Source organism: Variovorax sp. OV084 (genome assembly GCF_900111625.1).
Classification (GTDB): domain Bacteria; phylum Pseudomonadota; class Gammaproteobacteria; order Burkholderiales; family Burkholderiaceae_C; genus Variovorax.
Window position 1 is genome coordinate 55,882 of sequence record NZ_FOII01000008.1, and the last position, 112,523, is coordinate 168,404.

General features: G+C 67.1%; 101 protein-coding genes and 1 riboswitch (2 of these 102 only partly in view). Of the genes, 58 read left to right on the forward strand and 43 right to left on the reverse strand.

The annotated features are described in order from the left end of the window. From BMW87_RS20565 to yfcF, 9 genes are all read left to right on the forward strand, one after another. On the forward strand, positions 1-738 hold the 3' portion of the coding sequence (locus tag BMW87_RS20565; protein ID WP_093078340.1) for an AMP-binding protein. The gene continues 933 nt to the left of window position 1, outside the view; the window shows 738 of its 1,671 coding nt (coding positions 934-1,671); the start codon falls outside the window, past its left edge; it ends in the stop codon at positions 736-738. Next, entirely contained in the window at positions 735-2,357 is a 1,623-nt protein-coding gene (locus tag BMW87_RS20570; RefSeq protein WP_093056750.1) for a carboxyl transferase domain-containing protein, read from the forward strand. Before BMW87_RS20565 ends, BMW87_RS20570 begins: the two co-directional genes overlap by 4 nt. Before the next feature lie 114 nt (positions 2,358-2,471). After that, positions 2,472-3,575 (forward strand): hypothetical protein, encoded by a 1,104-nt coding sequence (locus tag BMW87_RS20575; RefSeq protein WP_093078341.1) that lies wholly within the window; start codon positions 2,472-2,474, stop codon positions 3,573-3,575. Continuing rightward, a complete protein-coding gene (locus BMW87_RS20580) occupies positions 3,572-4,723 on the forward strand; it encodes a dienelactone hydrolase family protein (protein ID WP_093078342.1) in 1,152 nt (383 codons plus the stop codon). The genes BMW87_RS20575 and BMW87_RS20580 overlap by 4 nt, the downstream gene beginning before the upstream one ends. Then, entirely contained in the window at positions 4,720-5,520 is an 801-nt protein-coding gene (locus BMW87_RS20585) for an enoyl-CoA hydratase/isomerase family protein (RefSeq protein ID WP_093078343.1), read from the forward strand. The genes BMW87_RS20580 and BMW87_RS20585 overlap by 4 nt, the downstream gene beginning before the upstream one ends. Before the next feature lie 25 nt (positions 5,521-5,545). Further along, on the forward strand, positions 5,546-6,220 hold the full coding sequence (locus tag BMW87_RS20590; protein WP_093078344.1) for a DUF4126 domain-containing protein: 675 nt from the start codon (positions 5,546-5,548) through the stop codon (positions 6,218-6,220). After that, positions 6,213-8,216, forward strand: coding sequence for an acetyl-CoA carboxylase biotin carboxylase subunit (locus BMW87_RS20595; RefSeq protein WP_093078346.1), 2,004 nt, complete (start codon positions 6,213-6,215; stop codon positions 8,214-8,216). Before BMW87_RS20590 ends, BMW87_RS20595 begins: the two co-directional genes overlap by 8 nt. 69 nt (positions 8,217-8,285) lie before the next feature. Beyond that, on the forward strand, positions 8,286-9,269 hold the full coding sequence (locus BMW87_RS20600) for a DUF4349 domain-containing protein (RefSeq protein ID WP_093078348.1): 984 nt from the start codon (positions 8,286-8,288) through the stop codon (positions 9,267-9,269). A 57-nt stretch (positions 9,270-9,326) separates the two neighbouring features. Further along, a complete protein-coding gene (yfcF, locus tag BMW87_RS20605; protein WP_093078349.1) occupies positions 9,327-9,959 on the forward strand; it encodes a glutathione transferase in 633 nt (210 codons plus the stop codon). A 15-nt stretch (positions 9,960-9,974) separates the two neighbouring features. Here the strand turns inward: yfcF and BMW87_RS20610 are convergent, their stop codons facing one another. Continuing rightward, positions 9,975-10,289, reverse strand: a complete 315-nt coding sequence (locus BMW87_RS20610) for an EthD family reductase (protein ID WP_093056743.1) — start codon at positions 10,287-10,289, stop codon at positions 9,975-9,977. 94 nt (positions 10,290-10,383) lie between these two features. Here BMW87_RS20610 and BMW87_RS20615 point away from each other — a divergent pair, with 94 nt between their 5' ends. From BMW87_RS20615 to BMW87_RS35130, 14 genes are all read left to right on the forward strand, one after another. Next, the gene (locus tag BMW87_RS20615; RefSeq protein ID WP_093078350.1) at positions 10,384-11,304 is read left to right on the forward strand and encodes a 2-hydroxyacid dehydrogenase; all 921 of its coding nucleotides are present in this window, start codon (positions 10,384-10,386) and stop codon (positions 11,302-11,304) included. A gap of 89 nt (positions 11,305-11,393) precedes the next feature. Further along, complete coding sequence (locus BMW87_RS20620; protein WP_093078352.1) at positions 11,394-12,143, forward strand: IclR family transcriptional regulator; 750 nt, start codon at positions 11,394-11,396, stop codon at positions 12,141-12,143. Beyond that, positions 12,140-12,535 carry a cupin domain-containing protein gene (locus tag BMW87_RS20625; protein ID WP_093078353.1) on the forward strand — a complete coding sequence of 132 codons (396 nt, stop codon included), beginning with the start codon at positions 12,140-12,142 and terminating at the stop codon, positions 12,533-12,535. Before BMW87_RS20620 ends, BMW87_RS20625 begins: the two co-directional genes overlap by 4 nt. 28 nt (positions 12,536-12,563) lie before the next feature. Further along, positions 12,564-13,580 carry a Bug family tripartite tricarboxylate transporter substrate binding protein gene (locus BMW87_RS20630; RefSeq protein ID WP_093078355.1) on the forward strand — a complete coding sequence of 339 codons (1,017 nt, stop codon included), beginning with the start codon at positions 12,564-12,566 and terminating at the stop codon, positions 13,578-13,580. After that, positions 13,577-14,806: a CaiB/BaiF CoA transferase family protein gene (locus BMW87_RS20635; protein ID WP_093078356.1), complete on the forward strand. Its 1,230-nt coding sequence runs from the start codon at positions 13,577-13,579 to the stop codon at positions 14,804-14,806. The genes BMW87_RS20630 and BMW87_RS20635 overlap by 4 nt, the downstream gene beginning before the upstream one ends. Further along, on the forward strand, positions 14,803-15,972 hold the full coding sequence (locus BMW87_RS20640) for an acyl-CoA dehydrogenase family protein (protein WP_093078358.1): 1,170 nt from the start codon (positions 14,803-14,805) through the stop codon (positions 15,970-15,972). The genes BMW87_RS20635 and BMW87_RS20640 overlap by 4 nt, the downstream gene beginning before the upstream one ends. Before the next feature lie 16 nt (positions 15,973-15,988). Next, positions 15,989-16,282, forward strand: coding sequence for an acylphosphatase (locus tag BMW87_RS20645; protein ID WP_093078359.1), 294 nt, complete (start codon positions 15,989-15,991; stop codon positions 16,280-16,282). Positions 16,283-16,420: 138 nt separating this feature from the next. Beyond that, positions 16,421-17,341: a hydroxymethylglutaryl-CoA lyase gene (locus BMW87_RS20650; RefSeq protein ID WP_093078361.1), complete on the forward strand. Its 921-nt coding sequence runs from the start codon at positions 16,421-16,423 to the stop codon at positions 17,339-17,341. A gap of 3 nt (positions 17,342-17,344) precedes the next feature. Next, entirely contained in the window at positions 17,345-17,983 is a 639-nt protein-coding gene (rhtB, locus tag BMW87_RS20655) for a homoserine/homoserine lactone efflux protein (RefSeq protein WP_093056734.1), read from the forward strand. A 65-nt stretch (positions 17,984-18,048) separates the two neighbouring features. Then, positions 18,049-18,537 carry a YbaK/EbsC family protein gene (locus tag BMW87_RS20660; protein ID WP_093056785.1) on the forward strand — a complete coding sequence of 163 codons (489 nt, stop codon included), beginning with the start codon at positions 18,049-18,051 and terminating at the stop codon, positions 18,535-18,537. Continuing rightward, on the forward strand, positions 18,534-18,800 hold the full coding sequence (locus BMW87_RS20665) for a DUF1289 domain-containing protein (RefSeq protein WP_093078362.1): 267 nt from the start codon (positions 18,534-18,536) through the stop codon (positions 18,798-18,800). Before BMW87_RS20660 ends, BMW87_RS20665 begins: the two co-directional genes overlap by 4 nt. Beyond that, the gene (locus BMW87_RS20670; RefSeq protein ID WP_093078364.1) at positions 18,797-19,453 is read left to right on the forward strand and encodes a 2-hydroxychromene-2-carboxylate isomerase; all 657 of its coding nucleotides are present in this window, start codon (positions 18,797-18,799) and stop codon (positions 19,451-19,453) included. The genes BMW87_RS20665 and BMW87_RS20670 overlap by 4 nt, the downstream gene beginning before the upstream one ends. Positions 19,454-19,625: 172 nt before the next feature. Beyond that, a complete protein-coding gene (locus BMW87_RS20675) occupies positions 19,626-21,320 on the forward strand; it encodes an MFS transporter (protein ID WP_093056731.1) in 1,695 nt (564 codons plus the stop codon). A gap of 119 nt (positions 21,321-21,439) precedes the next feature. Then, positions 21,440-21,589, forward strand: a complete 150-nt coding sequence (locus BMW87_RS35130; protein WP_019656389.1) for a hypothetical protein — start codon at positions 21,440-21,442, stop codon at positions 21,587-21,589. A 9-nt stretch (positions 21,590-21,598) separates the two neighbouring features. On the opposite strand, the gene BMW87_RS20680 is transcribed toward BMW87_RS35130, so the two are convergent. Continuing rightward, a complete protein-coding gene (locus BMW87_RS20680) occupies positions 21,599-22,711 on the reverse strand; it encodes an ABC transporter substrate-binding protein (RefSeq protein WP_093056730.1) in 1,113 nt (370 codons plus the stop codon). A gap of 185 nt (positions 22,712-22,896) precedes the next feature. Next, on the reverse strand, positions 22,897-24,009 hold the full coding sequence (locus BMW87_RS20685; protein WP_093078365.1) for an ABC transporter substrate-binding protein: 1,113 nt from the start codon (positions 24,007-24,009) through the stop codon (positions 22,897-22,899). Positions 24,010-24,195: 186 nt separating this feature from the next. Between BMW87_RS20685 and uvrA the strand changes: the two genes are divergently transcribed. Further along, positions 24,196-29,946, forward strand: a complete 5,751-nt coding sequence (gene uvrA, locus BMW87_RS20690; protein WP_093078367.1) for an excinuclease ABC subunit UvrA — start codon at positions 24,196-24,198, stop codon at positions 29,944-29,946. Between the two features lie 43 nt (positions 29,947-29,989). On the opposite strand, the gene BMW87_RS20695 is transcribed toward uvrA, so the two are convergent. The 7 genes from BMW87_RS20695 to gabT all read right to left on the reverse strand — a co-directional run bounded on the left by BMW87_RS20695 (position 29,990) and on the right by gabT (position 38,149). After that, entirely contained in the window at positions 29,990-31,468 is a 1,479-nt protein-coding gene (locus BMW87_RS20695) for an NAD-dependent succinate-semialdehyde dehydrogenase (RefSeq protein ID WP_093078368.1), read from the reverse strand. A 49-nt stretch (positions 31,469-31,517) separates the two neighbouring features. Beyond that, entirely contained in the window at positions 31,518-32,477 is a 960-nt protein-coding gene (speB, locus tag BMW87_RS20700; protein ID WP_093078370.1) for an agmatinase, read from the reverse strand. Between the two features lie 15 nt (positions 32,478-32,492). After that, positions 32,493-33,311, reverse strand: coding sequence for an ABC transporter permease (locus BMW87_RS20705; protein WP_093056725.1), 819 nt, complete (start codon positions 33,309-33,311; stop codon positions 32,493-32,495). 34 nt (positions 33,312-33,345) lie between these two features. Next, positions 33,346-34,602, reverse strand: a complete 1,257-nt coding sequence (locus tag BMW87_RS20710) for an ABC transporter permease (protein ID WP_093056724.1) — start codon at positions 34,600-34,602, stop codon at positions 33,346-33,348. Positions 34,603-34,632: 30 nt separating this feature from the next. Then, positions 34,633-35,661 carry an ABC transporter substrate-binding protein gene (locus BMW87_RS20715; RefSeq protein WP_093056723.1) on the reverse strand — a complete coding sequence of 343 codons (1,029 nt, stop codon included), beginning with the start codon at positions 35,659-35,661 and terminating at the stop codon, positions 34,633-34,635. Positions 35,662-35,722: 61 nt separating this feature from the next. Beyond that, positions 35,723-36,826, reverse strand: coding sequence for an ABC transporter ATP-binding protein (locus tag BMW87_RS20720; RefSeq protein WP_093078372.1), 1,104 nt, complete (start codon positions 36,824-36,826; stop codon positions 35,723-35,725). Between the two features lie 30 nt (positions 36,827-36,856). After that, complete coding sequence (gene gabT / locus BMW87_RS20725) at positions 36,857-38,149, reverse strand: 4-aminobutyrate--2-oxoglutarate transaminase (RefSeq protein WP_093078373.1); 1,293 nt, start codon at positions 38,147-38,149, stop codon at positions 36,857-36,859. 170 nt (positions 38,150-38,319) lie between these two features. On the opposite strand from gabT, the gene BMW87_RS20730 reads away from it, so the two are divergent. From BMW87_RS20730 to BMW87_RS20745, 4 genes are all read left to right on the forward strand, one after another. Next, positions 38,320-39,729, forward strand: a complete 1,410-nt coding sequence (locus tag BMW87_RS20730; protein ID WP_093056784.1) for an aminotransferase-like domain-containing protein — start codon at positions 38,320-38,322, stop codon at positions 39,727-39,729. Positions 39,730-39,878: 149 nt separating this feature from the next. Then, on the forward strand, positions 39,879-40,928 hold the full coding sequence (locus BMW87_RS20735; protein ID WP_093078375.1) for an ornithine cyclodeaminase: 1,050 nt from the start codon (positions 39,879-39,881) through the stop codon (positions 40,926-40,928). Between the two features lie 36 nt (positions 40,929-40,964). Further along, positions 40,965-42,005, forward strand: coding sequence for a histone deacetylase family protein (locus BMW87_RS20740; protein ID WP_177192818.1), 1,041 nt, complete (start codon positions 40,965-40,967; stop codon positions 42,003-42,005). Between the two features lie 142 nt (positions 42,006-42,147). Next, positions 42,148-43,131, forward strand: coding sequence for a tripartite tricarboxylate transporter substrate binding protein (locus tag BMW87_RS20745; RefSeq protein WP_093078378.1), 984 nt, complete (start codon positions 42,148-42,150; stop codon positions 43,129-43,131). Here the strand turns inward: BMW87_RS20745 and BMW87_RS20750 are convergent. Then, complete coding sequence (locus BMW87_RS20750) at positions 43,118-43,687, reverse strand: TetR/AcrR family transcriptional regulator (RefSeq protein WP_093078380.1); 570 nt, start codon at positions 43,685-43,687, stop codon at positions 43,118-43,120. The two genes, BMW87_RS20745 and BMW87_RS20750, sit on opposite strands and share 14 nt — an antisense overlap. 88 nt (positions 43,688-43,775) lie before the next feature. Between BMW87_RS20750 and BMW87_RS20755 the strand changes: the two genes are divergently transcribed. Both BMW87_RS20755 and BMW87_RS20760 read left to right on the forward strand, forming a co-directional pair. Continuing rightward, positions 43,776-45,023, forward strand: coding sequence for an MFS transporter (locus BMW87_RS20755; RefSeq protein WP_093078382.1), 1,248 nt, complete (start codon positions 43,776-43,778; stop codon positions 45,021-45,023). Positions 45,024-45,212: 189 nt separating this feature from the next. Continuing rightward, on the forward strand, positions 45,213-46,424 hold the full coding sequence (locus BMW87_RS20760) for a porin (protein WP_093056716.1): 1,212 nt from the start codon (positions 45,213-45,215) through the stop codon (positions 46,422-46,424). A gap of 53 nt (positions 46,425-46,477) precedes the next feature. Here BMW87_RS20760 and BMW87_RS20765 read toward each other — a convergent pair whose 3' ends face one another. Beyond that, positions 46,478-47,335 (reverse strand): HAD-IIB family hydrolase, encoded by an 858-nt coding sequence (locus BMW87_RS20765; protein WP_093078383.1) that lies wholly within the window; start codon positions 47,333-47,335, stop codon positions 46,478-46,480. A 97-nt stretch (positions 47,336-47,432) separates the two neighbouring features. Here BMW87_RS20765 and BMW87_RS20770 point away from each other — a divergent pair, with 97 nt between their 5' ends. The 3 genes from BMW87_RS20770 to BMW87_RS20780 are packed head-to-tail and all read left to right on the forward strand — an operon-like array spanning position 47,433 to position 50,085. Next, positions 47,433-48,428, forward strand: coding sequence for an ABC transporter ATP-binding protein (locus BMW87_RS20770; protein ID WP_093078385.1), 996 nt, complete (start codon positions 47,433-47,435; stop codon positions 48,426-48,428). Further along, entirely contained in the window at positions 48,425-49,276 is an 852-nt protein-coding gene (locus BMW87_RS20775) for an ABC transporter permease (protein ID WP_093078386.1), read from the forward strand. The genes BMW87_RS20770 and BMW87_RS20775 overlap by 4 nt, the downstream gene beginning before the upstream one ends. Positions 49,277-49,281: 5 nt before the next feature. Further along, positions 49,282-50,085, forward strand: coding sequence for an ABC transporter permease (locus tag BMW87_RS20780; RefSeq protein WP_093078388.1), 804 nt, complete (start codon positions 49,282-49,284; stop codon positions 50,083-50,085). Positions 50,086-50,092: 7 nt separating this feature from the next. On the opposite strand, the gene BMW87_RS20785 is transcribed toward BMW87_RS20780, so the two are convergent. The 11 genes from BMW87_RS20785 to BMW87_RS20835 form a co-directional block, all read right to left on the reverse strand. Then, positions 50,093-51,727, reverse strand: a complete 1,635-nt coding sequence (locus BMW87_RS20785; protein WP_093078497.1) for a peptide chain release factor 3 — start codon at positions 51,725-51,727, stop codon at positions 50,093-50,095. A 55-nt stretch (positions 51,728-51,782) separates the two neighbouring features. Then, positions 51,783-53,993, reverse strand: a complete 2,211-nt coding sequence (locus BMW87_RS20790) for a hypothetical protein (protein WP_143062601.1) — start codon at positions 53,991-53,993, stop codon at positions 51,783-51,785. 41 nt (positions 53,994-54,034) lie between these two features. Next, a complete protein-coding gene (locus tag BMW87_RS20795; RefSeq protein ID WP_143062602.1) occupies positions 54,035-56,245 on the reverse strand; it encodes a hypothetical protein in 2,211 nt (736 codons plus the stop codon). Further along, entirely contained in the window at positions 56,242-58,503 is a 2,262-nt protein-coding gene (locus BMW87_RS20800) for a hypothetical protein (RefSeq protein WP_143062603.1), read from the reverse strand. The genes BMW87_RS20795 and BMW87_RS20800 overlap by 4 nt, the downstream gene beginning before the upstream one ends. A gap of 177 nt (positions 58,504-58,680) precedes the next feature. Beyond that, a complete protein-coding gene (locus tag BMW87_RS20805) occupies positions 58,681-59,289 on the reverse strand; it encodes a GNAT family N-acetyltransferase (RefSeq protein WP_093078394.1) in 609 nt (202 codons plus the stop codon). Then, positions 59,286-60,359, reverse strand: a complete 1,074-nt coding sequence (locus BMW87_RS20810; RefSeq protein WP_093078396.1) for an alpha/beta fold hydrolase — start codon at positions 60,357-60,359, stop codon at positions 59,286-59,288. The genes BMW87_RS20805 and BMW87_RS20810 overlap by 4 nt, the downstream gene beginning before the upstream one ends. Next, entirely contained in the window at positions 60,356-60,781 is a 426-nt protein-coding gene (locus tag BMW87_RS20815; RefSeq protein ID WP_093078397.1) for a hypothetical protein, read from the reverse strand. Before BMW87_RS20815 ends, BMW87_RS20810 begins: the two co-directional genes overlap by 4 nt. Positions 60,782-60,812: 31 nt before the next feature. Further along, on the reverse strand, positions 60,813-61,742 hold the full coding sequence (locus BMW87_RS20820; RefSeq protein WP_093078399.1) for an alpha/beta fold hydrolase: 930 nt from the start codon (positions 61,740-61,742) through the stop codon (positions 60,813-60,815). 14 nt (positions 61,743-61,756) lie between these two features. Next, positions 61,757-62,248, reverse strand: a complete 492-nt coding sequence (gene phaP / locus BMW87_RS20825) for a TIGR01841 family phasin (protein ID WP_093078400.1) — start codon at positions 62,246-62,248, stop codon at positions 61,757-61,759. Positions 62,249-62,400: 152 nt separating this feature from the next. Continuing rightward, positions 62,401-63,051: a hypothetical protein gene (locus tag BMW87_RS20830; protein WP_093078402.1), complete on the reverse strand. Its 651-nt coding sequence runs from the start codon at positions 63,049-63,051 to the stop codon at positions 62,401-62,403. Positions 63,052-63,198: 147 nt separating this feature from the next. Continuing rightward, the gene (locus BMW87_RS20835; protein ID WP_093078403.1) at positions 63,199-65,232 is read right to left on the reverse strand and encodes a hypothetical protein; all 2,034 of its coding nucleotides are present in this window, start codon (positions 65,230-65,232) and stop codon (positions 63,199-63,201) included. 194 nt (positions 65,233-65,426) lie between these two features. Beyond that, positions 65,427-65,497: riboswitch (S-adenosyl-L-homocysteine riboswitch) on the forward strand. A 66-nt stretch (positions 65,498-65,563) separates the two neighbouring features. On the opposite strand from BMW87_RS20835, the gene ahcY reads away from it, so the two are divergent. The 4 genes from ahcY (at position 65,564) to BMW87_RS20855 (ending at position 69,311) form a co-directional block, all read left to right on the forward strand. Next, positions 65,564-67,003 (forward strand): adenosylhomocysteinase, encoded by a 1,440-nt coding sequence (gene ahcY, locus BMW87_RS20840; protein WP_093078405.1) that lies wholly within the window; start codon positions 65,564-65,566, stop codon positions 67,001-67,003. A gap of 10 nt (positions 67,004-67,013) precedes the next feature. Continuing rightward, positions 67,014-67,796 carry a TlyA family RNA methyltransferase gene (locus BMW87_RS20845; protein WP_093078406.1) on the forward strand — a complete coding sequence of 261 codons (783 nt, stop codon included), beginning with the start codon at positions 67,014-67,016 and terminating at the stop codon, positions 67,794-67,796. Between the two features lie 10 nt (positions 67,797-67,806). Next, entirely contained in the window at positions 67,807-68,631 is an 825-nt protein-coding gene (metF, locus tag BMW87_RS20850; RefSeq protein ID WP_093056701.1) for a methylenetetrahydrofolate reductase [NAD(P)H], read from the forward strand. Between the two features lie 62 nt (positions 68,632-68,693). Next, positions 68,694-69,311, forward strand: coding sequence for a septal ring lytic transglycosylase RlpA family protein (locus tag BMW87_RS20855; protein ID WP_093078408.1), 618 nt, complete (start codon positions 68,694-68,696; stop codon positions 69,309-69,311). Between the two features lie 19 nt (positions 69,312-69,330). Here the strand turns inward: BMW87_RS20855 and BMW87_RS20860 are convergent, their stop codons facing one another. After that, on the reverse strand, positions 69,331-70,281 hold the full coding sequence (locus BMW87_RS20860; protein WP_093078409.1) for a 23S rRNA (adenine(2030)-N(6))-methyltransferase RlmJ: 951 nt from the start codon (positions 70,279-70,281) through the stop codon (positions 69,331-69,333). 197 nt (positions 70,282-70,478) lie between these two features. On the opposite strand from BMW87_RS20860, the gene rplM reads away from it, so the two are divergent. The 4 genes from rplM (at position 70,479) to mdtD (ending at position 73,373) form a co-directional block, all read left to right on the forward strand. Then, the gene (gene rplM / locus BMW87_RS20865) at positions 70,479-70,910 is read left to right on the forward strand and encodes a 50S ribosomal protein L13 (protein WP_028259766.1); all 432 of its coding nucleotides are present in this window, start codon (positions 70,479-70,481) and stop codon (positions 70,908-70,910) included. Between the two features lie 12 nt (positions 70,911-70,922). Then, positions 70,923-71,315: a 30S ribosomal protein S9 gene (rpsI, locus tag BMW87_RS20870; RefSeq protein ID WP_093056698.1), complete on the forward strand. Its 393-nt coding sequence runs from the start codon at positions 70,923-70,925 to the stop codon at positions 71,313-71,315. A 186-nt stretch (positions 71,316-71,501) separates the two neighbouring features. Next, on the forward strand, positions 71,502-71,867 hold the full coding sequence (gene erpA / locus BMW87_RS20875; protein ID WP_007827949.1) for an iron-sulfur cluster insertion protein ErpA: 366 nt from the start codon (positions 71,502-71,504) through the stop codon (positions 71,865-71,867). Between the two features lie 81 nt (positions 71,868-71,948). Further along, on the forward strand, positions 71,949-73,373 hold the full coding sequence (gene mdtD, locus BMW87_RS20880) for a multidrug transporter subunit MdtD (protein ID WP_093078411.1): 1,425 nt from the start codon (positions 71,949-71,951) through the stop codon (positions 73,371-73,373). A 7-nt stretch (positions 73,374-73,380) separates the two neighbouring features. Here the strand turns inward: mdtD and BMW87_RS20885 are convergent, their stop codons facing one another. Both BMW87_RS20885 and BMW87_RS20890 read right to left on the reverse strand, forming a co-directional pair. After that, positions 73,381-74,505 (reverse strand): anhydro-N-acetylmuramic acid kinase, encoded by a 1,125-nt coding sequence (locus BMW87_RS20885; protein WP_093078412.1) that lies wholly within the window; start codon positions 74,503-74,505, stop codon positions 73,381-73,383. A 39-nt stretch (positions 74,506-74,544) separates the two neighbouring features. Then, complete coding sequence (locus BMW87_RS20890; RefSeq protein WP_093056695.1) at positions 74,545-75,891, reverse strand: M23 family metallopeptidase; 1,347 nt, start codon at positions 75,889-75,891, stop codon at positions 74,545-74,547. A gap of 184 nt (positions 75,892-76,075) precedes the next feature. On the opposite strand from BMW87_RS20890, the gene tyrS reads away from it, so the two are divergent. Continuing rightward, positions 76,076-77,284: a tyrosine--tRNA ligase gene (tyrS, locus tag BMW87_RS20895; protein ID WP_093056694.1), complete on the forward strand. Its 1,209-nt coding sequence runs from the start codon at positions 76,076-76,078 to the stop codon at positions 77,282-77,284. A 7-nt stretch (positions 77,285-77,291) separates the two neighbouring features. On the opposite strand, the gene BMW87_RS20900 is transcribed toward tyrS, so the two are convergent. Continuing rightward, positions 77,292-77,921 (reverse strand): OmpA family protein, encoded by a 630-nt coding sequence (locus BMW87_RS20900; RefSeq protein WP_256216853.1) that lies wholly within the window; start codon positions 77,919-77,921, stop codon positions 77,292-77,294. Then, complete coding sequence (locus BMW87_RS20905; protein WP_093078414.1) at positions 77,918-78,463, reverse strand: FecR family protein; 546 nt, start codon at positions 78,461-78,463, stop codon at positions 77,918-77,920. The genes BMW87_RS20900 and BMW87_RS20905 overlap by 4 nt, the downstream gene beginning before the upstream one ends. 150 nt (positions 78,464-78,613) lie before the next feature. On the opposite strand from BMW87_RS20905, the gene BMW87_RS20910 reads away from it, so the two are divergent. Further along, positions 78,614-79,531, forward strand: coding sequence for a cation diffusion facilitator family transporter (locus BMW87_RS20910; RefSeq protein ID WP_093078415.1), 918 nt, complete (start codon positions 78,614-78,616; stop codon positions 79,529-79,531). Continuing rightward, positions 79,528-79,971: a D-aminoacyl-tRNA deacylase gene (gene dtd / locus BMW87_RS20915; RefSeq protein ID WP_093078417.1), complete on the forward strand. Its 444-nt coding sequence runs from the start codon at positions 79,528-79,530 to the stop codon at positions 79,969-79,971. Before BMW87_RS20910 ends, dtd begins: the two co-directional genes overlap by 4 nt. A 13-nt stretch (positions 79,972-79,984) precedes the next feature. On the opposite strand, the gene ybeY is transcribed toward dtd, so the two are convergent. Together ybeY and BMW87_RS20925 are read right to left on the reverse strand one after the other, a co-directional pair. Further along, positions 79,985-80,452: an rRNA maturation RNase YbeY gene (ybeY, locus tag BMW87_RS20920; RefSeq protein ID WP_093056690.1), complete on the reverse strand. Its 468-nt coding sequence runs from the start codon at positions 80,450-80,452 to the stop codon at positions 79,985-79,987. 1 nt (position 80,453) lies between these two features. Continuing rightward, positions 80,454-81,410, reverse strand: coding sequence for a PhoH family protein (locus BMW87_RS20925; RefSeq protein WP_177142377.1), 957 nt, complete (start codon positions 81,408-81,410; stop codon positions 80,454-80,456). Positions 81,411-81,430: 20 nt separating this feature from the next. Here BMW87_RS20925 and ruvA point away from each other — a divergent pair, with 20 nt between their 5' ends. Next, on the forward strand, positions 81,431-82,003 hold the full coding sequence (gene ruvA, locus BMW87_RS20930) for a Holliday junction branch migration protein RuvA (RefSeq protein WP_093056689.1): 573 nt from the start codon (positions 81,431-81,433) through the stop codon (positions 82,001-82,003). 26 nt (positions 82,004-82,029) lie between these two features. After that, positions 82,030-82,650, forward strand: coding sequence for a hypothetical protein (locus BMW87_RS20935; RefSeq protein WP_093078418.1), 621 nt, complete (start codon positions 82,030-82,032; stop codon positions 82,648-82,650). A 12-nt stretch (positions 82,651-82,662) separates the two neighbouring features. Here the strand turns inward: BMW87_RS20935 and BMW87_RS20940 are convergent, their stop codons facing one another. The 7 genes from BMW87_RS20940 to BMW87_RS20970 are packed head-to-tail and all read right to left on the reverse strand — an operon-like array spanning position 82,663 to position 89,131. Further along, a complete protein-coding gene (locus BMW87_RS20940) occupies positions 82,663-83,259 on the reverse strand; it encodes a YdeI/OmpD-associated family protein (RefSeq protein ID WP_093078420.1) in 597 nt (198 codons plus the stop codon). Then, the gene (locus BMW87_RS20945; protein WP_093056687.1) at positions 83,256-84,212 is read right to left on the reverse strand and encodes a phosphatidate cytidylyltransferase; all 957 of its coding nucleotides are present in this window, start codon (positions 84,210-84,212) and stop codon (positions 83,256-83,258) included. Before BMW87_RS20945 ends, BMW87_RS20940 begins: the two co-directional genes overlap by 4 nt. Then, positions 84,209-84,934, reverse strand: coding sequence for a lysophospholipid acyltransferase family protein (locus BMW87_RS20950; RefSeq protein ID WP_371127381.1), 726 nt, complete (start codon positions 84,932-84,934; stop codon positions 84,209-84,211). Before BMW87_RS20950 ends, BMW87_RS20945 begins: the two co-directional genes overlap by 4 nt. Further along, entirely contained in the window at positions 84,931-85,380 is a 450-nt protein-coding gene (locus tag BMW87_RS20955) for a hypothetical protein (protein ID WP_093056686.1), read from the reverse strand. The genes BMW87_RS20950 and BMW87_RS20955 overlap by 4 nt, the downstream gene beginning before the upstream one ends. Further along, positions 85,370-86,719: a phosphatase PAP2/dual specificity phosphatase family protein gene (locus BMW87_RS20960; protein ID WP_093078421.1), complete on the reverse strand. Its 1,350-nt coding sequence runs from the start codon at positions 86,717-86,719 to the stop codon at positions 85,370-85,372. The genes BMW87_RS20955 and BMW87_RS20960 overlap by 11 nt, the downstream gene beginning before the upstream one ends. Next, a complete protein-coding gene (locus tag BMW87_RS20965) occupies positions 86,716-88,482 on the reverse strand; it encodes a bifunctional alpha/beta hydrolase/class I SAM-dependent methyltransferase (protein ID WP_093078423.1) in 1,767 nt (588 codons plus the stop codon). The genes BMW87_RS20960 and BMW87_RS20965 overlap by 4 nt, the downstream gene beginning before the upstream one ends. A 31-nt stretch (positions 88,483-88,513) precedes the next feature. Further along, positions 88,514-89,131 carry a CDP-alcohol phosphatidyltransferase family protein gene (locus BMW87_RS20970; RefSeq protein WP_093056683.1) on the reverse strand — a complete coding sequence of 206 codons (618 nt, stop codon included), beginning with the start codon at positions 89,129-89,131 and terminating at the stop codon, positions 88,514-88,516. An 87-nt stretch (positions 89,132-89,218) separates the two neighbouring features. Here BMW87_RS20970 and ruvB point away from each other — a divergent pair, with 87 nt between their 5' ends. Both ruvB and dmeF read left to right on the forward strand, forming a co-directional pair. Beyond that, entirely contained in the window at positions 89,219-90,283 is a 1,065-nt protein-coding gene (gene ruvB, locus BMW87_RS20975) for a Holliday junction branch migration DNA helicase RuvB (protein WP_093056682.1), read from the forward strand. A gap of 6 nt (positions 90,284-90,289) precedes the next feature. Next, positions 90,290-91,231: a CDF family Co(II)/Ni(II) efflux transporter DmeF gene (dmeF, locus tag BMW87_RS20980; RefSeq protein ID WP_093078424.1), complete on the forward strand. Its 942-nt coding sequence runs from the start codon at positions 90,290-90,292 to the stop codon at positions 91,229-91,231. Here dmeF and BMW87_RS20985 read toward each other — a convergent pair. Further along, positions 91,228-92,982, reverse strand: coding sequence for a lysoplasmalogenase family protein (locus tag BMW87_RS20985; protein ID WP_093078426.1), 1,755 nt, complete (start codon positions 92,980-92,982; stop codon positions 91,228-91,230). The genes dmeF and BMW87_RS20985 overlap by 4 nt on opposite strands. 94 nt (positions 92,983-93,076) lie before the next feature. On the opposite strand from BMW87_RS20985, the gene BMW87_RS20990 reads away from it, so the two are divergent. Beyond that, on the forward strand, positions 93,077-93,946 hold the full coding sequence (locus BMW87_RS20990) for a UDP-2,3-diacylglucosamine diphosphatase (protein WP_093056679.1): 870 nt from the start codon (positions 93,077-93,079) through the stop codon (positions 93,944-93,946). Between the two features lie 19 nt (positions 93,947-93,965). Here BMW87_RS20990 and BMW87_RS20995 read toward each other — a convergent pair whose 3' ends face one another. After that, positions 93,966-94,202 carry a hypothetical protein gene (locus BMW87_RS20995; RefSeq protein ID WP_093056678.1) on the reverse strand — a complete coding sequence of 79 codons (237 nt, stop codon included), beginning with the start codon at positions 94,200-94,202 and terminating at the stop codon, positions 93,966-93,968. 246 nt (positions 94,203-94,448) lie between these two features. On the opposite strand from BMW87_RS20995, the gene BMW87_RS21000 reads away from it, so the two are divergent. The 5 genes from BMW87_RS21000 to BMW87_RS21020 all read left to right on the forward strand — a co-directional run bounded on the left by BMW87_RS21000 (position 94,449) and on the right by BMW87_RS21020 (position 100,759). Continuing rightward, the gene (locus tag BMW87_RS21000; RefSeq protein WP_093078427.1) at positions 94,449-95,645 is read left to right on the forward strand and encodes an acyl-CoA dehydrogenase family protein; all 1,197 of its coding nucleotides are present in this window, start codon (positions 94,449-94,451) and stop codon (positions 95,643-95,645) included. Between the two features lie 9 nt (positions 95,646-95,654). Then, positions 95,655-96,788: an acyl-CoA dehydrogenase family protein gene (locus BMW87_RS21005; protein WP_093078429.1), complete on the forward strand. Its 1,134-nt coding sequence runs from the start codon at positions 95,655-95,657 to the stop codon at positions 96,786-96,788. 85 nt (positions 96,789-96,873) lie between these two features. Further along, on the forward strand, positions 96,874-97,986 hold the full coding sequence (locus BMW87_RS21010) for a CaiB/BaiF CoA transferase family protein (protein WP_093078430.1): 1,113 nt from the start codon (positions 96,874-96,876) through the stop codon (positions 97,984-97,986). 11 nt (positions 97,987-97,997) lie between these two features. Beyond that, the gene (locus BMW87_RS21015) at positions 97,998-99,557 is read left to right on the forward strand and encodes a long-chain-fatty-acid--CoA ligase (protein WP_093078432.1); all 1,560 of its coding nucleotides are present in this window, start codon (positions 97,998-98,000) and stop codon (positions 99,555-99,557) included. Between the two features lie 41 nt (positions 99,558-99,598). Then, positions 99,599-100,759 carry an acyl-CoA dehydrogenase family protein gene (locus tag BMW87_RS21020; protein ID WP_093078433.1) on the forward strand — a complete coding sequence of 387 codons (1,161 nt, stop codon included), beginning with the start codon at positions 99,599-99,601 and terminating at the stop codon, positions 100,757-100,759. Between the two features lie 12 nt (positions 100,760-100,771). On the opposite strand, the gene BMW87_RS21025 is transcribed toward BMW87_RS21020, so the two are convergent. The 4 genes from BMW87_RS21025 to BMW87_RS21040 form a co-directional block, all read right to left on the reverse strand. After that, the gene (locus tag BMW87_RS21025) at positions 100,772-101,152 is read right to left on the reverse strand and encodes a hypothetical protein (RefSeq protein WP_093056673.1); all 381 of its coding nucleotides are present in this window, start codon (positions 101,150-101,152) and stop codon (positions 100,772-100,774) included. A gap of 73 nt (positions 101,153-101,225) precedes the next feature. Further along, positions 101,226-102,035, reverse strand: coding sequence for an AP2 domain-containing protein (locus BMW87_RS21030; RefSeq protein WP_256216855.1), 810 nt, complete (start codon positions 102,033-102,035; stop codon positions 101,226-101,228). A gap of 196 nt (positions 102,036-102,231) precedes the next feature. Next, positions 102,232-103,062 carry an AP2 domain-containing protein gene (locus tag BMW87_RS21035; RefSeq protein ID WP_093056671.1) on the reverse strand — a complete coding sequence of 277 codons (831 nt, stop codon included), beginning with the start codon at positions 103,060-103,062 and terminating at the stop codon, positions 102,232-102,234. 180 nt (positions 103,063-103,242) lie between these two features. Beyond that, complete coding sequence (locus BMW87_RS21040; RefSeq protein ID WP_093078436.1) at positions 103,243-105,921, reverse strand: winged helix-turn-helix domain-containing protein; 2,679 nt, start codon at positions 105,919-105,921, stop codon at positions 103,243-103,245. Between the two features lie 105 nt (positions 105,922-106,026). Here BMW87_RS21040 and BMW87_RS21045 point away from each other — a divergent pair, with 105 nt between their 5' ends. The 4 genes from BMW87_RS21045 to BMW87_RS21060 all read left to right on the forward strand — a co-directional run. Then, positions 106,027-106,809, forward strand: a complete 783-nt coding sequence (locus BMW87_RS21045) for an SDR family NAD(P)-dependent oxidoreductase (RefSeq protein WP_093056669.1) — start codon at positions 106,027-106,029, stop codon at positions 106,807-106,809. 145 nt (positions 106,810-106,954) lie between these two features. After that, positions 106,955-110,794 carry a patatin-like phospholipase family protein gene (locus BMW87_RS34760; protein ID WP_143062604.1) on the forward strand — a complete coding sequence of 1,280 codons (3,840 nt, stop codon included), beginning with the start codon at positions 106,955-106,957 and terminating at the stop codon, positions 110,792-110,794. A gap of 102 nt (positions 110,795-110,896) precedes the next feature. Further along, positions 110,897-112,075 carry an acetyl-CoA C-acetyltransferase gene (locus BMW87_RS21055; RefSeq protein ID WP_093078438.1) on the forward strand — a complete coding sequence of 393 codons (1,179 nt, stop codon included), beginning with the start codon at positions 110,897-110,899 and terminating at the stop codon, positions 112,073-112,075. A gap of 59 nt (positions 112,076-112,134) precedes the next feature. After that, positions 112,135-112,523, forward strand: partial view of a GGDEF domain-containing protein gene (locus tag BMW87_RS21060; RefSeq protein ID WP_093078439.1) — the beginning only. Its footprint extends 781 nt past the window's final position; only the first 389 of its 1,170 coding nucleotides appear in the window; the start codon lies at positions 112,135-112,137; its stop codon lies beyond the right edge, outside the window.

Consider the following 112,523-nt stretch of genomic DNA (forward strand, 5'->3'; position numbering starts at 1 on the left):
CTGCGCACCGGCATCATGGCCGGCTCGCCTTGCCCCATCGAGGTGATGAAGCGCGTGGTCAGCGAGATGCACCTGAGCGAGATCACCATCGCCTACGGCATGACCGAGACCAGCCCCGTGAGCTGCCAGAGCAGCACCGACACGCCGCTGGACCGCCGCGTATCGACCGTGGGCACGGTGCAGCCGCACCTCGAAGTGAAGATCGTCGACCCCGAGACCGGTGCCGTCATGCCGCCCGGCCAATCGGGCGAGCTGTGCACGCGCGGCTACTCCGTCATGCACGGCTACTGGGACGACGAGGCGAAGACCCGCGAGGCCATCGACACCGAGCACTGGATGCACACCGGCGACCTCGCGACCATGGACGGCGAGGGCTACGTCAACATCGTCGGCCGCATCAAGGACATGGTGATCCGCGGCGGCGAGAACATCTACCCGCGCGAGATCGAAGAGTTTCTGTACCGCCACCCGAAGGTGCAGGACGTGCAGGTCGTCGGCCTGCCTGACAAGAAATACGGCGAAGAGCTGTGCGCCTGGATCATCGTCAAGCCCGGCCAGAGCGCCACCGAAGAAGAAGTGCGCGAGTTCTGCAAGGGCCAGATCGCGCACTACAAGGTGCCCAAGTACATCCGCTTCGTCAGCGAGTTCCCGATGACGGTGACCGGCAAGATCCAGAAATTCAAGATCCGCGATGCCATGACCGAGCAACTCGGCCTTAGCCAAGAAAAAACAGCATGAGCCAACTCGAAACCAAACTCAACGCCCGCTCGGCGGACTTCCAGGCCAATGCAGCAGCCATGCGCGCGCTGGTCGATGACCTGCGCACGCAGTTCGCGAAGGTAGAGCAGGGCGGCGGCGAGGCCGCGCGTGCCAAGCACACCGCACGCGGCAAGCTGCTGCCGCGCGATCGCGTGGCCGAGCTGCTCGATCCGGGCACGCCCTTTCTTGAAATCGCGCCGCTGGCCGCGCATGCGATGTACCTCGACGCCAAGGGGGCCGAGTCGGCGCCGGGCGCCGGCATCATCGCGGGCATCGGCCGCGTGAATGGCGTCGACTGCATGATCGTGTGCAACGACGCGACGGTGAAAGGCGGCACCTACTACCCGATGACGGTGAAAAAGCACCTGCGCGCGCAGGAGATCGCCGAGCAGAATCGCCTGCCCTGCATCTACCTCGTCGACTCGGGCGGCGCCAACCTGCCGAACCAGGACGAGGTGTTCCCCGACCGCGAGCACTTCGGCCGCATCTTCTACAACCAGGCCAACATGAGCGCCCAGGGCATTCCGCAGATCGCGGTGGTCATGGGCTCGTGCACGGCCGGCGGCGCGTACGTGCCGGCGATGAGCGACGAATCGATCATCGTGAAGAACCAGGGCACCATCTTCCTGGGCGGCCCGCCGCTCGTGAAGGCGGCCACGGGCGAGGTCGTGACGGCTGAAGACCTGGGCGGTGGCGACGTGCACACGCGCCTGTCGGGCGTGGTCGACCACCTCGCGCAGAACGACCTGCATGCGCTGGCGCTCGCGCGCTCGGCGGTGGCCAACCTCAATGCGAAGGCGGCCGAGGCCCCGGCCAAGGCCGAGGTGCGCGCGCCCGCTTTCCCGCGCGAGGAGCTCTACGGCGTGATCCCCACCGACACGCGCAAGCCCTTCGACGTGCGCGAGATCATCGCGCGCGTTGTCGACGGCAGCGAGTTCCACGAGTTCAAGGCGCGCTTCGGCGCCACGCTGGTCTGCGGTTTTGCCGAGATCGAGGGCATGCCCGTGGGCATCGTCGCCAACAACGGCATCCTGTTCAGCGAGTCGGCGCAGAAGGGCGCGCACTTCATCGAGCTGTGCTGCCAGCGCAAGATTCCGCTGGTGTTCCTGCAGAACATCACCGGCTTCATGGTGGGCCGCAAGTACGAGAACGAGGGTATCGCGCGCCACGGCGCCAAGATGGTGACGGCAGTGGCTACCGCCAACGTGCCCAAGTTCACCATCATCATCGGCGGCAGCTTCGGCGCCGGCAACTACGGCATGTGCGGCCGCGCGTACAGCCCGCGCTTCCTCTGGATGTGGCCCAACGCACGCATCAGCGTGATGGGCGGCGAGCAGGCCGCAAGCGTGCTGGCCACGGTGAAGCGCGACGGCATCGAACTGAAGGGTGGCAGCTGGAGCAAGGAAGAGGAAGAAGCCTTCAAGGCGCCGATCCGCCAGCAGTACGAAGACCAGGGGCACCCTTACTACGCCACGGCGCGCATCTGGGATGACGGGATCATCGATCCGGCGGATACGCGGCGCGTGCTGGCGCTGGGGCTTGCGGCGGCGCGCAATGCGCCTATTCCAGAGCCGAAGTTCGGTATCTTCCGCATGTAAGCCGGCATCCGCCGGCTTCGAACAGGAAGTAATCCCATGATCTCGAAATCCCTTGGTGCAAGTCAGCTGGGAGTCGGCTTTTTCATGCTTGCCGCTTGCCTTGCGACATTGGCCATGCCCGCGCTCGCCCGAGATACGCGGCTGGTGCTGCCGATCTATCCGGTGATGCAGCAGCCCGCCACGCGCGAGGCCATCGGCAACGACGTGCAACTTCGCTTCGCGGCCACGCCGCAGCCCCTGGTGTCGCAATCGCAGATGCTCAAGGCCGAAAGCTATGCCCGGCCTTACTCCGCCACGCAGCGCTACGTCGACGGCCGGCCGGTAATCCGCAGCGACGAAGAGACTTGCCGCGAGGCGATGCGCAATACGCTGGTGGCGCTGGCCCAGGCGGCGCGGGCACGCGGCGTGCACACGGTGACGCAGGTCGAAAGTTTTTATGAAGGCGCCGTGCTGCCGACGCCCGGTGCCTATGAATGCCATGCGGGCACCGGCAGCGCTGAAGTGCATCTGCGAGGCGTGGCGGGGGGCGATGGCGGCACGGTGGCGACAGCAGGTGTTGCGGTCGACGACGTCGATGCCGTTCCGGGGTTGAACGCGGAAGGCCGTGCGGCGTATCAGAAATTCCTGCAGGCCAAGCCGCCGCGGGTCCTCGTCCTCCGGCGGACTGGCGACGGTTCCTGGGTCCACTGGGCCGATGGCCTGGTGCCGCGTGACATCAACCGGCCCTCGGATCCGAGGCAGCGGGCGCTGGAATACTGCACAGAGCGCCACCAGGGCGAGTGCATCGTCTATGCCGTCGACTACGCCGTGGTCTACCAGAAGCAGGCCCCGGGCGTGCCCGTGGAGCAGGCCGCGGCCGCGGTGGCGGCCCCATCGGGCCTTGCCGTCAATCGCTACAAGCTGCCGGCCGACAGCCATTTCGCGGACGTCAACGACGCATCGATCGTGCCCGTACGGGATGCGAGCCGCGACAGGTACCTCCGGTTTCTCACCATGCCGATGCCGCGCGCCTTCGCGATTGCATCGGACGGCACGGCGGCCCTCGCCTCCGGCAGCGCCGCGATGGCGGACGTCCTGAACACCTGCGAGCGCGAGGGCAAGACTTGCTGGCTCTACGCCGTGGACGACCGCGTGGTGTGGCAGCGCGATCTGCGCCAGCGCATCGGCCGCGTCAATCAGCTCTCCAGGCTTCCGCAGGAGGCGAGCAGCACGCAATGACCCGCCTCCAGGCACTCGGTTTCCATGCTGCGGCGATCCTGCTCGGATTCGCAGTGGCTGCCATGGCTTGCGCGCCGGTTTTTGCAGCGGCCGCCTTGCCGGAGTCGGTGGTGATGGTGCCGAAGAAGTCGGGCCTGTTCACGACCGAACTCGAAACCACGATCTACCAGCCCGATGGCGCGGGGCCGTTCCCGATCGCGGTGATCAACCACGGCAAGGCCGGCGGCGATCCGCGCTTCCAGGGCCGCTACCGGCCGCTGGGCGCGGTCCGCTTCTTCCTGGCGCGCGGCTATGCGGTGGTGGTGCCGATGCGGCAGGGATTTTCCAGATCCACCGGCAGCTACATCGGCGGCGGATGCAACGTGGAGAGCAACGGCCGCGAGCAGGCCGGCGACGTGGCGGCGGTGCTCGACTACGTGACGGCGCAGCCTTGGGCCGACAAGTCGCGCATCGTGGTCGCAGGCCAGTCGCACGGCGGCTGGACTACCTTGGCCTTCGGTACGCTGAGCTATCCAGGCGTGAAGGGGCTGGTCGACTTCGCCGGCGGCCTCAGGCAGGAGCAGTGCGTGGGCTGGCAGCAGGGCCTGATCGGCGCGGCCGGCAGCTACGGCAAGGAGACGAGCGTGCCCTCGCTCTGGTTCTACGGCGACAACGACAGCTACTTTCCGCCCTTCGCATGGAAGGGCATGCACGAGAGCTACACCGCCGCGGGCGGCAAGGCACGGCTGATCGCCTTCGGCGTCTTCGGCGGCGACTCGCATTCGATGTTCGGCGCCGCCGATGGCGCGCGCATCTGGCAGCCGGAGGTTGCGAAGTTCCTGCGCGAGATCGGCCTGCCGGACGAGCCGCGCGCGGAGTTCGCACGCTACGAGGCCGAGCCGCCGATGCCCCCCAGCGGCTACGCGGCAATCGATGCCGTGGAGCGCGTGCCGGACCAGAGCGAGGCCTCGCTCAACGCCTACCGCGTCTTCCTGGGCAAGGCATCTCCCCGTGCCTTCGCCGCCAGCGCGCAAGGCGGCTGGGGCTCCGCATGGGGTGGCGAAGACCCGCGAGGCCGCGCGATGGAAAGCTGCGCCCGCAAGGCCACCGCCGGCGGATGCCAGCTCTACGCAGTCGACGGCAACGTCGTCTGGAAAGCGACACCATGAACGAATACACCAAACTCCAGCTGAGCCTCGACGGCGCCATCGCCCGCATCTGGCTTGACCAGCCCGATGCGCGCAACGCCTTCGACGACATCGTCATCGCCGAACTCACGCGCGCCTTCACCGAGGCTGGCGCCGCGCCTCAGGTCAAGGCCGTCGTGCTGGGCGCGAACGGCCCGGCCTTCTGCGCGGGCGCGAACCTCAACTGGATGCGCCGCATGGCCGACTACACGCGCGACGAGAACATCGCCGACGCGGGCAAGCTGGCCGAGATGCTGCGCACCATCGCCGAGTGCCCCAAGCCCACCATCGCACGCGTGCAGGGTGACGTGTACGCGGGCGGCATGGGACTGGTGGCGGCCTGCGACATGGCGGTGAGCGTCGACACCGCCTGGTACTGCCTGAGCGAAGTGAAGATCGGCCTCGTGCCCGCGACCATCAGCCCCTACGTGCTGCGCGCGATGGGCACGCGCGCCTCGCAGCGCTACTTCCTCACGGCCGAACGCTTCACCGCGGCCGAAGCGCATCGCATCGGCTTCGTGCATGAAGTGGTGGCCGCCGACGCGCTCGAAGCCAAGGTCGACGAGCTGCTGAAGGCGCTGACCGGCGCCAGCCCGGCGGCGGTGCGCGCCTGCAAGAAGCTGATCGCCGACGTGGCGGGCCGCGAGATCGACGATGCGCTGATTGCGCAGACCGTCGAAGGCATCGCCGACATCCGTGCCAGCGACGAAGGCCGCGAAGGCGTGCAGGCCTTTCTGCAGAAGCGCAAGCCCTCGTGGCTCGAAGCGAACAAGTCCTGAAGCCCCATCCTCCGGAGGTCGCGCCATGAACACCAGCCTCGACATGCCCCAGCTGATCGCACTGGCCGCCGCCATCGGCTGGGCCAGCGGCGTGCGGCTCTACCTGGTCGTGCTGCTGACCGGAGTGGTGGGCTATTTCGGCTGGGTGCCGCTGCCGAGCGGGCTGCAACTGCTGGCGCATCCGGTCGTGATCGCGGCCAGCGGCTTCATGGTGTTCATCGAATTCTTCGCGGACAAGATTCCCGGCCTCGATTCGCTGTGGGACGTGGTGCACACGGCCATCCGCATCCCGGCCGGCGCGGCGCTCGCGGCCAGCGTGTTCGGCGCCGACCATGGCGCGATGGCCGTCGTCGCGGCGCTGGTGGGCGGCAGCTTCGCGGCCACGGCGCATGCGGCCAAGGCCACGACGCGCGCGGCCATCAACACATCGCCCGAGCCGTTTTCTAACGTGGGCGCTTCGCTGGTCGAAGACACGATGGTGCCGGCGGGCCTGTGGCTCGCGGTGGCGCATCCCTTCGTCTTTCTCGTGCTGCTCGTGCTGGTGCTTGTGCTGAGCGTGTGGCTCATCCGCAAGAGCTGGCGTTTCCTCAAGGCGCTGTTCGCCCGCGTGGCCCGCATCTTCAGCGGCCGACCCGATCCGGGCGTGGTGCCCGCGTTCCAACTGAAAAAGAATCCTCCGGGAGACACTCCGAATGTTTAAGAAGATCCTGATCGCCAATCGCGGCGAAATCGCTTGCCGGGTTGCCGCGACGGCGCGCCGCATGGCCATTCGCACGGTCGCCGTGTACTCCGATGCCGACGCGCATGCCAACCACGTTCGCGCCTGCGACGAGTCTGTGCACCTCGGCGGCAGCGCCCCGAAGGACAGCTACCTGCGCTGGGAAAAGATCCTCGAAGCCGCCAAGGCCACGGGCGCCGAAGCCGTGCATCCGGGCTACGGTTTCCTCAGCGAGAACGAAGAGTTCGCGCAGGCCTGCGCCGACGCGGGCCTGGTCTTCATCGGCCCGCCGCCCTCGGCCATCAAGGCGATGGGCCTGAAGGCCGAGTCGAAGCAGCTGATGGAAAAGGCCGGCGTGCCGCTGGTGCCGGGCTACCACGGCCACGACCAGAACCCGCAGCTGCTGCAGCGCGAGGCCGATCGCATCGGCTACCCGGTGCTCATCAAGGCCAGCGCGGGTGGCGGCGGCAAGGGCATGCGCGCGGTCGACAAGGCCGAAGACTTCGCCGCTGCGTTGGCCTCGTGCCAGCGCGAGGCCATCAACAGCTTCGGCGACGATGCGGTGCTGATCGAAAAGTACGTGCAGCGCCCGCGCCACATCGAGATCCAGGTGTTCGGCGACACGCACGGCAACTACGTCTACCTGTTCGAGCGCGACTGCTCGGTGCAGCGGCGCCACCAGAAGGTGCTCGAAGAAGCGCCCGCGCCCGGCATGACCGAGGCGATGCGCAAGCAGATGGGCGATGCCGCCGTGGCTGCGGCGCGCGCCGTGAACTACGTGGGCGCTGGCACGGTGGAGTTCATCGTCGAGCAGCGCGAGGGCGGCGAGATGAACTTCTTCTTCATGGAGATGAATACGCGCCTGCAGGTTGAACACCCGGTGACCGAAGCAATCACCGGCCTCGACCTCGTCGAATGGCAACTGCGCGTGGCATCGGGCGAGACGCTGCCCGCGAAGCAGCAAGAGCTGCAGATCCACGGCCATGCCATCGAGGCGCGCATCTGCGCCGAGAACCCCGACAACAACTTCCTGCCCGCCACCGGCACTTTGCGCGTGTACCGCAAGCCGCAGGCGACGGCCTTCCAGCGCAGTCGCGTGCGCATCGACGATGGCGTGCGCGAGGGCGGCGAGATATCGCCCTTCTACGACTCGATGATCGCCAAGCTCATCGTGCACGGCACCACACGCGAAGAGGCGCTGGCCCGGCTCGACGCCGCGCTGGCGCAGGTGCAGATCGTGGGCGTGTCGACCAACGTGCAGTTCCTGCGCGGCATTCTGGCGACGGAGTCGTTCTCGAAAGCCAACCTCGACACCGCGCTGATCGAGCGCGAGCGCGCCGTGCTGTTCGACCGCGAAGCGCTGGGCCTGCCACTGGCGACCGCTGCCGCGATCACGCGCACGCTGGTCACCGAACGGCCGATTGGCGTGCCCGACCCCTTCGAACGCCGCGACGGCTGGCGTTCGCACGGCGAATACCTGCGCCGCTTCGACTTCGAATTTCGCGGCGCCGAACAGATCGCCCTGCTGACTTACAAGCGCGACGGCAGCCTGTGGCTCGAAGCCGGCGGCGCCGAAGGCCCGCTGGTGGTCGGGCAGTTCCCGTTGGGTGAGTTCGAGGTCGAGTTCGCGGGCAACCGCCAGACGCTGGACGTGCACCTCGACGGCGCCACGGCCCACGTGTTCGCTTCGAAGGGCGCCACGAAGATCACCGCCATCGATCGCCTCGCCCACGCTGGCGACACGCAGGCCGAAGGCGGCCGGCTCACTGCGCCTATGCCGGGCAAGGTCGTGTCCTTCGCGGTCAAGGCCGGCGACAAGGTCAGCCGTGGCCAGCCGCTGGCGGTGATGGAGGCCATGAAGATGGAGCACACCATCGCAGCGCCGGCCGACGGCACGGTGGAAGAGCTGATGTTCGCGCCGGGCGAGCAGGTGGCCGAAGGCGACGAACTGTTGCGAATGGGTGCTGCGGCCGCCTGAAAAAACTTAACCCCGTTCCGGGCGCCTGCCCGTATCAGCTGCGGTAGTCATCATTCAAGGGAACTCTCCATGACCTATCGCACGCCTTCCGGTTCGCCCCGTTTCCTCTCTGCCCGCCACCGCGCGGGCATCGTCCTGTTGGCCCTGGCGGCCGCGCTGTCGCTCGCCGGTTGCGACCGCAGGAACAACGAGACTGCCGCGCTTGCCGAGCCGGCCTCGCCGCCGCCCGCGCCCATGCAGGCTGCAGCTGGCTATGCCGGTGGCATGGCCATGAGGAAGGAGGCGCGGATGCGTTCCGCGGAACCGGCCTCCGCACCGTCGGCCACCGACCAGTCGCAGGACAACACGCCGCTGCAGCGCTTCCTGGCCGTGCGGCAGGACTTGAACGTCGAAGTGCCGGCCGAGCAACTGGCCGACGCCTGGGGCAAGGTGCGCGACCTGTGCGGTTCGCTGAAGTGCGAGCTGCTGTCTTCTTCCCTGTTGCGCGAGACGCCGCAACAGCCCGGCAGCGCCATGCTCGAGATGCGCGTGGAACCCGCCGATGTCGACAAGCTGCTCGGCGGCCTGGCCGGCGTGGCGAACGTGGTCTCGCACACCACCACCAGCGAGGACAAGACCGCCGAGGTGATCGACGTCGAGGCCCGCATCAGGAACCGCACGGAGTTCCGCGACAGCCTGCGCACGATGCTGCGCGACACCGTCACCAAGCGCACCATGGCCGACCTGCTGGCCATCCAGCGCACGCTGTCGGACACGCAGGCCGAGCTCGACGCCATCGCCACGCAGCGCAAGGTGCTGGCGCAGCAGACCAGCAAGCAGCACATCCAGATCCAGTTCACGCCCAGGCGCGCGCTGGTGAGTGGCAGCGATGGGTACAGCCCGATGGGGCATGCGCTGCGTAACGCGGGCTCGGTGCTGGCGGAAAGCGTGGGCTCGCTGATCACCTTCGTCGCGGCGGTGCTGCCGTGGCTGGTGCTGGTGGTGCTGCCGATGGGATGGCTGGTGCGCGTGCTGTGGCGTCGTCGCCGCGCCACAGCCAGGGAAGCCAAGTAAGTAAGATCGCGGGAGGGTCGGTTTGAGGCCCTTTTTCTTACGCAGGAGCCTTTCTCGATGCCGGATCCGCTACGTCTCTACGTGGATGCCCAGTTCACCAGCCCCTATGCCATGTCGGTGTTCGTGGCGCTGCATGAAAAGCAGCTGGACTTCGACTTGTCCCCCGTCGACCTTGGGGCGCTGGAGCACCGGGCGGCCGGCTTCTCGCAGCTCTCGCTGACGCAGCGCGTGCCGACGCTGGTGCACGGCAACTTCTCCCTGTCGGAGTCGTCCGCGATCACCGAGTACATCGACGAGACCTTCGCGCAGGGAACGGCGCTGTACCCGGCCGAGCCGCGTGCCCGAGCCCGCGCTCGCCAGCTGCAGGCCTGGCTTCGCAGCGACCTGATGCCGATCCGCCAGGAGCGCTCGACCGAGGTGATCTTCTACGGCCCGGCGAGCGCACCGCTGTCGGCGGTGGCGCATCAGTCGGCGAAGACGCTCTTCCAGGTGGCGCAGGCGCTGCTTGCTGATGACGCGGAGAACCTGTTCGGCGAGTGGTCCATCGCCGACGTCGACCTGGCGCTGATGCTGAATCGCCTGGTCATGAACGGAGACGCCGTGCCGCAGCGGCTGGCGTCGTACGCGGACCGGCAGTGGCAGCGGCCGTCCGTCCAGAGCTGGGTGGCGCTGGAGCGGCCGCTGCGCTGAGGGCGAGGCGGCCCGTCAGCCCACCACCACTTCGCTGATCTGTATCACCGGCGCGATGTCGGTGTAGTTCTTCACGTCGCCCCTGATCTCCTTCGCGTGCGGACCGAACGCATTCTGGAAGGCCTCGACCGATTCGGCGAACACATGGCACATGGCGACGTAGGTGGGCGCGGAGTCCGGTGCGCCGCCGGTAAGGCCCTTGTCGATGGTGTACGAGAGGCATGCGTCGCCCATGCGGGCCTTGATCAGGGGCATGTGCTTTTCGCGGTAATAGTCGTGATCGAACCGTGCGCCGGGGGCGTGGGGATACATCACGCTGAATTTGATCATGTAGGGGTCTCCTGAGGTGAGCGTTCGAGGATAGGAGATGGCCAGTGCCCGCACAAGCCGAGGGCGACGCGGGCGCGACCTAAGATGCGTGCCCATGCGAATCACCGTCTACCTCACCGACAACCGCCCAGACCCCTGGATCGAAGGCCTGAAGGCCGAACTCCCCGACGCCGTCATCGAAGCATGGAAGCCCGGCGCGCCGCAGGCCGACCATGCCGTGGTCTGGGCGCCGCCGCAGGAGTTTTTCGATGAGCAGCCCAAGCTGCGCGGCATCTTCAACATCGGCGCGGGCGTCGACGCGCTGCTCAAGCTCAAGGTGCCGGCGCACACGCGCATCGTGCGGCTCGACGACGCGGGCATGTCGGTGCAGATGGCCGAGTACGTCTGCCACACGCTCATTCGCCATTTCCGCGAGTTCGACGCCTACGAGGCCGATGCACGCGAAGGCAAGTGGAGCTACCGCAAGCCGAAGCTGCGGCGCGACTTCCCGGTCGGCATCATGGGCCTGGGCGTGCTCGGCGAGCGCGTGGCCAAGGCCGTGGCGCAGTTCGAGTTTCCGGTGCTGGGCTGGAGCCGTTCGCCAAAAGAGATCGACGGCGTGCGCGTGTTCAGCGGCGAGGCGCAGTTCGACGAGTTCCTGTCGTCCACGCGCGTGCTGGTCAACCTGCTGCCGCTGACCGAGGCGACGCGCGGCATCCTCAATCGCAACACGCTGGGCAAGCTGCGGCCCGAGGGCTATCTCATCAGCATCGCGCGTGGCGGCCATCTGGTCGAAGACGACCTCATTCCGATGCTCGACGCGGGCCAGCTCGCGGGCGCGACGCTCGATGTGTTCCAGGTCGAGCCGCTGCCGGCGGAGCATGCCTTCTGGCGGCATCCCAAGATCACCGTGACACCGCACGGCTCGGCGCGCACGCTGCGCGAGGAGTCCATCACCCAGATCGCCGGGAAGATCCGCGCGATGGAGCAGGGCCTGCCGGTCGCCGGCGTGGTCGATCCCGCGCGCGGCTACTGACGGCGCAAGCTGCGTCAGGCCCGCCGGAATAGGGCGCGGGCAGGGGAAACCCCGAAGCGCAAGTTTTTCACAAGTATGAAAATCTTTTCATGACTGTGAAAACCGCGTTTCGGGTGATCGAGATCGTCGAGCTCTTCGCCCGCGAGAAGCAGCCGCTGGCGCTGTCCGAGATGGCGCGCCTGCTCGACATGCCGGTGTCGAGCTGCCTGGGCCTGATCCGTACGCTCGAAGAGCAGGGCTACATGTACGAAACCGGCCGCCGCCAGGGCTACTACCCGACGGGCCGGCTGCTTGCGATGGCGCAGGTCATCGCCGCCCACGACCCGGTGCTCGACCGGGTGAAGGCCACGCTCGAGGAACTGCGCGACGCCGCGCGCGAGACGGTGGTCTTCGCCAAGTTCCGCGATGCGGGCCTGGTGGTCTACCTGGAAGTGCTGAGCGCGCCGCAGAGCATCCGCTACACGGCCGAGTCGGGCGAAACGCGCCCGGCCTACGCCAACTCGCTGGGCCGCGCGCTGCTGTCCACGCTCGACGCCGAAGCGCGCCGCAAGCTGCTGGGCGGCATGACGCTCGCGCCGCTGACCGATGCCACGCTCACTACCGCCGACGCCATCGAGGCCGAGCTGCAGCGCTCCGCCGCGCGCGGCTGGTACGGCAACCTCGGCGAAAGCATTCCCGACCTGATCGGCCTGGCCTGGCCGCTGCGCATCGGCGGCGAGGCCTATGCCATCTCGGTTGCAGGCCCGCGCTACCGCATGGAGGCGCGCATCGAGGAGATCGCCGCAATGCTGCGCTCGGCCTGCCTCGCCATCGAACCCAAGACAGAAAGCCCCCGATGACTGCAACGACCGCTGCCCCACGCTACTTCATCCGCGAGGACGAGATCGCCGGCTACCACCCCGCCAACCACACCGGCACGCTGAACAAGCGCCTGATCGGCCCCGAGACCGTGGGCGCCAGGCAGCTCGAAGTGCTGGTCGGCCACATCCAGAAGGGCAAGGGCGCGCTGCCGCATGCGCACCCGGGCATCGAGCAGGTCTGCTACATGCTCGAAGGCCGCGCGGTCGCCGAGGTGGGCGGCCAGCGGCAGGAGCTTCACCCCGGTGACAGCTGCTTTTTTCCGGCCGACGCGATGCACACCTTCACGGTGGTGAGCGACGAGCCGGTGCGCGTGCTGGTGATCTACAGCCCGCCGTACGAGGAATCGCCGGAGCGCGTGATCCGGCCCTGAACCGACACAACAACCGGAGACAAACCACATGCAGACGACGAAGAACGCGACAGGTCAAACGGTCGCGGTGGCGAACCGCCGCCGCTTCATTTCCATCGGCGCGGCCGCGGGGCTTGCCGGCACCGTGCCATGGGCCTTCGCGCAGGACGGCTACCCGAAGCAGCCGATCAGGCTCGTCGTGCCCTTCGCGGCCGGCAGCGGCACCGATGCGGTGGCGCGCATCACCGGGCAGATGCTCGGCGAGGCGCTCAAGGCCTCGGTCATCGTCGACAACAAGGCCGGCGCCAACGGCGTCATCGCGGCCGAGTTCGTCGCCAAGGCGCCGCCCGACGGCTACACGCTGTTCATGACGACCAACACCACGCACTCGGCCAACCCGAGCCTGATGAAGTCGCTGCCCTACGACCCGGTGAAAGACTTCGCGCCCGTCAGCCGCATGGGCAACCTGCCGTTCATGCTGGTGGTCAACAACGACCTGCCCGTCAAAAGCGTGGCCGAGCTGCTGGCCTGGGGCCGCGCGCACCCCGGCAAGCTGACCTATGCGAGCGGCAACAGCACCGGCATCGTGAGCGGCGCCACGCTGTCGCGCATGAGCGGCGTGCCGATGCTGCACGTGCCCTACAAGAGCACGCCGCCTGCAATTGCCGACCTGATCGGCGGGCAGGTGTCGATGATGGTGGTCGACCTCGCCGCGGGCCTTGCCACGGTGAAGGCCGGCAAGATGCGCGCGATTGCCGTCACCACGCAGGAGCGCACCAAGCTCTTTCCCGAGCTGCCGCCGCTGGCCGACACGCCGGAGCTGAAAGGCTTCGACATCACTTCGTGGAACGGCGTGTTCGCGCCGTCCGGCACGCCGCGCGATATCGTGCTGAAGCTCAACAAGGCGCTGTCCGAGATGGCGAACGGCGCGGCCTTCCGCGAGCGCGTGGCGAAGCTGGGCTTCGATGCCTTCGGCAGCACGCCGGAAGAGCTGGGCGCGTTCACCGTGTCGGAGCTTGCGAAGTGGAAGAAGCTGATCCAGGCCGCGGGGATCCAGCCCGAATGAGTGCGACCGGACCTCTGGAGGGCATCCGCATCCTCGACCTCACGGCCGTGGTGATGGGGCCGTATGCAACGCAGACGCTCGGCGACCTCGGCGCCGACATCATCAAGGTCGAGCCGCCCGGCGGCGACAACCTGCGCGCCGTCGGCCCGATGCGCCACCCGGGCATGGGCGCGATGGCGATGCACCTCAACCGCAACAAGCGCTCCATCGTGCTCGACCTCAAGCAGCCCGAGGGGCGCGAGGCCTGCCTGAAGCTGGCGGCGGGGTGCGATGCGCTGATCTACAACACGCGGCCGCAGGCGATGGCGCGGCTCGGGCTGGGCTATGAAGCCGTGGCCGCGGTCAACCCGAAGATCGTCTACCTCGGCGCCTTCGGCTATGGCGAGCAGGGGCCCTATGCCGGCAAGCCCGCCTACGACGACCTCATCCAAGGTGCAGCAGGCGTTGCCTCGCTGTTCGCGCAGCAAAGCGGCGGCGCGCCGCGCTACGCACCCGTCACGCTGGCCGACCGCGCCGTCGGCCTGCAAGCCGCCATCGCATTGCTCGCCGCCGTGCTGCATGCCCAGCGCACCGGCAAGGGCCAGGCCGTCGAGGTGCCCATGTTCGAAGCCCTGTCGCAGTTCGTCATGGGCGACCATCTCGGCGGCCACAGCTTCGAGCCGCCGCTCGGCCCCACCGGCTATGCGCGCCTGCTCGCACCGCATCGCAAGCCCTACGCCACGGCCGACGGCTACCTCAGCGTGCTCATCTACAACGACAAGCACTGGCAGGCCTTCTTCGATGTGATCGGCCGGCCCGAGCTGCGCAGCTCGCCGATGTTCGGCACCCATACGGCGCGCGCCGCGAACATCGGCGCGGTCTATGCCTTCGTGGCCGAGGTGATGGCCACGCGCACCAGCGACGAATGGTTTGCCGCGCTCGATGTCGCGGACATTCCCGTCGCGCGGCTGCACAGCACCGACAGCCTGCTCGACGACCCGCACCTGCGCGCCGTCGGTTTCTACCCCGAACTCGACCATCCGACCGAGGGCCGCATCCGCACCCTCGCGCCGGTCGGTCGCTACAGCGCAACGCCCACCGCCATCCGCCGCCCCACGCCGCGCATCGGCGAGCAGAGCGTGGAGTTGCTGCGCGAAGCGGGCTACGGCGACGAGGCCATCGAACGCATGCTCGAAAGCGGCGTCACGCTGCAACCGGACCCATTGAAGAAAGACGGCGAAGAATGAATTTCTCCCTGAATGAAGACCAGCGCTCGCTGGTCGCGGCCATCGAACGCCTTTGCGAAGACTTTCCCGCCGACTACTGGCGCGACCACGACGACCGTGCCGTGTTCCCGCACGAGTTCCACCGCGCCGTGGCCGAGAGCGGCTGGCTCGGCATCGCCATGCCCGAGGCGCAGGGCGGCGCGGGGCTCGGCATCACCGAGGCGGCGCTGATGATGCGCGCCATCAGTGCATCAGGCGCAGGCATGTCGGGCGCGTCGTCGGTGCACATGAACATCTTCGGGCTCAACCCGGTGGTGGTGTTCGGCAGCGAGGAACAGCGCCAGCGCTTCCTGCCGCCGCTGATCGCCGGCAAGGAGAAAGCCTGCTTCGCCGTGACCGAGCCCGACGCGGGGCTCGACACCACCAGCCTCAAGACGCAGGCGGTGCGACAGCCGAACGGCAGCTACGTGCTGCATGGCCGCAAGATCTGGATATCGACCGCGCAGGTGGCCGACCGCATGCTGATCCTCACGCGCACCACGCCGCTCGACCAGGTGAAGAAGCCCACGCAGGGCCTCACGTTGTTCTACACACCGCTGGACCGCAGCAAGGTCGAGGTGCGCGAGATCCACAAACTGGGCCGTGCGGCAGTCGACTCGAACATGCTCTTCATCGACGGGCTCGCAGTGCCGGAAGAAGACCGCATCGGCGAGGAAGGGCGCGGCTTCGAATACATCCTGCACGGCCTCAACCCCGAGCGCATATTGATCGCGGCGGAAGCCATCGGCATCGGCCGCGCGGCGCTGCGCATCGCTTCGCAGTACGCACAGGAGCGTGTCGTGTTCGGCCGGCCCATCGGCCAGAACCAGGGCGTGGCGCATCCGCTGGCGCGGGCCTGGGCCAACCTGGAGGCCGCAGATCTGATGATGCTCAAGGCCGCCACGCTGTACGACGCGGGTGAGCCCTGCGGCATCGAGGCCAACGCCGCCAAGTACCTCGCGGCAGAAGCGGCGCACGATGCCTGCCAGAACGCCGTGCTCACGCTGGGCGGCATGGGCTATGCGAAGGAATATCACGTTGAGCGTCTGCTGCGCGAGAGCTACATTCCGCGTATCGCACCCGTTAGCCCGCAGATGATCCTGAACTTCATCGCCGAAAAAGCGCTGGGGCTGCCCAAGTCGTACTGATCCGCACCACCACGCCATGAACAACGACGCCGTCGTCACCCGCCACCTCGCCATCCGCGGCCGCGTGCAGGGCGTGGGTTACCGCTGGTCGATGGTGCAGGCGGCGAAGCGGCTCGGCGTGCGCGGCTGGGTGCGCAACCGGCGCGACGGCAGCGTGGAGGCGCTCGCGGCTGGCGAGGCTGCGGCGGTGGAGGCGTTGATCCGCTGGGCGCACCAGGGGTCGGACGGTGCGCGCGTGGATGCAGTCGACGTGAGCGATGCGGCTACGCACGGCGTGCCCGAGGGCTTCGAGCAGCGCGAAACCGCCTAGTACCCGCCGGCTGGCGCCATTTGCAACCCCGCAGGCGGGCATTGCTACCTTCCGCGGCTTGTGTACCAAGCAGGGCAATTGCATGTGTCGGACAATCGAAGGCGGTTTCTCATCCTCCCGCGACACAAGAGACATCCCATGAAACTCCCCACCAAAGTCAAGATCGTCGACGTCGGCCCGCGCGACGGCCTGCAGAACGAAAAGCAGCCGGTCTCGGCCGAAGTGAAGATCGGCCTCGTGCACCGCCTGCAGGATGCGGGGCTCAAGGAGATCGAGGTCACCAGCTTCGTGAGCCCCAAGTGGGTGCCGCAGATGGCAGACAACGCCGAGGTGATGCACGGCATCAGGCGCAAGCCCGGCGTGCGCTATTCGGTGCTGACGCCCAACATGAAAGGCTTCGAGGCCGCCATCGCTGCGCCGCGCGAAGAGTGGCCCGACGAGATCGTCGTGTTCGGCGCCGCGAGCGAAGCCTTCAGCCAGAAGAACATCAACTGCTCCATTGCCGAGAGCATCGAGCGCTTTGCGCCCGTGGTGGCCGCGGCGCGCGAGAAGGGCATCCATGTGCGCGGTGCCATGTCGTGCACGGTCGGTTGCCCCTATGAAGGCGAGATTGCGCCGGCCAAGGTCGGCTACCTCGCGCAGCTGATGAAGGGCATCGGCGTGCAGCGCGTGGACGTGGCCGACACCATCGGCGTGGGCACGCCGCGCAAGGTGCAGGCGGCGATGGAGGCCACGCTGGCGCACTTCGATGTCGACGCCATTTCCGGCCACTTTCACGACACCTACGGGCAGGCGCTGGTCAACACGCTGGCGGCGCTCGAGATGGGCGTGTGGAACTTCCAATCGTCCTCGGCCGGCCTGGGCGGCTGCCCGTACGCCAAGGGCGCGACCGGCAACGTGGCGACCGAAGACGTGGTCTACATGCTGCACGGCATGGGCATCGAGACCGGCATCGACCTCGACAGGCTGATCGACGCGGGCGTGTACATCAGCGAGGCGCTGGGCCGCGAGCCGAACTCGCGTGCCTCGAAGGCCATTCGCACCAAGCGGGCGGGTTGAAGCATGGACTTGCAAGTCTGGCTCGCATTCCTGGTGGCGAGCTGCGTCATCGCCGTGTCGCCCGGTTCGGGCGCGGTGCTCAGCATGAGCCATGGGCTCAGCTACGGCGTGCGGCGCACCACGGCGACCATCGTCGGGCTCCAGCTGGGGCTCGCCGTGATCCTGCTGGTGGCCGGGCTCGGCGTGGGCGCGGTGCTCACCGCCTCGGCCACCGCGTTCACGGTCATCAAAGTGGTCGGCGCTTGCTACCTTCTGTGGCTGGGCTGGCGCCAGTGGCGCGCGCCCGTTGCGAAGATCGACGGCAACGCGCAGGAGGCGGCCTCCGAGCCCGACCTCACGGCGCCGCAGCGCGTGCTGCGCGGCTTCCTGACCAACGTGACCAACCCCAAGGGCATCGTCTTCATGGCGGCCGTGCTGCCGCAGTTCATCCAGCCGACGCGGCCGCTGTGGCTGCAGCTGCTGGTGCTGCTGGCCACGACGGTGATGGTCGACGTGACTGTGATGCACGGTTACGCCTGGCTGGCCGCGCGGCTGCAGGGCGTGCTTCGCAGCGTGCGCGCCCGGCGTGCGCAGAACCGCGTCTTCGGCGGCGTGCTGATGGCGATGGGCGCATTCCTGTTTGCATTCAAGCGCAGCGCGTAGAGGCTGCGGACCCGTTTCCTCATTCCCCCGGCACCACGGTGCCTGATAGATTCGAATCCATGTCCATGTGCGGCTCTGAACTCCACTCCCTCCCCGAAGGCGTCCAGCGCGTCTCCCGCGTGCTGCAGGACGCCGGCCACCCCCATTCGCCACGCATGCTCGACGACGCCTGCCGCACCGCGCAGCAGGCGGCCGACGCGCTCGGCATCTCCGTGGGGCAGATCGCCAAGAGCATCATCTTCCGCCGCAAGAGCGACGAAGTGGCGGTGCTGGTCATCACCTCGGGCGACAAGCGCGTGGACGAGAAGAAGGTCGATGCGCTGGTCGGCAAGACCGGCCGCGCCGATGCCGACTTCGTGAAGGCGCGCACCGGCTTCACCATCGGCGGCGTCTCGCCCGTGGGCCATGTGACCAAGCCCGTGGTGCTGATCGACCGCGAGCTGTTCCGCTTCGAGGAAATCTGGGCGGCCGCGGGCCATCCGCATGCGGTGTTCCAGCTGCGCCCGCATGACCTCGAAAAGCTCACCGGCGCGCCGGTGGCGGACGTGGTGTGAATTTCGACGAGGCCGAAACGCTCGCCGAACGCGCCATGGCCGTGCAGGCCATGGCGCAAGACGTGCCCTCGCCGTGCTCCTCGGTGTGCCGCATGGACCGCCTGAGCGGCTTCTGCGAAGGCTGCCTGCGCACCATTCCCGAGATCGCGGGCTGGAGCAAGATGGAAGACGAAACGCGGCGCCATGTGTGGCGAGCGATAGAGTTGCGGGCCAAGGCCGGCATCTGGCGGGCTCCAGCCGACACAGGAGACAGGCACGCATGAAGCACATCGACTTCTATCTCGACTTCATCTCGCCCTACGCGCATCTCGCGTTCGAACACCTGCCCGAGGCGCTCGAAGGCCTGAACTACAGCGTGGCGTACAAGCCGGTGCTGCTGGGTGCGCTGCTCAAGCAGCACGGGCAACTCGGCCCGGCAGAGATTCCGTCGAAGCGCAGCTGGACGTATCGCCACGTGCTCTGGCTGGGCCATGCGAACGGCATCGAGATCGAGATGCCGGCCTCGCATCCTTACAACCCGCTGGCTCACCTGCGGCTCGCGCTGTCGACCAGTGACGACGGCAGCATCAGCCGCCTTGTGGCAGAGACCGTCTTCCGCCACGTGTGGCGCGGCGGTGAAGAGCCTGGCGACGCCACGCGCCTTGCTGCGCTCACTGCACAGCTGAAGCCGAAGCGCGAAGCGAACAGCGACGAGAGCAAGGCCCTGCTCAAGCGCAACACCGACGAGGCCCTGCAGCTCGGCGTGTTCGGCACGCCGGCCTATGTGGTCGATGGCCGCCTGTTCTGGGGCTTCGACGGCCTCCAGATGCTGCGTGCCTATCTGATGGGCGACGCATGGTTCGACGGCCCGCAATGGACCTTGGCCGACCAGCGCCCATCCCTGCTGCGCAGCAGCAAGAACCAGGCACCTAGGTAAAACCCGGTAAGGGCCAAATTTCTTACAGGCTGAAACGCGCTGCGCGGGTTTCACCCTAATCCGTAAGCGTCGGTTCAGTTTCGCGCAAGGCTCGGGTCAGTCGCGCCTCCAAGAATGCCTCACGGTCCCGAATGCCGGGAACCGCAACGAACGCATACACAGGAGATGACCAATGGCAGCCACACTAGATTCGAGGGGAGTGCCGCATCCGGCCCCCCGGCCCATGTCAGCGGAGGAGAAGAAAGTCATCTTCGCCTCCTCGCTCGGCACCGTGTTCGAGTGGTACGACTTCTACCTCTACGGTTCGCTGGCCGCGATCATCGCGAAGCAGTTCTTCAGTGGCCTGGATGCGGGCGCGGCCTTCATCTTCGCGCTGCTGGCGTTCGCCGCCGGCTTCCTGGTGCGTCCGTTCGGCGCCATCGTGTTCGGCCGCCTGGGCGACATGATCGGGCGCAAGTACACCTTCCTGGTGACGATCCTGATCATGGGCCTGTCGACCTTCATCGTCGGCCTGCTGCCCAGCTACGCGACCATCGGCGTCGCGGCGCCGGTGATCCTGATCGCACTGCGCATGCTGCAGGGCCTGGCGCTCGGCGGTGAATACGGCGGTGCCGCCACCTACGTGGCCGAGCACTCGCCGCACGGCAAGCGCGGCGCCTACACCTCGTGGATCCAGACCACGGCAACGCTCGGCCTGTTCCTGAGCCTGCTGGTGATCCTGGGCGTGCGCGAATGGCTCGGCGAAGCGGTGTTCAACGACTGGGGCTGGCGCATTCCGTTCCTGGTGTCGATCCTGCTGTTGGGCATCTCGGTGTGGATCCGCCTGTCGCTGAGCGAATCGCCGGCCTTCCAGAAGATGAAGGCCGAGGGCAAGACCTCGAAGGCGCCGCTGTCCGAGTCGTTCGGCGAGTGGAAGAACCTGAAGATCGTCATCCTGGCGCTGGTCGGCCTCACCGCAGGCCAGGCGGTGGTCTGGTATTCGGGCCAGTTCTACGCGCTCTTCTTCCTGACTGCGCAGCTGAAGGTCGATGCGACCACGGCCAACCTGATGATCGCCGCCGCGCTGCTGCTCGGTACGCCGTTCTTCGTGGTGTTCGGCACGCTGTCGGACAAGATCGGCCGCAAGCCGATCATCATGGCCGGCTGCCTGCTGGCCGTGGTCACCTACTTCCCGGTCTTCAAGATGCTGACCGAAGCCGCCAACCCCGACCTGGCCCGCGCACAGGCCACGGCCGCCGTCACGGTGACGGCCGACCCGGCGACCTGCTCGTTCCAGGGCAATCCGGTGGCTCGCGAGATCGACTTCCGCAGCTCGTGCGACATCGCCAAGCGCTACCTCGTGCAGAACTCGGTGAGCTATGAGAACGTGGCCGGCGCGCCGGGTTCGAAGGCCATCGTGAAGATCGGCGACAAGTCGGTCGAGGCGCCGGTCGGCAACGTCGCGAACTCCAAGTTCGACGAGAACTCCGCCAAGGAAATCGCTGCCTTCAAGAAGGGCGTGGCCGAAGACCTGAAGGTTGCGGGCTACCCGGCCAAGGCCGACCCAGCCAAGATCAACAAGGTGATGACGGTGCTGCTGCTGTTCTGGCTGGTGCTGCTGGTGACCATGGTCTACGGCCCGATCGCGGCGATGCTGGTCGAGCTGTTCCCCACGCGCATCCGCTACACCTCGATGAGCCTGCCGTACCACATCGGCAACGGCTGGTTCGGTGGCCTGCTGCCGACCACGGCCTTCGCCATCGTGGCCTCCACCGGCAACATGTACAACGGGCTTTGGTATCCGATCATCATTGCCGGCATCACGCTGGTGGTGGGCACGATCTTCATCCGCGAAACCAAGAACGTGGACATCTACGCGAACGACTGAGCGTCGCTCGCACAGGAGGGCGCCATGCCCTCCGTTCAACAAAGAGGCTTCATGCCAACCGCATGAGGCCTTTTTCTTGAACCCCTCGAATCAATCAACCTCGTCAGGAGACAACACCCATGTGGAAACTCGTCGTCGGCTTCGTCATCTTTGCCGCCATTGCTCTGTACGTGATCTCCAAGGCCGGCGACAAGGTCGACATGTCGGGCGAGAAGCACGGTGGCGATACCACCACGCACGAGCCTGCGCCCGCCGCTGCGCCCAAGTAAGGCGCCGCCTTATCTCTTGAATTTGCCGTCGCTGACGATCGACAGGTCTACGAAGTCGATGCCCGTGTGGTCCGTCGGCGAGTAGCTCACGTCGAGCCCGCCGCCCACGTCGTACTGGAAGTTGTTGAGCGTGGCGATGAGCTTTGCGCGCGTGGGCTTCGGGCCCGTGCGGCGCAGCGCCTCCACCATCACCTTGGTGGCGACGAAGCCTTCGAGCAGCGCGGGCGACAGGTCGTTCTGGCCCTTGGCCTTGGCCAGCGCCAGCGCTTCCTTGATGAGCGGGTGGCCGAAGGAGCGCTCGTAGGGCAGCACCTGCGTGATGATCACGCCGGCACTCGCCGAGCCCAGTTCCTTGATGAAGCCCGAGGCCGCGTTGTTCGACAGCGTGATGATCTGCGCCGCCGAGCCCGCGGCGCGCAGCGCCTTGATGCCGTCGGTCACGGCAGTGCCCGAGCCGATCCACAGCACCGCCTGCGCGTTGGCCTTGGTCAGCTGCGGAACGATCGCCGCGAAGTCGGGCTTGTTGCGGTCGGCCAGCGCGACCACGGCCGGCTTCAGGTTAGCCTTCTCGAAGCCCTTGTTCGCGCCTTCCATCGCGTCCTTGCCGAAGGAGTCGTCGGCTTGCACCACGGCGATGCGTTGGATGCCGGTGGTCTGCAGGTGCTGCACGGCCTTCTCGGCCTCGCGCTGATAGGTCGAGCGCACGTTGAAGATGTTCTTCTGCAGCGGCTTGTGCAGCGCCATCGCACCCGTCGAAGGGCCGACCAACGCCACGCCGTACTTGTCGAGCAGCGGAATCACCGCGAGCGTGTTGGGCGTGCCGCGGTTGAGCAGCAGCGCGACGACCTTCTTGTCTTCGATGAGCACGCGCGTGTTTTCCAGCGAGCGCTTGGCGTCGAGGCCGTCGTCCATGCGGATCACCTCGATCTGCTCGCCGTTGATGCCGCCCTGGGCGTTGACCTGGTCGATGACCAGTTGCGAGCCCATGATGGTTTCCTTGACGCTGGCCGCCACCGGCCCCGAAAGATCGGCCGACTGGCCAATCAGGATCTGGGCCGATGCGCCCGGGGCCGCCATGGCCAGGAGCAGCGCCACGGCGCAGGACGTGAACGTCTTTTTCATCGAGCAAAGCCTTTCCACGAAGCGGAGTGCTTCTGTCAGCAGGTGTGTAATGTGTTGCTGAACGTCACTTGCCGCCAGTTCGCGGAAACCCTGTCAAACCAAGGTTTGCAGAATGCCCAGAGCCAACGGCCCGCCGGTTTTGCCGGCGGGCCGTTGGTTCGAAAGGCGTAGTCGAGGGGCGGGGCTCAGCGCTTGAAGCGCCCGTCGCTGATGATCGAAAGGTCCGCGAAGTCGATGCCGCTGTGGTCCTGCGGCGAATAGCTCACTTCAAGCCCGCCGCCCAGGTCGTAGCCCTTGAGGCCTTCGAGCGCAGCGACCATCTTCGCGCGCGTGGGCTTGGGGCCCGCGCGGCGCAGCGCCTCCACCAGCACCTTGGCCGAGGCGAAGCCTTCGAGCATGGCCGGCGACAGCTCCGCCTGGCCCTTGGCCTGTGCGAGTGCCTGGGCTTCCTTCACCATCGGCTGGCCGAGCGAGCGCTCGTTCGGGAACACCTGCGTCACGATCACGCCCTTGCTCGCGTCTCCCAGCTGCTTGATGAAGCCCGAGGAGGCGTTGTTCGACAGCGTGACCACCTGCGCCGCCGAGCCGCCCGCGCGCAGCGCCTTGATGCCGTCGACCACGGCAACGCCCGAGCCGATCCACACCACGGCCTGCGCATTGGCGTCCTTGATGGCCGGCACGATGACCTTGTAGTCGGGCTTGTCGCGGTCGGCCGGAATGGTCACGACCGGCTTGGCCTTGCCCTTGGCGAAGCCGGTCATCGCGCCTTCGAGTGCGTCCGTGCCGAACGAGTCGGTCACGTGCACCACCGCGATCCGCGTGAGGCCGATGGTCAGCAGGTGCTGCACCGCCTTCTCGGCCTCGCGCTGGTAGGTGGCGCGCACGTTGAACACGTGCTTCTGCAGCGGCTTGTGCAGCACCATCGCGCCGGTGGAGGGGCCGATGAGCGCCACGTCGTACTTGTCGAGCCACGGGATGATGGCCTGCGAATGCGGCGTGCCGCGGCTCATGAACAGCGCCAGCACTTTCTTGTCTTCGATCAGCACGCGAGCGTTTTCGCTGGCGCGCTTCACGTCGAAGCCGTCGTCCATGCGCAGTATTTCGATCTTCTCGCCGTGGATGCCGCCCTGGGCGTTGACCGAATCGATCAGCAGCTGCGCGCCGCCGATGGTCTCGTTCACGCTCGCGGCCACCGAGCCGGTCACGCCGGTGGTCTGGCCGATCAGGATCTGGGCCGACGCACCCACGGCGCTGAGGGCCAGCAGGGCGGCGGCGCAAAGCATGCGCGTCTTTGTCATGGAAGTCTTTCGAGGGAATGCAGGAACTGGCGCGGAAACATGTGAAAACAAATGTCGTATTTGTTTCTGAAAGTGTCTGAAACTCCATCCGGACAAACCCCTGCGCGGCCACCGACCTTGTGACGCAATGCGCAAACCCGTCATGTAGCACTCCCTAGAATGTTTGCCCCACCCCCCAAGGCACTCATGACACAGGGCTCCATCCGGATTCGCGGCGCGCGCCAGCACAACCTCCAGAACCTCGACCTCGACATCCGCACCGGCGAGATGACGGTGGTCACCGGGCCCAGCGGCTCGGGCAAGTCCAGCCTCGTTTTCGACACCCTCTACGCCGAAGGCCAGCGGCGCTACGTGGAGACCTTCTCCGCCTACGCCCGCCAGTTCCTGGACCGCATGGACAAGCCGGCCGTCGACAAGGTGGAGGGCGTGCCGCCCGCCATCGCCATCGACCAGACCAACCCGGTGCGCTCCTCGCGCTCCACGGTCGGCACGATGACCGAGCTGAACGACCACCTGAAGCTGCTCTTCGCGCGCGCGGCCAACCTGTTCGACCGCGAAACCGCGCTGCCGGTGCGCCACGATTCGCCCGACAGCATCTACGCGCAGATCGTCGAGCGCGCGGCCGCGGCGGGCGATCCGCGCCTCGTGGTCACCTTTCCGGTCGAGTTGCCCGCGAGCACCACGGCCGAGGAAGTCACGCAGTGGCTGTCGGCCAGCGGCTTCACGCGCGTGCAGGCGGAGCGCGAGGTGGCCACGCCCACCGGGCCGCGCAAGGTGCTCGACGTGGTGGCCGACCGCTTCCGCGCCTCGAGCGCTGAGCGCTCGCGCGTGGTCGAGGCCATCGAGGTGGCGCTCAAGCGCGGCAGCGGGCGCGTCACCGTGCACGCCACGGGCGCCGAAGAAAACGCACCGACCGATGTGTGGAAGTTCTCCACCGGCCTGCACTGCCCCGAGAGCGACATCCGCTACGCCGACCCGATCCCGTCGATGTTCTCGTTCAACTCGGCCGTGGGCGCCTGCGAAACCTGCCGCGGCTTCGGCCGCGTGATCGGCGTCGACCTGGGCCTGGTGATTCCGAACGACAAGCTCACGCTGCGCGCCGGCGCCATCAAGACCATCCAGACGCCCGCCTGGAAGGAAGCGCAGGACGACCTCATGCGCCACGCCGAAACCGCCGGCATCCCGCGCGACACCCCCTGGAACAAGCTCACCGACGAGCAGAAGTACTGGGTGATCGAAGGCACGCCCAACTACAAGGAAGGCAACTGGAACAAGCAGTGGTACGGCGTGCGGCGCTTCTTCGGCTACCTGGAGAGCAAGGCCTACAAGATGCACATCCGCGTGCTCTTGTCCAAATACCGCAGCTACACGCCGTGCCCCACCTGCAGCGGCGCGCGCCTGAAGCTCGACAGCCTGCTGTGGCGCATCGGCAGCAAGGAAGACGCCGACGCGGTGCTGCCGCCCGAAAAACGCTTCATGCCCACGGGCGCCAAGTGGACGCGCGCGCAGCTCGAAGCCCTGCCGGGCCTGTGCCTGCACGACCTGATGCTGCTGCCCATCGAGCGGCTGCGCAGGCTCTTCGACCGCGTCGAGCACCACGGCAACGGCCACACGGTGAGCGAAGGCGAAACGCAGGCGCTGAAGCTGCTGTTCGAAGAAATCACCACGCGCCTGCGCTACCTGCACGACGTCGGCATCGGCTATCTCACGCTCGACCGCCAGAGCCGCACGCTGAGCGGCGGCGAAGTGCAGCGCATCAACCTCACGACGGCGCTTGGCACCTCGCTGGTCAATACGCTCTTCGTGCTCGACGAGCCCAGCATCGGCCTGCACCCGCGCGACATGAATCGCATCACCGAGGCCATGCTGCGCCTGCGCGATGCCGGCAACACGCTGGTGGTGGTCGAGCACGACCCGGCCGTGATGCTCGCCGCCGACCGCGTGATCGACATGGGCCCGGGCCCCGGCGCGCGCGGCGGGCAGATCGTGTTCGACGGCACCACCGACCAGCTGCGCGACGCCGATACGCTCACCGGCCAGTACCTGGGCGGGCGCAAGAAGATCGGCATGGGCTTCAAGCGGCTCGTGAGCGAGAACACGCACCGGCTCATTCTCGAAGGCGTGCGCGAGCACAACCTGAAGAACATCGCGGTCGAGTTTCCGCTGGCGCGCCTGGTGTGCGTCACCGGCGTCAGCGGCTCGGGCAAGTCCACGCTGATACAGGACGTGCTGGCGCCCGCGCTGATGCGCCACTTCGGCAAGGCCACGGAAACGCCCGGCGCGCACGACCGCATGCTCGGCGCCGACCACCTGGGCGACGTTGTGTTCGTCGACCAGTCGCCCATCGGCAAGACCGCGCGTTCCAACCCCGCGAGCTATGTGGGCGCGTGGGATGCCATCCGCGAGATCTTCGCCACTGCGGCGCTGTCGCGCCAGCGCGGCTACACCGCGAGCAAGTTCAGCTTCAACTCCGGCGACGGGCGCTGCCCGACCTGCGGCGGCTCGGGCTTCGAGCACGTCGAGATGCAGTTCCTGTCCGACGTGTACCTGCGCTGCCCCGATTGCGACGGCAAGCGCTACCGCCCCGAAATCCTCGAAGTGCGCGTGGAGCGCAAGGGCAAGAGCTACAACGTGGCCGACGTGCTCGACCTCACCGTGGCCGAAGCGGCCACGGTGTTCGAGGCCGACCGCGACGTGCTGCGCGTGCTGCAGCCGATTTCCGACGTGGGCCTGGACTACGTCAAGCTCGGCCAGCCCGTGCCCACGCTGAGCGGCGGCGAGGCGCAGCGCCTGAAGCTCGCGGGTTTCCTGGCCGAGGCTGCCAAGAGCGCGACCTCGAGCAAGCAGTCGGTGGCGCGCAAGGGCACGCTCTTCCTGTTCGACGAGCCGACCACCGGCCTGCACTTCGACGACATCGCGCGGCTGATGCGTGCGCTGCGCAAGCTGCTCGACGCCGGCCATTCGCTGATCGTCATCGAGCACAACCTCGACGTGATCCGCGCGAGCGACTGGCTCATCGACCTCGGCCCCGAAGGCGGCGAGGGCGGTGGCCAGGTGGTGGCAGAAGGCACGCCGGAGCAGCTGCGCGAGAACCGCGCCTCGCTCACCGGCGCCGCGCTGGCCGACTACGAGCTGGCCATCGGCCCCGACGCCTACAAGGTGGCCGAGCGCGCCGCGCGCCGCTACATCGCCAATGCGAAGACGGCGCCGGGCAGCAACGCGATCGAGATCGTCAACGCGCGCGAGCACAACCTGAAGAACCTCAGCGTCGACATTCCGCGCGGCAAGTTCAGCGTGGTGACCGGCGTGAGCGGCTCGGGCAAGTCGACGCTGGCCTTCGACATTCTTTTCAACGAAGGGCAGCGCCGGTACCTCGAATCGCTCAACGCCTATGCGCGCAGCATCGTGCAGCCGGCAGGCCGGCCCGAGGTGGACGCGGTGTACGGCATTCCGCCGACCGTGGCCATCGAGCAGCGCCTGTCGCGTGGCGGCCGCAAGAGCACGGTGGGCACCACCACCGAGGTGTGGCACTTCCTGCGGCTGCTGTACGTGAAGCTGGGCATCCAGCACTGCATTCACGACGGCGCTGCCGTGCAGCCGCAGACGCCCGACAGCATCGCCGCGCAGCTGATGCGCAACTTCAAGGGCCAGCACATCGGCCTGCTCGCGCCGCTGGTGAGCAACCGCAAGGGCGTGTACACCGAGCTGGCCGACTGGGCGCGCCCGCGCGGCTTCACGCACCTGCGCGTGGACGGCGACTTCCTGCCGACCACCGGCTTCCCGCGCATCGACCGCTTCAAGGAGCACAGCATCGAGCTGCCCGTGGCCAGCCTCGACGTGCTGCCATCGAAGGAGACCGAGCTGCGCGAGGCGCTGACCAAGGCGCTCGAACACGGCAAGGGCGTTGTGCACGTGCTGAGCCAGCTTGACGGCCTGCGCGCCGCGATGATGGCGGGCGTGTCCGCCGCCGGCATCGGCCGCGTGAACGTGTTCTCCACGCTGCGCGCCTGCCCGGTGTGCAGCACCAGCTACGCCGAGCTCGACCCGCGCCTGTTCAGCTACAACAGCAAGCACGGCTGGTGCCCCGATTGCGTGGGCACGGGCGTCAAGCTCAGCAAGGACCAGCGCAAGGTGTTCGACGACTCCGTGCTGGCCGACGACAACAAGGGCCGCGAGCAGACCTTTGCAGAACCCGAGGTCGAGGACCTGGCCGACGTGGTCTGCCCGACCTGCGAGGGCACGCGCCTGAACGCCACGGCCCGCGCCGTGGGGTTCGGCACCGCGGCCGACGGCTCGGGCGGCATCGGCATCACCGAGCTGGCGCGCATGAGCGTGACCGAGGTGCGCCAGTGGTTCGAGGGGCTGACGCTCACGGGCCGCGAGGCGGAGATCGCGCGCGACCTCGTGCCCGAGATCAAGAGCCGGCTCGAATTCCTCGAAGAAGTGGGCCTGGGCTACCTCACGCTCGACCGTGGCGCGCCCACGCTTTCAGGCGGCGAGGCGCAGCGCATCCGCCTGGCGGCGCAGCTCGGCAGCAACCTGCAGGGCGTGTGCTACGTGCTCGACGAGCCGACCATCGGCCTGCACGCGCGCGACAACCAGATCCTGCTCGACGCGTTGCACAAGCTCGGCGACAAGGGCAACACGCTGGTGGTGGTGGAGCACGACGAAGACACCATCCGCCGCGCCGACCACATCATCGACATCGGCCCGAGCGCGGGCAAGCGTGGCGGCCGGCTGGTGGCCGAGGGCTCGGTGGCCGACATCCAGAACGCCGGCGATTCGCAGACCGGCCGCTACCTGCGCGATGCCATCAAGCACCCGCTGCAGGCGCGCCGCCTCGTGCCTTCGCCCAACCCCAAGGCCACGGACAACGGCGAATGGCTCACCGTGCACGGCGCCGACCTGCACAACCTGCAGGACGTGACCGCCACGCTGCCGCTGCATCGCCTGGTGGTGGTCACGGGCGTCAGCGGCTCGGGCAAGTCGACGCTCGCGCGCGACGTGTTGCTGGCCAACGTGCATGGCATCGTGGTGCAGCGCATGACCAAGGCGGGCCGCGATGCCGACGCCGCCGGCAAGCGCCCGGCGTGGGCCGGCTGCAGCAAGGTCGAGGGCTACGAGACCATCGACCGCGTGCTCGAAGTCGACCAGACGCCCATCGGCAAGACGCCGCGCAGCTGCCCGGCCACCTACATCGGCTTCTGGGACACCATCCGCAAGCTCTTCGCCGACACGCTCGAAGCCAAGGCGCGCGGCTACGGCCCGGCGCGCTTCAGCTTCAACACCGGCGAAGGTCGCTGCCCCGGTTGCGACGGCGCGGGCGTGCGCACCATCGAGATGAGCTTCCTGCCCGACGTGAAGGTGCCCTGCGAGGTGTGCCACGGCGCGCGCTTCAACCCCGAGACGCTGGCCGTGAGCTGGCGCGGCAAGAGCATCGGCGACGTGCTGAAGATGGAAGTCGACGAGGCCGTCGAGTTCTTCGCGAGCATGCCCAACATCGCCCACCCGCTGCAGCTGCTGAAGGATGTGGGGCTCGGCTACCTCACGCTGGGGCAACCCTCGCCCACGCTCTCGGGCGGCGAGGCGCAGCGCATCAAGCTGGTGACCGAGCTGAGCAAGGTGCGCGACGACATCACCCGCCGCGGCCAGAAGGCGCCGCACACGCTGTACGTGCTCGACGAGCCGACCGTGGGCCTGCACATGGCCGACGTCGAGAAGCTGATCCACGTGCTGCACCGGCTGGTGAACGGCGGCCACAGCGTGGTGGTGATCGAGCACGACCTCGACCTGATCGCCGAGGCCGACTGGATCCTCGACCTCGGGCCCGAGGGCGGCAACGCCGGTGGGCGCATCGTCGCGGCGGCGCCGCCGGAAGAAGTGGTGCGGCTCGGCACGCACACCGGCGTGGCCTTGGCGCCAGTGCTGGCGCGATAGACAGGGCAGGGCGGGGCTTGCCCCCGCCTTCTTCCTCCTCCTCTTATTTCTGGATATCGCCCAGGCAGAGGTACTTGATCTCCACGTAGTCGTCCATGCCGTGGTGCGAGCCTTCGCGCCCCAGGCCCGACTGCTTCACGCCGCCGAAGGGCACGTGCTCGGTGGCGATCACGCCGGCGTTGATGCCGACCATGCCGTATTCCAGCGCTTCCGCCACGCGAAAGATCCGGCCCACGTCGCGTGTGTAGAAGTAGCTCGCGAGGCCGAACTCGGTGTTGTTTGCCGCGTCGATGCCGTCCTGCTCGGTCTTGAAGCGGAACACGGGCGCGAAGGGGCCGAAGGTTTCTTCGCGTGCGCACAGCATGTCGGGCGTGGCCTCGGCAATCACGGTCGGCTCGAAGAACTGGCCCTGCATCCTGTGGCCGCCCGCCAGCACCTTGCCACCCTTGGCAATGGCGTCGGCCACATGGCGCTGCACCTTGTCGATGGCCGCATCCTCGATCAGCGGGCCCTGCGTCACGCCGTCCTCGAAGCCGTTGCCGACCTTGAGCGCCCTGACCTTGGCCGCGAACTTCTCGACGAAGGCGTCGTAGATGCCTTCCTGCACATACAGCCGGTTCGCGCACACGCAGGTCTGGCCGGCGTTGCGGTACTTGCTCGCGATGGCGCCTTCGACCGCCGAATCCACATCCGCGTCGTCGAACACCAGGAAAGGTGCGTTGCCGCCCAGTTCCAGCGACAGCTTCTTGACCGTCGGCGCGCACTGGCTCATCAGGATGCGGCCCACTTCGGTGGAGCCAGTGAAGCTCAGGTGGCGCACGACGTCGCTCTCGCACAGCTCCTTGCCGATCGCGATGCTGTTCTGGCTGTCGGCCGTGAGCACGTTGAGCACGCCCGCCGGAATGCCGGCCCGCACGGCCAGCTCCGCAGCGGCCAGCGCGGTCAGCGGCGTGAGTTCGGCCGGCTTGATGACCACCGTGCAGCCCGCGGCCAGTGCCGGCGCCACCTTGCGGGTGATCATGGCCAGCGGAAAATTCCACGGCGTGATCGCCGCGCACACGCCGATGGGCTGCTTCATCACCAACAGGCGGCGGTTGTTGTCGAACTGCGGCAGCACCTCGCCGTTCACGCGCTTGGCTTCCTCGGCAAACCACTCGATGAAGCTCGCGCCGTAGGCGACCTCGCCCTTGGCTTCGGCAAAAGGCTTGCCCTGCTCGGCGGTCATCAGGCGGCCCAGGTCTTCGGTGTTGGCGATCAGCAGGTCGAACCACTTGCGCAGCACGATGCTGCGCTCCTTGCCGGTCTTGCCGCGCCAGGCGGCGAGCGCCTTGTTGGCGGCGGCGATGGCGTGCGCGGCGTCTGTGCGCGTGAGGTTGGCCACGTCGACCAGCTTCCGGCCGGTGGCCGGGTCGTTCACGTCGAAGCGGCTCGCGCCCGCAATCCACTCGCCTGCGATCAGCGCATCGGTCTTGAGCAAGGTCGGGTCGTTCAGCAGTGCCAGGGGAGATGTCTTCGTGTCCATGGTGTCGTGTTGTCTCTAAAGAAATGAGTAGCCGGTGCAAGCACCCGGTTCAGCGGAAAGGTACGCCGGGAAGCACGCAGAGCATTTCGTAAAGCAGATTGGCCCCGAGCAGCGCAGTGTTTCCGCTCGTGTCGTACGGCGGGCTGACCTCTACCAGGTCGGCGCCCACCACGTTCAGCCCGCGGCAGCCGCGCACGATCTCCAGCGCCTGCGGCACGGTGAGCCCACCGATCTCCGGCGTGCCGGTGCCACCGGCGAACGAGGGATCGATGCCGTCGATGTCGAAGCTGATGTAGACCGGATGCGTCGGCCCGATGCGCTCGCGCACCTGCGCCATCAGCGGCGCCAGCGACTGGTACCAGACCTCGTGCGCCTGCACCACTGTGAAGCCCTGTTCGCGCGGCCAGTCGAAATCGTCCGCCGCATAGCCGGTGCCGCGCAGGCCGATCTGCCAGACCTTGTCGCAGGCCAGCAGGCCCTCTTCGACGGCGCGCCGGAACGGTGTGCCGTGCGCGATGCGCTCGCCGAACATGTCGTCGTTCACGTCCGCATGCGCATCCACATGCACCAGCGCCACCGGGCCATGTTTGCGCGCCAATGCGCGCAGGATCGGCAACGCGATGGTGTGGTCGCCGCCCAGCGTCAGCGGCGCGCAGCCGGCGGCCAGCACCGTGTCGTAGAAGTCCGAGATGATGTCGATCGATTTTTCGAGCGAATAGGTGTTGATCGGCACGTCGCCCAGGTCGGCCACGTTCAGCTTGTCGAAAGGCGCCGCGCCGGTGGCCATGTTGTAGGGCCGCAGCAATGCCGACTCCGCACGGATCTGGCGCGGCCCGAAGCGCGCGCCCGGCCGGTTGGAAGTGCCGATGTCCAGCGGCACGCCGATGAATGCCGCGTCCAGCCCTGCCGGAGACGTTGCAGCGGGCAGCCGCATCATCGTGCCGGGGCCGGCGAAGCGCGGCATGGTGTTGCCGCCCAGCGGCTGGTTCGGTGTTGTGGTGGTGGGCATCGTGCGTGTGCGGGTTCAACGCCGCCGGCCGCGCAGCCATTCGAGCGCGAGCAGCAGCGTGGTGGTGAAGATGATCAGCAGCGTCGCCACGGCGGCGATGGTGGGCGAGATGTTCTCGCGGATGCCGGTGAACATCTGGCGCGGCAGCGTGACCTGGTCCGGCCCCGCGAGGAACAGCGTGACCACGACCTCGTCGAATGAAGTGGCAAAGGCGAACAGCGCGCCCGAGATCACGCCCGGCGCAATCACCGGCAGCGTGACGCGCATGAAGGTCCTGAACGGTGTCTCGCCCAGGCTCAGCGATGCGCGCACCAGGTTCTGGTTGAAGCCGGCCAGCGTGGCGAGCACCGTGGTCAGCACGAAGGGCGCGCCCAGCGCCGCATGCACCACGATCAGCCCGAAGTAGGTGTCGGCCAGGCCGATGGGCGCGAAGTAGAGATACGTGGCGACGCCCACCACCACGATCGGCACCACCATCGGCGAGATCAGCACGCTCATGAGCAGGCCCTTGAAGGCGAAGCTCGTGCGCGACAACCCCACCGCCGCCAGCGTGCCCAGCACGGTGGCCAGCACCGTGGCGGCCGGCGCGACGATGAAACTGTTGCGCGCCGCGCGTGCCCACTCGGGCGATTCGAAGAGGTTGCGATACCACCGCAGCGACCAGCCGGGAATCGGGTAGGCCAGGAACGAACTGTCGGAGAACGACAGCGGAATCACCACCAGGATCGGCGCCAGCAGGAAGGCCAGCACCGCGACACAGCCGCCGCGCACCAGCCACCAGCCGAGCTTGTCGGCGAAGGTGGCATAGGCCGGGAATTGGGGAAGCTTCAACATGCTTGTCTGTCTTTCATGCGGCTTTTCGTGCTACTCAACCGAGGCTCAGCTCAGCCTTGCCGATGCGGCGGTACACGGCATACAGAATCAGCGTGGCGACCAGCAGCACGGAGCCCAGTGCGCACGCCATGCCCCAGTTGATTTCGACATTGGTGTAGCGCGCGATGTAGTAGCTCAGCATCTGGTCGTCCGCGCCGCCGAGCAGCGCCGGCGTCACGTAGTAGCCGATCGCCAGGATGAAGACCAGCAGCGCGCCGGCGCCGATGCCCGGGTAGGTCTGCGGCACGTACACGCGGAAGAAGGCCGCCAGCGGCGAGCTGCCCAGCGAGACGGCCGCGCGCAGGTAGGTGGGCGGCACGCTCTTCATGACGCTGTACAGCGGCAGGATCATGAAGGGCAGCAGGATGTGCACCATCGCGATGATCACGCCGGTGCGGTTGAACAGCAGCGCCAGCGGATGGTCGATCAGGCCGATGCCCATGAGGCCCCGGTTGACCAGCCCCTCGGACTGCAGCAGCACGATCCAGGCCGCCACGCGCACCAGGATGGAAGTCCAGAACGGCACCAGCACCAGGATCATCAGCACGTTGGCCTTGCGCGCGGGCAGCGTCGACAGCCACCACGCCAGCGGATAGGCCAGCAGCAGGCAGAAGAAGGTGACGACGGCGCTGATCTGGAAGGTGCGCAGCAGGATGCCGGCAAAGGCGCGCTGGTCGGCGGGCATGCGCTCGACCTCGCCGGCCACGTCGCGCCGCAGGTCGACCGAGGCGAGCAGGTAGTCGGGCGTCCAGCGCGAGCCGTTCTTGGCAATCGCCTGCCAGTACGGCGCCTCGCCCCAGCGCGGGTCGAGCTCCAGCATGCGCGCCTTGACCTCTTCCGGCGTGCCGGCAATCGGCAGCGCACGGAAGGTGCCCATCACCAGCGAGCGGGCGCCGGCGATCTCGGTGTTGAGGCGGCGCGCCAGGGCGCCCGCGTCGGAGCTGTCGGGCAGCTGGGCGAGATCGGCCGCGATGGCTGCAAAGGCCGCTGGCGCGGGCGCCTCCTTGCGGTTCCAGCCGTCGAGAGCGCGCACGGTGCGCGGCAGCGCGTTGGCCACCTCGGGGTTTTCTACCGCACGCTGCAGCAGCGCCACGATGGGCACCAGCAGCGTCAGCAGCAGAAACACCAGCAGCGGCACCGTGAGCGCAAACGCGCGCCACTTTCGGCGGGCTTCGGCGCGCGCCAGCGCACGCCGCAGTTCGCCGGGCGGCGCTTCTGCTGGAACCAGGGGGACAGACGTTGCCGCGTGCATGGACTCTTTCGCGCTCGCTCGTTTGCCCGTTTACTGCGTGGCCCAGGATGCGAAGCGCTTCTCGAGCGCCTCGCCCTGGTCGGCCCAGAAGCCGACGTTGAACTGCAGCGCATCCTTGGCGTTGGTCGACGAGGTCGGCAGGTCGGCCAGCACCTTGCTGCTCAGCGAAGTCAGCGCCTTGGTGTTGGTGGGGCCGTAGGCGATGTTCTGGGCATAGACCGCCTGGTTGGCCGGTTGCATCGCGAACTGGATGTACTTCAGCGAGGCTTCCTTGTTCGGTGCGCCCTTCGGGATCACCAGGTAGTCGAGGTCGTAGATGCCGCCCGGCCAGTAGATCTTGAGGTCGCGCCCTTCGCGGTTGGCCGCGTCGATGCGGCCGTTGTAGACGGTGGTCAGCACCACGTCGCCGGCCACCAGGAACTGCGGCGGCTGCGCGCCGGCCTCCCACCACTGGATGTTCGGCTTGAGTTCGGTGAGCTTCTTGAATGCGCGGTCGGCGCCTTCCTTGGTGCCGAGCACCTTGTAGACATCGGCCGGCTTCACGCCGTCGGCCATGAGCGCGAACTCGAGGTTGTAGCGCGCGCCCTTGCGCATGCCGCGCTTGCCGGGGATCTTCTTCACGTCCCAGAAATCGGCCCAGCTGCTGGGCGCGGTCTTGAGCTTCTCGCCGTTGTAGGCCATCACGGTCGACCACACGAAGAGGCCCACGCCGCAGTCGGTGACGGCGGCCGGCAGGAAGTCGGCCTTGCTGCCGATCTTGGAATAGTCGAGCTTCTCGAACAGGCCCTCGTCGCAGCCGCGTGCCGCGTCGGGCGACTCGACCTCGACCACGTCCCAGGTGACCTTCTTCGTCTCGACCATGGCCTTGATCTTGGCCTGCTCGCCGTTGTATTCGACCGGAATGATCTTGGTGCCGGTCTTCTCGAAGGGCTCGTAGTAGGCCTTCTTCTGCGCATTGGCGTTGGCGCCGCCGAAGTTGACCACGGTGAGCTGCTGCTGGGCAAAGGCCGGCAGTGCGAAGCTGGCGGCGACGGTGCAGGCGAGGAGAGTCTTTTTCATGGTGGAAGTCTTCCTGGGTGATGAAAGCAAAGAAAGGAAACGAGGGAACAACAAGCCGGATTCAGGAGGCATAGATGCGCGCATGCGCCGTCGGAAATTCGAGCACCACCGCTTCGCCGGCCTGCGGCGCGGCGGCACCTTCGAGGCCGTTCAGCGGCAGCTTCACGGTGGCTTCGGCCTGGTCGCCGCCGACGCTGCACAGCAGCCGCAGGTGGTCGCCGAAGTAGATGACGCGCGCCACCTGGGCGGCGAGCATGTTGGCGCGCGGCGCGGGCGGACTGCGGTGCAGCACCACCCGCTCGGGGCGGATGCAGGCCTCGACGGTCGCGCCCGCGGCAGCGCCGCTGACGTTGAGCCCGTGCAGCACGCGGCCGTCGGGCAGCTTCATTTCTGCATGCTCGCCACTGCGGCCCTGTTGGCCCAGCTGGCCCTTGAGCACCGTGTTGTCGCCGACAAAGCCGGCCACGAAGCGGTTGGAAGGCGTCTCGTACAGCCGGTCGACCGTGTCCAGCTGCTGGATCACGCCTTCGTTGAACACCGCCACGCGGTCGCTCATGGTGAGCGCCTCGCCCTGGTCGTGCGTCACGTAGACGAAGGTCACGCCCAGCTGGCGGTGCAGGTCCTTGAGCTCGATCTGCATGTGCTCGCGCAGCTGCTTGTCGAGCGCGCCGAGCGGCTCGTCCATCAGCACCAGCTGGGGCTCGAACACCAGCGCGCGCGCCAGCGCCACGCGCTGCTGCTGGCCGCCCGAGAGCTGGCCGGGCAGGCGGTCGGTCATGCCGCGCAGCTGCACCATGTCGAGCGCGCGCTGCACGCGGCGCTGCTGCTCGTCCTTGGGCACCTTGCGCACGGTGAGCGGATAGGCCACGTTCTGGCCCACGCTCAGGTGCGGAAACAGCGCGTAGTTCTGGAAGACCATGCCGAAGTTCCGCTTGTGCGGCGGCGTGCCGGTGATCTGCTTGCCGTCGAGCAGGATCTCGCCCGAGGTCGGCGATTCGAAGCCCGCCAGCATCATCAGCGTGGTGGTCTTGCCCGACCCCGAAGGCCCGAGCAGGCTCAGGAACTCGCCACGGTGAATGTCCAGATCGAGCTGGCGCACCACCAGGTGTTCGCCGTCGTAGGTTTTCTGGACGCGCTGGAAGCGCACCAAGGGTTCTGCTGTCATGGAGGAGGAATTAAGGAAAGGATCTGTCGATCAGCGCAGTGCGGCGAAGCTGTCCGCGAGAAGCGCCAGGCCTTCGTCCACAAGCAAGTCGGATGCCGTGAGCGGCACCAGTACGCGAATTACATTGCCGTAGGTGCCGCATGACAGCAGGATTAACCCGCGCCGCGCCGCCTCCGCGACCACCTTGCGGGTCAGCGCGGCATCGGGGTGCGACGTGTCGCCCTGCTCGAACAGCTCGACGGCCACCATGGCGCCGAGCCCGCGCACGTCGCCGATGGCAGGCACATCGGCCGCGATGCGGCGCAGGCCGGCCGTGAGCCGCTCGCCCAGCGCCCGGCTGCGCGCCAGCAGTTGCTCGTCGTCGAACACTTTCAGCACCGCGAGCGCCGCGGCGCAGCCGATGGGGCTGCCGGCATAGGTGCCGCCCAGGCCGCCGGGCGCGGGGGCGTCCATTACCTCGGCGCGGCCCACCACGCCGGAGATGGGGAAGCCGCCCGCCATCGACTTGGCGGTGGTGATCAGGTCGGGCGCCACGGGCCACTGCTCGCTGGCGAACCAGGTGCCGGTGCGGCCCGCGCCGGTCTGCACCTCGTCGGCAATGATCAGGATGCCGTGGCGGTCCGCCAGCGCGCGCAGGCCTTCGACGAAGTCGTTGGGCGCCACGTAGAAGCCGCCCTCGCCCTGCACCGGCTCCAGGATGAAGGCCGCCACGCGCTCGGGCTCGATGTCGTTCTTGAACAGCAGCTCGACCGAATGCAGTGCATCGTCCACGCTCACGCCGTGCAGCGCATTCGGGTACAGCGCATGGAACACCTCGCCCGGGAACGGGCCGAAGCCGATCTTGTACGGGGCCACCTTGCCGGTGAGGCCGAGCGTCATCATCGTGCGGCCGTGGTAGCCGCCGGTGAAGGCAATGACGCCGGGGCGCCGGGTGTGGGCGCGGGCGATCTTGACGGCGTTCTCCACCGCCTCGGCGCCGGTGCTCAGGAAGATCGACTTCTTCGCGAACGCGCCCGGTGCCAGTGCATTCAGGCGCTCGGCCAGCTCCACATAGGGCTCGTAGGCCACCACCTGGAAGCAGGTGTGCGAATAAAGATCTACCTGCGCCTTGACGGCGGCGCTGATCTCCGGATGGCAGTGGCCGGTGTTGAGCACCGCGATGCCGCCGGCGAAGTCGATGTAGCGGCGGCCCTCGACGTCCCACAGTTCGGCGTTGGCGGCCCGGCTGACGAAGATTTCATGGGCCTGGCCGACGCCGCGGGCGACGGCCGCATTGCGGCGGGCCATGAGGGCGGCGTTGCTGAGGTGGGGTTCGCGTTGCATGGTACGACCTGTGCTTTGGTGCTGTGAAGAAGGAATCCCGGCACTCTAGGTCGCGCGATTCGATCCAGCCATGTACACCGGAAGTGATCGCCCGGAAGACTGTACTGGTCTTGTATCCTGTACATACTTTCCTCAATATGGTGCAGGCCGGACTGCCGGAGACACCCCCGATGCTCATTCTTCGCCCCGAACAGCCGACGCCGCTGGTAAGCCAGATCGTGGAAGGGCTGCGCGGACTGATAGGCGCCCAGAAGCTCAAGGCCGACAGCAAGCTGCCGTCGATCCGCGCCTTTGCCGCGGCCCACGGCGTCAGTGTCTTCACGGTGGTCGAGGCCTACGACCGGCTGGTGGCGCAGGGCCTGCTGGTCTCGCGCGCCAACGCGGGCTTCTTCGTCAAGCGGCGCAGCGAAGACAGCGCCGCCGGTGCGGCCAGCGTGCCCCGCCCGGACCCCCGCTTCGACGCCCGCTGGTATCTGCAGCAGATCTTCGAGAACCGCAACCTCCCGCTCAAGCCCGGCTGCGGCTGGCTGCCGCACGACTGGCTGTTCGAGGACGGCATGCGCCGCAGCCTGCGCCACCTGGCCTCCGAAGGCACCGACATCGGCGGCTACGGCCTGCCCTTCGGCCACATGGCGCTGCGCATGGCAACGGCCGAGGCGCTGTCGGAGCAGCAGATCGTGGTCGAGGCTGCGCAGGTCCTGCTGACCCAGGGTTCCAGCCAGGCGCTGGACCTGGTCGCGCGCCGCCTGCTGAAGCCGGGCGATTCGGTGCTGGTGGACGACCCGGGTTATCCGAACCTGATGTTCATGCTGCGCTTCCTGGGCGTGGAGATCATCGGCGTGCCGCGCACCCCGACGGGCTACGACATGCCCGCGCTCGAGGCGCTGCTCGCGGTGCACCGGCCCAAGGCCTTCTTCACCCAGCCCCGGCTGCAGAGCCCGACCTGCTCGATGGCTTCGCTGCCGCAACTGGTGCAACTGCTCCAGCTGGCCCAGACGCACGATTTCACGCTGGTAGAGAACGACATCTACGCCGAGATGGACGCATCGATGCGCCCCTCGCTCGCCAGCCTGGGGCAACTGCGCCGCGTGGTCTACGTGGGCAGCTACTCGAAGACCATCTCGCCGAACATCCGCGTCGGCTATGTGGTCGCCCAGCCGGAGCTGCTCGAAGAGCTGGCGCAGCTCAAGATGGTTTCGGGCCTCACCTCGTCCGACATCACCGAGCGCCTGGCCTTCGGCACCGTGACCGACGGCCGCTGGCGCAAGCATCTCAAAGCCCTGCGCGACAGGCTCGCGCAGGCGCAAGGCAGTGTCGCGAGGCGGCTGGACGGGCTTGGCTTCGAGCTGTTCCATGAAGCCGCGGCCGGCATGTACCTGTGGGCCCGGCACCCGGACATTGCCGACAGCGCCGAGCTCTCGCGGCGCGCCGCGGCGGAAGGCATCATGCTCGGCCCGGGCCAGCTGTTCCTGGTCAACCCGCATCCCACCGGCTGGCTCCGATTCAACGTGGCCTTCAGCGAAGACGAGCGGCTGTGGCGCTTTCTTGAGCGCAACATCGAAGAGCACAGGCACGACTGACGGTTGGCAGGACCGGGGCTCGCAAAGGCCAGCAAGCAGGCGCACAATGGCTCGAACCCTTGGCGCAGGCGCATCCTGAATCAGCCATGGTGGAGTGAACATGTGAGGGGATGAAGCGCCGTGCCGGGGGCTACGCAAGGAGCCGCGCCATGACCCGCTTCATCGATGTTCACAGCCTGGTCCGCCTGGTGGACGAGACAGGCATTCCCCAGTTCCTCACCGCGCTGGCCGACGCGCTGCGCGACGACTTCCTGCGGTGGCGCGAGTTCGACAAGAAGGCGCGCGTGGCCAGCCATTCGCACCTGGGCGTGATCGAGTTGATGCCCGTGGCCGACGACGGCGCCTATGCCTTCAAGTACGTCAACGGACATCCGCACAACACGCAGGTCGGGCTGCCGACAGTCATGGCTTTCGGCGTGCTGGCGGAAGTCGATACGGGCTATCCGGTGCTGCTGTCGGAGCTCACGCTCACCACCGCGTTGCGCACGGCCGCCACCTCGGCGATGGCGGCGCAGGCCTTGGCGCGACCCGATTCGCGCAGCCTCGCGCTGATCGGCAACGGCTCGCAGAGCGAGTTCCAGGCACTGGCTTTTCATGCGCTATTGGGCATCGAAGAAGTGCGCGTGTTCGACACCGACCCGCACGCCACCGACAAGCTGGTGCGCCACCTGTCGGCCTGCACGTCGCTGGACATCGTGCGCGCGCACTCCGTGGCCGAGGCGGTGCGCGGCGCCGACATCGTCACCACCGTCACCGCCTGCCAGGGGCGTGCGACCGTGCTCACGCCCGACATGATCGAGCCCGGCATGCACATCAACGCCGTGGGTGGCGATTCGCCCGGCAAGACCGAGCTGCACCCCGACGTGCTGCGCAAGGCGCGCGTGTTCGTCGAGTACGAGCCGCAGACCCGCGTCGAGGGCGAGATCCAGCAGATGCCCGCCGACTTTCCGGTGCACGAGCTGTGGCGCGTGCTGCTCGGCGAAGTGTCCGGCCGCGAGACCCCCGCACAGGTCACGCTGTTCGATTCGGTGGGCTTCGCGCTGGAGGACTACACGGCGCTGCGCTACATCCAGCGCCTTGCCACGGAGCGCGGCATCGGCCAGCAGATTGCGCTGGTGCCCGAGCTCGATGACCCGAAGGACTTGTTCGGCCTCACGGCCTCGGGCCGGCGACGGGCAGTGCTGCGGCGTGCGGCATGATGGGCGGCTTCATCACCGCCGATCCTGCTTTTTTCCATGCTCACCATCTACAACGACCAGCACGTTCTTCATCAGGGCAAAGTCGAGATGTTCCGCGGCGAACTCGTGCCGTGCTTCGAGGTGCCTGCCCGCGTCGACCATGTGAAGCATGAGCTGGAGCGCAGGGGCCTCGGCGCGCTGCAGACGCCCGACGCCTTCGACGAGGCGCTTCTGGCCAAGGTGCATGCTCCGCGTTACCTGGACTTCATCGCGCATGCATGGGAAGAGTGGGTCGCGCTGGACCCGACCAACGTCTCGCGTGATGCGCTGCCTTCGTACTGGCCCACGCGCGGCATGCGCACCGACGTGCTGCCGAAGAGCTTTCCGGCGCGCATGGGGCTGTTCTCTTTCGATGCGGGCACGCCGCTGATGGCCGGCAGCTGGGCGGCGGCGCGGCATGGCGCGGCCTGTGCGTGGACCGCGGCGCAGCGCGTCATTGGCGGCGAGCGCGCTGCCTTCTCGCTCTCGCGGCCGCCGGGTCACCATGCCGGCGCCGACTTCTTCGGCGGCTATTGCTTCATCAACAACGCCGCCGTCGCGGCGCAGGCGCTGCGTGACGCGGGCGTCGAACGCGTGGCCGTGCTCGATGTGGACTACCACCACGGCAACGGCACGCAGGCCATCTTCTACGAGCGCAGCGACGTGCACTTCGCGAGCCTGCACGGCGACCCGCTGACCGATTACCCGTACTACCTGGGCCACGCCGACGAGCGCGGCGCGGGGCAGGGCGAGGGTTTCAACCACAACCTGCCGCTGCCGCGCGGCACGGACTTCGCGGCCTGGCGCGCGGCGCTGAAGACCGCGCTCGAGCGCATCGCGGCGGTGAAGGCCGGCGCGCTCGTGGTCTCGCTCGGCGTCGACACCTTCGAGGGCGATCCGATCTCGGGCTTCAAGCTCAAGAGCGACGACTACCTGCGCATGGGCGAAGACCTGGCGCGCGCGGGACTGCCGACGGTGTTCGTGTTCGAGGGCGGCTATGCGGTGGCCGAAGTGGGCGTGAATGCTGTGAACGTGCTCGAAGGTTTCGGGCAGGCGTAGTCAGCACATGCCGCGCTGACGCGCAGGCGACTCGGATGCCGCGAATGGCCCTGTTTTCCCCGGGAAATCAGGGGAGCCCCGATTGCCTTCCCCAACGGGGCGGGGCCCAATCGGCGCTTTCAAAGTCAGGATCCAGTCAGCCATGCTCCGCCGCACCACATTCCTCCGCGCCGCCGCCGCGCTCGCCGCTTGCGGCCTTGTTTCTCCCATGGCGGCGTTCGCGCAAGGCTTTCCCGCCAAGCCCATCAAGCTGGTGATCGCTTTCCCGGCCGGCGGCCCGACCGACATCACCATGCGCCAGCTTGCGGAGAACGCGAGCAAGATCCTCGGCCAGCCGGTGATCATCGACAACAAGCCCGGCGCCGGCGGCACGCTGCCCGCGCAGGCGCTGCAGACCTCGCAGCCCGATGGCTACACCGTCGCGCAGATCCCGCTCGGCGTGTTCCGCCTGGGCTACACCACCAAGATCAACTGGGACCCGCTGAAGGACATCACGTACGTCATCAACGTCACGGGCTACGCCTTCGGCATCGTCGTGCCGGCCAACAGCCCCTTCAAGACCTGGGCCGACTTCGTTGCCTACGCCAAGGCCAACCCCGGCAAGCTCACCTACGGCTCCACCGGCACGCTGACCAGCCCGCACCTGACGACCGAGATCGTCGCGCAGAAGGCTGGCATCGAGCTGCAGCACGTGCCCTACAAGGGCAGCGCCGACCTGATGCTCGCGGTGGTCAGCGGCCAGCTGATGGCCGCCGCCGACAGCACCGGCTTCGCGCCGCAGGTCGAGGCGGGCAAGCTGCGCGTGCTGAACACCTGGGGCGAGAAGCGCCTGGCCAAGTTCCCCGACGCGCCCACGCTGAAGGAGCTGGGCTACGACGTGGTGCAGAACTCGCCCTTCGGCATCGGCGCGCCCAAGGGCACGCCGCCCGAGGTGGTGAAGAAGCTGCACGACGCGTTCAAACAGGCGATGGAAGAGCCGAGCTACGTGACCGCGCTGGGGCGCTACGACATGCTGCCGAACTACATGAGCTCGGCGACGTACACCAAGTTTGCGCAGGAGACGGTGGTGAGGGAGAAGGTGATCATCGACAAGCTGGGGCTGGCGAAGGAAGTCAAGACGAACTGAGCACGAACAGCTCGTCCACCAGCCGCCCCGCCAACTCCGGCTTCACCGGGTCCACTCCAAACACAAGGCGAAACACGATCGGCGCAATCAGGTGATCGATCACCTGCTGCGGCTCCGGCGCGTGCTCGCCACGGGCGCGTGCCTGCTCGACCAGCGTCAGCGCCTCCTTGCGGCGGTTGCGCAGGCAGTCGGTGTCCGAATCCCCGTTGGCCAGCGCGGCCGCGGCTTTCAGCAGCGAGGTGTTGCACGGCTTGGCCAGGTGCTCGATGAGTTCGCGCGCCCAGGCTTCGAGATCGGCCCGTAGTGCGCCGGTGTCTGGCAATGGACGGTTCGGGTCCAGCCGGTGGGTGGCCGTTTCCGCCAACAACCCCTGCAGATCGCCCCAGCGCCGGTAGATGCTGGAGGCGCTGACGCCAGCGCGCTCGGCCACTGCCGGCACCGTCACACGCTCCCGCCCTTGTTCGGCCACGAGTTCTTCGAGGGCGGTGCGCACCAGCGCCTGCACTTGCGCGCTGCGGCCACCGGGGCGTTTGTGGGGAAGGGCGATGTCGTTCATGTTCGGACTTTAACGCAAAGATATTTGCTTTAGTTGATTCTCAGGTCTAGAATCACAAAAGCAAAAAAAGTTGCGTTAAGGATTCGCCATGCCATCCACCTGCCCCGACCTCGCGGTCAGCACCTCCGACCTCGCCGCCCGCGCCAAGCCCTGGCGCTTGCCGGCACGCGCGGCTTTTCCGTTGCTGGCCGCCGTGCTGTTCGCCTTTTTCTTCGCGGCGGCTGCACCGTCGCCGCTGTTCGTGGTGTTCCAGCACGCCTGGCACTTTTCGTCATCGCTGCTCACGGTGGCTTTTGCGATCTATGCGATTGCGTTGCTGATCTCGCTGCTGGTGGCGGGTTCGCTGTCTGACCACATCGGCCGGCGGCCGGTGGTGCTGGCGGCGCTGGTGCTGCAGGCGGTGGCAATGGGGCTCTTCCTGCTGGCGCACGGCATCGGCGGGCTGATCGTCGCTCGTGTGGTGCAGGGCGTGGCCACGGGCATCGCTAGCGGCGCGCTGAGCGCGGCGGTGGTCGAGGCCGCGCCGGCTTCGCGCAAGCGGCTGGGGGCGCTGATCACGAGCGTGTCTCCGCTGGCTGGCCTGGCGTTGGGCGCGTTGCTGACGGGTGTGGCGGTGAAGTTCTCGGCCCAGCCGGTGATGCTGGTTTTCGGCGTGCTGGCCGCGGTGTTTGCGCTGGGTGCGGCGGTGGTGCTGTGGATGCCCGAAACCGTCACGCCGCGCGCCGGTGCGCTGGCCTCGCTGGTGCCGCGCGTGTCGATTCCCGTGCGCGCACGGGCCGAGTTCGTGCGCGGGCTGCCGGTGTTCGTCGTGGTGTGGGCGCTCGGCGGGTTGTATCTGTCGCTCGCGCCGTCGTTGATGCTGCATGTTTTCGGCATCGACAACGGCGTGGTCAACGGCCTCACGGTGGCGGTGCTCTCCGGCATGGGCGCGATCGCGCCTACGTTGCTCGGCCGCTTCGCTGCACCTCGCCCAGCCATCCTCGGCATGGCCAGCATCGCGGTCGGGCTGGGGCTGCTGCTCGCCTCGCTTGCCACTCGTTCGCTCGCGCTGTTCTTCGTTGGCACCGCGGTGGCGGGCATCGGCTTCGGCGGTGCGTTCTCGGCGCTGGTGCAAACGCTGGCGCCACTGGCGCAATCGCACGAGCGCGGCGAACTGTTCGCGGCGATCTTCGTCGTGAGCTATCTCGCGTTCAGCCTGCCCGCGATGCTGGCGGGCTTCCTGGTGGCGCCGCTGGGGTTGCTGAACACGACGGAAGGCTATGCGGCGGTGCTGCTGCTGATCGCTGCATTCGGCGTCTGGAACCAGTGGTCGGTGTTGCGCCGTGGCGCGCATTGACGCGCAATGGCGCGCAGCTCACACATGTCAAGTGCGGTATCCCTTCGTCAATTAAGCGTTAACCCTATGTAATTCATTCGTCTTCTAGCGAAGAAACACTCGGATGCAGTCCTGTGGCGCAAAGGCCCGGACTTCTTAACTGTCGCGCCCGATACGGAGCGGCGAATTCCCCATCCTGGAGTGATACGAATGAAAAAATCCCTGCTTGTTCTGGCCGCCCTTGCGGCTTGTGGTGCCGCGTCGGCGCAATCGACCGTAACGCTGTTCGGCGTGGTCGACGCCGCCTACCGCAACGTATCGAACAAGAGCGAGTCGACGAACCCCTTCGGCCCCTTCTACAGCGTGAAGGCCAGCCGCACCGAACTGGCCAATTCGGGCCTGAGCTCCAGCCGCCTCGGCTTCCGCGGCGTGGAGGACCTGGGCGGCGGCCTGTCGGCCAGCTTCTGGCTCGAGTCCCCGATCACCAACGACGACGGCGCCACTGGCCTCAGCAATTTCAGCCGCCGCTCGACGGTGAGCCTTGCCGGCAGCTTCGGCGAAATCCGCCTCGGCCGTGACAAGACCGCCACCGTGCTGAACGAAGAGCAGTTCGATCCGTTCGCCGACACCGGCATCGGCGGCTCGCTGATCATCGACGCCAACGAAACCAGCGTGTCAGGCACCGGCTACGGCAGCAACAGCACGTACAAGCGCGCTGGCAACATGGTGCAGTACTTCCTGCCGCGCAACCTGGGCGGCTTCTACGGCAACGTGGGCTACAGCCTGCATGAGCTCACCCGCACCTCGCCGGACTCCGTGGCCGGCGCCGACAAGACCAACACCGGCCGCCACATTGGCGGGCGCGTCGGCTATGCAGCCGGCCCGCTCGACGTGGCCGCCAGCTATGCGCAGAACGACACGAGCTTCACGACTGGCTCCGGCGCCGCGGCCGTGGCGCGCCCGGGCAAGATCAAGACCTTCAACCTCGGCGCAACCTACGACTTCGGCGTGGCCAAGCTGTTCGGCGAGTACTCGCGTTCGAAGGACCAGCGCGACCCGCTGAATGTCTTCACCCGTGTGCCGGACGTGGACCTGACCGGCTACCTGATCGGCGTGACCGTGCCGATCGGCCCGGGCCAGATCCGTGCTTCGTACTCGCAGGTCAAGTACGACTTCAACCGCGTGCCGGTTCTCGGCGTCGTGAACGCCCCCGATCCGAAGTCCAACAAGCTCGCGCTGGGCTACGTGCACAACCTGTCGAAGCGCACCGCGCTCTACGGCACGATCGCGCGCGTCAGCAACAAGAACGGCGCGGGCAACACGGTCGGCGCCGGCCCGTCGTATGTCGTCGCGTTCAACCGGGCCGCGCTGCAGCCCAAGTCGTCGATGGGCTACGAGTTCGGCATTCGCCACGCGTTCTGAGCCGGGTAGTCAGTCCTCTCGAGTTTTCTCCAAGGGTCTCCAGACCGATCCTTTTAGCCCGCCTCGTGCGGGCTTTTTTTATTTCCTTGTTGCATTCGTGCCGACAGCACGGCGCGCGCCGCCTCTGCAAAACCCGAGCCGCGCTCGCCCTGCGTCACGTAGCGCGGCAGGTGCTCCAACTGCGGTACGAAGCGCGCGACGTTCGCCACGCCGATGCTGTGCGCGAAGGTGCGAAACATCAGCTGGTCGTTGGTGGAGTCGCCCACGTAGGCCCAGCGGTCCATTTCGTCGTCGAGCGTGCGGCCCCACAGTTCGCGCACGATCCAGCGCGCGCCTTCGAGCTTGTCGTTGTCGCCGTACCAGCCGTTGACGTGGATGCTGCTCACGGTGGCGTGCATGCCCTCGCCGCGCATCAGCGCCACCACCTGCGCGATGGTGGCGTCGCTGAGTTGCACGAACTCGCTGTGGTCGATGGCGATGTCGGTCTCGCGCCCCGGCGAATCGGTGGCGCGCCCGACGCCCGGAAATTCGCGCTCGATGCGCGCCAGCACGGTCTGCATGCGCGCGAAGTTGGCGGCGCGGGTGGTCGCATCCTGCTGGTAGCGCTTCCAGACCCGGCCGCCGGCCGCGGGCAGCAGCGCCACTGCACCGTTCTCCGCCACGATGGCATCGACGGGCCACGCATTGACGAAGGGCAGGCTCCAGCCCACCGGCCGGCCGGTGATCGCCACCACGGACAGCCCCGCGGCCTTGAGATCGCCCAGCGCCTGCAGCGCATCGGGCGTGATCGCGCCTTCGTGGGTCAGCGTGTCGTCGATGTCGGTGAAGACGCCGACGAGCGCGCTGCGTGCCGTCGCCTCCCAGCGGGTCAGCGGCAACAGGTGGTGGGGCGAGGCGGGCAGCGAGGGCATGGCGAGGAATGTTGGAGAGAGTCGGTGATCGTACTTGTGCCTTCTTCGTGTAGCATCCCGCCCCCGCCGCGCCATCGAGGCCGGCGCGGCGCCCTTCATGCCTCACATCCTCGTCGACCACCTCCGCAAGACCTACCGAATCTCCGAGCGCGACCCTGGCGTGATGGGCGCGCTGCGCGGGCTCGTGCAGCGCCGCCATCGCACGGTGGAGGCGCTGTCGGGCGTCTCGTTCTCGCTCGAGCGCGGCGAGTTGCTCGGCTTCATCGGGCCGAACGGCGCGGGCAAGTCGACCACCATCAAGATCCTCTCGGGCATCCTGCGGCCCGACGGCGGGCGCGTGGAAATCGACGGGCGCGACCCGTTTGCAGACCGCGAGCGGCACGTGGCGCGCATCGGAGTGGTCTTCGGCCAGCGCACGCAGCTGTGGTGGGACCTGCCCGTGGGCGACGGCTTCGACCTGCTGCGCGACATCTACCGCGTGGACCCGGTGCGCTATCGCCACACACGCGACGAGCTGGTCGCGCTGCTGCATCTGGAGCGTGTGCTCGACCAGCCGGTGCGCCAGCTCTCGCTGGGCCAGCGCATGCGCGCAGAAATTGCTGCGGCGCTGTTGCACGAACCCGACATTCTTTTTCTCGACGAGCCGACCATCGGTCTCGATGCGCCGTCGAAACTCGCCGTGCGCGACTTCGTGCGCCGCGCCAACCGCGAGCGCGGTACCACCGTGCTGCTGACCACGCACGACATGCATGACATCGAGGCGCTGGCCCGGCGCGTGATCGTCATCGGCCATGGCCGCGTGCTGGCCGACAGCCCGGTGGAGGCGCTGCGCGCGCAGGTGATGGCCGAGCGCCGGCTGGTGGTCGACTTTGCGCAGGACGTCGAGCTGCCCGTGGAAGTGGCCGGCGCACGCGTGCATTCGCGCGACGGACAGACACTGGTGCTCGACTTCGACCCGGCGCAGACCGCCGCGCCCGCGCTGATCGCGCGCATCGCCGCCGCGCATGCGGTGGAAGACATCCGCCTCGAAGGGCTGGCGATCGAAGCCGTTATCGCGCGCTTCTATGCCATGCATGGAGCGGCCGAGGCATGACGGCGACCAGCCCGCGCGATCTTGCGAGGCCCTACTTCGCGGCCTTCGCGTCGCGCTTCCTGCAGATGCTGCAGTACCGCACCGCCGCGCTCGCCGGCTTCGCCACGCAGTGCTGGTGGGGCGGCATCAAGGTGATGGTGTTCGCGGCCTTCTACGGCCACGCGGCCACCACGGGTGCGAGCAACTCGATGTCGCTCGCGCAGGCCATCACATACACGTGGCTCGCGCAGGGGCTGCTCGTGCTGCTGCCCTGGCTGGGCGACCCGGAGGTGGGGCAGGCGGTGCGGACCGGCGCCGTCGCCTACGACCGGCTGCGGCCCGTCGATGCCTATGCGCTGTGGTTCGCGCGCAGCGCCGGCTGGATCGCCGCGCGCGTGCTGCCGCGTGTGGCGCTGATGGCTGCGTTCGCGATGGTCGTGCTGCCGCTGGCCGGCCTCGGCGAGTGGGCATGGCAACTGCCGGCGGGCGTGGCGGCGGGGCTCGCATTCATGCTGTCGGCCGTGCTCGCGCTGCTGCTTTCGACGTCGATGGTGATGCTTCTGAATGTGGCCGCCACCGCCGCGCTCAACGAACGCGGCATCAGCGCGGTGGCCACGCCGGTGGTCATCGTGCTCTCGGGCAACCTGCTGCCGCTAGCGATGCTGCCCGATGGCTGGCAGACCGCGCTGCTGATCCAGCCGCTGGCCGGTTTGATGGACATTCCGGCTCGCCTGTACTTCGGGCAGCTGCAGGGTTGGCAGGCCGTCGGCGGCTTGGGGCTGCAGGCTTTCTGGATCGCGGTGCTCGTGGCCTTCGGCCATTTCGCCATGGGCCGCACCATGCGCGGCCTGCAGGTGCAGGGCGGGTGAACGCGATGGGATCGCTTCCGCTTTTCTTCCGCTTGGTCGGCGCGTCCATCGGCGGGCAGGCGCGCTATCCGGCCTCGGCGCTGATGCTGACCGTCGGCCAGTTCCTCGGCTCCGGCATCGAGGTGGTCGCCGTCTGGGCGCTGTTCCATCGCTTCGGCGACGTGCAGGGCTGGCACATCGGCGAGGTGGCGCTGTTCTACGGGCTGGTGAACTGCATGTTCGCGCTCGCCGATGCGCTGGGCCGAGGCTTCGACGTGCTCGGCACGGAGTTCCTGCGCACAGGTGCCTTCGACCGCCTGCTGCTGCGCCCGCGTTCGCTGGCGCTGCAACTGATGGGCAACGACTTCCGCATCAGCCGCGCAGGGCGCTTGTTGCAGGGTCTGGCGGTGATCGTGTTCGCCACGCATCAGGCGGCCATCGCATGGACTCCGGCCACGGTGGCGATCGCCCTGTTCGCCGTTGCCGGCGGCGTCGCGCTGTTCCTCGGCATCCTGGTGCTGCAGGGCACGCTGTCGTTCTGGACCGTCGAGAGCCTGGAGATCGCCAATGTGCTGACTTATGGCGGCGTGCAGGCAGCCCAGTATCCGCTGGCGCTGTATGCGCAGTGGTTCCGCCGCGTGCTGACCTTCATCGTGCCGCTGGCCTGCGTGGCTTATTACCCGGTGCTGGCAATTCTGGGCAAGGCCGATCCGCTGGGGGCGCCCGGGTGGGTGGGCATGGTGTCGCCGCTCGCGGGATTCGTGTTTCTCGCGGCGGCGTTCGGGGCTTGGCGCTTCGGGTTGCGCCACTACGCCTCGACGGGCAGCTAGCGCGCCATCAACCGGCGCTCTGCAGCGCCAACCCCGCATGCTCCCGCAGCGGATGAAAGTGGATCTTCGGAAATCGCTCCTGCGCCAGCCGCACGTCGTACGGCGAGGTGCACAGGAAGGCCAGCGTATCAGCCGCGTCCTTGGCCATGCGCACCGGGTATGCGTTGACGAACTCGCGCAGCTCGGCCGGGGTGTCGGCCGTGATCCAGCGCGCACCGGTGTACTGGCAACCTTCGAGCCGCACGTCGGCGTCGTACTCGGCCTTCAGGCGGTGCTGCACCACTTCGAACTGCAGTTGGCCGACCGCGCCCAGCAGCATCGGGCCGCCGACCTCGGGGCGGAACACCTGGATCGCACCTTCCTCGCCGAGCTGGGCCAGGCCCTGCTGCAGCTGCTTGGTGCGCAGCGGGTTCTTCAGGATCACGGTCATGAACAGCTCGGGCGCGAAGAACGGCAGCCCGGTGAACTGCAGGCTCGCGCCGTCGGTGATGGTGTCGCCCAGCTGCACGCCGCCGTGGGTGGTAAAGCCCACGATGTCGCCCGCGTAGGCCTCTTCCACCGCCTCGCGGCGCTGGCTCATGAAGGTCACCACGCTGGTGGGGCGCAGTTCCTTCGAGGTGCGCTGCACCTTGAGCTTCATGCCCGGCGTGTACTTGCCCGAGGCCATGCGCACGAAGGCGATGCGGTCGCGGTGGTTGGCGTCCATGTTGGCCTGCACCTTGAAGACCACGCCCGCGAAGTCCTTGTCCTCGGGCTGGATCTCCTTCACCACCGGCTGGCGGTTGACCATGGTAGTGCTGGTGCGTGACTGCGGCGAAGGCGCAAGGTCGACCAGCGCGTCGAGCACTTCCATCACGCCGAAGTTGTTCACGCCGGAGCCGAAGAACACGGGCGTCTGCTTGCCGGCCAGGAAGGCTTCGCGGTCCCAGGTGGGCGATGCGCCGGTGGCCAGCTCCATGCTGTCCATGGCGGTCTCGAAGTCGGCGCCGAAGCGCTTGGTGAGCGTGTCGCGCTCGCTCAGCGGGATGGTCTCGAAGTCCTGCGGCAGACGTTCGCTGCCCGACTCGAACACCGTCATCGTCTGCGTGCGCAGGTTCATGATCCCTCGGAAGGTCTTGCCCTGGCCCACGGGCCAGGTCATGGGCACGCAGGGCATGCCGAGCTCGCGCTCCACCTCGTCGAGGATGTCCAGCGGCTCGCGCACTTCGCGGTCCATCTTGTTGACGAAAGTGATGATGGGCGTGTCGCGCTGGCGGCAGACTTCGATCAGCCGCCGCGTCTGCGCTTCCACGCCGTTGGCCGCGTCGATCACCATCAGCGCCGAGTCGACGGCGGTGAGCACGCGATACGTGTCTTCCGAGAAGTCCTTGTGGCCGGGCGTGTCGAGCAGGTTGATGACGTGGTCGCGATACAGCATCTGCATGACCGACGAGGCCACCGAGATGCCGCGCTGCTTTTCGATTTCCATCCAGTCGGAGGTGGCATGGCGCGAGGCCTTGCGCGCCTTCACCGAGCCGGCGATCTGGATCGCGCCGGAGAAAAGCAGCAGCTTTTCGGTCAGCGTGGTCTTGCCGGCGTCAGGGTGGGAAATGATCGCGAAGGTGCGGCGGCGGCGGGTTTCGGCTACGAAGGGTGATGACACGGGGAACTCCAAGAGCCCGTGATTTTCGCAGACTGGGCCGAAGGAGCCGGATGGGTCAGTCGGCCAGGCCTATATGCAGGTTGTCGAAGGGCGGGGCGGCCTGCATGAGCGCGATGACACCGTTCTGGGCCAGCTGGTACTTTTTTCCAGTACTGTCGGTGCCTTCTCGCACCTGGAAGTTGCCGAGGGCGTTCTGCATTTCGAGGGTCAGCGAGCCGGGAGTACCGTCTGGCCGTGAATAGCTGGTCGCATAGCGGGACGCGTCGACGTATGCGGTTCCGAAGGTGCCCCCCGTCGAGGTGACGTGCATGCGCATCGCAGGCCAGTACACCGGGAACGTTACGCCCGTCGGCTGCTGAAGGCCTGTCATGAGTATCCAGATCGGATATGGGAAAAGTGGGGAGCTCGGAGCAACGTACGGTGAATAGGATTCCGAAATCTGCAGCATGACTCTTCGGCCATTGATATGGGCAACTCGTACCGCGAAGTGCGTCTTTCCGTTCTGGGTCAACAGCCAGATGCCGGGTGACACGCCTGCAGAGATGGCGTAGTCACTCAAGCTCACCGTGGGGAGACAGGCGGAGGTCGTGGGGGGACATTGCCTTGCTACTGTTCCCGCCGCATCTATGTAGAACTGCCAGTAAGCGCCCGGATGCGTAAGGTTGTTGCTGCCTCCCGCCGCAACGATCACGTCGTAGGTGCCGGCCAGCTCGCTCCTGTTGGTCACGAAGGAGCGTGCGGCGATGAAGGGCTGGACCGCATAGGCAACGGGGTCCGACTTGAAGAGGGCGAATGGAAACCCTCCGACGATCGCGCCGCTCGCGGTCCTGAAGCGCGCCGTGTTCCATGCAGTCGTGATGCGCTCGTTCGCGAAGACGTAGGTCCCGGGGTCGTTCGCATCCTCGCTGAAGGTGCCTGTAATCGCGTCGCCGCCAGGCGCCGTCATTGTGTAGAGCTTCTTGTCGAAGTCGATGTCCAGCGTCTGCTCCGTGCCATTGGTCGCGAACACTGTGTAGCGCCCGTTCCGGGCATCCCAGCTGTCCTTGAAAAGGTTGACCTCCATATAGCCCCGAGTATTGGAGGCGGGTAATCCGACGACGACCGAAAGGGCGTTGTTGTGTATCTCGTAGTACCTCTTGGTGCCTGGAGAGTTCAGGAGCCGGATGCCTTGCGGCTTTCCGATCGACGACAGCGGAAGGCTGAGTTCGCTAGCAGCACCCTCGGGGGTGACCGCCGTGCGCATGGAGTTCCAGACATCGAAGACGTTGGCCCCCCAGCTGCCCTCGGTCGAGGCGCCGATATACCTGGTCGTCGACCAGTCGGCGGCATTCTTCAGTCCCACCTGGAAGACGCGCGTGTTGGGAGTCGTGTCGGTGTTCCCGCCCGAAAGCCAGATGTTCTGTCCGCCGATGCGGGCCATGCGGAACTGGAGGGCGTCGGTGGGCGAACTGCTCGTTCCCGTCCACGCGAAATCGGTCGAGGCCGTAATGGCATATGTCCGCTTCGAACCGGAAGGGCAGTACTCGAAGCCGAAGATCGGGTCGTTGTCGAAGCAGGTCTCCAGAGTTGTGCCGTGCCCGGTTATGCGCATCGGAAGAACCTGCGAATCCGAAGAGCCGTCGCTGTTGCGGATGATGCCGAAGCCGTTGTAAGTACCGTCGAGTTGTGCTGGGTCCGTGACGAAGGTCCGTGGCGCGACGAACGGCATCACCTGATAGGCCACGGGGTTCGACCACGGCTTCTCGAAAGGAAAGGCGCCGACGACGGCATCGGGGGTGAGGCGAAAGCGCGCCGTGTTGACGGTGCTCGTGATGCGGTTGCTTGCGAAGACGTAGGTGCCTGGCTCCGCGGGGTCTTCGCTGAAGTTGCCGGAGGTTGCTTGGCCGCGGCTGTCCGTCAGCGTATAGCTCCGGGTGTCGAAATTGATGCCCAGCTTCTGGCGTGTGCCGTTGGTGCCATCGGCGGCGTAGACGTAGTAGACGCCGTTGCGTGGATCCTGGCCGTTCAGATGCGCCGCGACAACCGTCGGATCGAACCTCATGCTTGCTGCCTGCAGGGTGGTCAGGGAAGACGCAGACTCCTCACCCGTCGGCTGCGAGGGCCCGGCGTCCTTCTGCAATGCGCGACCCCCATCGCTCTTGGGAAGAGCCGAATTCGCCACAGGCGAAGCGGCGCCATCACCATTGCCGCCTCCGCAACCGACGAGGCTTATACACAAGAGCGCCGCGCACAGAAGAGTTGCCGGCGAGCTCGGCGTGCATTTCATGCTTTCCCTCTCCCTGTTGTTCGACTGTTCGTGGATCGGCGCTATCGATCCGCGAGGCCTATATGCATCTGATTCGAATCGCCGCTCGTGGGCATTGCGAACATGAACTGACCGTCCTGGATCGCGACGTATGGTGTGCCGCCGCCGTCCGTTGCGGTCTTGACCTGGGCGTTGTTCGCCACCGATGTGAGAGCCAGGGAGAACGGCATCGTCGTTCCATTGGGCAGCACGTACGTGGTCGCAATGCTGGACGCGTTAAGAAGCGTGGTGCCCGGCTCGCCGGCTCCCGAATAGCTGTGCGCTGCGAAGCTGGTCCAGGCAGCTATACCGGCAGACGGCTGACGCAGCCCTGCAACCATGTAGGAGCCGACCTTCGTGTTGTTGTCGTACATCTGGATGAACGCGTACAAGGCGAGTCTGCGGCTTCCCACCTTGGCTACGTAGAAATTCATGTTGGAAAGCCCGCTGTAAAGGAGCCACGAGTCAGACGTAATTCCCAGTGCCACGCTGTAGGGGGAGGATGAACCGTCTTCACAGGTCGTGACTGGCACGAGCTGGCAGATCTTTGCATTTCGCCCGTCCTGGGCGATCACCAGGCGGAACAGGTTGACTGGAATCTTGCTTGTCACGCCGGCTGGCACGCTCGCGACCATCACGTCATACGCGCCTTCGAGTTCGGTTCTGCTGGTGACGAAGTTTCGTGCCGCGACGAAGGGCCTGACTGCATAGGTGAATGGCACCGTTGGAATCACATAGAACGGGAAAGCGCCGACGATCGCATCTTGCGCGACGCGGAATCGCGCAGTGTTCATGATTCCGGAGACCCGCGAACTCGAGAAGACATAAGTGCCCGGGTCGGCCGGGTCGGCGCTGAACGTGCCGCTGCTGGTCTGGTCGAAGTCCTCGTTCATGCGGTAGGTGCCGGCGTCGAAGTCGAGCGTCAGCCTTGAGCTCGAGCGCTGGCTTGCGAACACCTTGTAGGTGCCGTTGCGCGGGTCGACGCCGCCATGGTCCTTGAACAGTCCGACCTGGATATAACCCTGCGTGTTCGGGTTGCTGCGAGCGCCGACAACGACCGAAAGCACTTCGTTTTGCATCACGAAGTATTTCTGTTCGCCGTTCGCATTGAGTCCGTGGATGCCTATGGGGCCTGAATTGCCGCTTTCGTTCACCGGTTGGGAGACGGTGCTGGGCGTGCCCGCTGCATCGACGCTGTCGCGCGTTGCGCTGGTGGTGCTGATGAGGTTGGTGCCCCAGCGGCCGTCCGTGGAACTGCCGATATAGCGTGCGGTGGGCCAGACGGTCGAATCCTTCAGGCCAACACGAAACACATGCACATTGGGTGCCGTGTCGGTGTAGCCGCCCGACAACCAGACGTTCTGCCCGTCTATGCGCGCCATGCGGAACTGGAGGATGTCATCTGGTGACCAGATGTTGGTACCGGTCCAGTTGAAGTCGGAAGAGGCGACCAGGCTGTAGCTGCGCTTGGATGCAGGCGGGCAGCTTTCCACCCGGTAGATGACGAAATCGAAGCACATCTCCAGCAACGTACCCTGGCCCGAGATCCGCATCGGGAGTATTTGCGAGTCCGAACTGCCGTCGCTGTTGCGGCTGATGCCATAGCGGTTGTAGTCTCCATCGAGCAACGCAGGTGCGGTGACGAAGGTGCGTGCCGCGACGAAAGGCGTCACCTCGTAGGCGACCGGATCCGACCACGGCTTCTCGAACGGGAACGCCCCGACGATCGCATCGGTCGTGATGCGGAAGCGAGCCGTGTTCACCGCGCTGATGATTCGGCTGCTTGCAAAGACATAGGTGCCAGGTTCCACCGGGTCCTCGCTGAAAGTGCCGGATGTGGCGCTTCCCTTGCTGTTGACCAGCGAATAGCTCTTTGTATCGAAGTTGATCCCGAGCTTCTGCCTGGTCCCGTTGCTGCCGTCGGCGGAATAGACGTAATACACGCCGTTGCGCGGGTCGCCTGCGTTCAGGCGCGGGACGACGGAGGAAAGGTCGAGCGCAGGGCTCGTCGCCTGTTGTGCAGTCAATCCGGAGTCGTCATCGATGCCCGGTGCCTGGAGCGGGGTAGACGTGATCTGCCCGCTGGTGTCGCTCTTCATTGCCGCAGACACGCCTCCTGAGCCGGCGCTCGCACCCCCACTCTCTCCACCACCACCGCATCCGGCAAGGCTCAACGCCAACGTGAGGAGTGCGCAGCGTGTCCACGCATTGACGTTTTCGAGCTTCATGCTCATTGATCTGCTCCCTCAATCAAGAACATTCCGAAGTCAGTGCCAAGGCCGAAACCGTGCGACATGACCACCAGCCCCTTGCTCTGCATGGCGGTGTGGATTGGGCCGATGCCCGGATCAAGGCCAATGCCACGTATGCCCTGGGGTTTGTTGATGTCGGCGGGTGCGACGGCAAGATGCTCGATGGCCTGAGTGCCGTCGGCCTGTGTCGCCGTGCGGTCGAGCCAGGAGGCATCCAGCCTGATGCCGTTCCAGGAACTGTTGGAGGGGTTGAAGGTCACGCGTCTCGTGGAAGCACCACGGGCTACGACCGGTGGCCAGGCCCCGCTATCTTCGAGGCCGATGGTGAACATCTTGGTGCCCCATATGCTGTACTGCACACCCACGTAGGTCTTCTGCCCGGCCACTTCCATGATGCTGAAGCTGTACTTCCGCGCGAAGTTGGGTGAACTTGGCGGCAGGCCGGGGATCTCGGCTGTCCAATTGCCGCTCGCGGTGTCGGGCGATACGGCAAAAACTGTTTTCAGTTCGGCCGGACAGTTGTCGACGGTGTAGTTCGCTTGTGCACTTGAGTCATGCTCATCGCATATCTGCAAGGTCGTGCCGCTGTTGGCGATCCGTACTTGCCGCGCGAGCCGGCCGTAAGCTGAGATGTTGTCCGAATTCAGCGTGAACAGGTTGTAAGTGCCGTCGATTGCCGACTGCGCGGCTGCAAGAGCGTTCGAGCCGATGAAGGGTTGGACTTGGAAAAGATCCCCGAGTGGTCTGATCGGGTAGGGAAACGCGCCCACCACCGTATTTTTCGCAACGCGTAGTCGCGCCGTATTGGCGGCGGAGTCAATGCGGAGGTTGCTGACGATATAGGTGCCCGGCTCGGCAGGATCCTCGGCAAGTGTTCCGCCCGTCGAAACGCCAGCTTCGTCCGCCGTGCCATAGCTCTTCGCCTCGAGGTCGATGGTCAGGGTATGCCTCGAGCCGAGTGACGCAAAGACCGTGTATGTGCCGCTGTTCGGTCCTCGGCTGACGGGGCCGTCGATCCGCCCGATCTGAAGGTAGCCTCTTGTGTCCAGGTTGGCTGGCGTGCCTACCAGCGCGACCAGCTTCGTGTTCCGGATGGCGAAGAACCTGGCGTTTCCTGCGCCGTTGATCTGTTGCACCCCCTGCGTGCCGGTCACGACTTTCGCGTCGTAGGCGAATCCGCTGCTCGTCGCGTCCGGGCGGCGCGTGTTCGTGCTGTACATGGGCGCATCGGTCACGGCAATGCCATAGCTGCCGTCCGATGCGTATACCCGCGCCTTGATCGTTTCCTGCGCGGCTGGAATGTCGGGGAAGCCGATGCTCAGCCGTTGGTAGTTCTCGGGTGGGTACCCGGGCGTCGAGTACGGATTGGCGGCCAGGAAGGTGTTCTGGCCGCCAATGCGCGCCATCCTGAATCTGAACTTGTTGCCCGGGAAGCCGACGTTGGTGGCGAGCCATGCGTCCGATGCGTCCCTGCTGATCGTGTAGCTTTCCACCCCGGTCCCGGCGCATCCGCCACTCGAGAAGACGAGGTCGTGCATGCAGAACTTCAATCGCGCGCCGTTGCCTTCGATGCTGATCTGCTGGATCTGCGAGCTCGAATAGCCTTTCGTCGGACCCACGGCCACACCGACGACGTTGTAGATGCCGTCGAATTGCCTCGGGTCGTCCGTGAAGGAGCGGAATGCCAGGAAAGGCTGTACCGAGTAGGTGGGCGGGTTCGAATCGCCTTGCCTGAACGGGAAGCTGCCCAGGACGGCTCCGTCCACCACCTGGAAGCGCGCCGTGTTGACCTGCGCGGTGGCCCGTGGGCTGTCGAAGACGCTGACGTCGGCTTCCAGGGGATCCAGGGTAAAGGTGCCGGTGGTCACCTGCCGGGACGCGTCGGTCATCGCGTAAGTGCTGGTGTCGAAATTGATCGACAGCACCTGTTCCGTTCCATTGGCCGCATAGACCGTGTAGGCCCCATTGCGGCTGTCCCCGCCGGAGGCCCCGTGGATCAGGCCGGGTGGCCGGCCTTGGTCTCGGCCTGCATCGACGAGTTGCGCCAGGATCGATTCGCTGTCGGCCTGCGATGCGGGAGCCTGCAGGCCGTAGGCAACTGCTTCGTCACCCTTGCTCGCACTCTGGACGGAGGCGCCGTCCCCTGGCGATGCCATTCCCCCTCCGCTTCCGCCGCCGCACGAGGCCAGGCCCATGCACAACGCAACCGCGCCTCCGAGCGCGGCGAATGTTTTTTTCATTGCTTATTCTCCGAATCGGCTCTTTGATGCTGTGGCACCCGGCCTATGCCCCCTCCGGGCATTTCTTTGAATCGTATCTACGATTGTTGACTTTGCATACTTTCTATAACAAAAATTGCAAAATCGTTGCCAAGTATCTGACGGCTGGTCCTTCCCTTCTTCTCTTTCTCTCCCTATCTAGAACGCCTCCGTCATCCCATAAGCCCGCATCTGCGCCTCGAACCGCGCCACGTCGTGGCTCAGCACCACGAGGTCGTGCGTCACGCCCTGCCAGTCCTTCACGTGCTTGCTCAGCAGTGCCTCAGGGCGGAAGCCCAGGGCCTGGAAGACGGCGATGGCGCTGCGCTGGTCGACGGTCATGCGGGCGACGAGCTTTTCCGCTCCGCGCTCGATGGCCAGCGAGCAGGCCTCGCGCGCGAGCCGCTGGCCCAGGCCGCTGCCGCGCTGCTCGGGCGCGGCCAGCACGCGCAGTTCGGCGACGTGGCTGGACCACGAGTGCGGATCGCGGATCACCGCCGCGCAGCCGAGCACCGCGGCGTCGCGCACGGCGAGCACGCTGTCGATGTCGCCGCGCTCGATGGCACGGACCCAGGCGTTCATCACCTTGGGCTGGGTGATGTCGCGCGGCAAAAAGAGCAGGTCATGCGCGGGCAGGGCCTGCGCGAAGGCCAGCACGGCGGCAGCGTCGTCCGCGGTCATCAGGCGCAGGACGATGTTGCCTTCGCTGCTCGTCACGGTGCGCGGATAGGTCCGCGAAAAGGAATCGGAAACGGCGGTGATGGTCATGTCGATCGCACTCCAAGCCATTCGTCGAGTTTGGGCCACAGCCTGCGCACTGCGTTGGGGCCGGCGGCAAGGCTGACGTGGCCGCCCTTGAGCACCACTTCTTCCTTGTCGGCGGAGCCGATGCCGGCAATCAGCGGCTGCCCCGCTTCATACGGAACGATGTGGTCGTGCTGCGCAAGCGCGTGCAGCACCGGCACCTTGATGTTCTTCAGCAGCACCTTGCGCCCGCCGAGCATCAGTTCGCCCTTGTGCAGCTTGTTGCCCCACATGAGTTCCTTAACGGTCTGGCGGAAATACTCGCCGGCCAGCGGCAGCATCTCGGTGCCCCAGCGGTCGAACATGCGGTACGACTTGACGAACTCGTCGTTGTCCATGTTGTCCCACAGCTGCACCACGCCTGCGCTGCGGCCCGCCGGGCGCAGCATGTCGAAGGAGGCGAACAGCATCTCGGGCGGCACGTTGCCCACGGTGTCGACCAGCCGGTCGACGTCGAAGTAGCGCTTGTCCGACCACGCATGGAACATCTTCATGTGGCTGAAGTCGATCGGCGTGGTGAAGAGCGCAAGGTTCTTCATTGGCCCGCCGGGGTGCAGCGCCGCATAGAGCGTGGAGAGCACGCCGCCCATGCAGTAACCGATGAGCGTGACGTCTTCCTCGCCCGAGCGTTCCTGCACGCGCCGCAGCGAATCGGGGATGAAGTCGAGCACGTAATCTTCGATGCGCAGGCGCTTCTCGTCGGGGCGCGGCGCGTTCCAGTCCATCATGTAGACGTCGTAGCCCTGCAGCAGCAGGTGCTCGACCATGCTCTGGCCCGGAGCAAGGTCGAGGATGTAGCCGCGGTTGGTGGTTGCCATGACGATCAGCACCGGCACGCGGTAGATCTCGTCGACCATCGGGCGGTAGTGGTACAGGCTCAGCGTGCCGCGCCGGTGGATCTCGTCCTTCGGCGTCTGGCCGACGGTGGGCGTGGCCGAGGTGAGGAAGTCCAGGCCCTTGATGTTGCGCTGGATCGCGCGCTCGATCTCTGCGCCGATGTCGGGCAGGGCGAAGGCATCGAGGGCGGTGGTCATGCCGGGCGCTTTCCTGCTGGCTTGCGCGTGCGGGCCGGCTTCGCCGTTGCGGCCGGCGGCGGGCTCGGCGGCTGGCGCGTGCGGCGCGGCTTCGGTGCGGCAGCTTGCGCGGTCGGCGCGGGGCCGGAGCCGCCTTCCACCGCACGGGCGATGCGCGCAAGGTGGTCGTCGATGCGCTGCAGTTGCTCGCCCAGCACCTGGAGGTCGGCGCGCGTGGGCAGGTTCAGCAGCGTCAGGTAGCGCGCCATCAGATCGCCCAGCGCCTTCTGCGCGGTGAGCGAGGCGTTCATGCCGCCGTGCATGCCCTGGCGGAAAGGGTCTGAGGCCATGGCTTCGTTGGCGAACTCGTTGGTGCTCTTTTCCCACTGGGCGGTGAGCTCGCGCCACATCGCCATCGGGTCGAGCGGGGAGAACTGGTTCATGGCAGGTGCTCCCTTGTCTGTCGTTCTTGTGTCAGGTGTTCGGGTGCCGCGCCGTGTGCGCCGTGTGCGCGGAAATGGCGTCGACGATCTGCGGCCACATCGGAATGGGCAGCGCGTGGCCCATGCGCGGAATGCGCAGCAGCTGCGCGCCCGGGATGGCATCGGCCACGTCGACCCCGCAGGCCACCGGCACCAGCGGGTCGGCGTCGCCGTGGATCACCAGCGTTGGCACGCGCATGTCGCGCAGCGCGGGCTTGCGGTTGCCCGAGGCCAGGATGGCCGCGAGCTGCCGTGCCACGCCGGCCGGGTTGAGGCCGCGCAGGAACACGAGCTGGGCCTTTTCGGCGTCGCGCGCCTCGTCGAGCGGAAAGTCAGACGGGCCGCGCAGCACGCGCCACACCCTGGCGTAGTGCGGCAGGTAGGCCTCGAAGGTCGTCGGCGAAGGCGTGAACAGCACGGCCATCGCCTCGGGCGTGGGCGGCGGCAGGCCCGGAGCGCCGGTGGTCGACATGATGCTGGTGAACGACAGCATGCGGTGCGGGTGGTGGATGCACAGTTCCTGCCCGATGGCGCCGCCCATCGAGGCGCCCACGATGTGGGCACGCGCGATGCCGAGCGCGTCTAGCAGCCCGACGCAGTCGGCGGCCATGTCGCGCAGGTTGTAGGGCGTTCGCAGCGGCTGGCCCGCCATCGCCTGCGCCATCAGTGCCTGGATGTCGGGCACGCCGAGGTGCGAGAGATGCGTCGAATGGCCGATGTCGCGGTTGTCGAAGCGGATCACGCGGTGCCCGCCGGCTTCGGCGAGCCGGGCGCAGAACGCGTCGTCCCACGCCACCATCTGCGCGCCGAGGCCCATGACCAGCAGCAGCGGCGGTGCACCGGCGTCGCCGAAGCTGTCCCAGGCGAGCTCGATGCCGTTGGCGCGCGTGCGCTGCTCGACGCGGGGCGGGACTGCGGTCATGGCTGCGGCCCGGCTTACTTGCGCTGCAGCAGCTTCGTCACTTCGTCCACGTTGGCCTGGATGCGCTGGCGCACCACGTCGAAGGCGTCGGCCTGCGACTTGGCGGCGAGGTTGGCCAGCTCCTTGATGTCGTCGATGGCGCGCTGGAAAGACTGGCGGCCGAGTTCGTCGAGCTTGGCCAGGTTTTCCTTCGGGTCCTTGCCCGGCATTGCCTTGGCGGCGGTCTGCCATTCGGCAATCGCGCTCTTGATCATTTCGGTCTGCCGCTGCACGACGGTCTGCAGGCCCTGGTAGGACTTCTCGTTGGCCTGCATCAGCGCCGCCAGGTCCTTGCGGCCGCTCTCCAGCAGCTTGCCGGCACCGCCGGTCAGGTTGAGGTTCTGCAGCTTGTCGGCCATGCCCTTCAGCGGATTGAGCATGTCCGCGGCGGTCGGCATCGCCGTCTTCGCGCTGGCGGTGCTGCTGGCGGTGGTCTTCTTGGCGGCGGCTTTCTTGGCAGTGGCCATGGTGCGGAATCTCCTGTGACGGTGAACGGTTGGATGGCAGGGACCAGCCTGGCGGCAAAAGTCCCTCGCCACGATACGCCGCACAGATGCACCGGAGGTTGCCGCAGCGACAAAAATGCCTGCGGGATTTCCCTTGGGTGCCGGGCTTCTTCTTACATCGGCGGCGCGAAGCCGTTGCGGCCGGCCGTGACGCGCAATGCCGTGGGCGTGCCGTTCTTCTCCTGCGCATTGACCAGCACGTGGGCGCCGGGCACCAGCAGCGCGTCGGTGCCGGGGCGGAAGGTGACCACGGGCACATCGGGCGGCACGATGACGGTCTTCTCGCCACCCTTGTAGGTCAGCCGCAGTTGCTGGCCGCCGCGCACCGACTTCGGCGCCGCGGCCAGGTCGGCGACCGTGGCGTTGGTCATGGTGCTCTGGGGCAGCAGGTCCCATGGGCGGTGGCCTTCGCCCGTGCCGCGCGCAGCCTCGGGGAACACCACCACTTCGAGCGCCTTCTGCGTACCGTCGGCCTGCGGCATGGCGGCGGTGCCGATGAAGCTGCCGCGCTTGATGTCGGACAGCTTGATGCGGTAGACCTCGGACACGGCCATCTCGGCCGGGCGTGCGAGCGAGACGACCTCGCCGCCGCGGTCCTGCACGACGAGGGTGTTGGCATCGACGCGCACGATGGTGCCGCGGATGCGTACGGTGTCGGAGCTTTGCGCCGATGCGGTGACCGGCAGCACGGCGGCGGTCAGGCAAAGGGCGGTGGCGGTGGTGGCGAGCAGGGCTTTGGACGCGCTGGACAGGGAAATCGGCATGGTGGCTTTCGGGGGCGATGGGAGTCCGGCCAATGTACGTCGCGGCGGCGAATCGTGCAGACCGCCGACTTAGGCCTGAATGAGCAAGAAAAAAGGCCGCACTCCGCGCGATGCGGTGTGCGGCCTTTTTACGAAGAGCCTGGAGCGTCAGTCGATCAGGCCGATTTCAAGCGCGCCGGCCGTGGCCGGGTTGCGCGAGCCGACCATCGCGAAGAGCTTGCTGCTCTGGCTTGCGAAATGGAACGCGGTGCCGCCGAACGTTGCCGCGCGCATGTTGAGCGGGCCGATCGTGCCCATCGAACCCAGCGTCGCACTGAGCGTGGCCGTGGTGCCGTCGGGTAGCACCTGCGCGCGGGCGTAGTTGACGGCGTCGATGGACGTGCCGCCCCAGCTGCCGTTGGTGGCGCCACCGCGTGCGGCGATGGTGGGCCATGTAGAGCGCTCCGGCAGGCCGATGCGGAACTGCGAGATCGTGGGCGTCGAGGAGCTGACGCCGGCCCCGAGGTAGACGTTCTCGCCGCCGATGCGTGCGATCCCGAAGTTGCCGTTGTCGGAGGGATTGGTCACGCTCACGATGTGCCAGGTGTCGACGGTCGGGCCGGCCGACACGGTGTAGGTCCGCAGGGAGGCTGCAGGGCAGTTGTCGATGCGGTAGATCCCGTTGTCGTTGCACAGGTAGAGCGTGGCGCCTCCGTTGGCGATCTGGACCTGCGTGATCGACGAATCGCTGGTGGTGGCCGTCAGGTTGATGCCCAGACGGTTGTAGACGCCTTCGAGAGCTGCCTGCGTCTTCACCAGCGCACGCGATGCGACGAACGGCCGCACACCGTAGCTCACCGGAGTGACCTGCGCGACCGCGAACGGGAACGATCCGACCACCGTGTCCGTCGCAAGGCGGAAGCGCGCCGTGTTCACCGGGCTCGTGATGCGGCTGCTGTCGAAGATGAAGCTGCCGGCTTCTGCCGCGTCTTCGGCGAAGCTGCCGGAGGCGACGGTGCCGGTCTCGTCGGTCATCTCGTAGCGCTTGCTGTCGAGGTTAAGCGCCAGCGTCTGCCGCGTGCCGTTGGTGGCGTAGACCTTGTAGCGGCCGTTGCGTGCGTCGGGCGCGGTGCCGGTGTCGATCAGGTTGATCTGGATGTAGCCCTGCGTGTTGGGGTTGCGCGAACCGACGACCACCGAGAGCAGGCCGTTCTGCATCGCGAAGTAGCTGCTCGCGCCGCCGCTGTTGACGGTGCGGATGCCTTCGGGCGGCAGCGGAAAGGTGCCGCCTATCGGCATCGTCAGGGTGCCGTAGGTGCCGTCCGTGCTGGTGGCTGTGCGCACCGAGTTGGCGGTGTCGATCAGGTTGCTGCCCCAACTGCCCGTGGTCGATGCGCCGATGCCGCGGGTGGTGGGCCAGTTCGAAGAGTCGGGCAGACCGATCCTCAAGAGCTGGGTGGCCGGCGCAGTCGAGCTGGTGCCCGCCGCCAGATAGACGTTCTGGCCGCCGATGCGCGCCATCCGGAACCTCACTGTGTCAGCGGCATCGGCAATGTTGGTCGCAACCCACGTGCTGTCGATGTCTGCGGCGATTGTGTAGGTTCGCTTCGACGTGGCGGGACACAAGGCGATTCGGTAGACCACGTTGTCGAGACAGATCTCGAGCGTCGTGCCGGTGCCGGAGACGCGCATGGACAGGATTTGCGAGTCCGAAGCGCCGGCGCCGTTGCGTGTTATGCCGAGGCGGTTGTAGTCGCTGTCGAGCAGTGCGGCGTCACTCACGAAATCGCGCGCGGCGATGAAGGGCTGCGCGGCATACGCAGCGGGGCTCGAGTATGCGGTCTGGAACGGGAAGGCACCGACGATGGCGTCCGTCGTCACCCTGAAGCGCGACGTATTGGCTGCGGTCGTGATCCGACTGCTGGCAAAGACGTAGGTCCCCGGCTCGGTGAAGTCTTCGCTGAAAGTGCCGGACTCGGCCAGGCCGAGGTTGTCCGTCATCGTGTAGCTGCCGGCGTCGAAATCGACCGCCAGTTGCTGTTGCGTGCCATTGGCCGCGTAGACGCGATAGCTGCCGTTGCGCGCGTCCGCGCCCAGGGTCTTGCCGGCCGCGACCTCCGGCTTGCCGCTGCCGCCCGACGACAGCGAAAGGCTACCGGAGCCGCCGCCTCCTCCCCCGCAAGCCGCCAGCAAGGCGACCATGCACCAACTTGCAAGATTCCTCGTCATCCTCATTTTTGTGCCCTTTTGTTTTCAGATAGGCTCGACAACAGGCCGGTTGGCTGCTGAACCAAACCTGAGGAAATCGTAACCAGAGGTCAATGTCACTCCGAGGGTGACAAATGTCAGCCAAGCCCCGAGCATTGGCGCAGGCTCTTGCCCCGTCTACAATCCGCCGTTCCGAGGAGCGTTGCAGCGCCGTCAGGCGTGAGGCTCGGACCACACATCGCAACCACGCTCACCCGCTGTTCTTGCGGTGAGTCCGTTCCCCGTACGCAGCGGCATCTTTCAAACCAGTTTTGTTGGAGTTCCCATGAGCGCTGTTCTCAAGCCCACCCCCGTTTCGACCGCCGACCAGGCGATCGCCGACCTGTCCCTCGCCGCCTGGGGCCGCAAGGAAATCAAGATCGCGGAAACCGAGATGCCCGGCCTGATGGCCATCCGCGAAGAGTTCTCGAAGGCGCAGCCGCTGAAGGGCGCGCGCATCACCGGCTCGCTGCACATGACCATTCAAACGGCCGTGCTGATCGAGACGCTGCAGGCGCTAGGCGCGACCGTGCGCTGGGCCTCGTGCAACATCTTCTCGACACAGGACCACGCCGCCGCCGCCATCGCCGCGGCAGGTACGCCGGTGTTCGCCATCAAGGGCGAGTCGCTGAAGGATTACTGGGACTACACCCACGCCATCTTCGACTTCGGCCCCAAGGACTCGAAGGGCGAAGGCCCGAACATGATCCTGGACGACGGCGGCGACGCCACGCTGCTGATGCACCTGGGCCAGCGCGCCGAGAAGGACCTGGGCGTGCTCGCCAACCCGGGCAGCGAGGAAGAGCGCATTCTCTTCGCCGCCATCAAGGCCAAGCTGGCCGTCGATTCGACCTGGTACACCCGCAAGTCGGCCGAGATCATCGGCGTGACCGAGGAAACCACCACCGGCGTGCACCGCCTGAACGAGATGAGCGCCAAGGGCACGCTGCTGTTCCGCGCCATCAACGTGAACGACTCGGTCACCAAGAGCAAGTTCGACAACCTGTACGGCTGCCGCGAGTCGCTGGTGGACGGCATCAAGCGCGCGACCGACGTGATGATCGCCGGCAAGGTGGCGTGCGTGGCCGGCTACGGCGACGTGGGCAAGGGCTCGGCACAGGCACTGCGCGCACTGTCGGCGCAAGTGTGGGTCACCGAGATCGACCCGATCAACGCCCTGCAGGCCGCGATGGAAGGCTACAAGGTCGTGACGATGGAATATGCCGCCGACAAGGCCGACATCTTCGTGACGACCACCGGCAACAAGGACGTCATCACGCACGACACGATGGCCAAGATGAAGGACCAGGCCATCGTCTGCAACATCGGTCACTTCGACAACGAGATCGACGTCGCGTCGATCGAGAAGTACGAGTGGGAAGAAATCAAGCCGCAGGTCGACCACATCAAGTTCCCGGACGGCAAGAAGATCATCCTGCTGGCCAAGGGCCGCCTCGTGAACCTGGGCTGTGGCACGGGCCACCCGAGCTTCGTGATGTCGTCGTCGTTCGCGAACCAGACCATCGCCCAGATCGAGCTGTTCACCAAGCCCGACGCCTACCAGGCCGGCAAGGTCTACGTGCTGCCCAAGCACCTGGACGAGAAGGTCGCGCGCCTGCACCTGAAGAAGGTCGGTGCCATGCTCACCGAGCTGACCGACGCGCAGGCCGCCTACATCGGCGTGAGCAAGAACGGTCCGTACAAGCCGGACACGTACCGCTACTGATCGACAACGGATGCGCGCTGATCAACTGTTGGTGGAGCGCGGCCTGGCCGCGTCGCGTTCGCAAGCGGTGCGGCTCATTGCCGGCGGCCTGCGCTGGCGCGATGCGGGCACGAGCGACGCGTGGCGCTCGGTCGTCAAGAACAAGGACGACGTGCCCGAGTCGGCCGAGCTCGATCTGGCCGATGCGGCCGAGGCGCGCTATGTGTCGCGCGGCGGGCTCAAGCTCGAAGGCGCGCTGGCCGAGAGCGGCATCGATCCCTCCGGCAAGCTGTGCCTCGACGTGGGCCAGTCGACGGGCGGGTTTACCGATTGCCTGCTGCAGCGCGGTGCCGCGAAGGTGGTTGGCGTCGATGTCGGCCACGGGCAGCTGCATGCACGGCTGCGCGATGACGAGCGCGTGGTTGCCATCGAAGGCGTCAATGCGCGTGCGTTGTCGCCCGATGACCTGGAAGAAGAAGGCGAGTCGCGTTTCGACCTGATCGTTGGCGACCTGTCGTTCATTTCGCTCACGCTGGTGCTGCCGGCGGTAGTCGAATTCCTGGCCGACGACGGGCGTCTGTTGATGCTGGTCAAGCCGCAGTTCGAACTGCAGCCCGGCCAGGTCGGCAAGGGCGGCATCGTGCGCGACGAGTCGATGTATGCGGTGGTCGAGAAGCGCCTGCACGATGCCTGCGAGGCGCTCGGCCTGCGGGTGCTGCAGTGGTTCGACAGCCCGATCGCCGGAGGCGACGGCAACCGCGAGTTTTTCATTCACGCCGTTCGTGCCGTCCAGGACGCGAACGACGGTTCCTAAGGAGACGCAGGTGCGCCTTCCGCTGAGTTTCGAATTCTTCCCGACCAAGACGCCCGAAGGCGCGGTCAAGCTGCGCGCCGTGCGCCAGCAGCTGTATGTGCGCAAGCCGCAGTTCTGCTCGGTCACATACGGCGCGGGCGGCTCCACGCACCAGGGCACTTTCGGTGCGGTGCAGGAGATCCTGTCCGAAGGCGTGGACGCCGCGAGCCACTTCTCGTGCATCGGCGCCACGCGCGCCACGGTGCGCGAGCAGCTCGCCGAGCTGAAGGCCATGGGCGTCAAGCGCCTCGTGGCACTTCGCGGCGACCTGCCGAGCGGCTACGGCATCGGCGGCGAATTCCTGTATGCGAGCGACCTCGTTGCCTTCATCCGCGAAGAGACCGGCCGCGACTTTCACATCGAGGTGGCCTGCTACCCCGAGATCCATCCGCAGGCCCGTTCGCCCGAGGCTGATCTGCAGGCCTTTGCCGCCAAAGTGAAGGCGGGCGCCGATTCGGCAATCACGCAGTACTTCTTCAGCCCCGAGGCCTACTTCCGCTTCGTCGACGACGCGCGCAAGCTGGGGCTCGACACGCCGATCGTGCCGGGCATCATGCCGATCACGAGCTCGACGCAGCTCATGCGCTTCTCGGACGCCTGCGGCGCCGAGATTCCGCGCTGGATCCGCCTGCGTCTGCAAAGCTTCGGCGACGACACGGCATCGATCAAGGCCTTCGGCCTCGACGTGGTGACCGACCTGTGCGCACGTCTGCGCGACGGTGGCGCCCCGGCGCTGCACTTCTACACGATGAACCAGTCGGCGGCCACGCTGGCTGTACTGGAGCGCCTCGATTGAGAGGGCGCGCGGGGCTTCGTGCAGTCCTGGTCGCTGCGACCTGCGTTCTCGCCGGTTGCGCCATGCCGCCGGCCACGGACGCCGAAGGCGGAACGGGGAAGCTGCTGCCCTTGCCCCGCGCCATCGCGGTGCCGCCGGGCGCCGCGCCGCGTTCGAGCGTGCCGTCGGTGCGCTATGACCTGGCGGTGTCCGGAATGGGCGAACAGACGCCGGACGACGGCGTGCCCGGCGACGACGGGCCGCGCGAAATCTTCGAGCGCGGCGGTGCCTCCTGGTACGGCATCCAGTTCCACCAGCGCAAGACCGCCAGCGGCGAGCGCTTCGACATGACCGCCCTGACGGCGGCCCACAAGACCCTGCCTTTCAACACGCGCGTGTGCGTGCGCAGCCTCGTCAACGGCAGCGAGGTGCTGGTGCGCATCAACGACCGCGGGCCCTATGCAGCGGGTCGCGTGATCGACCTGAGCCGCGCGGCGGCCGACCGCATCGGCCTGACGGGCCTGGGCATCAAGCAGGTGGCGCTGTCGATCGTCGACCGTGAAGGGATGCGCTGCGGTGGTTTGCCGGTGGAGGCAGGCGATGCGTCGGCGCCAGTGGCGGCGGCGGCCGTGCAGCAGCGAGCCAAGTCGCCGGTGCCCGCGCGGCGCAAGGTGATCGTGCCGCCTCGTCGCCGTAAATAAGAAACGAAAAGGCGGAGGCTCAGCCGCCCGAATCGAGCGAGAAGGCGGCGTGCCGGTCTTGCGCCAGGCGCTCCACCAGCTGCGGCAGCGCAGCCGCCAGCAGCGGCTTCAGCGTGTACGGCGGATTGATCAGGAACATGCCGCTGGCCGGCAGCCCCGGCCGGTGGGTTTCGCCCGACGCGTCCGTCGTGATCTTGCTGGACTTGACCGTCAGCGTGGCGTGCAGCCATGACTTGCCGGCCTTGGTCGCCATCGTCTTGAGCCGGCGCGGCAGGTCGTGCGCCTCGGGGCGCGGAATGATCGGATACCAGATCGCGTAGGTGCCGGTGGCAAAGCGCTTGAGCGCCTCGGCCGCGAAATCAAGCACCCGGCCGTAGTCGGTCTTCATCTCGTAGCTGGGGTCCATCAGCACCAGTGCGCGGCGCGACGGCGGCGGCAGGAACTTGGTGGCGCTGCCGAAGCCGTCTTCGCGCAGCACCGCGATCTGGCGGCCGGCCTCGAGCTGGGCGATGTTGGCGTCCAGCGTGCGGGCGTCGGTCGGGTGCAGCTCGAACAGCTTGAGCTTGTCGTGGTCGCGCAGCAGGTGCTGCACGATGAACGGCGAGCCGGGGTAGACGCGCGCGCCGCCCTTGGGGTTGAAGTCGTGGATCACGCTGAGGTAGCGCGCGATCGCATCGGCCAAGGGGGCTTCGGCTTCGGGCGCTACCTTTTTGGTAGCGGACTTCGCCGCGGGGGCGGGCGTGGTGGGCTCTTTCTTGTCCGAAAGAAGGCGCAGGATGCCGTCAGCCGCTTCGCCGCTGGTGCCGGCATAGTCGCCGTCGAGCCGATACAGGCCGGCGCCGGCGTGGGTGTCGACGACCGTCAGGGCTGCCTCTTTTTCAAGCAGATGGTCGAGCGTGGCAATCAGCACCGTGTGCTTGAGCACGTCGGCGTGGTTGCCGGCATGGAAGGCGTGGCGGTAACTGAACATAGGGGGAGGATGGTAACGGTGTTGGGCCGCACATATGCAAATTTGCCAGCACAGGGCCATTCTTTATATAATCGCGGGCTTCGCAGCGTTTTTGTGGCCCCGCGGCGAAGACTACCTTCCCACCTAAGAGATTCCCGTCAGAGGAACGCCGACCGTGGAAAAGGGCCCGACAAACCCTCTTTTCAAGAGAAAAACTCATGACCAAAACGTTCAGCGCCAAGCCCGCTGACGTGACGCACGAGTGGTTTGTGATTGACGCGACCGACAAGGTCCTCGGACGAGTAGCCAGCGAAGTTGCTCTCCGTTTGCGCGGCAAACACAAGGCCATTTACACGCCTCACGTCGATACCGGTGACTTCATCGTCATCATCAACGCCGCGCAACTGCGCGTCACCGGCGCCAAGTCGATCGACAAGGTGTACTACCGTCACTCGGGCTACCCCGGCGGTATCACTGCGACGAACTTCCGCGACATGCAATCCAAGCACCCGGGCCGCGCCCTGGAAAAGGCTGTCAAGGGCATGCTGCCCAAGGGCCCGCTCGGTTACGCGATGATCAAGAAACTCAAGGTGTACGGTGGTGCTGAGCACCCGCATACCGCCCAACAGCCCAAAGTGCTGGAACTGTAAGGAGCCTTGAGAATGATTGGTGAATGGAACAATGGCACCGGCCGTCGCAAATCGAGCGTCGCCCGCGTGTTTCTGAAAAAAGGCACCGGCAAGATCACGGTCAACGGCAAGGACATCCAAGAGTTCTTCGGCCGCGAAACCTCGATCATGATTGCCAAGCAGCCCCTCGCGCTGACCAACAACCTCGAAGCTTTCGACGTGATGGTGAACGTGAACGGTGGCGGCGAATCGGGTCAAGCCGGCGCCACGCGCCACGGCATCACCCGTGCGCTGATCGACTACGACGCGTCGCTCAAGCCCGTCCTGAGCCAAGCCGGCTTCGTGACGCGCGATGCACGTGAAGTCGAGCGTAAGAAGGTCGGTCTGCACTCCGCCCGTCGTCGCAAGCAGTTCAGCAAGCGCTGATCCACTGTTCGCTGCGAACAAAAAGCCGCCTTCGGGCGGCTTTTTCATTGGAAGCCCTCTTGGCGCCAGGGCCTCCAACCCCACTTGCATTGGGGTGCACGCCACACCCAGCCTGCCGAGAATGCGGCATTGCAGTAGCATTCGTTCCATTGGCCGCATGTCCGGCCCCCTAGGAGTTATCACCCCATGAGCGCCGTTGCCGAAAACATCCAGACCCAGATGCCCGAGCCGATCGTCTTCACAGACAGCGCGGCCGCCAAGGTGGCCGACCTGATCGCCGAGGAAGGCAATCCCGACCTGAAGCTGCGCGTGTTCGTGCAGGGTGGCGGCTGCTCCGGTTTCCAGTACGGTTTCACTTTCGATGAAATCACCAATGAAGACGACACCACCATGACCAAGAACGGTGTGTCGCTGCTGATCGACGCCATGAGCTACCAGTACCTGGTCGGCGCCGAGATCGACTACAAGGAAGACCTGCAAGGCGCCCAGTTCGTGATCAAGAACCCGAACGCCACCAGCACCTGCGGCTGCGGATCGAGCTTCTCGGCCTGATGCCTGAATGCTGCTGACCCAGCCTCCCCAATAAGCCGCCTCCGGGCGGCTTTTTCGTTCCTGCTTCTCTTTTCCCTGCCTATGAACCCCGAGGCTGACGCCGCCGTCAATCCCGTTCGCAAGAGCCTGCTGTGGCTCGTCGCCGTCGGCTTCTTTATGCAGACGCTCGACGCCACCATCATCAACACCGCACTGCCGGCGATGGCCGCGAGCCTCGGCGAGAGCCCGCTGCGCATGCAGTCGGTGGTGGTGGCGTACGCGCTCACCATGGCGATGCTGATCCCCGCTTCGGGCTGGATTGCCGACCGCTTCGGCACGCGGCGCATCTTTTTCTCGGCCATCGTGCTGTTCGCCGCCGGATCGGTGCTGTGCGCGCTCTCGCACGGGCTGGGCCAGTTGGTGGCCGCCCGGGTGGTCCAGGGCCTGGGCGGCGCGTTGCTGCTGCCTGTGGGGCGCCTGGCGCTGCTGCGCACGGTGCCGCGTGGGGAATTCCTGCAGGCGATGAGCTTTGTCGCCATTCCGGGCCTCATAGGGCCCTTGCTGGGCCCCACGCTGGGCGGCTGGCTGGTGCAGTACGCTTCGTGGCACTGGATCTTCCTGATCAACGTGCCCGTGGGGCTGCTGGGCTGCATCGCCACGCTCAAGTACATGCCCGACCTGCGCGGCGTGGTGCAGAAGCGTTTCGACAGCGTGGGCTACGCGATGCTGGCCTTCGGCATGGTGGCGATTTCGCTCTCGCTCGACGGCGTGGGCCTGCGCCAGGGCGGCGTGATGGTCGTGCTGATCTTCGGCTTCGCGAGCATCGTCGCCTATTGGCTGCGCGCTTCGCGTACGCCCGAGCCTCTGTTTGCGCCTTCGCTGTTTCATGTGCCGACGCTCAGCATCGGCCTGATCGGCAACCTGTTCTCGCGGCTGGGCAGCAGCTGCATGCCTTTCCTGGTGCCGCTGTTGCTTCAGGTGTCGATGGGCTATTCACCGGTGCGCGCCGGGCTGATGATGCTGCCGATCGCGTTGGCCGGCATGGCCATGAAGCGCTTCGCCACGCCGCTGATCACGCGCCACGGCTACCGCAAGGTGCTGGTGGTCAACACCATCCTCGTGGGCTGCACGATGGCCAGCTTCGGGCTGACGGCGCCGGGCCAGCCGATGGCGCTGCATGTGCTGCAGCTGCTGGCTTTCGGCGCGGTCAACTCGCTGCAGTTCACCGCGATGAACACGATCACGCTGAAGGACCTGGACGGCAGCATGGCGAGCAGCGGCAACAGCCTGCTGTCGATGGTGCAGATGCTGGCTATGAGCCTGGGCGTGGCCGCCGCGGGCGCCGTGCTGGCGGGTTACAACGGCATCTTCGGCACCGAAACGCCCGCGCACACGCTGGATGCCTTTCAGGCCACTTTTGCGAGTATGGGGCTGATCACGGTGGCTTCAGCGATGATCTTCTGGCATCTTCCTTCGGAAGTGCGGGCGCCGCACCCCGCCCAGCCGGAGGTTTCCGGCCAGGGCTGAGGGCGAATCAGGCGGGGTAGATCGCGCCGAGTACTCGTGCCCCGCGTGCGCCGGTCACGCTGGCCAGATTGCCTGCCTCGCGCCGGACGGTCGCGCGGGCAAGCCATGCAAACGCCGCCGCCTCGACTTGTTGGGGCGGCAGGCCGTGATCGGTCGAAGCCGCCACATGGATGCCAGGCAGCAGGGCGCGCAGGCGGTCTAGCAGATGGTCGTTCAGCGCGCCACCGCCGCAGACGATCAGCAGCTTGCTATCTTTTCCATAGTTCTTCACGTCCGCCGCACAAACCTGTGCGGTCAATTCGGCCAGTGTCGCCTGCACATCGGCAGGCGCCATCGTCGTGGTGCCGAGTTGCGCGGCGAGCCAGGTCGGGTTGAACAGGTCGCGCCCGGTGCTCTTCGGCGGCGTCTTGGCGAAGTACGGGTCGGCCAGCAACTGCGAGAGCAGGGCGGGCAGCACCTGCCCGCTGGCAGCCCATTGGCCGCCACGGTCGAAGGGCTGGCCCTGGTTGGTCTGGCACCAGTGATCCATCAGCGCATTGCCGGGGCCGCAGTCGAAGCCGAGCACGCTGGCGCCGCCCGCCGTATTCGTGGCCGGCAGCAGGCTCAGGTTGGAAATGCCGCCGATGTTCAGCACCGCGACCGTCTCGTCGGCCCGTGCGAACAGCGCGCGATGAAAGGCTGGCACCAGCGGCGCACCCTGGCCGCCGGCCGCGAGGTCGCGGCTGCGGAAGTCGCCGACCACGTCGATGCCGGTCAGTTCGGCCAGCAGCGAGGGATTGTTGACTTGCAGGGTGTAGCCGACCTCGTCGAACTCGAGCGGCCGGTGGCGCACCGTCTGGCCGTGAGCGCCGACGGCGGTGACGGCCTTGGCGTCGGTGCCGCTGTCCGCCAGCAACTGGGCGACGACACCGGCATACGCACGTGCCAGCCCGTTGCCGGCAAGTGCCGCGCGATGCAGTTCGTTGTCGCCGGCAGTGTTGAGCGCGAGCAGTTCGGCGCGCAAGGTCACAGGGAACTGCCCCGTGGCGTAGGCCTGCACCGCGATGCGGCCACCGGAAAAGTCGGCGAGCACGCCATCGACGCCATCGAGCGAGGTGCCCGACATCAGGCCGATGAAAAGTTCGGCGGCCATCTTTGGATCAGGGCTGGAGAGGCCGGCCGCGCGACGGAATCAGTCGGCGCTGGCCTGGATGACCGAGAAGGCAGCCGCCAGCTCGGTGCGCGCACCCACGGCGACACGCTCGAAGGCCGGGCGCATGGCGGCGGTGATCGGCGCGCCGCCTTCCTGTGCGATGGAAGCCGGGTCTTGATAGACGCCGCCCACGCGGAATTCGAAGTGCAGGTGCGGGCCGGTGGCCCAGCCGGTGGAGCCCACCGCGCCGACCGTTTGGCCCTGGCTCACGGCCTGGCCGGCCTTGACGTCGATGCGGCTCAGGTGCGCGTACGCCGTCTGCTGGTTGTTGCGGTGATTGATGATGACGATGTTGCCGTAGCCGTTCTGCGTGCCCGCGAAATCGACCGTGCCGTCGCCGACCGAGCGCACCGAGGTGCCGGTGGGTGCCGCGTAGTCGATGCCGTTGTGCTGGCGCCAGCTGTTCAGGATCGGGTGCATGCGCATCGCGAAGCCGCTGGACACGCGCGAGAACTCGACCGGTGTTGCCAGGTAGGCCTTGCGCAGGCTGTCGCCGTTCGGGCGGTAGTAGCTGCCCTTCTGGCCCGCGCCCGGAGGCTGGAACCAGACGGCCTGGTGGATCTTGCCGTTGTTCTCGAACTCGGCCGACAGCACGCGGCCGCTGCGCAGCGCCTGTCCGTCGGCTTCGAAGGTTTCGTACACCACGGCGAAGCGGTCGCCCTTGCGCAGGGCGCGCACGTCGACGTCGCCCGCGAAGATGTCGGCCAGCTGGCTTGCCACCGCGTCGGGAATGCGCGAGTCGTCGGTGGCGGCGAACAGCGAGGTGCGGATGGTGCCGCTCGCTAGGCGCGTGCCCGGCGTGAGCATGTCGCGCTCGGTCACGCCGGCAAAGCCGGTGGGCGTGCGTTCGATGACGAAGCGCTTGAAGCCGCCGTCGCCGTCGGGAATCCAGCGGGCGCTGAGCTTCTTGAGCTGGTTTTCCTGCGTGGCCTCGGCCGTCACGGTGCGGCCGGCGCGCGAGAACAGCGCGTTGCGGGCTTCCACGCTGCTGCGCACGAAGGCGGTGGCGGCCGGGTCGGAAATGCCCAGGCGCTTCATCAGGGCCTCGGCCGTGTCGCTCGAACGGGTGACGTCGGTGCGGAACAGGGTGAAGCTGAAGTTTTCGAGCGATTCGCTCTGGTCGGCGAACGATATTGGCGCCGTCGCTTCGAGAATCTGGTGGACCGGGAGGTCGGATGCGTCAGGACCGAGCGATGCCACCGCGAGGGTGCCGGCGCTCAGCAGCGCGGCAGCAATGACCGCGGTGATCTGCTTGGGGTACGTCCGGAATGTATAGGCCACGCGAGAAGCGAGTAGCTCCTCGGCGGCAAGAATGCCGTTGATCAAACTGTGAATTCCAGCTCAGGTTCTGCAAATCCGTGCTGCAAGGCCCAGTACGTTCAGGGCGGCAGCAGACGGTGCGGAAAAAAGCGCCGCTTAGAATTCGGCGCTTGAAAAGTCGGGCTGAGTATAGCTTCGGCACCCCCAAAGTCAGCTAAAAAAGCCCGTAAAGGCCGAATCTGTTACATCCATGAGCCTCTCAAATAGTGTAGGACGCGCGCTAGAAATATCCCTCCGCGGCGCTGACGAGCTGCTGCCGCAGGACGAGTGGGTGCGCAAGCTCCAGCGCTCCGAAGCCACCGGGACCCCCCTGCGCATCAAATTCGGCCTGGACCCGACGGCACCGGATATTCATCTGGGTCACACGGTGGTTTTCAACAAGATGCGCCAGTTGCAAGACCTGGGCCACACGGTGATCCCGCTGATCGGCGACTTCACCACCACCATCGGCGACCCGTCCGGGCGCAACAGCACCCGGCCGCCGCTGACCCGCGAGCAGATCGAGGCCAATGCGGCGACCTACTTCGACCAGCTGCGCCTGGTGCTGAACGTCGATATCGCCGAAGTCCGCTACAACTCCGAGTGGAGCGACCCCCTGGGCGCGCGCGGCATGATCCAGCTCGCCGCCAAGTACACGGTGGCCCGGATGATGGAGCGCGACGACTTCAACAAGCGCTTCAAGGGCGGCCAGTCGATCTCGGTGCACGAATTCCTCTACCCGCTGATGCAGGGCTACGACTCGGTCGCGCTCAAGAGCGACCTCGAACTGGGCGGCACCGACCAGAAGTTCAACCTGCTCGTCGGTCGTCATCTCCAGCAGGAATATGGCCAAGAACCGCAGTGCATACTCACTATGCCATTGCTGGAAGGGCTCGACGGCGTCGAAAAGATGTCGAAGAGCAAGAACAACTACATCGGCATCAGCGAAGACGCCAACACCATGTTCGCCAAGGTGCTGTCGATTTCCGACGACCTGATGTGGCGCTGGTACACGCTGCTGAGTTTTCAGTCGCTGGAGCAGATCGCGGCGCTGAAGGCCGAGATCGAGGGCGGCCGCAATCCGAAGGACGCCAAGGTCGCGCTGGCCAAGGAAATCACCACGCGCTTCCACAGTGCGGCGGCGGCGGACGCGGCCGAGCAGGATTTCATCAACCGCAGCAAGGGTGGCGTGCCGGACGAGATTCCGGAGGTGTCGCTGTCGGGTGCTCCGCTGGGCATCGCCCAACTGCTCAAGCAGGCGAACCTGGCGCCTTCGACCTCGGAAGGCAATCGCCTGATCGACGGTGGCGGCGTGCGTATCGACTCAGCCGTGGTCAGCGACAAGGCGCTGAAGCTGCCCGCAGGCAGCTACGTGGTGCAGGTCGGCAAGCGCAAGTTCGCCCGTGTGACCCTGAGCTGAGGGGCTTTCAGCGAACCTCGATGGTGACGCGCCGGTTCCGCGGCTCGTCCACCTCGTCGGCGGTCGGAACGGCCAGGTCGCGCTCGCCGCGGCCCACGGCCTCGATGCGGTTGGCCGGGAACTGGCGCTCCACGAAGAGCTGGACCACTTCCTGCGCCCGACGACGCGACAACTGGTCGTTCTGCTCGCCGCTGCCCTTGGTGTCGGTGTGGCCCGTGACCACGATGTCGCCGCCGCTGCGCGCCAACGCCGCAGCCAGCGCCTCGGTCATGATCTGCTGCGAAGCCGGCGTCAACGTGGTGCCGCCGAGCTCGAAATACACCGTGTAGCGCTGCGGCGGAGGCGGGCGCATGTCGAACAGCGGCTTGTTCTCTGCCTGCACCTTGGCCGGATCGGCCTGGTCGACCACCGGAGCGCCCTTTGCGCCCACTGCGGCCGTGGCGCGCTGGTAAGGCGTGGAAAGCACTTCTTCTCCGTCCTTGGCGCGCACCACCACTGCCGATGGCTTGCCGTCCGCCTGCGGCAGCAGCACCACCCGCGTGCCGGGCGTCGAGCATGCGGCCAGCAGCAGGGCGGCCAGCGCGGCCGGAAGAAGGAATGCGAGGCGGGACTGTTGGGGCTTGGGAGTCTTCATCATGGCTGGCCGTCGGCTTGCACGATGAAGTCGGTGCCGCGAATGCCGATGGTGGCCGTCTGCGTCTCGACCCGCACTGCGTCGGGATTGGTCTTGCCGATCAGGCCGGTGATCATGCGCATGGAGCCTCGCAGCAGCGAGACCAGCATGCCGCCTTCGTGCGTCGTGCCGTCGAAGTGGAATTCCTTCAGGTCGAGCCGCGACGAGGGGCCGACCACCAGTGTCGTGTCGTCGCGCAGCACCACGGAGGCCGAGGAGTCGGGGCCGGTCACGATGCGGTCCACGGCGCCCAGCGCGTCGCCGGGGCTGGCCGCGCGGGTGGCGCCGGCGCCGTTGAGCAGTTGCACGTTGCCGCGCACGAACTTCACGAAGCCCGCCTGGGGATCCGCCTTGGCGGCGGGGGCGGCTGTAGCAGGCGCCGGTGCGGACGCGGCTGCGGCAGGTGGCGCCGCCACGGGAGCGGCCGATGGCGTCTGGGCTTGTGCCAGCGCGGCCGAGGCCACAATGGCGAGGCCGCCCAAGGCGATCACGAGGTTTTTCATCATCTGGGCTCTCTGCGAAGGACAGTTTCGCGTTGGTCGCAAATTATTAATGCGAAGGCGTTACATGTAGACACGGAGCCGATAATTCAGGCAGTTCTTGCGGCCTTTTACCGCTTTTTGCGTTGCCTTCTGCCCAATTCCCATGGTTTTTGCATGACGTTGACCCCCAAGACGCTGCTGCGCGTGTCAGTTGCCGTGGCTTTGATCACGATTGTGCTCAAGGGCCTGGCTGGCTACATGACGAATTCGATGGGCCTGATCTCGGACGCGATGGAGTCCTTCGTGAACCTGGCGAGCGCCATGTTCGCGCTGGCCATGGTGACCATCGCCGAGCGGCCCGCCGACGACGACCATCCCTACGGCCACCACAAGGCCGAGTACTTTTCCTCGGGCTTCGAAGGCATCCTGATCGTTGGTGCGGCCATTGCGATCCTCTGGGTGTCCATCCAGCGCCTGCTGTCGCCGCAGCCGCTGGAGCAGCTGGGCTGGGGCCTGGCGCTGTCGGTGCTCAGCTCGGGCTTCAACGCAGGGCTGGCTTTCATGCTCTTCCGCGCGGCACGCACGCACCGTTCGATCGCGCTGGAGGCCGACGGCCGCCACCTGATGACCGACGTCTGGACCTCCGCCGCCGTGGTGGTCGGCATCGTCGGCGTGCAGCTCAGCGGCTGGCTCTGGCTCGACCCGTTGCTGGCCATCGGCGTGGCGCTCAATATCGTGCGCGAGGGCGTCAAGCTGGTGTGGCGCTCGTCGCAGGGCCTGATGGACGAAGCCCTCGACCCCGAAACCCTCGCCACCGTGCGCGCCACCCTCGACGCCTTCGCCGCCCGCATGCCCGAAGGCACGCGGCTGCGCTTCGACGACATGGTGACCCGCAGCGCCGGCCAGCGCCGCTTTGCCGACCTGCACATGCACGTGCCCGGCGACTGGACCCTGCTGCATGCCGCCAACATGCGCGACCAACTGGAGCAGGCCCTGATGGACGCCGTGCCCGGCCTGCGCGTGACGATCCAGCTCCTGCCCCTGACCATGGAAGCCCGCGCCACCCAGGCCGGCGAACATCACGCCTTATGAAAACTGTTCTCCAACGCGTGGCAAATGCGCGCGTCGACATTGCCGGCCGCACCGTCGGCGCCATCGACGCGGGCCTGCTCGTGCTGCTGTGCGCAGAGCGCGGCGACGTCGACGTACTCGCCGACCGCATGCTCGCCAAGATCCTCAAGCTGCGCATCTTCTCGGACGAGGCCGGCAAGATGAACCGCAGCGTGCAGGACATCGGCGGCGGCCTGCTGGTGGTGAGCCAGTTCACGCTGGCGGCCGACGCGAGCGGCGGCAACCGCCCCAGCTTCACCCAGGCCGCGCCGCCCGACGAAGGCCGCCGGCTCTACGAATACTTCGTGGCGCAGGCGCGGGCCGCGCACCCGGTGGTGGCCACCGGCGAGTTCGGTGCCGACATGCAGGTGCACCTGCTGAACGACGGGCCCGTCACCATCCCGCTGCAGATGACGGCGTAGCGGCGACCGTTATTTATTTGCCGTACGGGCTGCGAATGCCCAGTCCCGCGAGGATCTCGATTTCGTAGGCCTCCATCTCGTCAGCGTCGGCCTCGCTGGTCTCGTGGTCCCAGCCCTGCGCATGCAGCGTGCCGTGCACCAGCAGGTGCGCGTAGTGATCGGCCAGCGTCTTGCGGTTTTCCTTCGCCTCGCGCGCCACCACCGGAGCGCACAGCACCAGGTCGGCCATCACCAGCGGGCTTTGCGCGTAGTCGAAGGTCAGCACGTTGGTTGCGTAGTCCTTGCCGCGAAACTCGCGGTTGAGGCGCTGGCCCTCGTCGGCGTCGACGATGCGCACTGTGATCTCGCCGTCGATGTCCAGCGCATGGCGGATCCAGCGCGTCACGCTGTGGCGCGGCAGCGCGGCGCGATGGCGCTCCACGCCCTTGAAGCGGCCGAATTGCAGCGAGAGCGAAAGTGCGGGAAGTGCGGATGCGGCCATCTCAGTGGGCTCCCGCGCGCTTGCGCTGGCCGTCGTAGGCATCGACGATCTTCGCCACAAGCGGGTGGCGCACCACGTCCACGCTCGTGAAGTGCGTCATGGCGATGCCGTTCACTCGCTTGAGCACGCGTTCGGCGTCGATCAGCCCGCTCAACTGCTGCTTGGGCAGATCGATCTGGCTCACGTCGCCCGTCACCACCGCGCGCGCGCCGAAGCCGATGCGTGTGAGGAACATCTTCATCTGCTCGGGCGTGGTGTTCTGTGCCTCGTCGAGGATCACGAAGGCGTTGTTCAGCGTGCGCCCGCGCATGAAGGCCAGCGGCGCGATCTCGAGCGCATTTCGCTCGAAGGCCTTCTGCACCTTCTCGTAGCCCATCAGGTCATAGAGCGCGTCGTACAGCGGGCGCAGGTACGGGTCGACCTTCTGCGTCAGGTCGCCCGGCAGAAAGCCCAGCCGCTCGCCTGCTTCCACCGCGGGCCGCGTCAGCACGATGCGCTGCACCGCGGCGCGCTCCAGCGCATCGACCGCGCAGGCCACTGCGAGATACGTCTTGCCGGTGCCGGCCGGACCGATGCCGAAGGTGATGTCGTGCTTGGCGATGTTGTCGAGGTACAGCGCCTGCGTGGGTGTGCGCGCGCGCAGGTCGGTGCGGCGGGTGACGAGCATCGCAATGTCGTCGTCGCCCTCGAGCATTCCGCCGTCGCCGGCCAGCGTGAGCTGCACCACCGCCGCGTCAATGGGCCGCTGGGCAATTTCGTACAGCGCCTGCAGCACGTCCATTGCGCGCTGCGCGGAGGCCTTGGGGCCGTCGACCTTGAACTGTTCGTGACGGTGCGCGATCTTCACGCCCAACGCCTCTTCGATGCGGCGCAGGTGGGCGTCCAGAGGTCCGCACAGGTGGCCGAGGCGCGAATTGTTCAGTGGGGTAAAGGTGTGTCGCAGAATCACGCCGGACATTTCAAGGAAAAAGGGCACCCATGATAGGCAAACTGACCGGCACGCTGGCCGAACGCAACCCACCGCAGGTAGTTGTGGACTGCAACGGAGTCGGCTATGAGGTCGACGTGCCGATGAGCACGTTCTACAACCTGCCGAACCTCGGCGCGAAGGTCTCGCTGCTCACGCACTTCGTCGTGCGCGAGGACGCGCAGATTCTCTACGGCTTCGGCACTGCGGAGGAAAGGGCAGCCTTTCGCCAGCTCATCAAGATCACCGGCGTGGGGCCGCGCACCGCGCTGGGCCTGCTCTCGGGCATGAGCGTGGGCGAGCTTTCGCAGGCGATCACGACGCAGGAACTCGGCCGGCTCGTGAAGATTCCGGGCATCGGCAAGAAGACCGCCGAGCGGCTGTTGCTTGAACTCAAGGGCAAGCTCGGCGCTGACATCGGCCTGCCGGCGCATGCGGCTTCCGATGCGCAGGCGGACATTCTCCAGGCGCTGATCGCGCTGGGGTACAGCGACAAGGAGGCCGCGCTTGCGCTCAAGGCGCTGCCGAAGGATGCGACGGTGAGCGAGGGGATCAAGATGGCCCTCAAGTCGCTCGCGAAGTAGGTCGCAACGGCGCGAGGACCGGCGACATGCCCAACTGCGACTTCTACGCCACGAAGGACGACCACGAGGGCCTGCTCTCGTGGCTGTTCGCCGAAGAAGCCTGTGATGTGTACGAACTCGCATCCGACTTCGAGCAGCCGCTGAAATGCTTCCGCTCGGCGACCGAGGTGCTCGCGCAGTTCGAGCGCAGCTACCCCAATGGCAAGAGGTGGCGCGCCGTGCATCTCCAGCTGTATGTGCGCGGCGCGGGCCCCACCTTCGTGCCGCGCCGCGTGACTCTGAACCCGCAGGCTTGCGGTGGTGCCACCTTCCGCTACAACGCCGATGGCTGGGGTTTGGTGCAGCTGTACCTGGGCTCGGCCTCCGAGGGCGATGCGCGACTGGAAAACTCGCACACCAATCACAACTCGATGAAGCGCGCACAGACGTGGTCGGATACTGTGGACGTTCTCGGCGGTGTCGAGGCCTGGGACTTCGGCAGGATCACGTCCTTCTCGTCCCGTCTCAACCGCGAAATCCGAAAGCGCGGTGTTGCCAAGGTTGGCAGCCAGGCCGTGTTGCCTGGTGCGCTGAAGCTGTGGGACATCGGCGTGGCCATGGGCCCCTACAAGCCCGGCGAGTACGAACTCCAGCGGACGGGCGCGTAGCGTTCGCGCCGCTCAGGGATAGATCTTCTCGCCCTTCGCCAGCATCTCGACGAACTTCTCGATGCGCCGCGCCCGGGTCTCGGGCTTCTTCGCCCCCTGAGTACGAAACAGCACCGCAAAGCGGTTGCGCGCATCCAGCGTGGCGAAGAACTTCGCAGCTTTCTTGTTCGCGTCCAGCGCGGCCTGAAGATCGGGCGGCACTGTCGCCACGCTCGCGGCTTCGTAGGCCGCATCCCAGCGCCCGTCGGCCTTCGCGCGCTCGATCTCGGCCAGTCCGGCCGGCTGCATGCGGCCTTCGTCGATGAGCTTCAGCACCTTGGTGCGGTTGATCTGCGACCAGATGCTGCGCTTGGTGCGCGGCGTGAAGCGTTGCAGGAAATACTGCGCGTCCTCGCTCTTGCGCTGGCCGTCGATCCAGCCGTAGCACAGCGCTTCCTCGAGTGCGGCGGGGTGGTCGATGGAGGCGATGCCGCTGTCCTTCTTCGCGATGCGAAGCCATACGCCGGCGGCGGTCGTGTGGTGGCGCTTGAGCCAGCGTGTCCACGACGCGGCATTGGTGCACTCGATCGGCGTGTCGTGCGGAATGCGCTCTGCCGTCTTCGTGGTCATGGCACCCACCAGTAGCGCAGCGCGTGAAAGTAGATGGGCGCTGCAAAGATCACCGAGTCGAGCCGATCGAGCATGCCGCCATGGCCTTCGATCATCGAACCCCAGTCCTTCACGCCGCGGTCGCGCTTGATGGCCGACATCACCAATCCGCCGAAGAAGCCCATCAGGCAGATCGTGAGCGCCATCAGCGCCGCCTGCCACGGGTTGAACGGCGTGGCCCAGTACAGCGCCGCGCCCAGCGCGGTGGCGCTCGCTACGCCGCCGATCAGGCCTTCCCAGGTCTTGGAGGGCGACAGTTCGGGCGCCACCTTGCGCTTGCCGAAGAGCTTGCCCCACACGTACTGCAGCACGTCGCTGCCCTGCACCACGATCACCAGGAACGCGATCAGCAGCAGGTTGCGGCCTTCGAAGCCGGGAATCTGCAGCGTGAGCAGCGCCGGCACATGGCTGATGCAGAACACGCACACCATCAGCCCCCACTGGATCTTCGAGGTGCGCTCAAGGAAGCGGCGCGTGTCGCCGCCGACCGCCGCCAGGATGGGCAGCAGCAGGAAGGCATAGACCGGGATGTAGATCGCGTAGAGCCCGTACCAGTCGATCCAGATCAGGAAATACTGCCCCGGCAGCGCGAGGTAGAAAGCCAGCGCGATCGGCGCGTGGTCGCCGCGCCGCGTGTAGGCCAGGCTGATGAACTCGCGCAGCGCATAGAACGAGATCAGATAGAACAGCACGATCACGCCGCCCTTGCCGAAGGCAAAGGCAATGCCGATCACCGCCACCATCACCCACCACGCATTGACGCGCGAGTTGAGGTTGTCGATTACCGAATGCGGCTGGCCGTGCGCCACGCGCCACTTGAGCAACGCACCGATGGCCGAGGCCAGTATCAGCACGCCGGCCACGCCGCCGAAGAGCTTGAGCGTGGTCCACGCGAAGGGAGAGAGTTCGATCACGAGGCGCTCCCTCCGTTGCTTTGTTCGTTTTGTTGTTCGATGCGGTCGTATTCGGGGCGCAGGTCGAGCATCGCCGTGCGCGCGCGAGCGATGAAGGTGTTCTTGTCTTCTCCTTCGGCCAGCTTGATCGGCGCGCCGTAGCGCACCGTGCACGCGAGCGGAATAGGCACCAGCGTGCCCTTGGGCAGCACGCGCTTCAGGTTCTCGATCCACACGGGCACCAGCCGCACGTTGGGGCAGGCGCGCGCCAGGTGGAAGAGCCCGCTTTTCAGCGGCAGCAGGATCTCGTCGCCCGTGTTGCGCGTGCCCTCGGGGAACATGATGAGCGAGTCGCCGGCGTCCAGCGCCTCCTTCATCTGCTCGACAGGGTTCTCGCCCTGGCCCGATCCGTCGCGGCGGATCATCAGCGCATTGAACACGTCGGCGCCGATGAACTGGCGCGTCTTCGAGGCCATCCAGTAGTCCTGCCCGGCCACCGGCCGCGTGAGCGCGCGCAGATCGGGCGGCAGCGTGGCCCACAGCAGCACGAAGTCGCCGTGGCTCGTGTGGTTGGCGAAGTACAGCGTCTGCTCGGCCTTCGGCGTGGTGCCCGACCAGATGGCGCGCACCCCGGTCAGCAGCCCGGCCGCGCCGATGATCAGCTTGCCCGCCACGATGGCGAGCCCGCGCCGCAGCACGGTGCTTTCGGGCTTGTCGTTGTTCTTGTTGTTTTCTTCGGTCAAGAGAGGTCCTGTGTCATCAAGGCAAGGAGGAACAAGGCGCTCTGGCAGGCCACGACGATGGCATGGCGCTGCATGAGCTGTCGGGTGCCCTGCACGCGGTCGTCGAGCGGGCGTGTGGTGTTGTGTTGCGACGGCGGTGGCTCGCGCAGTCCGAGCGTTGAGAGCGCTTTGTCGAGCGCTTCGAGCGAAGCGACGGTGTTGCGCGCGAGGCCGTCGAACAGCGCTTCGTCGAAGCGCAGCCGGAACGCGAAGTAGCGCTCCAGCGCGCCGAGGATCACGACCGCGCCGAAGCCCATGGTGGCCGTGGTCGAGAGCGAGCGCAGCGTCAGCGCAAGCACCAGCGCCGAGATGCAGGTGAGCGCGAAGCCCCAGAGGCCCAGCAGCGCGATGGCGCGAAGCAGGCCCGCCAGTGCGGCGCAGGTGGTTCGGTCGTTGTCATCGGTCATGGGGCGGTACCTCCGGCAAAGGTTTGAACGGCTCCAGTGACACCCGCCAGGCACCCCGCAGCACGATCTGCGGCCGTGCGCGGCGCACCGTGTCCTCGGCCTGGGCGACGCTGCCGGCCGGGCCGTAGCGGCCCAGCCAGGCGATCACCGCCGCAGCGCTGCGCGAGAAGCCGAGCGCGCAGCAGACCCACACTGTGGCACCGTCCGCGTTCCGGCGCTGGCCTTCGATGACGGCCGCCGCGCGCTGCAGGCGCACGGTTGGCGGCACCGTCAGGTCGAGCAGCGGCACGCAGTGCGCATGCGGGACGCCCGCGGGCATCTGCAGCTCGGCGCACAGGCTCACCAGCCGGGGCTGCCCGGCGGCCAGCCATTCGGCGTGCGTCGGCCGTCGGCCCAGCCGCAGGCCCGGCACCACTTCGACCGAAGCCGGCAGCTTGCGCGTCCAGAGCCAGGCGTTGATGGCGGCGGCGAGCCGGTAGGGTGCCAGCATCCAGCGCGCGGCCCAACCCATGCGGCCACGGCCGTCCATCTGGAAGCCGCGTGCGCCGAAGCCGATGTAGTTCAACGCCACCAGCGCCAGCGACGCAGCCGGCCATGCGAGCCACAGCGCGACGCCACCGCCGTACAGCGCGGCCGCCAGGAACAGCGCCGCGCCCACTGCATAGAAACCCGCCAGCTTCCAGCGCTGCACATCGCGCGTGATGCGCCACACGCGCGGCATCGACACCACGCGCTCCAGCGGCCACAGCCATACGCAGAGCAGGCCGAGCAGGGCACCGGTCGGAATGTCGATGAAGTGGTGCTGCCACGTCGTGAGCACCGACGCGCAGATGGCGAAGGCCCACACATGCAGCACCAGCCGCGCCCAGAGGGGCCGGATGAACTGCCGATACCAATCCCACAGGATCACGGCCAGCGCGATGTGCAGCGAAGGCGCCTGGTTGAACGGCTGATCGAACCCGCGCAGCGCGTTGAACAGAAAGGCCGGCGCCCCGTCGACTGGCGGCTGCCCGAAGCTGAAGTGCAGCGGCCAGAGGATGAAGCAGCTGCAGGCGACGAGCGTGGCCGTGACCAGCCGCAGCGCGTGCCGGTCGAGTGTGTGCCGGCTGCGCGCCAGGAACAGCGACAGCGCATAGAAGACGTTGATCGTCCAGTAAGGAAAGATCGTCCACGGCCAGAACGGCACTTGCCGCTCCCACTCGAAAGCCATCGACGGCACGTTCGCCCGCGTGGTCGCCCACCAGTTGGCGAAACCATAGGTCGCATAGAACAGCGGCCCCAGAAACACCAGCCATGCGGCGGCGCGCTTCCAGGGCCGTTGCGCCAGCCAGGCGGTCATTGAGTGACGCGCACTGCCAGCGACACCGTGAAGATGCCCCACTCGTCGACCCGCTGGTCGATCTTGCGGAAGCCCGCTTCTTCCACCAGCTGGTCCATTTCGTACTGGGTGCGGCGGCGCATCACCCAGGCCTCGCCCTGGCGGTGGCTGGTGAGGGCGCGCGCGATCATCTCGAGCTGCGGGTGCCAGGGCTGTCCGGTGTAGACGAGGTAGCCGCGGTCTTCCACCGCGTCGCCCACGCCCGCGAGCGAGCGGCGCACCATCTCGTTGTCGGGGAACAGCTCGTACAGGCCCGACACCACGGCCAGCGTGGGCCGCGGCAATACGCTCGCGAGGCTCATGCGGTCGAAGGCGTCGGCCTGCACGAACTGCGCGACGTCCTCCAGGCCCTTCTCGGCGATGAGCGCCCGGCCATCGCGCACGTTGATGTCGCTGTAGTCGCGCAGCAGGATGGAGCTGGCCTTGACGGGGCTGGCCAGTACCGCGTCGAGCACGTAGCGGCCGTGGCCGGCGGCGATGTCCATCACGCGCACCTCGCGGTGCATGTCGGCCAGGCGCTCCATTGCAATGCGTAGCAACTCCTCGACGTGGATCTTGCGTTGGCGGATGCCGCGCCAGCCGATGGAGTCCAGGTACGTCTTGTCGATGGAGCGGCCGATGGCGGAGCTGCCCTGCGGATGGTTGCGATACACGTAGTCGAGCGTGCTGCCCGAGTCGAAGCCGGTGGCGTGGCCGAGCTTGATGCCTTCCGACATCGTGCCGCCCAGCTTCAGGCTTGCGCGGGTCATGGCCCAGTAGGCGCCGCGCGGTGACAGGGGCGCCAGCGGCTCGGCCAGCGCACGCGACTCGTCGGCCGTATCGCCGCTCAGGTGCGCCTCGCGGCGGTCCACCGGCACGGCCGGCTCGTCGAAGCGCTGCAGGATGAATTCGCGGATCTGCGCCACGGCCGGCGCCCGGTCTTTCTCGCCCAGGGTGTCGTGGAAGAAGCCGGGCAGCTCGGTCTTGGTCTTCACCGCGCTGCCCAGCCGCTCGAAGAACTGGTGCTGCGGCTTGTGGTGCACCACCCAGTCGGCGCCCGAAATGAGCAGCTGCACCGGCAGCGTGATCGCATTGGCGTCGGCCACCACGCGGTCAGCGGCTTCGTACAGGCCCAGCAGGATGTTGACCGCGATGGGCCGAGAGATCAGCGGATCGCTCTCGTAGCTGGCGATGCGTTCGGGGTCGTGCGTGAGGAACTTCGCCTTCACGTAGCTGTTGACGAAGAACAGGCCGCGCAGCTTGTGCATCAGCCCGAGCCCGGCGCGCGCGAACGGCACGTAGAGCTTGACCTTGAAGGCCGGCGAGGCGAGCGTGAGCCCGCGCACCTTGGGCGCGTAGTCGTGCGCCCATGTGGCGATCAGCACCGCGCCCACGCTCTGCGCGACCACGTGGATGTCCTGCTCGGGCACGCCGTGTGCCGTGCCGATGTGCTGCACGAAGGTCTGCACGTCGCGCACCGAGGTGCCGAAGCTCGGGCTGTAGCCGCGCTGCCCGGGCGAGCGGCCGTGGCCGCGGGCGTCCCAGGCGAAGAAGTCGAAGTCGGGCAGGTTCAGCTCGTCGACCAGGTGCGCCATGCGCGCGCCGTGTTCATGGCCGCGATGGAACAGCACGATGGCGCCGCGCCGCGTGGCGCCGGTGGCTGGCCAGTGGCGGTAGAAAAGCGATTCGCCGTCGTGCGTCTGGAAATGAAGCTCGTTCGGAGCGCGTGGAGTGGTGTCGTTCATTGAATCCCTGTGAAATCTTGTAGGAGCTTGTTCAGTGGCGGCCTGCGGCGTCGGCCTCGGCCAGCGCGCGGCGGATGCGGTTGACGGTGGTCCAGGCCACCAGCACCGCAAGCAGCGGCATCAGCCAGGCCGTCCAGCCCGGCAGCGGCAAGCCCAGCGCCACGTAGAGGCCGAGTGCGCCGAACACGAAGGCCCGGTCGCTCTTGCCCAGCGGACCGTCGTAGCGGCGCGAGGCGCCCACCGTGGGGCCCAGCGCGCCAGCGAATTCGCTCAGCCCGGCCAGCACGATCACCGTGCCGACCCAGAAGCCGCTGAAAGGCAGCACCAGCGCAAAGGGCAGGTACAGCGCCGCGTCGGAGACCACGTCGGTCAGTTCGTTGAGAAAAGCGCCCAGCTTGCTCTGCTGGTTGTGCTCGCGCGCCAGCATGCCGTCGATGGCGTTGAAGGCCATGCGAAGGAACATCCAAAGTGGAATGAGCCCGAAGGCTGCCAGCGAGGGCGCCGCGAAGAAGAGCCAGAGCCCGAGCGCGACCGAAACGACGCATGCCGCCATCGTGACCTGGTTGGCGGTGACGCCCATCGCATGCAGGCGGACCACCAGCGGCCGCAGCAGGGCCTGGAAACGCGGCTTCAGTTCGTAGATCGACACGTGCTGGCTTCCCCTCGTTTGTTATGTGCCGAAGCATTCTGCCAGTCTGGCCCAAGGACTAAACTTGCCGACGCAGACCCTTACCCAATGACCATCCAGACAGACGACTTCGCGCCCGCCCCCCAACGCGTGGTGTCCGCAGCCCCCGCATCGCCCAACGAAGAGGCGATCGAGCGGGCCCTGCGCCCCAAGCTGCTCGACGAGTACGTCGGCCAGGCCAAGGTGCGCGAGCAGCTCGAAATCTTCATCGGCGCCGCGCGCAAGCGCAAAGAGGCGCTCGACCACGTGTTGCTGTTCGGCCCCCCGGGCCTGGGCAAGACCACGCTGTCGCACATCATCGCGGCCGAACTGGGCGTCAACCTGCGCCAGACCTCCGGCCCCGTGCTCGAAAAGCCCAAGGACCTGGCGGCGCTGCTGACCAACCTGGAGCCCAACGACGTGCTCTTCATCGACGAGATCCACCGCCTGAGCCCGGTCGTCGAGGAAATCCTGTACCCCGCGCTGGAGGACTACCAGATCGACATCATGATCGGCGAGGGCCCCGCGGCGCGCAGCATCAAGCTCGACCTGCAGCCCTTCACCCTGGTGGGCGCCACCACCCGCGCCGGCATGCTGACCAACCCGCTGCGCGACCGCTTCGGCATCGTCGCGCGGCTGGAGTTCTACACGCCAGAAGAGCTGGCGCTGATCGTGACCCGCAGCGCCCGCCTGCTCAAGGTGGAGACCGACGAAACCGGCGGCTTCGAGATCGCCCGTCGTTCGCGCGGCACGCCCCGCATTGCCAACCGCCTGCTGCGCCGCGTGCGCGACTACGCCGAGGTCAAGGGCAATGGCCGCATCACCGAAGAAATCGCGCACAAGGCGCTGGCCATGCTCGACGTCGACCCGCAGGGCTTCGACCTGATGGACCGCAAGCTGCTCGAAGCCGTCATCCACCGTTTCGACGGCGGCCCGGTGGGCCTCGACAACGTGGCGGCCAGCATCGGCGAGGAGCGCGACACCATCGAGGACGTGATCGAGCCCTATCTCATCCAGCAGGGCTACCTGCAGCGCACGCCGCGCGGGCGCATCGCCACGCTGGCGGCGTACCGGCACCTGGGCGTGACGCCGCCTTCGAGCCGTTCCGACGGACAAGACCTCTTTGGAGCCTGAAGACACATGCACACTCATGACCTGAGTGCCTGGCAGCACGACCACCATTTCGACGCCGACACCGCCTCCGCCGAGCGCAGCACCCGCCTCGTGATGTGGATCACCGCCGCGATGATGGTCGTCGAGATCGGCGCCGGCTGGTGGTTCAACTCGATGGCGCTGCTGGCCGACGGCTGGCACATGAGCTCGCACGCGCTGGCCATCGGCCTGAGCGCCTTTGCCTATGCGGCCGCGCGGCGCTACGCGCGCGACCCGCGCTTTGCCTTCGGCACCTGGAAGATCGAAGTGCTCGGCGGCTTTGCGAGTGCGCTGGTGCTGCTGGGCATCGCGGCGCTGATGGTGGTGGGCTCGCTCGAGCGGCTGTGGTCACCTTCGGCCATTCACTACCCCGAAGCCATTTCGGTCGCGGTGCTGGGGCTGGTGGTCAACCTGGTCTGTGCGCGGCTGCTGGGCGGGGCGCATCACCATCATCACGGGCATGACGATCACCACGCGCATGGCGACCATGGCCACGACCTGAACCTGCGTTCCGCCTACATGCACGTAGTGGCCGATGCCGCCACCTCGGTGCTGGCCATCGCGGCGCTGCTGGGCGGCTGGTTCTACGGCTGGGCCTGGCTCGATCCGGCGATGGGCATCGTCGGCGCGGTGCTGGTGGCGGTCTGGGCCAAGGGGCTGCTGAAGGAAACCGGCAAGGTGCTGCTCGACCGCGAGATGGACCACCCGGTGACGCAAGAGATCCGCGAAGGCGTCGAGACGACGCTGGCCGATTCGGAAACGCGCGTGGCCGATCTGCACGTGTGGCGCGTGGGGCGCGATGCGTATGCCTGTGCGCTCACGGTGGTGACGCATTCGATGACGCTGACGGCCAACCAGGTGCGGGCGTGCTTCTCGATGCACGAAGAGATTCGCCACTCCACGGTGGAAATCCAGCGCTGCGTCGACTAGCTCCTTGTTCTTCCCGCAGGCCGCGTGTGACGCACGATCAGAATCTGCGCAGCGTAGTAGGTAGCCAGCACCCACAGCGACGCCAGCGGCAGCGGTGACACGAAACGGTTCGTTGCCAGCAGCGAGTCGCTCAGCATGAAGAAGCATGCGCCCACCGCAACCCACAGCGCGGCAGGGTCCGCGCTTCGTAGCACGGCGGCCCGCCCGATGGCCTGTGCCGCCATGCAGGCGATCACGACCACATAGACGCCGACCGGCACCCGCAGGGCGACGGGCAGCCCACCTTGCCAGAGAAACGCGTACATCCCCGCGCCGATCAGCAGCGTCGCCGCGAGCACGCCGCGGCGCGGAAACAGGCCGACCCCGATGCGGAACAGCGCGATGTACGCCAGGTGCGCCAGCAGGAAGCACACGAGCCCGGGCACGAAAAGCTTGGGCGGCCCCATCAGCAGCACGTCGCCGGCCAGCGATGCCACCAGGCCCGTCAGCAGCAGCCCGTCGAAGGTCGTTACGGCACCGGCCGCCATCGCCCGCCGCGCGGCGAAGAAGATCGCGATCGACAAAGCCAGCGGCTTGAAGACGAGGTGCAGCCAGCCGATGCCCAGCGCCGCGCTCGCCGTGGCCAGGGCCGCTGCCTCGATCAGCAGCACCTCGGTCATCGACAACCGCCCCTGCAGCACACCGCCGATGGCCCACAGGCTCGCCGTCAGCGCGGCCAGCCAGACGGCGGCCTGCGGCAGCGGCATGGTGTCGGAGAACCACAGGAAGAATATGGCCCCCGCCAGCATCAGCATGAACTGCACGCCCGCGAACCACTGCACGGCCCGGCTCACCACCGGTTCGTAGCGCGTCACCGTTGAAATGTCGAAGGCGGGCTTTGGAAATCGCGCTGCCACGTCGGCCGGCCGCCAGCCCGGCGGCTTGAACCACACGCGCAGTTTGTCAGCCCAGCTGCGCGCATGCCATGAATCCTTCGCCAGCGCCCAGTACACCTCGGCGTTGGCCCACAGCGGGTCCCAGCTGCGCAGCTCGCCGCGCGTGCCGTAGACACAGCGTTCGTCTTCCTCGCGGAAGCTGCCGAACATCCGGTCCCACACGATCAGGATGCCGCCGTAGTTGCGGTCGAGGTACTTGTCGTTCACCGCGTGGTGCACGCGGTGGTTCGACGGCGAGCAGAACCAGCGGTCGAACCAGCCCAGTTTGCCCACCTGCTCGGTATGCACCCAGAACTGGTAGAGCAGGTCGACCAGCGCCACCACGCCGAACACCAGCGGCGGCACGCCCGCCACCGCCATCGGTAGGTAGAACACCCAGCCCAGCAGTGCGCCGCTCGATGTCTGCCGCAACGCGGTCGACAGGTTGTAGTGCTGGCTCTGGTGATGCACCACGTGCGCCGCCCACAGGATGGCCGACTCGTGGCCCATGCGGTGCAGCCAGTAGTAGCAGAAGTCGTAGAACACCAGCGCCAGCAGCCAGCCGTACCACGTCGTCCAGAAGTCGCGCGCTGCCTCTTGCGGAAACAGCGCCACAGCCGAATACACGGCCGTGTAGATGCCGATGCGCAGCAGCCCCGTGAGCACCGCGCTGATCTGGCTCAGCATGCCCAGGCCGATGCTGTTCACTGCGTCGGCGAGGCGATAGGTGTCATGCCCCGTGCCGCGTCGTGCGCGCATGCGGCCAACCGCGAATTCGATTGCGATCAGCAGGAAGAAAACGGGAGTTGCGAGAACGATGATCTGGCCGGGGCGCATCGCGCGATTGTGGCGTTGCCGTTGGGCCACAAGTCACCGGGATGTCACGGAGGCGCCATCGTATGGTCACGTGGCGGTGGGAGCCTACCCGTCCATGCAACGCGACGACGCCTTCCTTCGTGCATGGCACGACACCGCGACCCGGGCCCTCGACCCCGAGGACGATGATCGCGTACGTCCACCCCTGCAATTCCGCACCCTCTGGATTTCCGACCTGCACCTGGGCACGCCCGGCTGCCAGGCTCGTGCGCTGCTCGACTTCCTGAAGCACACCGAGTGCGAGACCCTGTTCCTGGTCGGCGACATCATCGACGGCTGGCAGCTCAAGCGCCACTGGTACTGGCCGCAGGCGCACAACGACGTGATCCAGAAGCTGCTGCGCAAGGCGCGCAAGGGCACGCGCGTGATCTTCATTCCGGGCAACCACGACGAGTTCGCCCGCAAGTACCTGCATCACAACTTCGGCGGCATCGACGTGGCCGAAGAATGGATTCACGAGACGGCCGACGGCCGCAAGCTCTGGATCATCCATGGCGACCTGTTCGATGGCGTCATCCAGTGCGCCAAGTGGCTCGCCTACGTGGGCGATTCGCTCTACGAGTTCACGCTCAAGCTCAACCGCCATCTGAACTCGCTGCGTGCGCGCATGGGGCTGCCGTACTGGTCGCTGTCGAAGTACCTCAAGGGCAAGGTCAAGCGCGCGGTGAGCTACGTGGGCGACTTCGAAGTGGCCGTGGCCCGCGAAGCCCGCAAGCGCGGCGCACAGGGCGTGGTCTGCGGGCACATCCACCATGCCGAGATGCGCGATATCGACGGCATCCTCTATTGCAACGATGGCGACTGGGTCGAGAGCCTGACGGCACTGGCCGAGCATGCCGACGGCACGCTGGAAATCATCGACTGGGCGCAGCACATGCCCGTGCCGACGAAGGCGACGCCGCAGCGCGAAGCCGTCGCGGCCTGAGCCCGTCCGGACAGGCCGGTCAGCCCTTGCGGCCGGGGTCGTTCGTCGTATGGCCGAGTTGCTCGCGCCAGGCGTCGTAATGCCGAAGCATGCTCTTGCTCATTTCGTCCATCCATAGCCACCAGGCCAGTGCGAAATTCTCGGGGCCATCGGGCTCCGGTGACGTCTGGAAAAGGCTGGCGGGCGGTTCCGGCAGTTCGTAGTCGCACAGCCGCTCGACGCTGCTGTGCGGGAAGCCGGGAATGACAGTACTCACTGCGGTGCTCCTTCGAGGGCGGCGCGTTCTCGGGCGCCCGGAACAACTCCCGCACGCATTGGAGCAGGAACCGGGACGCCGACGTATCGGATTATCCCGAATGAAAACAAAAGACTACGGAAGGCGGTGGCTTTCGAGGCGCCATGCCGCGCGTGGCCGCGTTCGTCCGATCCGACGATGCCACCGGGCCTCCGGGGGCCTCACACTCGGCCGGTGTTATTCCGACAGCAGGAGACGACAAACACCATGGCCTGGGCACTCACGGCGGCGGAGACCGCATTCCGCGACGAGGTTCGAGACTTCCTGGCGCGTGAGCTGACGCCCGAACTGCGTGCCGCGGGCCGGCGCTGCTCCGGCATCTTCACCGACTACGAATACGGCAACCGCTGGCACCGCGTGCTGGCAAAGCGCGGCTGGAGCGTGCCGCAGTGGCCGGTCGAGCACGGCGGCACCGGCTGGACACCGATGCAGCACTACCTCTTCGCGGCCGAGCTTGCCGCCGCCGATGCGCCACCGCGCGCACCCATGGGGCCGGGCATGGTCGCGCCGGTGATCATCGCCTTCGGCACCGAGGCGCAGAAGCGCGCGTGGCTGCCCGGCATCCGATCGGGCGAGGACTACTGGTGCCAGGGCTACTCGGAGCCGCAGTCGGGCTCCGACCTGGCCTCGCTTCAGTGCAAGGCGGTGCGCGACGGCGACCACTACGTCATCAACGGCACCAAGATCTGGACCACCCACGCGCAGTACGCCAACCGCATGTTCTGCCTTGTGCGCACCACCTCGGGCGGCAAACCGCAGCAGGGCATCAGCTTCCTGTGCTTCGACATTCCGGCGCCGGGCATCACCATCCGGCCGATCATCAGCATCTCGGGCGACTACGAGCTTAACCAGGTGTTCTTCGACGACGTGCGCGTGCCGGCCGACGGGCTCATCGGCGAGGAGAACCAGGGCTGGACCATCGCCAAGTACCTGCTGCAGCACGAGCGCGGCGGCGCATGGGCGCCCATGCTGCGCGCACGCCTGCGCCGGCTGACTACCGCGGCAGATGCAGCCTTTTCAGCTTCAGGCGGCGACGCACACGAAGCCGACGACATGGCCCTGCGCCTGGCCGAAGCCGAGTGCGCCATCGATGCGCTCGAAGCCACCGAGCTGCAATCGCTGCGCGCGCAGGCCCGCGGCGAGCAACCGGGCATCCGCCCGTCGATGGGCAAGGTGCTGGGCTCCGAGCTGCGCCAGCGGCTGACCGAGCTCGGCGTAGAAATCGCCGCCCACTACGCCGCCGTCGACCTGCCGCTGGACGACGGCCTGCAAGGCGAGCCGCCGATTCCCGAGGACGCCGTGTTCTCGATGTCGGCCTACCTCAACGACCGTGCGGCTTCCATCTACGCGGGCTCCAACGAGGTGCAACGCAACATCGTCGCGGCCCATTTGCTGGCGAACTGAGGTCCTTCCATGAGCACCCTCACCGAGCAGGACGAAACCCTCGCGATGCTGCGCGACAGCCTCGCGCGCTACCTCGACGACAACCACGGCTTCGAGCAGCGCCTGTACGCGCTGCGCAAGGCCGACGATGCGCCTCCGCCGTTCTGGCAGGGCCTGGCCAGCGAACTCGACCTGCTGGGCGCGGCGCTGCCCGAATCGCGGGGCGGCCTCGGCGGCGGCATGGCCGCCCACCTCGCGATGATGGAAACGCTGGGCGGCGCACTCGCTGCCGAGCCGTACCTGTCGACGATGGTGATCGGCGCGGGCCTGCTGCAGCGCCACCCCGGCGCGCAGGCCGATGCGCTGCTGAAACGCATCGTCGCGGGGCAGGCCGTGCTTGCCTTCGCGCACGGTGAGCCGCAGAGCCGGCACGACCGCGCCGATGTGCAGACCGAACTCGCGCGCGAAGGCAACGGCTTTCGCCTGAACGGCCGCAAGGCCGTGGTGCACGCCGCGCCATGGGCCAGCCACTTCATCGTGAGCGCGCGCAGCGGCGCCGGTCTCTCGCTGCTCGTCGTGCCCAGGGAAACAGCCGGCGTGCGCCTGCGCGCCTACCCAACCCGCGACGGCGGCCGCGCCGCCGACATCGCCTTCGACGACGTGCGCCTGCCCGCTGAAGCGCTGCTCGGAGCCGAGGGCAGCGCGCTGCCGCAGATCGAGCGGGCGCTCGACGAAGCCACGCTCGCAGTCTGCGCCGAGTCCATCGGCGTCATGCGCCGCCTGATGAGCGACACGCTCGACTACGTACGCCAGCGCAAGCAGTTCGGCGTGCCGATCTCCAGCTTCCAGGTGCTGCAGCACCGCCTGGCCGACATGCACATGGCGCTGGAGCAGGCCGCCGCGCTCACTGCGAGCGTCGGCGAGCACGTCGACACAGCCGACCACAACGAGCGCGCCCGTGCCGTGTCTTCCGCCAAGGTCGCAGCCGCCAAGGCCTGCAAAGCCGTGGGGCAGGGCGCGGTGCAGCTGCACGGCGGCATGGGCATGACGGAGGAACTGGCGGTCGGCCACTACGTGCGCCGCGCCACGCTCATCGAAGGCCAGTTCGGCCCGCCCGCGTGGCATCTGCGCCGCGTGGCGAAGCTGCGCCAGGCCGCAACGTAGACACTGGGGGCTCGCATTCGTCGCTTTGGACGATGCAGTCCCGCCGCCTCCGAGCCAAGATGCCTCCACAAACAGGAGACAGACCATGGCAGGTCCATTGCAAGGCCTTCGGGTGATCGAGATGGCGGGCATCGGCCCCGGGCCCTTCTGCGCGATGCTGTTCGCCGACATGGGCGCGGAGGTGGTCCGCATCGAGCGCCCCGGCACGCGCACCGCGCCGCACGACATCCTCGCGCGCGGGCGCAGCACGCTGCAGGTCGACCTGCGCGCGGAAGGCGCGGCGCAATCCGTGCTCGACGCCATCGAAAAGGCCGACGTGCTCATCGAGGGCTTTCGCCCCGGCGTGATGGAGCGCCTGGGCCTCGGCCCCGCCGAATGCCATGCGCGCAACCCGCGTCTGGTCTATGGCCGCATGACTGGCTGGGGCCAGCACGGCCCGCTGGCGCATGCCGCAGGCCATGACATCAACTACATCGCCATCAGTGGCGCGCTGCACGCCATCGGCCGCGCGGGCGAACCGCCGGTGCCGCCGCTCAACTACGTGGGCGACTTCGGTGGCGGCGCGATGCTGCTGGCCTTCGGCATCCTCGCCGCGCTGCACGAGGCGAAGAACTCCGGTCAGGGCCAGGTGGTCGATGCCGCCATGACCGATGGCGCGGCACTGCTGTCGGCCATGATGTACGGATTCAAGTCGGCTGGCCAGTGGAGCAACCAGCGCGGCGAGAACATGCTCGACGGCGGCGCGCACTTCTACGACACCTACGCGTGCGCCGACGGCAAGTACGTGGCCGTGGGCGCCATCGAGCCGCAGTTCTACGCGCTCATGTGCGAGCGCTGCGGCATTGCCGACGACCCCGCCTTCGACGCGCAGATGGACGCCGACCGCTGGCCGCTGCTCAAGCTGCGCATGGCCGACGTGTTCCGCACCCGTACACGCGACGAGTGGTGCGTGCTGCTCGAAGGCAGCGACGCCTGCTTCGCGCCCGTGCTCGACTGGGACGAGGCTCCGGAGCATCCGCACAACGTGGCGCGCGGCACCTTCGCCAACGTGGGCGGCGTGGTGCAGCCCGCGCCCGCGCCGCGCTTCAGCCGCACCGCGCCCGTGGTGCCCCCGGCCACGGCGCGCGATGACGGCTCCACCGTGCTGCGTCGCTGGGGCGTGGCGGCGGATGCCATTGCACCCCTGTGCGGCGCCTGAAGGAGCCCCGCATGTTCCTCACCCAACCCCTGCTCAAAGGCCGCCGCGAAAACGCCCGGGCCACCGCCGTGGTCTGCGGCAACACGCGCCTGGACTTCGGCACCTTCACCGACCGTGTCGCGCGTCTGGGCGCCGTGCTGAAGCAGCTCGGCATGGCGCGTGGCGACCGCGTCGGCATGATGAGCCTCAACTCGCACCGCTTCGTCGAATACTTCTTCGGCACCTGGTGGGGCGGCGGCGTCATCAACCCGGTCAACATCCGCTGGAATCCGAAGGAGGTTGCGTACTCGCTCGACGACTGCGACACCCGCATCCTGCTGGTCGACGACCTCTTCGCGCCCATGGTGCCCGCGCTGCGCCAGCTGTCGAAGTCGCTGCGCACCGTGGTGTATTGCGGCGACGGTGCCGTGCCCGAAGGCATGGCCGGCTACGAGGCGCTGCTGGCACAAGCGCAGCCCATCGACGACGCACCGCACAGCGGCGACGAGCTCGCGGCCATCATGTACACGGGCGGCACCACTGGCCAGCCCAAGGGCGTGATGCTCACGCACAGCAGCCTGTGCATCAATGCGCTGGGCACGGTGGCGGCATTGCCGCGCGACACGCACGACGCGGCCGCCATCGTCGCGGCGCCCATGTTCCACGTGGCCGGCTGCGGCGTGGCGTTGCAGAGCCTGCTGCGGCAGATGCCGGTGCACGTGGTGCCGATGTTCGACGAGCTGGCCGTGCTGCAGACCCTGCAGTCGGCGCGCATCACAGAGATGTTCCTGGTGCCGACCATGATCAAGCGCGTGATCGAGCATCCGCGCTTCGCCGAATTCGACCTGTCCAGCCTGCGCCTGCTGTCGTACGGCGCGGCGCCCATCGACGCGGCATTGCTCGACCAGGCCATGCGCGCCTTTCCGGGCACCGCGTTCGCGCAGGTGTACGGCATGACCGAGCTGTCGCCCGTCGTCACCGCGCTGCCGCCGCACTGCCACCTGCCCGGGCCCGACCGCGAGCGCCTGCTGCGCTCGGCGGGCACGCCGATCTCCATTGCCGAAGTGCGTATCGTCGACGGCGAAGACAACGAGCTGCCTCACGGCCAGGTCGGCGAGATCGTCGCGCGCGGCCCCATGGTCATGAAGGGCTACTGGAACAAGCCCGAGCAGACCGAGGCCGCGCTGCGCGGCGGCTGGATGCACACCGGCGACGGCGGCTACATGGACGAGCAGGGCTTCGTGTACGTGGTCGACCGCATGAAGGACATGATCGTGAGCGGCGGCGAGAACGTGTATTCGGCCGAGGTCGAGAACGCCATCGCGCAGATGCCGCAAGTGCTGATGTCCGCCGTGATCGGTGTGCCCGACGACAAGTGGGGCGAGCGCGTGCATGCGGTGATCGTGCGGCGCGAAGGCATGGCGCTGGAGGCAGAGGCGGTCATCGCCCACTGCCGCGAGCAGATCGCCGGCTACAAGTGCCCGCGCAGCGTGGAGTTCCGCGACGCGCTGCCGCTCTCGGCGGCCGGCAAGCTGCAGAAGTTCCAGCTGCGCGAACCCTTCTGGGCCGGCAGGGAGCGCCGCGTCGGCTGAGCCCCGCCAAGACCGCAAGACAACAAACCAAGGAAGACAACATGTCCATCGATTTCCGCCGCTCCTGGAGCGACGAAGACCTGGAGCTGTACCGCGACAACGTGGTGCGCTTCGTCGAGACCGAAGTGCTCCCGCATGACGAGGAGGCCCGCAAGCGCGGCCACGTGGGGCACGAGGTGTGGCGCAAGGCCGGCGCCCTGGGCCTGCTGTGCGCCGACATTCCCGAGGAATACGGCGGCGCGGGTGGCGACTTCCGCCATGAGGCCGTGGTCTACGAGGAGATGTCGCGCCGCGCGCTCACCGGTATGGCCACATCGGTGCACGCCATCGTGGCGCACTACTTCCTCAACCACGGCACCGAGGCGCAGAAGCTCCACTACCTGCCGCGCATGGCGCGCGGCGAGCTGGTGGGCGCCATCGCCATGACCGAGCCCGGCGCGGGCTCCGACCTGCAGGGCGTGCGCACCCGCGCCGAGAAGACGAAGGGCGAGAAGGACGGCGGCTACCTCATCAATGGCTCCAAGACCTTCATCACCAACGGCTTTCTCGCCGGCGTGGTGCTGGTGGTGGCCAAGACCGACCCAACGCAGGGCGCGAAGGGCACGTCGATCCTCATTGTCGAGACCGAGGGCTGCAAGGGCTTTCGAGTGGGCCGCGTGCTCGACAAGATCGGCATGAAGGCGCAGGACACCTCCGAGCTTTTCTTCGACGACGTGCGCGTGTCCGCCGATGCTCTGCTGGGCGGCGTGGAAGGGCAGGGCTTTTTCCAGCTCATGAGCGACCTGCCTTACGAGCGCACCATCATCGGCCTGAGCGCGCTGGCCACCATGGAAGGCGCCTACCAGGCCACGCTCGACTACGTGCGCGACCGCAAGGCCTTCGGCAAGCCGATCGTCGAGTTCCAGAACACCAGGTTCAAGCTGGCCGAGATCGCCACGCAGATCAAGGTGGGCCGCGCCTTCATCGACCGCTGCGTGGAAGATCTCGTGGCCGGCAAGCTCGACACCGCCACCGCCTCGATGGCCAAGCTCTGGGGCTCGGAGGCGCAGGGCCGCGTGATCGACGAGTGCCTGCAGCTCTTCGGCGGCTACGGCTTCATGAACGAGTACATGGTGGCGCGCATGTATGCCGACGCCCGGGTGCAGCGCATCTACGGCGGCACCAACGAGATCATGAAGGAAGTGATCGCCAGGGCGCTGTGAGCAGCAGCGCGCCTAGGACAGCCGCCGGATCTCCGCCCGTGCAATCTCGCGGTGGGGGTACGACGGCGAGAGGCCGATGAACTGGGTGTACTTCTCGCGCGCCGCGTCGGTGTGGCCCGCGTCTTCCAGCTCCAGCGCCTCCAGCGTGAACTGGGTGAAGAGCCGGTTGGCATCGTTCTCGCGCGCCGACGCGGCCAGCGACTTGGGCTGCAGTTCGGGTTGCGCGGCGTAGATCTGCCGCTGCACTTCGATCACTTCGATCAGCGCGCGGCCGATGCGCTGGATGTTCTCGTCCACGGGGTCGAGGCCGGTGGCCCGCACATCCGCTGCGGCCTGGTCCAGCAGATGCGAGGCCACGCGCAGCAACTGGTGGAGCTGTTTGTGCGTCGTCATGGGTGGGCCGCTCCGCGCACGCAGCAGCTTTCGGGCTTCGCCGGTTCGGCGAAGCCGGTTTCGTGCAGGGCCTTCATCCGTTGTTCCGCTTGGCGCTGGATGCCGCCGCCCGTGTGCGCGGCTTGCGCTGCGAGGCTGGCTGGGCCGCGGCTTCTTCTTCGGCACGCAGCTTGTCGGCGAGCTGGCTTGTCCGCTCGGCGATGGCCAGGCTTTTGGCCATTTCGGCGCCGTGCACCTTCACCGAGAACGCCTTGCTCACGCTGCCCTTGCCCGTGGTGTAAGTAATGGCCAGCCAGTAGCCGGGATGGCTGGGATTGGGCGTCTTGAAGTGGACGCCGCTCACGCCGCTGGTGTTGTTGCGCCGGGTGATTTCCGATTTGGAGCGCTTGGCCGTGCGCGGCCCGGGCGGATGGGCCGACAGCCCCATGCGGATCGCCTCTTCGGCCGGATGAATGCGCGCCAGCCCCGTCATGCGCTTGAGCTGCTGCGCGCGCTCCTGGATCGCCAGCGCCTGCGCGTCGTCGCCCAGGTCCGCGACGGAGAAGTCGGTGCGAAGAATCTCGTCGGGCGCGATGTAGGTCTTGGCCATCCACGCCCGCACACGGCCGCCCGGCGCGAGATGGTGGAACACGCCCGTCACGCCGGTGCTGTTGTTGGTGCGGTGTTTTTCGGCCCGCTCGCGGCGCGCCTGCGGCGGCACGCTGCGCACGATGAAGTCGCGCCAGTCCTGCGCGTGGAGCAGGGCCTGTTCCGCTCCGCCGTAGCTGGCCTTGCCGAACAGCCTGTGATGGCGAACGCCATTGCGAACGATGGAAACCTCGAAACCCCAGGACCTGGAGTAGATGCCGTACATGGCTGCCGGGTTGGGGATACCTTTGGGCATTCTCGACGTGATGCTGCTGCTTTTGCACTCAGTTTTGCTGAGTCTGATGGGCTCCCCGATTCGCTCGTCGCTCATCGGCGCGCGCATTTCGCAGCTATTTTGGCCCAAGCGCCATGACGATTCCGCGGAAGCGGTCATGCCCGGGACAATGCGGGGCGCAGCGCCGGGGATGAGGCGTGCGTTTTCGCCGGCCCTTTCACTGCTGCGGCCTTGCCTCGGCGGTGGCCAGGCCGTGCTGCCGAGCGCCTTGCTGGGCGCCCTGCCGGAAGGGAATGGTGAGCGGGTCGTTGGCGGGCGCGGTGTTCGACATCAGCTTCTGCTCGAGCTGGCGCTCGCGCTCCTCGATGGCCAGCAGCTTGGCCTTCTCCGGCCCGTGCTCCTTGATGGAGAAGGCCTTGCTCACGCTGCCCTTGCCCGCGGTGTAGGTGATGGCGAGCCAGTAGCCCGGGTGGCCCGGGTTGGGCGCCTTGAAATGCACGCCGCTCACGCCGCTGGAATTGGTGCTGCGCCTGATCTCGGACTTCGAGCGCTTGGGCGCCAGCAGTTCGGAGTGGCTGGCCGGCGGGCTCTTGCGGATCGTTTCCTCGGCCGGGTGCAGCTTCGCCAGCCCGGCCATGCGCTCCAGCTGCCGCTCACGCTCCTCGATGGCTAGCGCCTGGGCGGCCTCGCCCACAAGGTTCACGGGAAAGTCGGTGCGCAGGATCTCGTCCTGCCCGATATAGGTCTTGGCGACCCAGGCGCGCACCCTGCCGCCCGAGGCGACCTGGCAGAAGACGCCGGACACGCCGGTGGTGTTGTTGATCCGCAGCTTCTCGGCCCGGGTGCGCCGCGGCACCGGCGGCACGCTGCGCACCACGCCGTCGCGCCAGTTCTGTGCCTGCAGCAGCGCCTGCTCCTCGCCGCCGTAGCTGGCGCGGCCGAACTGCTTGTAGTAGCGCGTGCCATTGCGCACGATCGACACCTCGAAGCCCCAGGCACGAGGGTAGATGCCATACATGGCGGCGGGGTTGGGAATACCTTTGGGCATGGTGGCTTCGGCTTGCGTCGCTCTCTGTTGCTTGCGGTACCGCAGCGTTCGGAAGGCGCGGTTCCTGAGAGGGATGCTAGGGATTGCGAGGCGGCCGGGGTATCACCGGAATCCGTAGTAATCGTGACAGCCGAAGTCACCATTGATGAACTAAGTTCTACATCGAGGCCGGACAGGCTGCTACCTGATCACCCCGAGCCTGCGTGCAATGGCCACGGCCTGCGTCCGGCTCTTCGCGTCCAGCTTCATGTTGATGTTGCGCAGGTGCGTGCGCACCGTGCTGTCCGACACGAACAGCTTCTCCGCCATTGCGTTGTTCGAATAGCCCTCGGCCAGCAACTGCAGCACGCGGATTTCCTTGCGCGTCAGCGGCTCCTTCATGGCGTTGTCGCCGGTCGGCGCTTCCGCTTCGCCTGTTGCCGCCGGTCCCACGGCGTGCAGCAGCCTCTGCAGATGGTCCGCCAGGATCGGGTCGTTGGTGCTGCCGCTGCGCGGGCCCTCATGCTGCGCCGCCGCATACCGATGCACCAGCATTCCCACGGCCGGTCCCTCGTCGAGGATCAGCCGCATGAATCCTTCCTGGCTTGCCGTCTGCAGCACTTCGCCGAATTCGTTGACGGCGGCGGCCACATCGCCCACGCGCTGCAGCGCCAGCGCGCGCAGCACCTTGAGCTTGAGCACGCGCCGGTTGCGGGCCGAGGCCAGCGCGGCATGCAACTCTGCGTCGAGCACGCCCAGCGCGCCGCGTGCGTCGCCGAAGGTGATCTCCCAGCGTGCCTTCGCCAGCGCGAGATAGTCGAGGTCGTGCGCCGGCAGGCGTTGCCGCTGCTCGCGCTCCCACAGCGCGGGGTCGTCGGCGCGCAGCAGTTCGTCGTGCGATGCGGGCCCGTTGCCCTGCAGCAGCAGCATGCGCGAGCGCTCCAGCTTGGCGCCCGCCACCACGCGCGGCAATTGCCGGTGGTGGCCCAGGTATTCGAGCTCGGTCAAGGCCTGGAAGGCCGCGTCAATGTCGCCTGCATGGAAGGCGAGCCGAGAGCGCATCACGTGGCTCAGGATCATGTGGTCGGGCAGGCCCACGTCGCGCGCCAGCGGCAGGTACACGTTCAGCAGGTGCTCGGCCTGCACGAGCTGGTTGGTCTCGTACACGGCCCCTGCGTACAGCACGCCGGCCCATGCATTGCCGTGGCTGTGGTTGTAGGACACCGCATGCGTCGAATCGACCGCCATGCGCAGCCGCGCGGTGGCCTGCCGCAGGCGGCCTTCGTGCAGGTCGAACAGGCCGGCCAGCGACTCGGTATACATGCGGTTGAAGGTGCTGTTGCCCTGCTCGCGCCGAGCCACGTCGAGCAGGCGCCGCGCCTCCTGCTGGTCGCCGCGCACGGCAAGGATGTGGGACATGGCGTTGAGCAGCACGCTGTCGGCAAAGGCCAGGCCGGTCGGCAGGCGCGCCAGGCTCGGCCGGCCGGCCTCGTAGGCCTCGTCGTGCCGGTCCTGCATGGCCAGCAGCAGGGGCACTAGCGTGTGGGCGCTGGCGCGCACTTCGGCAATGGGGCTGTCGAGGCAACCCGACTGCTCCAACTGCCGCATCGCGTCCCACGGGCCATGGGTAAAGCAGGTGGCCCACAGCGAGATGGGCTGCAGGAACGGGTGTTCGCGCAGCTGATGCTCGGGTATGGCCGAGAACCAGCGCGCCAGCATGCGCATGCGGCCCTGTTCGAGGAACTGCGCCGCGTAGCTGTCGAGCAGGGTCAGCGCATACGGGTGGTCGCCGCCTTCAATGGCATGGTCGATGGCGGGCACGGGGCGGTCGTGCGCTTCGTACCAGCCCGCTGCTGCGAGGTGCAGGCGCTCCAGCTCGCCGGGTTGCTCGCGCGCCAGCTGCGCGCGCAGGAAGTCGGCAAACAGGCTGTGATAGCGCCACGCGTCGCCATCGCCGCTCACGGGCGTGACGAACAGGTTCGACGCGGCCAGCCGTTCGAGAATGGCTGCGCAGTCCACGCGCGGGCACAGCGCCTGGCACACCGATGCGTCGAGCTGCCGCAGGATGCTGGTGCGCAGCAGGAAGTCGCGTATCTCCTGCGGCTGGTGGGCGAGCACGTCTTCGGCCAGGTAGTCGGCCACGGCGCGGTCTGAGCCTGAAAAGCGTTCGACGAAACCGCTCGTGGTGCCATGCCGCTCCAGCGCCATCGACGCGAGCCAGATCGCGGCCACCCAGCCTTCGGTCTTGCGGTACAGCTGCGACAGCATGTCGGCCGGCAACGCGTGGGTTGCCTGCGCCTGGCGCAGGCTGAAGAAGGCGCTGGTTTCTTCGAGGCTGAAGCGCAGGCGGTCGGTGTCGATCTCCATCAGCTGGCCGCGCGCGCGCAGCCGCCCCAGGCCCAGGTCGGGCAGGCTGCGCGAGCCGATCACGATCTGCCCGCGTCGCGGCAGGTGCTCGATGATCTCGCGCACCAGCCCCAGCACGGCCGGCTCCTGCACTCTTTCGAAGTCGTCGAGAAACAGCGTGAAGGGCGAGTCGTGGGCGGCCAGCGCAGCCACAGCATCGAAGGGTGCATTGGCGAGCGGCTCTTCCACACCCAGGCGCTGCACGGCCTCGGCCAGGCATGCGAGAAAGCGCGATACGTCGTTGTCGGCGCGGTCCAGCGTGAGCCACGCGGTGGCAATGTCCTGCGCCTCCATGCGCTCGCGGATCTGCGCCATGGCCGTCGTCTTGCCGAAACCGGCCGGCGCCCGCACGAGCACCAGCTTCACGGCTGCCGAGGCGATCTCCTCGCTGATCGCGGTGCGCAGCACCTGCGTGGCGACGAAGGCCGGGGGGTTGAGCTTGGTTTCGAGAATCCGGGGTGTGGGGGACTGCATGCGGTGCTGCTGAAATCCCGTCGTTTCCGACGATGTGTGCGGCTGATTCTGCTTCCTAAACTGGCTGTGGACAAACCCGTCAAGACACCTCAAGGACACCAGCAGATGCAACTCGATTCCAGCATTGCAGCCGTCGTCACCGGCGGCGCCTCGGGGCTCGGCGCCGCCACCGCGCGCCGCCTTGCCAGCCACGGCGTGAAGGTCGCGCTGTTCGATCTCAACGCCGAGCAGGGCGAAGCCTTGGCCAAAGAACTGGGCGGCGTCTTCTGCAAGGTCGACGTCACATCCGAAGAGCAGGTCGACGCGGCGTTCGCCAAGGCACGCGCGGCGCACGGGCAGGAGCGCGTGCTCGTCAACTGCGCCGGCACCGGCAACGCGGTGAAGACCGCGAGCCGCGACAAGGCCACGGGCGAGATCAAGCACTTTCCGCTCGCGAATTTCGACCGCATCATCCAGATCAACCTGGTCGGCACCTTCCGCTGCATCGCCAAGTCGGCGGCCGGCATGCTCACGCTCGACATGCTGCAGGACGGCGAGCGCGGCGCCATCGTCAACACCGCCTCGGTGGCCGCGCAGGACGGCCAGATGGGCCAGGCCGCCTACACCGCATCGAAGGCCGGCATCGTCGGCATGACGCTGCCGATCGCGCGCGACCTCATGAGCGAAGGCATCCGCGTGAACACCATCCTGCCGGGCATCTTCGACACGCCGCTGCTGCAGGGCGCGCCCGACAACGTGAAGGCCGCGCTGGCGGCGTCGGTGCCGTTCCCCAAGCGGCTGGGCAACCCCGCGGAGTACGCGACGCTGGCGGAGCTGATGATCACCAACGGGTATTTCAACGGCGAAAGCGTGAGGCTCGACGGCGCTATCCGCATGGCGCCGCGCTGAGCGGTTCGACCCTCCGCACGCTCGCGCACGGACATACCTCTTATGGGGGATGTGCAGGCGCGCACCTTCCGATTGAATTCGCAGCCAGAGGCAGCATGGCCGGCCGACGCATCGGCCGCACCAGGTGCCACTGGAGGGGAATTCGATGAGCGCTATCGACGAAGAGGTGGCCAAGCGACGCGACGCGCTGGGCGATCCCGCCTTGACGGGTTCGACCCGGAAGTGGGGGCTTGCGCTTTCGGGTGGTGGCATCCGCAGCGCAACTTTCTGCCTCGGCGTCTTCAGCGCGCTCGCGCGGCGAGGGGCGCTGCTGCGCTTCGACCTGATGTCCTCGGTGTCGGGCGGCGGCTATGCAGCCTCCATGCTCGGGCGGCTCTTCAGCAGGGCGCGCAATCGCGCGGATCTCGATCGCATCCAGGACGAAGTCGGCAAGGCCGGATCGAGCTGGTTCATCTGGTGGCTGCGCGCCAACGGTCGCTACCTGATTCCGCGCGGGCCGCTCGACCGCACCTTCGCGGTGGCGCTGTACCTGCGCAACCTGCTCGGCGTGCACGTGGAACTGGGCCTGGTGTCCGTGCTGGCGGGGCTCGCGCTTGCAGCGCTGAATCTGGTGGCTTGGTGGGGCATGGCGGAAGTGGGGTACCTGCCCGGCATCGCGGGCTACTTCCAGTGGCTGGCCGAGTGGCTGCCGTCGTGGACCCCGGTGGTCTGGCTGGCGCTGCCGGTGGTCGGAGTGTTCGTGCTGGTCCATGCGTCGGCTTATTGGGCCGTGCCGTGGGTGGCGGCCACGCGCCAGCAAGGCGGCGTCTGGAGGATCTGCCTGGCCGTGCTGGTCGCGAGTGCCCTGCTGCTCGGGCTGGGCCTGACATTCGGAGATGTCCGCAGCGAGACCGGCGACGATCTCAGGAACTTTCTCTGGAGCGGTTTCGGCGTGCTGATCGCCGTCTGGTTCTTTGCCGTGCGCCTGGCGGATGGCGTGTTGACGGAGTCCGAAGACCGCGGCACGCACCAGCCGCAGTCCGACAAGGCGCGCAACCTCCTGACGAACAAGCTCGCCTTCAGTTTTCGGGTGCTGATCGTCGTGCTGGCGATCGGTCTGGCCGATCGGCTCGCATGGCATGTGGCGTTCCAGCAGATCGGGCTGGCGAGTGCGGGCATTTATCTCGCGATGGCAGCGGCAGTGTTGCGTGCGGTGCTGCCGCTGGCGTCGAACCTGGTGCCGGGGCGGTCGACGTCGAAGGCCCTCATGGCCATTGCGCATCTGCTGGGCTATTTGCTGGCCTTCCTGTTGTTCGCGTGGTGGGTGTCGCTGGTGTACAAGGCCGTGCTGGGCGGGCTGTTCGTGCCGCGCCAGGACCTGGCTTTTTCCGATGCATGGCGCATCTGGGGGCTGCTGCTGGTGCCGGTCGTGAGCTATCTCTGGTGCACGGGCAAGACGCCGGCGTTCCTGAACCTCTCGTCGCTGCATGCCTTCTACCGGGCACGGCTGATCCGCAGCTATCTGGGTGCGGCCAACGCGCAGCGTTTCGGCCAACCTTCGGCGCAGGGCGCGTACGGGGTTCTGGGGGCGTTGGACTCCGTACCGGCCGTGTTCCCGCCAAACCTGGACACCGCTTCGGTCAACACGATCGTTGCGGACGATGACGCCGATCTTGCGCACTACAAGCCGCAGGCCCCTGGAGGACCGGTCCACCTGCTCAACGTGTGCCTCAACCAGACCAAGGACCCGAGGGGGCAGCTCTTCAACCAGGACCGCCGTGGCCTGTCGTTGACCGTGGCGTCGGGCGGCTTCATGCGGGTGGGGCAGGAAGAGTGGAAAGAGCTGAAAGGCAGCGACACGCCGATGACGCTCGGCAGCTGGATGGCGGTGTCGGGTGCCGCCGTGGCACCGGGCCTGGGCAAGCTCACGCGCGGCGGGGTGGCTGCGCTGCTCGTGTTCGCGGGCGTGCGGCTGGGCTACTGGTGGCGCCAGCCGGAGAAAGACAAGAAACATTGGTCGGATTTCCTGACCAAGTCGTGGGGCCTGATGCGCGAGACGCTGGCGATCTTCGAGGGCAAGGAAGGCCGCGACTGGTTCATGACCGATGGCGGGCATTTCGAGAACACCGGCGCCTACGCGTTGCTCTCGGAACGCGCGGAAGTCATCGTCGTGGTGGATTGCGGAGCCGACCCCGACTACACCTTCGGCGATGTCGAAAACCTGGTGCGCAAGGCGCGCATCGACTTGCAGGCCGACATCGAGTTCCTGCGGCCCCGGCGGGCATTGCCGGGCGAGGTTCCGCGCGGGCTGGCGTCGGAGCCCTCGGGCTTCTACGGTGCGCTGCACGCATTCGGCTCGCTGCAGGAGCTGGCCTCGAACGCGAGCAATGCCTGCCTGGCAGTGGCCCGGATCAATTACTCCGACAGGGACGGGGTTGTGGAGGTGGGGCCGAAGCTGAAGCGGGAGCGCGGAATCCTGCTGATCGTCAAGCCGAACATGTGCAAGGGCCTGCCCATCGATCTTCAGAACTTCAAGCGGGCAGCGCCAACCTTTCCCCAGGAAACGACCGCCGACCAGTTCTTCTCGGAAGCGCAATGGGAGAGCTACTTCCGGCTCGGGCAGGTCCTGGCGCAGGACCTGAGCCCGGCATTCATCGAGGCTCTGCGCGCGGACTGCGTCAAGAACGAGCCGGCGCATTTCGTGCCGGACGACTGCTCGGTGGCCCTGTCGGGCGCTGCGCTGAACGGCGACGAGAAAGCGGCGCGCGGGCGCATCATCGGCAGCGTGGGCGCAACGGCGGTGGGTGCGTCGATCGGGCTGGGCGCGGCGGCGACGCTGGGGGTGTCCGCCTGGCAGGCGATCGACAGTGTGAAGGTGGGGAGCGCCAGCCGCGTGGACAGGGAGCGCAAGGCGCTCGATGAACTGAGCGATCTCTGGAGCAAGCTGCCTGCGGCTCTTCCTGCGAATGCCAGACCCACGCAGGTCGCCCCCCAGCTCGAGGCGCTGGCCAGCGAGCTTCTCAAGACCGCAGACACGCTGTGCCCGGCCGGCGAGGTGGACTGGTTCAAGCGCTCCGAGCTGGCCAAGCGCATCTACGCAGACACCCTCGCCGAGTGCAGCAAGGTGGTGCCTTATGTCTTTTCTCGCGCTTGCAAGGGGCTTGTGGAGGCGGAGCATCCGGAGGCGCAGAGCGGGCTTGCCGCCTGCCTCAAACAGGGGCCGGACAAGGTCGCCAAGGAGCCGCTGCCGCGCTATTGGGGCTATGACTATTCGGCCGCGGCGCCGCTCGATGGCATGCACCTTTGCAGTTCTTTCCGTGCCGAATTGCTTGTGGCCCGTAATCACTATCTGACGGATTACGGAGAGGCTGGCGATCAGAGCGCTTCGCCGTCCGGGAAGGGTGCAGGAGCGTCGAAATCGGACGGTCTTGGTGAGCGTCGCGCATGTCCCACGGTAGAGACGAAGCCAGCCGGGGCTCCGCCGGCGGTGGGTGCTCCTCCCGTGAATGCGCCGGTTCCGGCGCCGCCGCCCGCGCCGGCGGCTTCCGCGCCCGCCCCGGCTGTACCTGCCGCATCGCCACCTCCCGCCGCGCCGCTTGCACCGGCTGCTGCCGTGACGGCGCGAGCCACCTCGGCACCTGCGGCGACGTCTGGCAGCGAGGGCCCGAAGAGTGAAATCTGCAAGGGCGTGCAGGTCTACATCCAGATTTACGACGGCAGCCAGAGAGACGCCGCACGCACCTATCGTGAGGGTTGGCAGGGCATGGGCGCCAGCGTGCCTCCGATCGAGAACGTCACGGAGTCGGCGCGCAAGAACAACCTCCCGCCGCCGAGGCAGGTGAGCCAACCCACGGTGCGCTATCACGACAAGGCATCGATCGGTTGCGCCTACGCGCTGCGCCGCGATGCCAATTGGTCTGTGGAGCAGCTGTCCCCTCGACTCAAGCCGAGCAATCGCACCGTCGAGGTCTGGATTCCGACCTCGGCATCACTTCCCGCGAAGTAGGGGACGGAAAGCGGGAGTCCAAAATCGTCCGTTCCGACGACGCTGCGCCGCGGCACGGCGCCAACAATTCTCCAAACCCCAGACCCCATTGGAGAACTCCCCATGCCCGAAGCATTCATCGTCGCCGCCGCACGCACCGCCGGAGGCCGCCGCAACGGCCGCCTTGCCGGCTGGCACCCGGCCGATCTCGCCGCGCAGGTGCTCAACGCTCTGGTGGAGCGCACCGATGCCGACCCGGCACTGGTCGAAGACGTCATCATGGGCTGCGTCGACCAGGCCGGCGAACAGTCTTCCAACATCGCGCGCAACGCGGTACTGGCGTCGAAGCTGCCCGAATCCGTGCCGGCCACTTCGGTCGACCGCCAGTGCGGCTCGTCGCAGCAGGCGCTGCATTTCGCGGCGCAGGCCGTGATGTCGGGCAGCATGGACATCGTCATCGCCGCCGGCGTGGAAAGCATGACGCGCGTGCCGATGGGCATGCCCAGCACGCTGCCGCTGAAGAACGAGCTGGGCTTCTACGTGAGCCCGCTCATGGCGCAACGCTACCCCGACATCCAGTTCAGCCAGTTCACCGGCGCCGAGATGATCGCCAGGAACTACGGCATCGAGAAAGACGAGCTCGACCGCTATGCGCTGGAAAGCCACAGGCGCGCCATTGCCGCCACCCAGGCCGGCCTCTTCGAGCGCGAGATCGTGCCGATTGCGGTGCGCATGGCCGACGGCACCGAGCCCGGCGAGCTGCACACCACCGACGAGGGCATCCGCTACGATGCCACGCTGGAGAGCATTGCGGCCGTCAAGCTCATTGCCGAAGGTGGGCGCTGCACCGCCGCCACCGCCAGCCAGATCTGCGACGGCGCGAGCGGCCTGATGGTGGTGAACGAGCGCGGCCTGAAGACGCTGGGCGTGAAGCCGCTTGCGCGCATCCACCACATGAGCGTGATGGGGCACGACCCGGTGATCATGCTGGAGGCACCGCTGCCCGCCACGCAGCGCGCGCTGAAGAAGGCGGGCATGAAGATCGAGGACATCGACCTGTACGAAGTCAACGAGGCCTTCGCACCGGTGCCGCTGGCCTGGCTGCAGGCGCTGGGCGCCGACCCGGCCCGGCTGAACGTGAACGGCGGCGCGATCGCGCTGGGCCATCCGCTGGGCGCCTCGGGCACCAAGCTGATGACCACGCTGGTCCACGCGCTCGGCCAGCGCGGCAAGCGCTACGGCCTGCAGACCATGTGCGAAGGCGGCGGCATGGCCAACGTGACCATCGTCGAGCGGCTCTGAGCGCGGCGCGCCCGCGCTGCGGAGCGCCCGGATCGGCGATGCCAACATAATCGGGCTCCATGGGCGCCCTGCCAGCCATCCTCGATCCTCGCTCCGTCATCATTCTTGCGGGGCTCATGGGCGTTGTGATGGCGCTGGTGGTGTTCTTCATGCGGCGCAGCTATCCGGCCACCATCCAGGGGCTGGACGAGTGGTCCCAGGCGCCGCTCATGGCGTTCGTGAGCACCATGCTGTTTGCGGCGCGCGGCTTCTTTCCGGACTTCCTCACGATCGTCGTCGCCAACTTCGTGCTGTACCAGGCCTGTATCCTGTACTACGCGGGCAGCCAGAAGTTCCTGCTCGGGCGCCGCGACACCCGGGGCTGGACGGTGCTGAACGGCTGCCTGGCGCTGGCCATGTTCTGGTTCAGCAGCGTGAAGCCCGACTTCGAGACTCGCTTGCTGCTCAT

What these genes read in the sequence shown, in the direction of transcription:
- BMW87_RS20570 (WP_093056750.1), top strand. Translation starts at nt 735, where the DNA reads ATGAGCCAACTCGAAACCAAACTCAACGCCCGCTCGGCGGACTTCCAG.
- BMW87_RS20575 (WP_093078341.1), top strand. Translation starts at nt 2,472, where the DNA reads ATGCCCGCGCTCGCCCGAGATACGCGGCTGGTGCTGCCGATCTATCCG.
- BMW87_RS20580 (WP_093078342.1), top strand. Translation starts at nt 3,572, where the DNA reads ATGACCCGCCTCCAGGCACTCGGTTTCCATGCTGCGGCGATCCTGCTC.
- BMW87_RS20585 (WP_093078343.1), top strand. Translation starts at nt 4,720, where the DNA reads ATGAACGAATACACCAAACTCCAGCTGAGCCTCGACGGCGCCATCGCC.
- BMW87_RS20590 (WP_093078344.1), top strand. Translation starts at nt 5,546, where the DNA reads ATGAACACCAGCCTCGACATGCCCCAGCTGATCGCACTGGCCGCCGCC.
- BMW87_RS20595 (WP_093078346.1), top strand. Translation starts at nt 6,213, where the DNA reads ATGTTTAAGAAGATCCTGATCGCCAATCGCGGCGAAATCGCTTGCCGG.
- BMW87_RS20600 (WP_093078348.1), top strand. Translation starts at nt 8,286, where the DNA reads ATGACCTATCGCACGCCTTCCGGTTCGCCCCGTTTCCTCTCTGCCCGC.
- yfcF (WP_093078349.1), top strand. Translation starts at nt 9,327, where the DNA reads ATGCCGGATCCGCTACGTCTCTACGTGGATGCCCAGTTCACCAGCCCC.
- BMW87_RS20610 (WP_093056743.1), bottom strand. Translation starts at nt 10,289, where the DNA reads ATGATCAAATTCAGCGTGATGTATCCCCACGCCCCCGGCGCACGGTTC.
- BMW87_RS20615 (WP_093078350.1), top strand. Translation starts at nt 10,384, where the DNA reads ATGCGAATCACCGTCTACCTCACCGACAACCGCCCAGACCCCTGGATC.
- BMW87_RS20620 (WP_093078352.1), top strand. Translation starts at nt 11,394, where the DNA reads ATGACTGTGAAAACCGCGTTTCGGGTGATCGAGATCGTCGAGCTCTTC.
- BMW87_RS20625 (WP_093078353.1), top strand. Translation starts at nt 12,140, where the DNA reads ATGACTGCAACGACCGCTGCCCCACGCTACTTCATCCGCGAGGACGAG.
- BMW87_RS20630 (WP_093078355.1), top strand. Translation starts at nt 12,564, where the DNA reads ATGCAGACGACGAAGAACGCGACAGGTCAAACGGTCGCGGTGGCGAAC.
- BMW87_RS20635 (WP_093078356.1), top strand. Translation starts at nt 13,577, where the DNA reads ATGAGTGCGACCGGACCTCTGGAGGGCATCCGCATCCTCGACCTCACG.
- BMW87_RS20640 (WP_093078358.1), top strand. Translation starts at nt 14,803, where the DNA reads ATGAATTTCTCCCTGAATGAAGACCAGCGCTCGCTGGTCGCGGCCATC.
- BMW87_RS20645 (WP_093078359.1), top strand. Translation starts at nt 15,989, where the DNA reads ATGAACAACGACGCCGTCGTCACCCGCCACCTCGCCATCCGCGGCCGC.
- BMW87_RS20650 (WP_093078361.1), top strand. Translation starts at nt 16,421, where the DNA reads ATGAAACTCCCCACCAAAGTCAAGATCGTCGACGTCGGCCCGCGCGAC.
- rhtB (WP_093056734.1), top strand. Translation starts at nt 17,345, where the DNA reads ATGGACTTGCAAGTCTGGCTCGCATTCCTGGTGGCGAGCTGCGTCATC.
- BMW87_RS20660 (WP_093056785.1), top strand. Translation starts at nt 18,049, where the DNA reads ATGTGCGGCTCTGAACTCCACTCCCTCCCCGAAGGCGTCCAGCGCGTC.
- BMW87_RS20670 (WP_093078364.1), top strand. Translation starts at nt 18,797, where the DNA reads ATGAAGCACATCGACTTCTATCTCGACTTCATCTCGCCCTACGCGCAT.
- BMW87_RS20675 (WP_093056731.1), top strand. Translation starts at nt 19,626, where the DNA reads ATGGCAGCCACACTAGATTCGAGGGGAGTGCCGCATCCGGCCCCCCGG.
- BMW87_RS35130 (WP_019656389.1), top strand. Translation starts at nt 21,440, where the DNA reads ATGTGGAAACTCGTCGTCGGCTTCGTCATCTTTGCCGCCATTGCTCTG.
- BMW87_RS20680 (WP_093056730.1), bottom strand. Translation starts at nt 22,711, where the DNA reads ATGAAAAAGACGTTCACGTCCTGCGCCGTGGCGCTGCTCCTGGCCATG.
- BMW87_RS20685 (WP_093078365.1), bottom strand. Translation starts at nt 24,009, where the DNA reads ATGACAAAGACGCGCATGCTTTGCGCCGCCGCCCTGCTGGCCCTCAGC.
- uvrA (WP_093078367.1), top strand. Translation starts at nt 24,196, where the DNA reads ATGACACAGGGCTCCATCCGGATTCGCGGCGCGCGCCAGCACAACCTC.
- BMW87_RS20695 (WP_093078368.1), bottom strand. Translation starts at nt 31,468, where the DNA reads ATGGACACGAAGACATCTCCCCTGGCACTGCTGAACGACCCGACCTTG.
- speB (WP_093078370.1), bottom strand. Translation starts at nt 32,477, where the DNA reads ATGCCCACCACCACAACACCGAACCAGCCGCTGGGCGGCAACACCATG.
- BMW87_RS20705 (WP_093056725.1), bottom strand. Translation starts at nt 33,311, where the DNA reads ATGTTGAAGCTTCCCCAATTCCCGGCCTATGCCACCTTCGCCGACAAG.
- BMW87_RS20710 (WP_093056724.1), bottom strand. Translation starts at nt 34,602, where the DNA reads ATGCACGCGGCAACGTCTGTCCCCCTGGTTCCAGCAGAAGCGCCGCCC.
- BMW87_RS20715 (WP_093056723.1), bottom strand. Translation starts at nt 35,661, where the DNA reads ATGAAAAAGACTCTCCTCGCCTGCACCGTCGCCGCCAGCTTCGCACTG.
- BMW87_RS20720 (WP_093078372.1), bottom strand. Translation starts at nt 36,826, where the DNA reads ATGACAGCAGAACCCTTGGTGCGCTTCCAGCGCGTCCAGAAAACCTAC.
- gabT (WP_093078373.1), bottom strand. Translation starts at nt 38,149, where the DNA reads ATGCAACGCGAACCCCACCTCAGCAACGCCGCCCTCATGGCCCGCCGC.
- BMW87_RS20730 (WP_093056784.1), top strand. Translation starts at nt 38,320, where the DNA reads ATGCTCATTCTTCGCCCCGAACAGCCGACGCCGCTGGTAAGCCAGATC.
- BMW87_RS20735 (WP_093078375.1), top strand. Translation starts at nt 39,879, where the DNA reads ATGACCCGCTTCATCGATGTTCACAGCCTGGTCCGCCTGGTGGACGAG.
- BMW87_RS20740 (WP_177192818.1), top strand. Translation starts at nt 40,965, where the DNA reads ATGCTCACCATCTACAACGACCAGCACGTTCTTCATCAGGGCAAAGTC.
- BMW87_RS20745 (WP_093078378.1), top strand. Translation starts at nt 42,148, where the DNA reads ATGCTCCGCCGCACCACATTCCTCCGCGCCGCCGCCGCGCTCGCCGCT.
- BMW87_RS20750 (WP_093078380.1), bottom strand. Translation starts at nt 43,687, where the DNA reads ATGAACGACATCGCCCTTCCCCACAAACGCCCCGGTGGCCGCAGCGCG.
- BMW87_RS20755 (WP_093078382.1), top strand. Translation starts at nt 43,776, where the DNA reads ATGCCATCCACCTGCCCCGACCTCGCGGTCAGCACCTCCGACCTCGCC.
- BMW87_RS20760 (WP_093056716.1), top strand. Translation starts at nt 45,213, where the DNA reads ATGAAAAAATCCCTGCTTGTTCTGGCCGCCCTTGCGGCTTGTGGTGCC.
- BMW87_RS20765 (WP_093078383.1), bottom strand. Translation starts at nt 47,335, where the DNA reads ATGCCCTCGCTGCCCGCCTCGCCCCACCACCTGTTGCCGCTGACCCGC.
- BMW87_RS20770 (WP_093078385.1), top strand. Translation starts at nt 47,433, where the DNA reads ATGCCTCACATCCTCGTCGACCACCTCCGCAAGACCTACCGAATCTCC.
- BMW87_RS20775 (WP_093078386.1), top strand. Translation starts at nt 48,425, where the DNA reads ATGACGGCGACCAGCCCGCGCGATCTTGCGAGGCCCTACTTCGCGGCC.
- BMW87_RS20780 (WP_093078388.1), top strand. Translation starts at nt 49,282, where the DNA reads ATGGGATCGCTTCCGCTTTTCTTCCGCTTGGTCGGCGCGTCCATCGGC.
- BMW87_RS20790 (WP_143062601.1), bottom strand. Translation starts at nt 53,993, where the DNA reads ATGAAATGCACGCCGAGCTCGCCGGCAACTCTTCTGTGCGCGGCGCTC.
- BMW87_RS20795 (WP_143062602.1), bottom strand. Translation starts at nt 56,245, where the DNA reads ATGAGCATGAAGCTCGAAAACGTCAATGCGTGGACACGCTGCGCACTC.
- BMW87_RS20800 (WP_143062603.1), bottom strand. Translation starts at nt 58,503, where the DNA reads ATGAAAAAAACATTCGCCGCGCTCGGAGGCGCGGTTGCGTTGTGCATG.
- BMW87_RS20805 (WP_093078394.1), bottom strand. Translation starts at nt 59,289, where the DNA reads ATGACCATCACCGCCGTTTCCGATTCCTTTTCGCGGACCTATCCGCGC.
- BMW87_RS20810 (WP_093078396.1), bottom strand. Translation starts at nt 60,359, where the DNA reads ATGACCACCGCCCTCGATGCCTTCGCCCTGCCCGACATCGGCGCAGAG.
- BMW87_RS20815 (WP_093078397.1), bottom strand. Translation starts at nt 60,781, where the DNA reads ATGAACCAGTTCTCCCCGCTCGACCCGATGGCGATGTGGCGCGAGCTC.
- BMW87_RS20820 (WP_093078399.1), bottom strand. Translation starts at nt 61,742, where the DNA reads ATGACCGCAGTCCCGCCCCGCGTCGAGCAGCGCACGCGCGCCAACGGC.
- phaP (WP_093078400.1), bottom strand. Translation starts at nt 62,248, where the DNA reads ATGGCCACTGCCAAGAAAGCCGCCGCCAAGAAGACCACCGCCAGCAGC.
- BMW87_RS20830 (WP_093078402.1), bottom strand. Translation starts at nt 63,051, where the DNA reads ATGCCGATTTCCCTGTCCAGCGCGTCCAAAGCCCTGCTCGCCACCACC.
- BMW87_RS20835 (WP_093078403.1), bottom strand. Translation starts at nt 65,232, where the DNA reads ATGGTCGCCTTGCTGGCGGCTTGCGGGGGAGGAGGCGGCGGCTCCGGT.
- ahcY (WP_093078405.1), top strand. Translation starts at nt 65,564, where the DNA reads ATGAGCGCTGTTCTCAAGCCCACCCCCGTTTCGACCGCCGACCAGGCG.
- BMW87_RS20845 (WP_093078406.1), top strand. Translation starts at nt 67,014, where the DNA reads ATGCGCGCTGATCAACTGTTGGTGGAGCGCGGCCTGGCCGCGTCGCGT.
- BMW87_RS20855 (WP_093078408.1), top strand. Translation starts at nt 68,694, where the DNA reads ATGCCGCCGGCCACGGACGCCGAAGGCGGAACGGGGAAGCTGCTGCCC.
- BMW87_RS20860 (WP_093078409.1), bottom strand. Translation starts at nt 70,281, where the DNA reads ATGTTCAGTTACCGCCACGCCTTCCATGCCGGCAACCACGCCGACGTG.
- rplM (WP_028259766.1), top strand. Translation starts at nt 70,479, where the DNA reads ATGACCAAAACGTTCAGCGCCAAGCCCGCTGACGTGACGCACGAGTGG.
- rpsI (WP_093056698.1), top strand. Translation starts at nt 70,923, where the DNA reads ATGATTGGTGAATGGAACAATGGCACCGGCCGTCGCAAATCGAGCGTC.
- erpA (WP_007827949.1), top strand. Translation starts at nt 71,502, where the DNA reads ATGAGCGCCGTTGCCGAAAACATCCAGACCCAGATGCCCGAGCCGATC.
- mdtD (WP_093078411.1), top strand. Translation starts at nt 71,949, where the DNA reads ATGAACCCCGAGGCTGACGCCGCCGTCAATCCCGTTCGCAAGAGCCTG.
- BMW87_RS20885 (WP_093078412.1), bottom strand. Translation starts at nt 74,505, where the DNA reads ATGGCCGCCGAACTTTTCATCGGCCTGATGTCGGGCACCTCGCTCGAT.
- tyrS (WP_093056694.1), top strand. Translation starts at nt 76,076, where the DNA reads ATGAGCCTCTCAAATAGTGTAGGACGCGCGCTAGAAATATCCCTCCGC.
- BMW87_RS20900 (WP_256216853.1), bottom strand. Translation starts at nt 77,921, where the DNA reads ATGATGAAGACTCCCAAGCCCCAACAGTCCCGCCTCGCATTCCTTCTT.
- BMW87_RS20905 (WP_093078414.1), bottom strand. Translation starts at nt 78,463, where the DNA reads ATGATGAAAAACCTCGTGATCGCCTTGGGCGGCCTCGCCATTGTGGCC.
- BMW87_RS20910 (WP_093078415.1), top strand. Translation starts at nt 78,614, where the DNA reads ATGACGTTGACCCCCAAGACGCTGCTGCGCGTGTCAGTTGCCGTGGCT.
- dtd (WP_093078417.1), top strand. Translation starts at nt 79,528, where the DNA reads ATGAAAACTGTTCTCCAACGCGTGGCAAATGCGCGCGTCGACATTGCC.
- ybeY (WP_093056690.1), bottom strand. Translation starts at nt 80,452, where the DNA reads ATGGCCGCATCCGCACTTCCCGCACTTTCGCTCTCGCTGCAATTCGGC.
- BMW87_RS20925 (WP_177142377.1), bottom strand. Translation starts at nt 81,410, where the DNA reads ATGTCCGGCGTGATTCTGCGACACACCTTTACCCCACTGAACAATTCG.
- ruvA (WP_093056689.1), top strand. Translation starts at nt 81,431, where the DNA reads ATGATAGGCAAACTGACCGGCACGCTGGCCGAACGCAACCCACCGCAG.
- BMW87_RS20935 (WP_093078418.1), top strand. Translation starts at nt 82,030, where the DNA reads ATGCCCAACTGCGACTTCTACGCCACGAAGGACGACCACGAGGGCCTG.
- BMW87_RS20940 (WP_093078420.1), bottom strand. Translation starts at nt 83,259, where the DNA reads ATGACCACGAAGACGGCAGAGCGCATTCCGCACGACACGCCGATCGAG.
- BMW87_RS20955 (WP_093056686.1), bottom strand. Translation starts at nt 85,380, where the DNA reads ATGACCGATGACAACGACCGAACCACCTGCGCCGCACTGGCGGGCCTG.
- BMW87_RS20960 (WP_093078421.1), bottom strand. Translation starts at nt 86,719, where the DNA reads ATGACCGCCTGGCTGGCGCAACGGCCCTGGAAGCGCGCCGCCGCATGG.
- BMW87_RS20965 (WP_093078423.1), bottom strand. Translation starts at nt 88,482, where the DNA reads ATGAACGACACCACTCCACGCGCTCCGAACGAGCTTCATTTCCAGACG.
- ruvB (WP_093056682.1), top strand. Translation starts at nt 89,219, where the DNA reads ATGACCATCCAGACAGACGACTTCGCGCCCGCCCCCCAACGCGTGGTG.
- dmeF (WP_093078424.1), top strand. Translation starts at nt 90,290, where the DNA reads ATGCACACTCATGACCTGAGTGCCTGGCAGCACGACCACCATTTCGAC.
- BMW87_RS20985 (WP_093078426.1), bottom strand. Translation starts at nt 92,982, where the DNA reads ATGCGCCCCGGCCAGATCATCGTTCTCGCAACTCCCGTTTTCTTCCTG.
- BMW87_RS20990 (WP_093056679.1), top strand. Translation starts at nt 93,077, where the DNA reads ATGCAACGCGACGACGCCTTCCTTCGTGCATGGCACGACACCGCGACC.
- BMW87_RS21000 (WP_093078427.1), top strand. Translation starts at nt 94,449, where the DNA reads ATGGCCTGGGCACTCACGGCGGCGGAGACCGCATTCCGCGACGAGGTT.
- BMW87_RS21005 (WP_093078429.1), top strand. Translation starts at nt 95,655, where the DNA reads ATGAGCACCCTCACCGAGCAGGACGAAACCCTCGCGATGCTGCGCGAC.
- BMW87_RS21010 (WP_093078430.1), top strand. Translation starts at nt 96,874, where the DNA reads ATGGCAGGTCCATTGCAAGGCCTTCGGGTGATCGAGATGGCGGGCATC.
- BMW87_RS21015 (WP_093078432.1), top strand. Translation starts at nt 97,998, where the DNA reads ATGTTCCTCACCCAACCCCTGCTCAAAGGCCGCCGCGAAAACGCCCGG.
- BMW87_RS21020 (WP_093078433.1), top strand. Translation starts at nt 99,599, where the DNA reads ATGTCCATCGATTTCCGCCGCTCCTGGAGCGACGAAGACCTGGAGCTG.
- BMW87_RS21025 (WP_093056673.1), bottom strand. Translation starts at nt 101,152, where the DNA reads ATGACGACGCACAAACAGCTCCACCAGTTGCTGCGCGTGGCCTCGCAT.
- BMW87_RS21030 (WP_256216855.1), bottom strand. Translation starts at nt 102,035, where the DNA reads ATGCCCAAAGGTATCCCCAACCCGGCAGCCATGTACGGCATCTACTCC.
- BMW87_RS21035 (WP_093056671.1), bottom strand. Translation starts at nt 103,062, where the DNA reads ATGCCCAAAGGTATTCCCAACCCCGCCGCCATGTATGGCATCTACCCT.
- BMW87_RS21040 (WP_093078436.1), bottom strand. Translation starts at nt 105,921, where the DNA reads ATGCAGTCCCCCACACCCCGGATTCTCGAAACCAAGCTCAACCCCCCG.
- BMW87_RS21045 (WP_093056669.1), top strand. Translation starts at nt 106,027, where the DNA reads ATGCAACTCGATTCCAGCATTGCAGCCGTCGTCACCGGCGGCGCCTCG.
- BMW87_RS34760 (WP_143062604.1), top strand. Translation starts at nt 106,955, where the DNA reads ATGAGCGCTATCGACGAAGAGGTGGCCAAGCGACGCGACGCGCTGGGC.
- BMW87_RS21055 (WP_093078438.1), top strand. Translation starts at nt 110,897, where the DNA reads ATGCCCGAAGCATTCATCGTCGCCGCCGCACGCACCGCCGGAGGCCGC.